The organism is Streptomyces sp. NPDC048600, assembly GCF_055587025.1.
In genome coordinates, this window is record NZ_JBVJGZ010000025.1 from 1 (window position 1) to 112064 (window position 112064).

General features: G+C 72.3%; 102 protein-coding genes and 1 pseudogene. 34 read left to right on the forward strand and 69 right to left on the reverse strand.

Annotation, left to right across the window (positions count from 1 at the left end):
• Positions 1-242: 242 nt before the first annotated feature.
• On the reverse strand, positions 243-1973 hold the full coding sequence (locus tag ACZ6SQ_RS28505; RefSeq protein WP_469566983.1) for a glycoside hydrolase family 6 protein: 1731 nt from the start codon (positions 1971-1973) through the stop codon (positions 243-245).
• Positions 1974-2685: 712 nt separating this feature from the next.
• Between ACZ6SQ_RS28505 and ACZ6SQ_RS28510 the strand changes: the two genes are divergently transcribed.
• From ACZ6SQ_RS28510 to ACZ6SQ_RS28520, 3 genes are all read left to right on the forward strand, one after another.
• A complete protein-coding gene (locus ACZ6SQ_RS28510; protein WP_469567187.1) occupies positions 2686-5523 on the forward strand; it encodes a glycoside hydrolase family 48 protein in 2838 nt (945 codons plus the stop codon).
• A 135-nt stretch (positions 5524-5658) separates the two neighbouring features.
• A complete protein-coding gene (locus tag ACZ6SQ_RS28515; RefSeq protein WP_469566986.1) occupies positions 5659-8319 on the forward strand; it encodes a cellulose binding domain-containing protein in 2661 nt (886 codons plus the stop codon).
• Positions 8320-8409: 90 nt separating this feature from the next.
• Positions 8410-8742, forward strand: coding sequence for an SCO0607 family lipoprotein (locus ACZ6SQ_RS28520; protein ID WP_469566988.1), 333 nt, complete (start codon positions 8410-8412; stop codon positions 8740-8742).
• 133 nt (positions 8743-8875) lie between these two features.
• Here the strand turns inward: ACZ6SQ_RS28520 and ACZ6SQ_RS28525 are convergent, their stop codons facing one another.
• A complete protein-coding gene (locus tag ACZ6SQ_RS28525; protein ID WP_469566990.1) occupies positions 8876-9844 on the reverse strand; it encodes a helix-turn-helix transcriptional regulator in 969 nt (322 codons plus the stop codon).
• Between the two features lie 40 nt (positions 9845-9884).
• On the opposite strand from ACZ6SQ_RS28525, the gene ACZ6SQ_RS28530 reads away from it, so the two are divergent.
• On the forward strand, positions 9885-10364 hold the full coding sequence (locus tag ACZ6SQ_RS28530; protein ID WP_469566992.1) for a hypothetical protein: 480 nt from the start codon (positions 9885-9887) through the stop codon (positions 10362-10364).
• 33 nt (positions 10365-10397) lie between these two features.
• Here ACZ6SQ_RS28530 and ACZ6SQ_RS28535 read toward each other — a convergent pair whose 3' ends face one another.
• Complete coding sequence (locus ACZ6SQ_RS28535; protein WP_469566994.1) at positions 10398-11135, reverse strand: class I SAM-dependent methyltransferase; 738 nt, start codon at positions 11133-11135, stop codon at positions 10398-10400.
• A 38-nt stretch (positions 11136-11173) separates the two neighbouring features.
• Complete coding sequence (locus ACZ6SQ_RS28540) at positions 11174-11479, reverse strand: 4a-hydroxytetrahydrobiopterin dehydratase (RefSeq protein WP_386379190.1); 306 nt, start codon at positions 11477-11479, stop codon at positions 11174-11176.
• Positions 11480-11546: 67 nt separating this feature from the next.
• Here ACZ6SQ_RS28540 and ACZ6SQ_RS28545 point away from each other — a divergent pair, with 67 nt between their 5' ends.
• Positions 11547-12377, forward strand: coding sequence for a helix-turn-helix domain-containing protein (locus ACZ6SQ_RS28545; RefSeq protein ID WP_469566996.1), 831 nt, complete (start codon positions 11547-11549; stop codon positions 12375-12377).
• Here ACZ6SQ_RS28545 and ACZ6SQ_RS28550 read toward each other — a convergent pair.
• A complete protein-coding gene (locus ACZ6SQ_RS28550) occupies positions 12359-12784 on the reverse strand; it encodes a hypothetical protein (RefSeq protein WP_386379193.1) in 426 nt (141 codons plus the stop codon). The genes ACZ6SQ_RS28545 and ACZ6SQ_RS28550 overlap by 19 nt on opposite strands.
• A 438-nt stretch (positions 12785-13222) precedes the next feature.
• Here ACZ6SQ_RS28550 and ACZ6SQ_RS28555 point away from each other — a divergent pair, with 438 nt between their 5' ends.
• The 6 genes from ACZ6SQ_RS28555 to narI all read left to right on the forward strand — a co-directional run bounded on the left by ACZ6SQ_RS28555 (position 13223) and on the right by narI (position 21565).
• Positions 13223-14086, forward strand: coding sequence for a helix-turn-helix domain-containing protein (locus ACZ6SQ_RS28555; protein ID WP_469566999.1), 864 nt, complete (start codon positions 13223-13225; stop codon positions 14084-14086).
• A 40-nt stretch (positions 14087-14126) separates the two neighbouring features.
• A complete protein-coding gene (locus ACZ6SQ_RS28560; RefSeq protein WP_469567001.1) occupies positions 14127-14927 on the forward strand; it encodes an SAM-dependent methyltransferase in 801 nt (266 codons plus the stop codon).
• 137 nt (positions 14928-15064) lie between these two features.
• Complete coding sequence (locus ACZ6SQ_RS28565; RefSeq protein WP_469567003.1) at positions 15065-18733, forward strand: nitrate reductase subunit alpha; 3669 nt, start codon at positions 15065-15067, stop codon at positions 18731-18733.
• A complete protein-coding gene (narH, locus tag ACZ6SQ_RS28570) occupies positions 18733-20352 on the forward strand; it encodes a nitrate reductase subunit beta (protein ID WP_469567005.1) in 1620 nt (539 codons plus the stop codon). Before ACZ6SQ_RS28565 ends, narH begins: the two co-directional genes overlap by 1 nt.
• Positions 20352-20846, forward strand: coding sequence for a nitrate reductase molybdenum cofactor assembly chaperone (gene narJ, locus ACZ6SQ_RS28575; protein ID WP_469567010.1), 495 nt, complete (start codon positions 20352-20354; stop codon positions 20844-20846). The genes narH and narJ overlap by 1 nt, the downstream gene beginning before the upstream one ends.
• Positions 20843-21565 carry a respiratory nitrate reductase subunit gamma gene (gene narI, locus ACZ6SQ_RS28580; protein WP_469567013.1) on the forward strand — a complete coding sequence of 241 codons (723 nt, stop codon included), beginning with the start codon at positions 20843-20845 and terminating at the stop codon, positions 21563-21565. Before narJ ends, narI begins: the two co-directional genes overlap by 4 nt.
• Positions 21566-21635: 70 nt before the next feature.
• Here narI and dnaK read toward each other — a convergent pair whose 3' ends face one another.
• The 7 genes from dnaK to ACZ6SQ_RS28615 form a co-directional block, all read right to left on the reverse strand.
• A complete protein-coding gene (gene dnaK / locus ACZ6SQ_RS28585; protein ID WP_469567015.1) occupies positions 21636-23501 on the reverse strand; it encodes a molecular chaperone DnaK in 1866 nt (621 codons plus the stop codon).
• Positions 23502-23636: 135 nt separating this feature from the next.
• Positions 23637-25028, reverse strand: coding sequence for a hypothetical protein (locus ACZ6SQ_RS28590; protein WP_469567018.1), 1392 nt, complete (start codon positions 25026-25028; stop codon positions 23637-23639).
• 70 nt (positions 25029-25098) lie between these two features.
• The gene (locus ACZ6SQ_RS28595; protein WP_469567020.1) at positions 25099-25524 is read right to left on the reverse strand and encodes an OsmC family protein; all 426 of its coding nucleotides are present in this window, start codon (positions 25522-25524) and stop codon (positions 25099-25101) included.
• A 73-nt stretch (positions 25525-25597) separates the two neighbouring features.
• Positions 25598-27385, reverse strand: a complete 1788-nt coding sequence (locus ACZ6SQ_RS28600) for a vWA domain-containing protein (protein ID WP_469567022.1) — start codon at positions 27383-27385, stop codon at positions 25598-25600.
• Positions 27382-28443 carry an ATP-binding protein gene (locus ACZ6SQ_RS28605; RefSeq protein ID WP_469567190.1) on the reverse strand — a complete coding sequence of 354 codons (1062 nt, stop codon included), beginning with the start codon at positions 28441-28443 and terminating at the stop codon, positions 27382-27384. Before ACZ6SQ_RS28605 ends, ACZ6SQ_RS28600 begins: the two co-directional genes overlap by 4 nt.
• Positions 28444-28599: 156 nt before the next feature.
• Positions 28600-30648, reverse strand: coding sequence for a phage holin family protein (locus tag ACZ6SQ_RS28610; protein ID WP_469567193.1), 2049 nt, complete (start codon positions 30646-30648; stop codon positions 28600-28602).
• Between the two features lie 208 nt (positions 30649-30856).
• The gene (locus ACZ6SQ_RS28615; protein ID WP_469567024.1) at positions 30857-31294 is read right to left on the reverse strand and encodes a hypothetical protein; all 438 of its coding nucleotides are present in this window, start codon (positions 31292-31294) and stop codon (positions 30857-30859) included.
• 84 nt (positions 31295-31378) lie between these two features.
• Here ACZ6SQ_RS28615 and ACZ6SQ_RS28620 point away from each other — a divergent pair, with 84 nt between their 5' ends.
• Together ACZ6SQ_RS28620 and ACZ6SQ_RS28625 are read left to right on the forward strand one after the other, a co-directional pair.
• Positions 31379-32152 carry an MBL fold metallo-hydrolase gene (locus tag ACZ6SQ_RS28620; protein WP_469567026.1) on the forward strand — a complete coding sequence of 258 codons (774 nt, stop codon included), beginning with the start codon at positions 31379-31381 and terminating at the stop codon, positions 32150-32152.
• Positions 32149-32769 carry a DedA family protein gene (locus ACZ6SQ_RS28625; RefSeq protein ID WP_389321240.1) on the forward strand — a complete coding sequence of 207 codons (621 nt, stop codon included), beginning with the start codon at positions 32149-32151 and terminating at the stop codon, positions 32767-32769. Before ACZ6SQ_RS28620 ends, ACZ6SQ_RS28625 begins: the two co-directional genes overlap by 4 nt.
• A gap of 122 nt (positions 32770-32891) precedes the next feature.
• Here the strand turns inward: ACZ6SQ_RS28625 and ACZ6SQ_RS28630 are convergent, their stop codons facing one another.
• The 5 genes from ACZ6SQ_RS28630 to ACZ6SQ_RS28650 form a co-directional block, all read right to left on the reverse strand.
• Positions 32892-33992, reverse strand: coding sequence for an MBL fold metallo-hydrolase (locus tag ACZ6SQ_RS28630; RefSeq protein WP_469567029.1), 1101 nt, complete (start codon positions 33990-33992; stop codon positions 32892-32894).
• The gene (locus ACZ6SQ_RS28635; protein WP_469567031.1) at positions 33989-35236 is read right to left on the reverse strand and encodes an aminotransferase class I/II-fold pyridoxal phosphate-dependent enzyme; all 1248 of its coding nucleotides are present in this window, start codon (positions 35234-35236) and stop codon (positions 33989-33991) included. Before ACZ6SQ_RS28635 ends, ACZ6SQ_RS28630 begins: the two co-directional genes overlap by 4 nt.
• 130 nt (positions 35237-35366) lie before the next feature.
• Positions 35367-36074, reverse strand: a complete 708-nt coding sequence (locus ACZ6SQ_RS28640) for a hypothetical protein (protein ID WP_469567033.1) — start codon at positions 36072-36074, stop codon at positions 35367-35369.
• Positions 36075-36214: 140 nt separating this feature from the next.
• Positions 36215-37003 (reverse strand): RNA polymerase sigma factor SigF, encoded by a 789-nt coding sequence (locus ACZ6SQ_RS28645; RefSeq protein WP_469567035.1) that lies wholly within the window; start codon positions 37001-37003, stop codon positions 36215-36217.
• A gap of 172 nt (positions 37004-37175) precedes the next feature.
• Positions 37176-37325: a hypothetical protein gene (locus tag ACZ6SQ_RS28650; protein WP_469567037.1), complete on the reverse strand. Its 150-nt coding sequence runs from the start codon at positions 37323-37325 to the stop codon at positions 37176-37178.
• A 137-nt stretch (positions 37326-37462) separates the two neighbouring features.
• Here ACZ6SQ_RS28650 and ACZ6SQ_RS28655 point away from each other — a divergent pair, with 137 nt between their 5' ends.
• Positions 37463-37852: a DUF2795 domain-containing protein gene (locus ACZ6SQ_RS28655; protein WP_389321253.1), complete on the forward strand. Its 390-nt coding sequence runs from the start codon at positions 37463-37465 to the stop codon at positions 37850-37852.
• Between the two features lie 74 nt (positions 37853-37926).
• On the opposite strand, the gene ACZ6SQ_RS28660 is transcribed toward ACZ6SQ_RS28655, so the two are convergent.
• From ACZ6SQ_RS28660 to ACZ6SQ_RS28670, 3 genes are all read right to left on the reverse strand, one after another.
• Positions 37927-38244, reverse strand: coding sequence for a DUF6158 family protein (locus ACZ6SQ_RS28660; protein ID WP_469567040.1), 318 nt, complete (start codon positions 38242-38244; stop codon positions 37927-37929).
• Between the two features lie 101 nt (positions 38245-38345).
• The gene (locus ACZ6SQ_RS28665) at positions 38346-39965 is read right to left on the reverse strand and encodes an ABC-F family ATP-binding cassette domain-containing protein (protein WP_469567042.1); all 1620 of its coding nucleotides are present in this window, start codon (positions 39963-39965) and stop codon (positions 38346-38348) included.
• Positions 39966-40007: 42 nt separating this feature from the next.
• Positions 40008-40661, reverse strand: a complete 654-nt coding sequence (locus ACZ6SQ_RS28670) for a histidine phosphatase family protein (RefSeq protein WP_469567044.1) — start codon at positions 40659-40661, stop codon at positions 40008-40010.
• A gap of 205 nt (positions 40662-40866) precedes the next feature.
• Here ACZ6SQ_RS28670 and ACZ6SQ_RS28675 point away from each other — a divergent pair, with 205 nt between their 5' ends.
• The gene (locus tag ACZ6SQ_RS28675) at positions 40867-41688 is read left to right on the forward strand and encodes a methyltransferase domain-containing protein (protein ID WP_469567046.1); all 822 of its coding nucleotides are present in this window, start codon (positions 40867-40869) and stop codon (positions 41686-41688) included.
• 36 nt (positions 41689-41724) lie between these two features.
• Here the strand turns inward: ACZ6SQ_RS28675 and ACZ6SQ_RS28680 are convergent, their stop codons facing one another.
• The 20 genes from ACZ6SQ_RS28680 to ACZ6SQ_RS28775 form a co-directional block, all read right to left on the reverse strand.
• The gene (locus tag ACZ6SQ_RS28680) at positions 41725-41988 is read right to left on the reverse strand and encodes a gas vesicle protein K (RefSeq protein ID WP_469567194.1); all 264 of its coding nucleotides are present in this window, start codon (positions 41986-41988) and stop codon (positions 41725-41727) included.
• 17 nt (positions 41989-42005) lie between these two features.
• Positions 42006-42194, reverse strand: a complete 189-nt coding sequence (locus tag ACZ6SQ_RS28685; RefSeq protein ID WP_389321260.1) for a gas vesicle protein — start codon at positions 42192-42194, stop codon at positions 42006-42008.
• Entirely contained in the window at positions 42191-42964 is a 774-nt protein-coding gene (locus ACZ6SQ_RS28690) for a GvpL/GvpF family gas vesicle protein (protein WP_469567049.1), read from the reverse strand. Before ACZ6SQ_RS28690 ends, ACZ6SQ_RS28685 begins: the two co-directional genes overlap by 4 nt.
• A complete protein-coding gene (locus ACZ6SQ_RS28695) occupies positions 42961-43374 on the reverse strand; it encodes a gas vesicle protein (RefSeq protein WP_469567051.1) in 414 nt (137 codons plus the stop codon). Before ACZ6SQ_RS28695 ends, ACZ6SQ_RS28690 begins: the two co-directional genes overlap by 4 nt.
• Positions 43371-44495 (reverse strand): SRPBCC family protein, encoded by a 1125-nt coding sequence (locus tag ACZ6SQ_RS28700; protein ID WP_469567054.1) that lies wholly within the window; start codon positions 44493-44495, stop codon positions 43371-43373. The genes ACZ6SQ_RS28695 and ACZ6SQ_RS28700 overlap by 4 nt, the downstream gene beginning before the upstream one ends.
• Positions 44492-45268, reverse strand: coding sequence for a DNA primase (locus ACZ6SQ_RS28705; protein WP_469567056.1), 777 nt, complete (start codon positions 45266-45268; stop codon positions 44492-44494). The genes ACZ6SQ_RS28700 and ACZ6SQ_RS28705 overlap by 4 nt, the downstream gene beginning before the upstream one ends.
• A gap of 12 nt (positions 45269-45280) precedes the next feature.
• Entirely contained in the window at positions 45281-45529 is a 249-nt protein-coding gene (locus ACZ6SQ_RS28710; RefSeq protein ID WP_469567058.1) for a gas vesicle protein GvpG, read from the reverse strand.
• A gap of 26 nt (positions 45530-45555) precedes the next feature.
• Complete coding sequence (locus ACZ6SQ_RS28715; protein WP_469567060.1) at positions 45556-46326, reverse strand: GvpL/GvpF family gas vesicle protein; 771 nt, start codon at positions 46324-46326, stop codon at positions 45556-45558.
• Positions 46323-46754 (reverse strand): gas vesicle structural protein GvpA, encoded by a 432-nt coding sequence (locus ACZ6SQ_RS28720; RefSeq protein ID WP_469567062.1) that lies wholly within the window; start codon positions 46752-46754, stop codon positions 46323-46325. Before ACZ6SQ_RS28720 ends, ACZ6SQ_RS28715 begins: the two co-directional genes overlap by 4 nt.
• A 53-nt stretch (positions 46755-46807) precedes the next feature.
• Positions 46808-47131: a gas vesicle protein GvpO gene (locus ACZ6SQ_RS28725; RefSeq protein ID WP_469567065.1), complete on the reverse strand. Its 324-nt coding sequence runs from the start codon at positions 47129-47131 to the stop codon at positions 46808-46810.
• 156 nt (positions 47132-47287) lie between these two features.
• Positions 47288-49144 carry a transketolase gene (locus ACZ6SQ_RS28730; protein ID WP_469567067.1) on the reverse strand — a complete coding sequence of 619 codons (1857 nt, stop codon included), beginning with the start codon at positions 49142-49144 and terminating at the stop codon, positions 47288-47290.
• A gap of 381 nt (positions 49145-49525) precedes the next feature.
• Positions 49526-50077, reverse strand: coding sequence for a phage holin family protein (locus tag ACZ6SQ_RS28735; RefSeq protein ID WP_469567069.1), 552 nt, complete (start codon positions 50075-50077; stop codon positions 49526-49528).
• 52 nt (positions 50078-50129) lie between these two features.
• Positions 50130-50681 carry a GNAT family N-acetyltransferase gene (locus tag ACZ6SQ_RS28740; RefSeq protein WP_469567071.1) on the reverse strand — a complete coding sequence of 184 codons (552 nt, stop codon included), beginning with the start codon at positions 50679-50681 and terminating at the stop codon, positions 50130-50132.
• A gap of 505 nt (positions 50682-51186) precedes the next feature.
• The gene (locus ACZ6SQ_RS28745) at positions 51187-52113 is read right to left on the reverse strand and encodes a S66 peptidase family protein (RefSeq protein ID WP_469567072.1); all 927 of its coding nucleotides are present in this window, start codon (positions 52111-52113) and stop codon (positions 51187-51189) included.
• Positions 52110-54062, reverse strand: coding sequence for a prolyl oligopeptidase family serine peptidase (locus ACZ6SQ_RS28750; RefSeq protein ID WP_469567074.1), 1953 nt, complete (start codon positions 54060-54062; stop codon positions 52110-52112). The genes ACZ6SQ_RS28745 and ACZ6SQ_RS28750 overlap by 4 nt, the downstream gene beginning before the upstream one ends.
• A gap of 16 nt (positions 54063-54078) precedes the next feature.
• Entirely contained in the window at positions 54079-55383 is a 1305-nt protein-coding gene (locus ACZ6SQ_RS28755; protein WP_469567076.1) for a M20/M25/M40 family metallo-hydrolase, read from the reverse strand.
• Positions 55376-56209 (reverse strand): M55 family metallopeptidase, encoded by an 834-nt coding sequence (locus tag ACZ6SQ_RS28760; protein WP_469567079.1) that lies wholly within the window; start codon positions 56207-56209, stop codon positions 55376-55378. Before ACZ6SQ_RS28760 ends, ACZ6SQ_RS28755 begins: the two co-directional genes overlap by 8 nt.
• Positions 56210-56330: 121 nt before the next feature.
• Complete coding sequence (locus tag ACZ6SQ_RS28765) at positions 56331-57053, reverse strand: class I SAM-dependent methyltransferase (RefSeq protein WP_469567081.1); 723 nt, start codon at positions 57051-57053, stop codon at positions 56331-56333.
• A gap of 212 nt (positions 57054-57265) precedes the next feature.
• A complete protein-coding gene (locus ACZ6SQ_RS28770) occupies positions 57266-59752 on the reverse strand; it encodes an ATP-binding SpoIIE family protein phosphatase (protein WP_469567083.1) in 2487 nt (828 codons plus the stop codon).
• Between the two features lie 255 nt (positions 59753-60007).
• The gene (locus ACZ6SQ_RS28775; RefSeq protein WP_469567084.1) at positions 60008-60454 is read right to left on the reverse strand and encodes an SRPBCC family protein; all 447 of its coding nucleotides are present in this window, start codon (positions 60452-60454) and stop codon (positions 60008-60010) included.
• Between the two features lie 202 nt (positions 60455-60656).
• On the opposite strand from ACZ6SQ_RS28775, the gene ACZ6SQ_RS28780 reads away from it, so the two are divergent.
• The 4 genes from ACZ6SQ_RS28780 to ACZ6SQ_RS28795 all read left to right on the forward strand — a co-directional run bounded on the left by ACZ6SQ_RS28780 (position 60657) and on the right by ACZ6SQ_RS28795 (position 64391).
• Entirely contained in the window at positions 60657-61694 is a 1038-nt protein-coding gene (locus ACZ6SQ_RS28780) for an Rv2578c family radical SAM protein (protein ID WP_469567086.1), read from the forward strand.
• A gap of 160 nt (positions 61695-61854) precedes the next feature.
• Positions 61855-63420 carry an alpha/beta hydrolase gene (locus ACZ6SQ_RS28785; protein WP_469567089.1) on the forward strand — a complete coding sequence of 522 codons (1566 nt, stop codon included), beginning with the start codon at positions 61855-61857 and terminating at the stop codon, positions 63418-63420.
• Positions 63421-63468: 48 nt separating this feature from the next.
• A complete protein-coding gene (locus ACZ6SQ_RS28790; RefSeq protein ID WP_469567091.1) occupies positions 63469-63870 on the forward strand; it encodes a RidA family protein in 402 nt (133 codons plus the stop codon).
• Positions 63871-63887: 17 nt separating this feature from the next.
• Positions 63888-64391, forward strand: a complete 504-nt coding sequence (locus ACZ6SQ_RS28795; protein ID WP_469567093.1) for a GNAT family N-acetyltransferase — start codon at positions 63888-63890, stop codon at positions 64389-64391.
• Here ACZ6SQ_RS28795 and ACZ6SQ_RS28800 read toward each other — a convergent pair.
• Complete coding sequence (locus ACZ6SQ_RS28800; protein WP_469567095.1) at positions 64384-64956, reverse strand: adenylosuccinate lyase; 573 nt, start codon at positions 64954-64956, stop codon at positions 64384-64386. The genes ACZ6SQ_RS28795 and ACZ6SQ_RS28800 overlap by 8 nt on opposite strands.
• 375 nt (positions 64957-65331) lie before the next feature.
• Between ACZ6SQ_RS28800 and ACZ6SQ_RS28805 the strand changes: the two genes are divergently transcribed.
• The 9 genes from ACZ6SQ_RS28805 (at position 65332) to pssA (ending at position 76308) form a co-directional block, all read left to right on the forward strand.
• Positions 65332-67137 carry a 3-hydroxyacyl-CoA dehydrogenase family protein gene (locus ACZ6SQ_RS28805; protein ID WP_469567098.1) on the forward strand — a complete coding sequence of 602 codons (1806 nt, stop codon included), beginning with the start codon at positions 65332-65334 and terminating at the stop codon, positions 67135-67137.
• 160 nt (positions 67138-67297) lie between these two features.
• The gene (locus tag ACZ6SQ_RS28810) at positions 67298-68116 is read left to right on the forward strand and encodes a TetR family transcriptional regulator (RefSeq protein WP_469567100.1); all 819 of its coding nucleotides are present in this window, start codon (positions 67298-67300) and stop codon (positions 68114-68116) included.
• Positions 68117-68553: 437 nt separating this feature from the next.
• Positions 68554-69897 (forward strand): crotonyl-CoA carboxylase/reductase, encoded by a 1344-nt coding sequence (gene ccrA / locus ACZ6SQ_RS28815; protein WP_386379249.1) that lies wholly within the window; start codon positions 68554-68556, stop codon positions 69895-69897.
• Positions 69898-69914: 17 nt separating this feature from the next.
• On the forward strand, positions 69915-71963 hold the full coding sequence (locus tag ACZ6SQ_RS28820) for a protein meaA (RefSeq protein WP_386379250.1): 2049 nt from the start codon (positions 69915-69917) through the stop codon (positions 71961-71963).
• A complete protein-coding gene (locus ACZ6SQ_RS28825; protein ID WP_386379252.1) occupies positions 71960-72919 on the forward strand; it encodes an HpcH/HpaI aldolase/citrate lyase family protein in 960 nt (319 codons plus the stop codon). The genes ACZ6SQ_RS28820 and ACZ6SQ_RS28825 overlap by 4 nt, the downstream gene beginning before the upstream one ends.
• A gap of 4 nt (positions 72920-72923) precedes the next feature.
• Positions 72924-73436, forward strand: coding sequence for a MaoC family dehydratase (locus tag ACZ6SQ_RS28830; protein ID WP_062716551.1), 513 nt, complete (start codon positions 72924-72926; stop codon positions 73434-73436).
• 2 nt (positions 73437-73438) lie between these two features.
• Entirely contained in the window at positions 73439-74644 is a 1206-nt protein-coding gene (locus ACZ6SQ_RS28835) for an acyl-CoA dehydrogenase family protein (protein ID WP_386379253.1), read from the forward strand.
• Between the two features lie 169 nt (positions 74645-74813).
• Entirely contained in the window at positions 74814-75470 is a 657-nt protein-coding gene (locus tag ACZ6SQ_RS28840) for a phosphatidylserine decarboxylase (RefSeq protein ID WP_386379254.1), read from the forward strand.
• A 22-nt stretch (positions 75471-75492) separates the two neighbouring features.
• The gene (pssA, locus tag ACZ6SQ_RS28845; protein WP_386379349.1) at positions 75493-76308 is read left to right on the forward strand and encodes a CDP-diacylglycerol--serine O-phosphatidyltransferase; all 816 of its coding nucleotides are present in this window, start codon (positions 75493-75495) and stop codon (positions 76306-76308) included.
• A 217-nt stretch (positions 76309-76525) separates the two neighbouring features.
• Here pssA and ACZ6SQ_RS28850 read toward each other — a convergent pair whose 3' ends face one another.
• A complete protein-coding gene (locus ACZ6SQ_RS28850) occupies positions 76526-77662 on the reverse strand; it encodes a glycerate kinase (RefSeq protein WP_469567196.1) in 1137 nt (378 codons plus the stop codon).
• A gap of 162 nt (positions 77663-77824) precedes the next feature.
• Between ACZ6SQ_RS28850 and ACZ6SQ_RS28855 the strand changes: the two genes are divergently transcribed.
• Together ACZ6SQ_RS28855 and ACZ6SQ_RS28860 are read left to right on the forward strand one after the other, a co-directional pair.
• The gene (locus ACZ6SQ_RS28855; RefSeq protein ID WP_469567106.1) at positions 77825-78901 is read left to right on the forward strand and encodes an ADP-ribosylglycohydrolase family protein; all 1077 of its coding nucleotides are present in this window, start codon (positions 77825-77827) and stop codon (positions 78899-78901) included.
• A gap of 76 nt (positions 78902-78977) precedes the next feature.
• Positions 78978-79469, forward strand: a complete 492-nt coding sequence (locus ACZ6SQ_RS28860) for an NUDIX domain-containing protein (RefSeq protein ID WP_469567108.1) — start codon at positions 78978-78980, stop codon at positions 79467-79469.
• Positions 79470-79496: 27 nt separating this feature from the next.
• Here ACZ6SQ_RS28860 and ACZ6SQ_RS28865 read toward each other — a convergent pair whose 3' ends face one another.
• On the reverse strand, positions 79497-79697 hold the full coding sequence (locus ACZ6SQ_RS28865) for a DUF2191 domain-containing protein (protein ID WP_386379257.1): 201 nt from the start codon (positions 79695-79697) through the stop codon (positions 79497-79499).
• 84 nt (positions 79698-79781) lie between these two features.
• Between ACZ6SQ_RS28865 and ACZ6SQ_RS28870 the strand changes: the two genes are divergently transcribed.
• Complete coding sequence (locus tag ACZ6SQ_RS28870; protein WP_469567110.1) at positions 79782-80525, forward strand: SIR2 family NAD-dependent protein deacylase; 744 nt, start codon at positions 79782-79784, stop codon at positions 80523-80525.
• 23 nt (positions 80526-80548) lie between these two features.
• Here the strand turns inward: ACZ6SQ_RS28870 and ACZ6SQ_RS28875 are convergent, their stop codons facing one another.
• The 7 genes from ACZ6SQ_RS28875 to ACZ6SQ_RS28905 form a co-directional block, all read right to left on the reverse strand.
• A complete protein-coding gene (locus ACZ6SQ_RS28875) occupies positions 80549-81787 on the reverse strand; it encodes a cytochrome P450 (protein WP_469567113.1) in 1239 nt (412 codons plus the stop codon).
• A gap of 24 nt (positions 81788-81811) precedes the next feature.
• Complete coding sequence (locus tag ACZ6SQ_RS28880) at positions 81812-83203, reverse strand: NAD(P)/FAD-dependent oxidoreductase (RefSeq protein WP_469567115.1); 1392 nt, start codon at positions 83201-83203, stop codon at positions 81812-81814.
• Positions 83193-83420, reverse strand: coding sequence for a ferredoxin (locus tag ACZ6SQ_RS28885; RefSeq protein ID WP_386379261.1), 228 nt, complete (start codon positions 83418-83420; stop codon positions 83193-83195). The genes ACZ6SQ_RS28880 and ACZ6SQ_RS28885 overlap by 11 nt, the downstream gene beginning before the upstream one ends.
• 107 nt (positions 83421-83527) lie before the next feature.
• Positions 83528-84163, reverse strand: coding sequence for a hypothetical protein (locus ACZ6SQ_RS28890; RefSeq protein ID WP_469567118.1), 636 nt, complete (start codon positions 84161-84163; stop codon positions 83528-83530).
• A 710-nt stretch (positions 84164-84873) separates the two neighbouring features.
• Positions 84874-85158: an SHOCT domain-containing protein gene (locus tag ACZ6SQ_RS28895; protein WP_389321335.1), complete on the reverse strand. Its 285-nt coding sequence runs from the start codon at positions 85156-85158 to the stop codon at positions 84874-84876.
• A 30-nt stretch (positions 85159-85188) separates the two neighbouring features.
• Positions 85189-85650: a DUF6325 family protein gene (locus ACZ6SQ_RS28900; protein WP_469567120.1), complete on the reverse strand. Its 462-nt coding sequence runs from the start codon at positions 85648-85650 to the stop codon at positions 85189-85191.
• Positions 85651-86063: 413 nt separating this feature from the next.
• Positions 86064-86534 carry a hypothetical protein gene (locus tag ACZ6SQ_RS28905; RefSeq protein ID WP_386385790.1) on the reverse strand — a complete coding sequence of 157 codons (471 nt, stop codon included), beginning with the start codon at positions 86532-86534 and terminating at the stop codon, positions 86064-86066.
• 43 nt (positions 86535-86577) lie between these two features.
• Between ACZ6SQ_RS28905 and ACZ6SQ_RS28910 the strand changes: the two are divergent.
• A pseudogene (locus ACZ6SQ_RS28910) lies at positions 86578-87470 on the forward strand (IS982 family transposase).
• 19 nt (positions 87471-87489) lie between these two features.
• Here the strand turns inward: ACZ6SQ_RS28910 and ACZ6SQ_RS28915 are convergent.
• The 7 genes from ACZ6SQ_RS28915 to ACZ6SQ_RS28945 all read right to left on the reverse strand — a co-directional run bounded on the left by ACZ6SQ_RS28915 (position 87490) and on the right by ACZ6SQ_RS28945 (position 93941).
• Positions 87490-87972, reverse strand: a complete 483-nt coding sequence (locus tag ACZ6SQ_RS28915; protein WP_469567123.1) for a methylated-DNA--[protein]-cysteine S-methyltransferase — start codon at positions 87970-87972, stop codon at positions 87490-87492.
• Between the two features lie 11 nt (positions 87973-87983).
• Positions 87984-89459: an AlkA N-terminal domain-containing protein gene (locus ACZ6SQ_RS28920; protein WP_469567125.1), complete on the reverse strand. Its 1476-nt coding sequence runs from the start codon at positions 89457-89459 to the stop codon at positions 87984-87986.
• Positions 89460-89615: 156 nt separating this feature from the next.
• Complete coding sequence (locus tag ACZ6SQ_RS28925) at positions 89616-89972, reverse strand: SpoIIAA family protein (protein ID WP_469567127.1); 357 nt, start codon at positions 89970-89972, stop codon at positions 89616-89618.
• 7 nt (positions 89973-89979) lie between these two features.
• Positions 89980-90459 (reverse strand): DUF7144 family membrane protein, encoded by a 480-nt coding sequence (locus tag ACZ6SQ_RS28930; RefSeq protein WP_469567129.1) that lies wholly within the window; start codon positions 90457-90459, stop codon positions 89980-89982.
• The gene (locus tag ACZ6SQ_RS28935) at positions 90456-91856 is read right to left on the reverse strand and encodes a hypothetical protein (protein WP_469567130.1); all 1401 of its coding nucleotides are present in this window, start codon (positions 91854-91856) and stop codon (positions 90456-90458) included. Before ACZ6SQ_RS28935 ends, ACZ6SQ_RS28930 begins: the two co-directional genes overlap by 4 nt.
• 110 nt (positions 91857-91966) lie before the next feature.
• Positions 91967-93379 carry a dihydrolipoyl dehydrogenase gene (lpdA, locus tag ACZ6SQ_RS28940; RefSeq protein WP_469567132.1) on the reverse strand — a complete coding sequence of 471 codons (1413 nt, stop codon included), beginning with the start codon at positions 93377-93379 and terminating at the stop codon, positions 91967-91969.
• 136 nt (positions 93380-93515) lie between these two features.
• A complete protein-coding gene (locus tag ACZ6SQ_RS28945) occupies positions 93516-93941 on the reverse strand; it encodes a CBS domain-containing protein (RefSeq protein ID WP_469567135.1) in 426 nt (141 codons plus the stop codon).
• A gap of 152 nt (positions 93942-94093) precedes the next feature.
• On the opposite strand from ACZ6SQ_RS28945, the gene ACZ6SQ_RS28950 reads away from it, so the two are divergent.
• The gene (locus tag ACZ6SQ_RS28950) at positions 94094-94816 is read left to right on the forward strand and encodes a maleylpyruvate isomerase family mycothiol-dependent enzyme (protein WP_469567137.1); all 723 of its coding nucleotides are present in this window, start codon (positions 94094-94096) and stop codon (positions 94814-94816) included.
• A 42-nt stretch (positions 94817-94858) separates the two neighbouring features.
• Here ACZ6SQ_RS28950 and ACZ6SQ_RS28955 read toward each other — a convergent pair whose 3' ends face one another.
• From ACZ6SQ_RS28955 to ACZ6SQ_RS28970, 4 genes are all read right to left on the reverse strand, one after another.
• Complete coding sequence (locus ACZ6SQ_RS28955) at positions 94859-95368, reverse strand: O-acetyl-ADP-ribose deacetylase (RefSeq protein WP_469567138.1); 510 nt, start codon at positions 95366-95368, stop codon at positions 94859-94861.
• A gap of 44 nt (positions 95369-95412) precedes the next feature.
• A complete protein-coding gene (locus ACZ6SQ_RS28960) occupies positions 95413-96831 on the reverse strand; it encodes a phytoene desaturase family protein (RefSeq protein ID WP_469567140.1) in 1419 nt (472 codons plus the stop codon).
• A gap of 214 nt (positions 96832-97045) precedes the next feature.
• The gene (locus tag ACZ6SQ_RS28965) at positions 97046-97891 is read right to left on the reverse strand and encodes an inositol monophosphatase family protein (protein WP_469567142.1); all 846 of its coding nucleotides are present in this window, start codon (positions 97889-97891) and stop codon (positions 97046-97048) included.
• A gap of 133 nt (positions 97892-98024) precedes the next feature.
• Positions 98025-99911: a gamma-glutamyltransferase family protein gene (locus ACZ6SQ_RS28970; RefSeq protein ID WP_469567144.1), complete on the reverse strand. Its 1887-nt coding sequence runs from the start codon at positions 99909-99911 to the stop codon at positions 98025-98027.
• A 484-nt stretch (positions 99912-100395) separates the two neighbouring features.
• On the opposite strand from ACZ6SQ_RS28970, the gene ACZ6SQ_RS28975 reads away from it, so the two are divergent.
• Positions 100396-101058: a hypothetical protein gene (locus ACZ6SQ_RS28975; protein ID WP_469567146.1), complete on the forward strand. Its 663-nt coding sequence runs from the start codon at positions 100396-100398 to the stop codon at positions 101056-101058.
• A gap of 22 nt (positions 101059-101080) precedes the next feature.
• Here ACZ6SQ_RS28975 and ACZ6SQ_RS28980 read toward each other — a convergent pair whose 3' ends face one another.
• The 8 genes from ACZ6SQ_RS28980 to ACZ6SQ_RS29015 form a co-directional block, all read right to left on the reverse strand.
• Complete coding sequence (locus ACZ6SQ_RS28980) at positions 101081-102607, reverse strand: NCS1 family nucleobase:cation symporter-1 (protein ID WP_469567148.1); 1527 nt, start codon at positions 102605-102607, stop codon at positions 101081-101083.
• Between the two features lie 163 nt (positions 102608-102770).
• A complete protein-coding gene (locus tag ACZ6SQ_RS28985; protein ID WP_469567150.1) occupies positions 102771-103790 on the reverse strand; it encodes a TIGR03842 family LLM class F420-dependent oxidoreductase in 1020 nt (339 codons plus the stop codon).
• Positions 103791-103801: 11 nt separating this feature from the next.
• Positions 103802-105205 (reverse strand): dihydropyrimidinase, encoded by a 1404-nt coding sequence (hydA, locus tag ACZ6SQ_RS28990; protein ID WP_469567152.1) that lies wholly within the window; start codon positions 105203-105205, stop codon positions 103802-103804.
• Positions 105206-105329: 124 nt separating this feature from the next.
• Positions 105330-106172, reverse strand: a complete 843-nt coding sequence (locus tag ACZ6SQ_RS28995; protein ID WP_386379280.1) for a nitrilase-related carbon-nitrogen hydrolase — start codon at positions 106170-106172, stop codon at positions 105330-105332.
• Positions 106173-106327: 155 nt separating this feature from the next.
• Positions 106328-107878, reverse strand: coding sequence for a PucR family transcriptional regulator (locus ACZ6SQ_RS29000; RefSeq protein WP_386379281.1), 1551 nt, complete (start codon positions 107876-107878; stop codon positions 106328-106330).
• Between the two features lie 28 nt (positions 107879-107906).
• Positions 107907-109193 carry an aspartate aminotransferase family protein gene (locus ACZ6SQ_RS29005; RefSeq protein ID WP_469567156.1) on the reverse strand — a complete coding sequence of 429 codons (1287 nt, stop codon included), beginning with the start codon at positions 109191-109193 and terminating at the stop codon, positions 107907-107909.
• On the reverse strand, positions 109190-110032 hold the full coding sequence (locus ACZ6SQ_RS29010; RefSeq protein WP_469567159.1) for a nitrilase-related carbon-nitrogen hydrolase: 843 nt from the start codon (positions 110030-110032) through the stop codon (positions 109190-109192). The genes ACZ6SQ_RS29005 and ACZ6SQ_RS29010 overlap by 4 nt, the downstream gene beginning before the upstream one ends.
• 190 nt (positions 110033-110222) lie before the next feature.
• Complete coding sequence (locus tag ACZ6SQ_RS29015) at positions 110223-111974, reverse strand: hypothetical protein (RefSeq protein ID WP_469567161.1); 1752 nt, start codon at positions 111972-111974, stop codon at positions 110223-110225.
• Positions 111975-112064 lie beyond the last annotated feature (90 nt).

Below are 112064 nucleotides of genomic sequence, written 5' to 3' on the forward strand. Positions count from 1 at the left end.
AGGCGACCCGAAAAGAAAGAGGCCCGGTACCAAGGGGGGGAGGCGAGGGGGAGAGAGGCCCCTACACTCTGTTTTACCCACACGGGGGGGGGGGGCGGGTTTTGGGGAGAGAAAGAAAAGGGTGGTGTCTCTGGTGTACCGCGAGGAACAAGCCGTACCACACCCCGCCCCGGGCCCGGTGGGGGGGTCCCCCCCGGGACCGGGGCCACTCCCGGTCCCGGCGGGGCATACCCTCCGGCCGGTCAGGACAGCGGCGGGTACGCGTTCTGCATCAGCTGCCGGAACTGTGCCGAGAACCACTGCCCGGAGATGGGCGCGTCCGGCAGGGAGCCCGACATGCTGTTGCCGTTGCGGGCGTTGCCGGTGTACGTCGGGTCGCACATCCGGTCGAAGCCCTTGCCCTCGTTGTTCGGGATCTCCTTGCTGGCGCCGTCGGACTCGCCCGGGGGCTTCATCCAGACGTACGCGTCGATCCCGGCCGCGGGCGCGGCCTGCGGGCGTTCGCCGAGGCCGGCTCCGGCCTGGTTGCACCAGTTGCCGAGGTGGATGCGGCGGTCGTAGCGGCCGCCGTTGACATAGGTGTCGACGCTGGTGGTCGCGCCGGGGCCGGTCGGCCGCTGGGTGCCGCCCCAGCCGTTGCGGGAGGTGTCGATGAGCATGCCCAGCTTCGAGTCGAAGCCGATGGAGACCAGCTTGTCGCGCATGGCCTGGGCGTAGGACAGCTCGTCGGTGTAGCGGTTCCAGTCGACCCACTTGGACTGGCGCACGGAGGTGCCGTTCACCGTGTCCGTGATCTTGAAGTTGTCCTCCTTCAGCGCGCTGTAGTTGGCGGTGTTGACGATGAAGCCGTGCACGTCGGCGACGGTCGCGCCCTCCGAGACGGCCGCGGACTTGAACATGTCGGCGGAGGCGCCGAAGTTGTCGTCCCAGCCGAGCCAGCCGTGGTGGCCGGCGTCGATGTAGTTGTAGACGTTGCCGATGTCGCCGAGCTTGTTCAGGGCGTAGCCGACGCCCTTCTGGTAGTTCCCGTTGGCCTTCATCACATCGCAGTTGGGCGTGGCGGTCGGCCGGCCGGAGACGTTGGTGACGAGGTTCGGCAGCGAGTCGATCTCGACCGTGGTGACGATCCGCAGCCCGCTGTACTTGGAGTCGGCGAGGATCGCGGCGATCGGGTCGATGTACTGGGTCTTGTACTTGTCGATCTCCGTCGGGCCCAGCTCGCCGTTGGAGGCGAGGGCGGCGCAGTCACGGCCGGGCAGGTTGTAGACGACGAGCTGGACGACGAGTTCGCCGGAGCCCTTCTGCCGCAGCGCCTCGTCGAGGTGGGCGCGCAGGCCCATCCCGCCGTTGACCCCGTTGATCGCGGCGATCCGGTCCAGCCACACACCGGTGGGCTGGTTGGAGACGCGGCTGCCGCCCGGTTCCGCGGCGGCCTTCGCGGCCCACTCGGGGTTCACGTACACCTTGGCGCCCGCGTAGGGGTTGTCCACCCGCCCGGAGGGGGTTCCGGGGTCCGTCGGGCCGGGGTCCGTGGGGCCGGGGTCGGTGGGTCCGCCGCCGTCGACGTTGCAGGTGACGCCGTCGAGGGTGAAGGCCGCCGGTACCGCGTTGGAGCCGCTGTAGGCGCCCTGGAAGCCGAAGCTGACCGAACCGCCGGTCGGCAGGCTTCCGTTGTAGCTCTCGTTGGCCGCCGTGACGGCCGTCCCGGACTGCGTGATCTTCGCGTTCCAGCCGTTGGTGATCCGCTGGTTGCCGGCGTACGACCACTTCACCGCCCAACTCGACTTGGCGGCCGAGTTGTTGGTGACGGTGACATTGGTGGTGAAGCCGGAGCCCCAGTCGTTCTGCACCTGGTAGTCGACGGTACATGCGGCCGCGGCCGCGGCCGCGCCGGGGACGACGGCCAGGGCCGTGCCGGAGGCGCCGGCGACGAGCGCCAGTGCGGCCAGCAACGCCATTCTGTTACGGCTCATGAGTGCGGGTTTCCTTCTCTGCGGGGGGAGTTCACTGACGGTCGGAACGCAGGTGATCGCACGGCCCGATCCCGGCCGGCGTGGAGGTGCCGTCGTGCGCGGAGATCGGGGCAGGGCCGGTACCGCGGTTCCGGGGTGTTCCAGGTCCGGCCCGGGCAGCGGAGTGCGCGCACGCCGACCGCGCCATGACGCGGCCGATGCCGAGGTGCGCACGGGTGACTCACCGTCCCGTCGGCGGCCGGGGGACCCGGGCGGCGTCGGGAGCGGGGGTGGAGTCCCAGCAGCTCTCACTGGAACGGGAGTTGAAGGGGTGGACCTGCCCGACGGCCCACGGCGGCGCCGGCAGGTGAACTAGCTGAACGCGGGGGGTGTCGCATGAGCGATTCCTTGCGGGCCGGGTGTGCTGTGACGGCACACGTCGACTGATGGAAGCGCTCCCACTGGTGCGTTGGAAGGTAGCGCCAAGCGACGGTGAATGACCAGAGGGTTGCCTTGACTTTCCGCAAATGGCGTCTGTCGAATCTTTTCGACTGTCCACACGCCTTGACCGCATACAGCCCCGTCCTCACTATGGGAGCGCTCCCACTGGTTCAACCCTTGACTTCATCTCCGAGCCGCAAGGAGGAACCAGCACGTGAGACCCCCACACCCGCGCAGAGCCGTCCGAAGGCTGTGGACCGCCGTCGTCGCAGCTCTGGCGCTACCCCTGACCATGCTGGCGACGGGTTCGACCCCCGCGCAGGCGGCCGCGCTCCAGTGCAGCGTCGACTACAAGACCAACGACTGGGGCTCCGGCTTCACCGCGGATCTGACGATCACCAACCGCGGTACGGACGCCATCGACGGGTGGACGCTGACCTACGCCTACACCGGCAACCAGCAGCTCTCCAACGGCTGGAACGGGACCTGGTCCCAGTCCGGCAAGGCGATCACCGTACGCAACGCCGGCTGGAACGGCACGATCGCCGCCGGGGCCGCGGTGACGACCGGCGCCCAGTTCGCCTACAGCGGCACCAACGCGGCTCCGACGTCGTTCGCCGTCAACGGCACCACCTGCGCCGGCGCCCACCAGCCGCCGATCACCGTACTGACCAGCCCGGCCGCGGGCGCGGTGTACTCGCAGGGAGACGCCGTCCCCCTTGCGGCCACCGCCGCCGCGGCCGACAACGCCACCATCGGCAAGGTCGAGTTCTACGACGACACGACCCTGCTCGGCACCGACACCAGCGCGCCGTACTCCCTGTCGGTGTCCACGCTCGCCGTGGGCAGCCACTCGCTGGTGGCCAAGGCGTACGACAGCCTGGGCGCCTCCGCGGCCTCGACACCGGTCGGCATCACCGTCGCCGCGGGGCCCGCCGTGGTCGCCTCACCGGCCCAACTCCCGCTCCAGCAGGGCAAGTCGGGCACGTACGACGTAAAGCTGTCCACACAGCCCGGCGCCGACGTGACCGTCACCACGGCCCGGGTGAGCGGCAACACCGGACTGTCGGTGACCGGTGGCGCCTCGCTCACCTTCACCCCGTCGAACTGGAACACCGTCCAGAAGGTGACCGTCACGGCCGCCGCGAGCGGTACCGGCTCGGCCGTCTTCGAGTCGACGGCCGGCGGGCACGCCAAGGCGAGCGTCACGGTGACCCAGATCGCCGCGACGAAGGAGTACGACGCCCGCTTCCTGGAGCTCTACGGGAAGATCACCAACCCGGCGAACGGCTACTTCTCCCCCGAGGGCATCCCGTACCACTCGGTGGAGACGCTGATCGTCGAGGCGCCCGACCACGGCCATGAGACCACCTCGGAGGCGTACAGCTATCTGCTGTGGCTCCAGGCCATGTACGGGAAGGTGACGGGCGACTGGTCCAAGTTCAACGGGGCCTGGGAGATCATGGAGAAGTACATGATCCCCACCCACGCCGACCAGCCGACCAACTCCTTCTACAACGCCTCCAAGCCCGCCACCTACGCACCCGAGCTGGACACACCGAACGAGTATCCGGCCAGGCTGGAGACGGGCGTGTCGGTCGGCCCCGACCCGATCGCGGCCGAGCTCAAGAGCGCGTACGGCACGGACGACGTCTACGGCATGCACTGGCTCCAGGACGTCGACAACGTCTACGGCTACGGCAACTCCCCCGGCAAGTGCGAGGCGGGTCCGGCGGACGCCGGCCCGTCCTACATCAACACCTTCCAGCGCGGCGCGCAGGAGTCGGTGTGGGAGACCGTGCCGCAGCCGACCTGCGACGCCTTCAAGTACGGTGGCCGCAACGGGTATCTGGACCTGTTCACCGGTGACTCCAGCTACGCCAGGCAGTGGAAGTTCACCAACGCCCCCGACGCCGACGCGCGTGCCGTGCAGGCCGCGTACTGGGCGGACGTGTGGGCCGAGCAGCAGGGCAAGGGGGCGGACGTCTCCGCGACCGTGGCCAAGGCCGCGAAGATGGGCGACTACCTGCGCTACGCGATGTACGACAAGTACTTCAAGAAGGTGGGCAACTGCGTCGGCCCGACGGCCTGCCCGGCCGGCACCGGCAAGGACTCCTCCCACTACCTGCTGAACTGGTACTACGCCTGGGGCGGAGCCACCGACACCTCGGCGGGCTGGGCCTGGCGCATCGGCTCCAGCCACGCGCACGGCGGCTACCAGAACCCGCTGGCCGCGTACGCGCTGGCCAACTACGCCGATCTGAAGCCGAAGTCGGCGACCGGTCAGGCGGACTGGGCCAAGTCCCTCACGCGTCAGGTCGAGTTCTACCGCTGGCTCCAGTCCAGCGAGGGCGCGATCGCGGGTGGCGCGACCAACAGCTGGGCGGGCCGCTACGCGACCCCGCCGGCCGGGACGTCCACGTTCTACGGCATGTACTACGACGAGAAGCCCGTCTACCACGACCCGCCGTCCAACCAGTGGTTCGGCTTCCAGGCATGGTCGATGGAGCGGGTCGCCGAGTACTACCAGCAGACGGGGAACGCGGCGGCGAAGTCGGTGCTCGACAAGTGGGTCGACTGGGCGCTGTCCAGGACGACCGTGAACCCCGACGGCACGTTCCGGATCCCCTCCACGCTCGCGTGGTCGGGGCAGCCCGACACCTGGAACGCGTCGAGTCCCGGTGCCAACAACGGACTTCATGTCTCCGTGGTCGACTACACCAACGACGTCGGTGTGGCCGCCGCGTACGCCAAGACGCTGACGTACTACGCGGACCGCTCGGGTGACACCGAGGCGGCGACTACGGCGAAGAAGCTGCTTGACGGCATGTGGACCCACCACCAGGACGCACTGGGCATCGCCGTGCCGGAGACCCGGACCGACTACAACCGGTTCGACGACGCGGTGTACGTCCCGAGCGGGTGGACGGGCACGATGCCGAACGGTGACGCGATCAACTCGTCGTCGACGTTCGCGTCGATCCGGTCCTTCTACAAGAACGACCCGTCGTGGTCGAAGATCGAGGCGTATCTGGCCGGTGGGGCCGCGCCGACGTTCACGTATCACCGGTTCTGGGCCCAGGCGGACATCGCGCTCGCCATGGGGGCGTACTCCGAGTTGCTCGAGTAGTTCGGGGCTTCTGTCGGTTGTCGGGCGCGGGTGGGCTGTGGCTTGTCGCGCAGTTCCCCGCGCCCCTTCGTGTGCGCAGTTCCCCGCGCCCCTTCGTGTGCGCTGTCCCTCTCCCCACTTCGAAAGCAGGGCATCGTGCTCAGAACTCGTTTGCTCACCGCCGTGTTCGCGCTGACGGCCGGTCCCCTCTCCGGCGCCGCTCAGCCCGCTCTGGCCGCCGAACAGGCCGACGTGGCCGTCGCCGCCGACAGTTACACCTGGAAGAACGCCCGGATCGACGGGGGTGGGTTCGTTCCCGGGATCGTGTTCAACCGGAAGGAGAAGAACCTCGCCTACGCCCGTACCGACATCGGCGGTGCCTATCGCTGGGTACAGGCGTCGAAGACGTGGACTCCGCTGCTGGACTCCGTCGGCTGGGACCGCTGGGGGCACACCGGCGTGGTGAGCCTGGCCTCCGACACCGTCGATCCGGACAAGATCTACGCGGCGGTCGGGACGTACACCAACGGCTGGGACCCGACGAACGGGGCCGTGCTGCGGTCCGCGGACCGGGGCGCCACCTGGCAGAAGACGGATCTGCCGTTCAAGCTGGGCGGGAACATGCCCGGCCGGGGCATGGGCGAGCGCCTCGCGGTCGACCCGAACAGGAACAGTGTGCTGTATCTGGGCGCGCCGAGCGGCAAGGGCCTGTGGCGGTCCACCGACTCCGGGGTGACCTGGTCCCAGGTCGCGAACTTCCCCAACGTCGGCAACTACGCGCAGGATCCGGGCGACACCTCCGGCTACGCCTCCGACAACCAGGGCATCGTCTGGGTCACCTTCGACGAGTCCACCGGCACCGCGGGCAGCGCCACCCGGACGATCTACGTCGGGGTCGCCGACAAGGACAACGCCGTGTACCGCTCGACGGACGCCGGCGCCACCTGGTCGCGGCTGGCCGGGCAGCCCACCGGGTATCTGGCCCACAAGGGCGTGCTGGACGCGGTGAACGGCCGTCTGTATCTCGCGTACAGCGACAAGGGCGGCCCGTACGACGGCGGCAAGGGCCGGCTGTGGCGGTACGCGACGGCGTCCGGCACCTGGACGGACATCAGCCCGGCCGCCGAGGCCGACACCTACTACGGCTTCAGCGGGCTCACCCTCGACCGGCAGCGGCCGGGCACGGTGATGGCGACCGCCTACAGCTCCTGGTGGCCGGACACCCAGATCTTCCGCTCCACGGACAGCGGCGGCACCTGGACGACGGCATGGGACTACACCTCGTACCCCGACCGCTCGAATCGCTACACGATGGATGTGTCGTCCTCGCCTTGGCTGACCTGGGGCGCACATCCCTCACCGCCCGAACAGACCCCGAAACTCGGGTGGATGACGGAGTCGCTGGAGATCGACCCGTTCGACTCCGACCGGATGATGTACGGCACCGGCGCGACGGTGTACGGCACCGAGAACCTCACCAACTGGGACAGCGGCGGCCAGTTCGGCATCAGACTGATGGTGCAGGGTCTGGAGGAGACGGCCGTCAACGACCTGGTCTCGCCCCCGTCGGGGGCCCCGCTGCTCAGCGCGCTCGGTGACATAGGCGGCTTCCGGCACACGGACCTGACCAAGGTCCCGGCGATGATGTACACCTCGCCGAACTTCACCTCCACCACCAGCCTGGACTATGCCGAGTCCAACCCGGACACGGTGGTGCGCACCGGCAATCTGGACTCGGGCCCGCACATCGCGTTCTCCACCGACAACGGCGCCAACTGGTTCGCGGGCAGCGACCCTTCGGGGGTGAGCGGCGGCGGTACGGTCGCGGCGGCCGCCGACGGCAGCCGCTTCGTGTGGAGCCCGCAGGGCGCGGGCGTGCACCACACCACCGGCTTCGGCAGCTCCTGGTCCGCCTCGTCCGGCATCCCGGCCGGTGCGGTCGTCGAGTCCGACCGGGTCGACCCGAAGGTGTTCTACGACTTCAAGTCCGGGAAGTTCTACGTCAGTACGGACGGCGGCGCGACCTTCACCGCCTCCGCCGCGACCGGTCTGCCCGCCGGGGACAGCGTCCGCTTCAAGGCACTGCCCGGTGCGAAGGGCGATGTGTGGCTGGCCGGCGGGGCGAGCGACGGGGCGTACGGGCTGTGGCACTCCACCGACGGCGGGGCGGCCTTCACCAGGCTGCCGAACGTGGAGCAGGCCGACACCGTCGGCTTCGGCAAGGCCGCGGCCGGCGCGTCGTATCAGACGCTGTACACCAGCGCGAAGATCGGCGGAGTGCGCGGCATCTTCCGCTCCACCGACAAGGGCGCGTCCTGGACCCGCGTCAACGACGACGCCCATCAGTGGGGCTGGACGGGCGCCGCGATCACCGGAGACCCGCGGGTGTACGGCCGGGTGTACGTCGCCACGAACGGCCGGGGCGTGATCTACGGCGACACCTCCGACACGGGCGGCGGCACGGACCCCACGGACCCGACGGACCCCACGCCGGCCGGCGCCTGCGCGGTGACGTACACCGTCACCAACCAGTGGCCGGGCGGCTTCCAGGCGGACGTGCGGCTCGCCAACACCGGCACGAGCGCGTGGTCCGGCTGGAGTCTCGGCTGGTCCTTCGCGGGCGGCCAGACGGTCTCCCAGCTGTGGAACGCCGGCTTCACCCAGTCCGGCGCGGCGGTGACGGCGAGGAACACCGACTGGAACGGCAGCGTGGCGGCCGGGTCGTCCGTGAGCTTCGGGTTCACGGGCACCTGGTCGGGGGCCAACCCGAGACCGGCCGCGTTCAGGCTGGGTGATCGGACCTGCACGGTCGTCTGATCACTCAGCACCGCTGAGTACGCCTACTCATGAGGAGGAGACTCCGGGTGGCGCAGGCTGGTCGCACACACCACCGAGAGGGAGTCACCCGTGCGCACGACCAGCCGAGCCCGTCTGCTGCCGCTCCTCGCCCTGGTCGGCCTGACCGCCACCCTGATGACCGGGTGTTCCCTGGAGCAGGACGCCGTCTGCTCCGGCGGTCGGTACCCGGTGCTGGCCGTGAACGACGCCGGGAGCGACTGCGTCGACGACGGCCGGGAGCCGGCGCCGGGCTGGGCCCGCTACCCGCAGGGCAAGGTCCCCGAGCGCGTCGGCGACAAGTGGTACGAGTACTGGCAGACCCGGACCCTCGACGAGAACGGGGCCGTGGTCCCGGCGCCCGAGTTCCCGGTGTCCGAGGCCCCGGCGCCCAGGGTCCGGTGAGCGGCGGCCGCCCCGGGGACCGGGGTGCGGCCGCCGCCCGTGCTCACGGCGTGTAGCCGGCCGGCCGCGGGGTGGGTGTGGGGGTGCGGGTGCCTCACGGGACGAACCTCCCGAGGAAGACGGATGTTTCCCCTCAGTCGCCGCCGGGCGCCGGAGGGTTGCCGTACCGCCGGGCCAGTTCCCCGGCCGTCGCCGCCAACCGCGCCCGCAGTTCCGGCGGTTCGAGGACCTCGATGCCGGTGCCCAGGCGCAGGAACTCGTCATGGGCGTCGTCCAGGGACTCGACGGGCACGGTGGCCACGGTCCGGCCCGCCGCGTCCGTACGCCCGTTCGCACGTACGGCGTCCCCGGCCGGTCCTGTCAGGACGACACCGGGCTGAAGCCTCACGACGGCCTCGGCGCGGTGCAGCCGCGCCAGGAAGTCGCGCTGGTACACGGCCCAGTGGGCGGCCAGGTCGAAGTCCTCGGGGCGGGTGAACTCCTCACCGGGAACGGTCAGTTCGAGGATCTTGGCGACGCGGAAGGTGCGCGGACCCGGCCCGGCGACGACGTACCAGCGGCCCGCCTTGAGCACCAGCCCGTACGGCTCCAGACGGCGTCGTACGTCGGTGGGTTCGCGCCAGCGGCGGTACGTCACCTCCAGCACCCGTCCGTTCCACACGGCGTCGGCGACCTCGGGGAGGAAGCGGGTGTCGTCGGGGTCGGCGTACCAGCCGGTGGCGTCCAGGTGGAAGCGGCCGCCGACCCGGTCGGCGTGCGCCCGCAGCTCGGCCGGGAGGGCGGCGCGCACCTTGAGCTGGGCCGCGGCCAGCACCGCGCCGAGGCCGAGCTGCGCGGCGGGGCCCGGTGCCCCGGCGAGGAACAGCGCCTCGGCCTCCTCGGCGGTCAGTCCGGTGAGCCGGGTGCGGTAGCCGTCGAGCAGCCGGTAGCCGCCGGCGTGGCCCGCGTCGCCGTACAGCGGGACACCGGCCGCGGCGAGCGCCTCGGTGTCCCGGTAGACCGTGCGCACCGACACCTCCAGCTCGGCGGCGAGCTGGGCGGCGGTCATCCGGCCCCGGGTCTGGAGCAGCAGGAGGATCGAGACGAGCCGGCTGGACTTCACTGCCACAGGATGTCAGTGAAGCGCCTTTAGCGTGCGCGTCATGGCTTTCGAGGAGAAACTGCTCACCGTCCCGCCGCCGATCGAGGTCGCCGGGCGGCACATCAAGCGCTACCACGTCACCTCCGACCCGGCGGGCATCGCACCCGAGGTCGCCGAGGCCGCCTACGCGATCCTGCCGAAGCTGCTGCCGGACCCCGACGGCACACCGCCCGCGACCTTCGTCGTGCTGCACCGGGGCGGCGACGACGGCGCCTATCTCAACGCGTACAGCTGGGTCTGGGACAACGTGATCCACTTCCGCGGCGCGGCCGCCGGACAGCCCGTGCTGGGCTGCCCCGACCGCGACCCGGCCCACTTCGTGACGCTGGACCGGCCGTGGATCGGCTGTGTGTGGGAGCTGCCGCCGATCCAGCACGAGCGGGACGCCTGGGTACGGCATCTGCTCGCCCCCGCCACCCCCGACCTGGCCTCCTATCTGGCCGACAGCATGGCCGAGGGCACCACGGGAGGGCGTGCGTGAGCGGCCCGCGACCGGGGGCCGCCGAAGGCGTCGCTACGTGCTGCGGTACGCCCGGACGCTGAACACCGGGTCCGGGCGGGGGCGGTCCTGGTCGGGGAGGGCGGCCAGGCGGGCGGCGAAGGTCTCGGTGAGGGCCTCGCCGGGGGCGAGGGTGACGAACCAGCCGCGGCGCAGGTCGGCGATGGCGCGGCGGGGGCTGCGGCCCTGGCCGCGGCCGGGGAAGCGGGCCCGTCCGGCGGGCGCGAGCCCGTGCGCGGCGGCGAGGGCCGTGACCTGCCCGGCGGTGTCGTGGGCGGGGCTGCGCGGCCGGGTGGCGAGGACCGCGTCGATGTCGCTGCCGACGTTGTGCGCGGCGGCCTTGTCGACCGTGGTGACGTACACCCCGCCGGGCCGCAGCACCCGGGCGCACTCGGCGACCGCCCGCCGTACGTCGGCGTCGTCGAGCAGGTGGAGCAGCCAGACGCTCACCACCGCGTCGAAGGAGGCGTCCGGGAAGGGCAGCCGGCGGCTGTCGCCGACGACGACCGTGCCGGGCATCCGGGCCTCGGCCGTACGGGCCATGCCGAGGGCCAGGTCGACGCCCGTCACCCGGGTCCCCGGGCGGGCGGCGGCCAGGCGCCGGGTGACGATGCCCGTGCCGCAGGCCACGTCCAGCAGCCCGGGGCACCGGGGCGGCAGAAGGCCCAGGACGGCCTCGGCCGCGGCGGCGGCCCGGGGCTCACCGCCGCGCAGGGCGTCGTAGGCACCGGCTTCCTTGTCGTAGTCGAGCACACGCCACCCCCGGGCCGTCCGCTGATCGATCAGCCGGATCAGCTTGCCCCATGCGCGGGCGCGAGGTCTTCGACTTTTCTCGCCAGGTCGAAGTCCAGCGCGGTGACCTTGGAATCGGCGCTGTGGGTGTTCACCGAGAGACGGACGGTGTTGTAGCCGAGGGTGAGGTCGGAATGGTGGTTCAGCTCCTCCTGGACCCGGGCGATGTGCACCACGAGCGCGGTCGCGGCGGGGTGGGAGGCGAGCCGGTAGGTGCGCACCAGGCGGTCGTCCTCGACCGCCCAGCCCGGCAGCTCGGCGAGCCGGTCCTCGATCTCCTTCTGCGACAGGGGTTCGACGGCCACGGCATGGCTCCCTTCCTCGGAGGACGCGTACCTGTCCAGCGTGCCCGGCTTGACTACGGTCGTCCACATGACCACACCCCTGTCCGCCGCCGTGTCCGCCTCCGCCGCCACCGACAACAGCGTCGGCACGCTGCTGCGGGCCTGGCGCGAGCAACGCCGGGTGAGCCAGCTGGAGCTGGCACTGCGCGCAGGCTCCTCCGCCCGGCACATCAGCTTCGTCGAGACCGGGCGCTCCCGGCCCAGCGAGGAGATGGTGCTGCGGCTCGCCGAGCACCTCGACGTCCCCGTCCGTGAGCGCAACGCCCTGCTGCTGGCGGCCGGTTACGCCCCGCGCTACTCCGAGACGCCGCTGGACGACCCGGCGCTGCGCTCGCTGCGCGAGGGCATGGAGCGGCTCATCCAGGGCTACGAGCCCTACCCGGCGCTGGTGGTCGACGCGATGTACAACGTGGTGGCCGCCAACCGGGGCATCCTGATGCTGATGGACGGGCTGGCCGAGGAGCTGCTCGCGCAGCCGCTGAACGCGATGCGGCTGACCCTGCATCCGCGGGGGCTCGCGCCGCGCATCCGTAATCTGCCCGAGTGGCGCGGGCATCTGCTCGCCCAGATGGAGCGGCAGATCGCCCTGCACCGCTCGCAGCCGCTGCGGGAGCTGTACGAGGAGGTGTCGGCGTACCCGGTGCCCGAGGGGGCCGCCGGCGGTGCGGAGCCGGAGGAGCCGGTGCCGTACTTCGCGCTGCCGCTCCAGGTGGAGCACGAGGGGCGGGTGCTGTCGTTCATCTCCTCGATCTCCACGTTCAACACTCCCATGGATGTGACCGTCGCCGAGCTGGCCATCGAGACGCTGCTCCCGGCCGACCCGGCGACGGTCAAGTACCTTCACTCGCTCATGGCCTGACGGTTCCTCAGGGACAGGTGCTGCAGGAGGGCGAACCCGGCGACGGTGACGGCCTGGAGCACGGTCCACACCGCGCCGGTGGTGGTCGGGGTCAGCCACAGTCCGAGTGCGGCGAAGCTCAGGGCCGCCCAGGCGAGGTTGGTCTCCACGACGGCCTTGACCGGCAGCGCGGCGGGGCGGGTACGGGTGGCGAGTACGGCCACCGCGAGGGCGTACACGGTGAGGATCGCGCCCAGTTCCAGGAGCAGTGTTCCGTCGACGCCCAGCAGTCGGCCGAGCGGGCCGGAGGCGGCGAGGTAGGCCAGGCCGTTGGCGCCGGTCACGATCGCGTCCAGGGCGAGGAAGCGGCGGAGTGCGGTGTTCGGCTCGGCGGTGCGGGCGAGGGCGGTGAGTGTGGTCGCGGACATGGGTGGTCACCCTCCGTCGGGTCGGGGTGTGGTTGCGGGCGGGGTCCGGCCGGAGTGCGCCGGCCGGAGCCCGTGGCACAACGATGTCCCTGCGGGGGTGGGCGGGTCGATTACCTGGGGGGTAATGGGGGTGCGCCCACGGGGGTGGGGGTTGCTGTTTGTCGGCGGCTGCCGGGACCGTGGGTGCCTTGTCGCGCCCGCGCGGCGGTGGCCGCAGATCGATACAGTCCCGCGCCCCCAAGCAGGGCGTTGTCGTCCTGGGCTGTCACGGAGCCCGGGGCGACTCGTTCTTTGCGCAGTTCCCCGCGCCCCCAGAAAATCAAGGGCGTTGTCGCGCAGGTCCGTTGCGTGGTGACGGACTCAGGGTCGTACTCGTGAGCGGAGCGGTGGGGCATGGCAGACTGCCCTCAGGCTTTCGGCGCGTAGGGGAGGCGTGGCGTGAGTGAGCGGCGGGCTGCGCCCACTGTGGGGCAGGTGGTGCTCGGCAAGCGGCTCCAGGAGCTGCGGGAGAAGGCCGGGCTGAAGCGCGAGGAGGCGGCCCAGGTGCTGCGGGTGGCGCCGGCGACGGTGCGCCGCATGGAGACGGCCGAGGTCGCGCTCAAGATCCCTTATGTACAGGTGCTGTTGGAGACGTACGGCGTGGCGCCGGGCGAGGCCTCGGCGTTCGTGGCGCTCGCCGAGGACGCCAACAGGCCCGGCTGGTGGCAGCGTTACCACGATGTGCTGCCCGACTGGTTCAGCGTGTACGTCAGTCTGGAGGGCGCCGCGCGCCTGATCCGCTCCTACGAGCCGCACTTCGTGCCCGGCCTGCTCCAGACCGAGGACTACGCCCGTGCCGTGCTGGACGCGGGGACGATAGGGCAGACCGGGCCCGACACCGTGGAGCGGCACGTGTCACTGCGCATGGAGCGGCAGCGGCTGCTGGAGCGGGAGAACCTGCCCCATCTTTGGGTGATCATGGACGAGACCGTGCTGGCCCGGCCGGTGTGCAGCCGCGCCGAGGTGATGCGCGGCCAGCTGGACCGGCTGCTGGAGGCCGCCGAGCACGACCGGATCACACTCCAGGTCGCCGAGTTCGCGAGCGGCCCGCACCCGGGGACGTACGCGCCGTTCTCGCTGTTCCGCTTCGCCGAACCGGAGCTGCCCGACATGGTGTTCACCGAGTATCTGACCGGCGCGCTGTATCTCGACTCCCGGCGGGAGGTCTCCGCCCATCTGGAGGTCCTGGACCATGTCACCGCGCACGCCGCCTCGGCCCAGCGCACCAGGAAGATCCTCCGCGAGTACCGCGAGCGCTACTAGACCCGTACCACCCGTACCGCTATCGAGGAGTACACCCCGCATGACCGGATCCGACGCCGCGGCCCCCCGTATCGACACCAGCCGGCCGCACCCGGCCCGGGTGTACGACTGGTGGCTGGGCGGCAAGGACAACTACCCGGTGGACGAGGAGCTGGCCCGCCGTATCCTCGCCGTCGACGGCACGGTGGTGCGCGGCGCGCGCGCCAACCGGCGCTTCATGCAGCGTGCCGTGCGCACGGTCGCCGAGGCCGGGATCCGCCAGTTCCTCGACATCGGCACCGGCATCCCCACCGAGCCGAACCTGCACCAGGTCGCCCAGAGTGTCGCCCCGGACGCCAGGGTCGTGTACGCCGACAACGACCCGATCGTGCTGCGGCACGCGGAGGCCCTGCTGGGCGGTACGGCCGAGGGCAGCACCGACTATGTGCACGCCGACGTACGGGACGTGGACGTGCTGCTGGAGCGGGCCCGGCAGTCCCTGGACCTGGCCGAGCCGGTCGCGCTGTCGCTGGTCGCGCTCACCCACTACCTGGACGACGAGGCGTACGACGTGCTGAAGCGGTACGTGGACGCGCTCGCGCCGGGCAGCTATCTGATCCTCTCCCAGGTCACGCCCGACCTGAACCCGGCGGCCATCGAGCAGGCGGCGGAGAACTTCCGGCGCAGCGGCACCCCGTTCTTCCCGCGCACGGTCGGCGAGTTCGCCCGGTTCTTCGACGGCCTGGAGCTGCTCGGCCCCGGACTGATCCCGGTGCACGGCTGGCGTCCGGAGGCCGAGGACGTGGAGTCCCAGGCCGAGGGCATCGTGCCGGTGTACGCGGGAGTGGCGCGCAAGCCCTGACGCCCAGGTCCGCGGCCCCGGCGGTCACGGACACCGCCGCCGCGCCCGTACGGCGTGACCCGTACGGGCGCCGTGAACGGGTGCGCTCCGCCGCTCGCCTCTAGGTTCGAGTCACGAGGCGAGCCGAGGGAGCGCACGTGACCGACACACGGACCCCGCCCACCGAACCGGGCGCCGCCCTGCTGCGCGCGGGACGGTTCTTCCGGGCCGGTACGGCGGCCCCCGATCTGCACAGCATCGGCCTGGTGGGCGGCCGGGAGGCGGACGCCTTCTACCGGGACCGCTGGAGCCACGACAAGGTCGTGAACTCCACGCACGGGGTGAACTGCACCGGCTCGTGCCGCTGGAAGGTGTACGTCAAGGACGGGATCATCACCTGGGAGACCCAGCAGACGGACTATCCGTCGGTGGGCCCCGACCGCCCCGAGTACGAGCCGCGCGGCTGCCCGCGCGGCGCCGCCTTCTCCTGGTACACCTACTCACCCACCCGGGTGCGCTACCCGTACATCCGCGGTGTGCTGCTGGAGATGTACCGCGAGGCGAAGGCGCGGCTGAAGGACCCGGTGCTGGCCTGGGCGGACATCCAGGGCGACCCCGAGCGCCGCGGCCGCTACCAGCGGGCCCGCGGCAAGGGCGGCCTGCTGCGGGCGACCTGGGACGAGGCCGTGGAGCTGGTCGCGGCCGCGCATGTGCACACGATCAAGGAGTACGGCCCGGACCGGATCGCGGGCTTCTCCCCCATCCCCGCCATGTCGATGGTGTCCCACGCGGCGGGCGCCCGCTTCCACTCCCTGATCGGCGCGCCGATGCTGTCGTTCTACGACTGGTACGCGGATCTGCCGGTCGCCTCCCCGCAGGTGTTCGGGGACCAGACGGACGTGCCGGAGTCCGGGGACTGGTGGGACGCGGCGTATCTGATGATGTGGGGCTCCAACGTGCCGGTGACCCGCACCCCGGACGCCCACTGGATGGCGGAGGCCCGCTATCGCGGCCAGAAGGTGGTGGTGGTCGCCCCGGACTACGCGGACAACGCCAAGTTCGCCGACGAGTGGCTGCATCCGCACCCCGGCACGGACGGGGCGCTGGCCCTGGCGATGGGGCATGTGATCCTCAAGGAGTTCTTCGTCGACCGGGAGACGCCGTTCTTCTCGGACTACGTACGGAAGTTCACCGATCTGCCCTTCCTGGTGACGCTCGCCGAGCGGGACGGGGCGTATGTGCCGCACAAGTTCCTGCGGGCCTCCGAGGTGGGGCAGGGCGGGGAGGGCGCGGAGTGGAAGACGGTCGTGCTGGACGAGGTGAGCGGGCGTCCCGAGGTGCCGAACGGCTCGCTGGGCTTCCGCTGGACGGAGTCGGGCAAGGGCCGCTGGAATCTGCAACTCGACGGCATCGAACCGCGGTTGACGCTGCTGGGCGAAGCGGGTGTGGAGGTGCTGCTGCCGCGCTTCGACACCGAGGGCGGTGAGCACGGGCAGGGACGCGGAGAGGTCGTCCGCCGTGGCGTCCCGGCGATGCGGCTGCCCGGCGGCCCGCTGGTGACGACCGTGTTCGACCTGCTCCTCGCGCAGTACGGTGTCGGGCGCCCCGGTCTGCCGGGCACCTGGCCGGCCTCCTACGAGGACGCGTCGGCCCCCGGCACACCCGCCTGGCAGGAGGCGCACACCTCGGTGCCGGCGGCCAGGTGCGTGAAGATCGCCCGGGAGTTCGCGCGGACCGCCGAGCGGTCCAAGGGCCGCTGCATGATCCTGATGGGCGCGGGCACCAACCACTGGTTCCACTCGGAGACCATCTACCGCGCGTTCCTGGCCCTGCTCCAGCTCACCGGCTGCCAGGGCCGCAACGGCGGCGGCTGGGCGCACTACGTGGGCCAGGAGAAGTGCCGCCCGGTGACCGGCTGGGCCACGCTGGCCGCCGCGAGCGACTGGTCCCGCCCGCCGCGCCAGATGATCGGCTCCGGGTACTGGTACCTCAACACCGACCAGTGGCGCTACGACCGGTTCACCGCCGACGTGCTGGCCTCGCCGCTGGGCGAGGGCCGGTTCGAGGGGATGACGGGCGCCGACTGCCTGGCCCTGTCGGCGCGTTCGGGCTGGATGCCGTCGTATCCGACCTTCGACCGCAATCCGCTGGAGCTCGGCGAGACGTTCGGCGACCCGGTCGCCAAGGCGGTGGCCGAACTGCGCGCCGGGACACTGAAGTTCGCGTGCGAGGACCCCGACGCCCCGGAGAACTGGCCGCGCGTGCTGAACCTGTGGCGGGCCAATCTGCTCGGCTCCTCCGCGAAGGGCGCCGAGTACTTCACCCGCCATCTGCTCGGCACCCACTCCTCGCTGCGCGCCGAGGAGGCCGGCGAGGACGTCCGGCCGAGGGATGTGAAGTGGCACGAGCGGGCGCCCGAGGGCAAGCTCGACCTGCTGCTGTCGCTGGACTTCCGGCAGACCTCCTCCACCCTGCTGTCGGACGTCGTCCTGCCGGCCGCGACCTGGTACGAGAAGCACGACCTGTCCAGCACGGACATGCATCCCTACGTCCACTCCTTCACCCCGGCCGTGGACCCGCCCTGGCAGGCGCGCACCGACTTCGACGCCTTCAAGGCCCTCGCCGAGAAGCTGAGCGAGCTGGCCGTGGACCATCTGGGCGTGCGCAAGGACCTGGTGGCCGCGCCGCTCCAGCACGACACCCCGGGGGAGACGGCCCAGCCGGGCGGTGTCGTCAGGGACTGGAAGCGCGGCGAGTGCGACCCGGTGCCGGGGAAGACCATGCCGAACCTGGTGGTGGTGGAGCGCGACTACACCGCGATCGGCGCGAAGTTCGCGGCGCTCGGCCCCCTCGTGGAGCGGCTCGGGCTGCCCGCCAAGGGCATCGCGCTGAAGCCGGACGAGGAGGTCGCCCATCTGCGCGAGCTGAACGGGACCGGGTACGAGGGCCGTCCCTCGCTCGACACGGCCGTGAAGGCGGCGAACACGATCCTCGCGCTGTCCGGCACGACCAACGGCCGGCTCGCCACCCAGGGCTTCCACACGCTGGAGGGCAGGACCGGGCAGGAGATGGCCCATCTGTCCGCCGAGCACGAGGGCAAACGGGTCACCTACGCCGACACCCAGGCGGCTCCGGTGCCGGTGATCACCTCGCCGGAGTGGTCCGGCAGCGAGTCGGGCGGGCGCCGCTACACGGCGTTCACGCTCAACACCGAGCATCTCAAGCCCTGGCACACCCTCACCGGACGCCAGCACTTCTTCCTCGACCACGACTGGATCCATGAACTGGGCGAGGCGCTGCCGGTGTACCGGCCGCCGCTGGACATGAACCGGCTGTTCGGCGAGCCACGGCTCGGGGCGGACGGCCGGCGGGAGGTGACGGTCCGCTACCTCACCCCGCACAACAAGTGGTCCATCCACTCCGAGTACCAGGACAACCTGTTCATGCTGGCGCTGTCCCGGGGCGGCCAGTCCATCTGGATGGCCCCGCAGGACGCGGACGCCATCGGAGTCGAGGACAACGACTGGATCGAGGCGGTCAACCGCAACGGCGTGGTGGTGGCCCGCGCGATCGTCTCGCACCGGATGCCGGCCGGCACGGTCTATATGCACCACGCGCAGGAGCGCACGGTGAACGTGCCGAGGACGGAGACGACCGGGATGCGCGGCGGCATCCACAACTCGCTGACCCGCGTGCTGCTCAAGCCGTCCCATCTCATCGGCGGCTACGCCCAGTTGAGCTGGGCGTTCAACTACCTGGGGCCGACCGGCAACCAGCGCGACGAGGTGACGGTGATCCGCCGTCGTGCCCAGGAGGTCGAGTACTGATGCCCCGTGGTGACGCCCCCATCGGACGCTGCATGGCGCAGGTCGCGATGGTCATGAACCTCGACAAGTGCATCGGCTGCCACACCTGCTCGGTGACCTGCAAGCAGGCATGGACCAACCGGCGCGGCATGGAGTACGTCTGGTTCAACAACGTCGAGACACGGCCCGGCCAGGGCTATCCCCGCCGCTACGAGGACCAGGACACCTGGCGCGGCGGCTGGGAGCTGAACCGGCGCGGCGCGCTGCGGCTGAAGGCGGGCGGCCGGTTCAAGAAGCTCGCCGGGATCTTCTCCAACCCCAAGCTGCCGGAGATCAAGGACTACTACGAGCCCTGGACGTACGAGTACCGCAACCTCACCGACGCCCCGCTCGGCGGGGACTACCCGGTCGCCCGCCCCGTCTCCCAGCTCGACGGCAAGCCGATGAAGATCGAGTGGTCCTCCAACTGGGACGACAGCCTGGGCGGCGCCCCCGCCTACGGCGACCTCGACCCGATGGTGGAGCGGACCCGGCAACAGGCCTCGGACAAGGTGCGGTTCGAGTACGAACAGGCCTTCATGTTCTATCTGCCGCGCATCTGCGAGCACTGTCTCAACCCCTCGTGCGTCGCCTCCTGTCCGTCCGGCGCGATGTACAAGCGCAGCGAGGACGGGATCGTGCTGGTCGACCAGGACCAGTGCCGGGGCTGGCGGATGTGCGTGACCGGATGCCCGTACAAGAAGGTCTACTTCAACCACTCCACCGGCAAGGCCGAGAAGTGCACGATGTGCTACCCGCGCATCGAGGTGGGCCAGCCGACGGTGTGCTCCGAGACCTGTGTGGGCCGGCTGCGCTACATCGGGGTCGTCCTGTACGACGCCGACCGGGTCACGGCGGCCGCCGCCACACCGGACGAGAAGGACCTGTACGAGGCCCAGCTGGACGTGTTCCTCGACCCCGAGGACCCGGTGGTGCGGCGGGCGGCCGAGGAGGCCGGCATCCCCCACGACTGGATCGAGGCGGCCCGCCGCTCGCCTGTGCACACGCTGATCAGCAACTACCGGGTGGCGCTGCCGCTGCACCCGGAGTACCGGACCCTGCCGATGGTCTGGTACATCCCTCCGCTGTCGCCGGTGGTGGACGCGCTCAGCGAGAGCGGGCACGACGGGGAGGACGCGGGCAATCTCTTCGGCGCCATCGACACCCTGCGGATTCCGCTGGAGTACCTGGCGGAGGTGTTCACGGCCGGCGACGTGGGGCCCGTGCGCGCCTCGCTGGAGAAGCTCGCCGCGATGCGCGCCCATATGCGGGCGGTGAACCTGGGCGAGGAGCCCGACCCGTCGGTCGCCGCGGCGGTCGGCATGACGCCGGACGAGATCGAGGAGATGTACCGGCTGCTGGCGATCGCCAAGTACGAGCAGCGGTACGTCATTCCGACCGCGGCCGTGGGCGACGCGCGCCGGCTGGAGGAGTCGGCGCTGCCGGAGGGGTGCAGCCTGGACTACGAGGGCGGGCCGGGCATGGGCGGCGACGGTCCGTTCGGCCAGGACTCCGGCCGCAGACGGCTGCCGCTGGTGTCGGTGGAGAACTTCCACGGCTTGCGCAGGCGGCAGACCTCCGACGACTCCGAGGAGGCCTGATGCCCTCCGACGCCGTGCTGTACCAGGCGGCCGCGCTGTGTCTGACCTACCCGGACGACGACTTCCGGGCGCGGCTGCCGCTGCTGCGCGAAGCCGCCCCGCAACTACGGGAGTTCACCGACCACGCGGCCGTCACCCCGGACCGTGAACTGGCCGAGCACTATGTGCGCGTCTTCGACTTCAAGAACCGGCACAGCCTGTATCTGAGCTGGTGGCAGGACGGGGACACCAGGCGGCGCGGTATGTCGCTGGTGCGGTTCAAGGACGTCTACCGCGCCCACGGACTGGAGTTCACCGGCGAGGAACTGCCCGACTACCTGCCCGCGGTGCTGGAGTTCACCGCCCGCACCGGTGACACCGGCCTGCTGGCCGGGCACCGCAGCGGCCTGGAGCAGCTCCGCTCCCGGCTGACCGCCTTCGGCACCCCGTACGCCCGCGTCCTGGACGCGGTGTGCGCCACGCTGCCGCCCGCACCCGTTGGAGCGCGCCCATGACCGTCTTCCTCTGGGGCGTCGTGCCGTATCTCGCGTTCGCCCTGCTGGTCGCCGGGCTGATCTGGCGCTACCGCTACGACAAGTACGGCTGGACGACCCGCTCCTCGCAGGTCTACGAGTCGAAGCTGCTGAGCATCGCCTCGCCGGCCTTCCACTACGGCATCCTCTTCGTCCTGGTGGGCCATCTCGTCGGGCTGTTCATCCCGATGTCCTGGACGGACGACGTGGGCGTCAGCGAGCACACCTACCATCTGTTCTCGCTGTACGGCGGCACCGCGGCCGGGGTGCTCACGGTCGTCGGGATCGTGCTGCTGATCTACCGGCGCCGCACCAACGCCCCGGTGTTCCGCGCGACGACGGCCAACGACAAGGCCATGTACGTGTTCCTGCTGGGCGCGATCGTGCTCGGCATGGTCGCCAAGCTCTCCCATTCCTCCGGCGACGGCTACAACTACCGCGAGTCCATCGGCCCTTGGGCGCGCAGTCTGTTCACGCTGAGCCCGGACACCGCGCTGATGGCGGACGTGCCGGTGCTGTACCAGGTGCACGCGGCGATCGGCATGGTGCTGATCGCGATGGTGCCGTACACGCGGCTGGTGCATATGTTCAGCGCGCCCGTGCAGTACCTGTTCCGCCCGTACATCGTCTACCGCAGCCGCGACCCGAAGCAGCTCGGGCCGCGGCCGGAGCGGCGGGGCTGGGAGCGCGCGGGGTCCTAGCCGGGCCGGGCACGCGGGGTCGCAGTCCCTCCCGTCGCGTTCCCCCGCCCGTCGGCTCCTGGCCAGGGTCCTAGGCCGCTCCCCCGCGCCGGTCGCGGTCCTCGTCGACGATCTCGGCGTCGACCACGCCGTCCTCGTCCGGCGGGGGCTCGGTGGGCTGTTCGGTGCCGGACGGCTGTCCGGCCCGGGCGTTCGCGTACATGGCCTGGCCCATCCGCTGGCTGACCGAGGCCAGCTTCTCGATGCCGGCGCGCAGGGGGGCGGTGTCGGCGCCCTGGTCCAGCAGGGTCTTGAGGCCTGTGACGGCGGCCTCCACCTCGGCGCGGGTGTCGGCGGGGACCTTGTCGCCGCTGTCGCGCAGGAACCGCTCGGTCTGGTAGACGAGCTGCTCGGCCTGGTTGCGGGCCTCGGCGGCCTCACGGCGGCCCCGGTCCTCCTCGGCGTACTGTTCCGCATCCCGCATCATGCGGTCGATGTCGTCCTTGGGCAGCGCCGAGCCTCCGGTCACGGTCATCTTCTGCTCGCGGCCGGTGGCGAGGTCCTTGGCCGAGACGTGCATGATCCCGTTGGCGTCGATGTCGAACGCGACCTCGATCTGCGGCACGCCCCGCGGCGCGGGCGGCAGCCCTGCGAGGTCGAAGGTGCCGAGCTTCTTGTTGTACGCGGCGATCTCGCGTTCGCCCTGGTAGACCTGGATGCCGACGGAGGGCTGGTTGTCCTCGGCGGTGGTGAAGATCTCCGAACGGCGGGTCGGGATCGTGGTGTTGCGCTCGATCAGCCTCGTCATGATGCCGCCCTTGGTCTCGATGCCCAGGGACAGCGGGGTGACGTCCAGCAGCAGCACGTCCTTGACGTCGCCGCGGATGACACCGGCCTGGAGGGCGGCGCCGACGGCCACGACCTCGTCGGGGTTGACGCCCTTGTGCGGGTCCTTGCCGGTCAGCTCGCGCACCAGGTCGGTGACGGCGGGCATCCGGGTGGAGCCGCCGACCAGGATGACGTGGTCGATCGCGGAGAGCTTGAGGTTCGCGTCCTTCACCGCCTGGTGGAAGGGCTTGCGGCAGCGGTCGAGCAGATCGGCGGTGAGCTCCTGGAACTGGGCGCGGGTGAGCTTCTCCTCCAGGTGCAGGGGGCCTTCGGCGGAGGCGGTGACATAGGGCAGGTTGATGTTGGTCTCGGTGGAGCTGGACAGTTCGATCTTGGCGCGCTCGGCGGCCTCGCGCAGTCGCTGCACGGCCATCTTGTCCCGGCCGAGGTCGACGCCGTGCTGCCCCTGGAAGCGTTTGACCAGGTACTCGACGATCCTCTGGTCCCAGTCGTCGCCGCCGAGGCGGGTGTCGCCGTTGGTGGCCTTGACCTCGATGACGCCGTCGCCGATCTCCAGCAGGGACACGTCGAAGGTGCCGCCGCCCAGGTCGAAGACCAGCACGGTCTGCTCCTCGCCGCGGTCCAGGCCGTAGGCGAGGGCGGCGGCGGTGGGTTCGTTGATGATCCGCAGCACCTTCAGGCCCGCGATCTCCCCGGCCTCCTTGGTCGCCTGCCGCTGGGCGTCGTCGAAGTAGGCGGGGACGGTGATCACGGCGTCGGTGACGTCCTCGCCGAGATAGGCCTCGGCGTCCCGCTTGAGCTTCTGGAGCACCCGGGCCGACAGCTCCTGGGCCCGGTAGCGGGTGCCGTCCACGGAGCCCTGCTCCGGGAAGTGCCACCGGGTGTCGCCCATGTACCGCTTGACCGAGCGCGCGGTGCGCTCGACGTTGGTGACCGCCTGCCGCTTGGCGACCTCCCCGACCAGCACCTCGCCGTTCTTGGCGAAGGCCACCACCGAGGGGGTGGTCCGCGCGCCCTCCGCGTTCGCGACGACGGTTGCCTCACCGCCCTCCAGTACGGCCACCACCGAGTTGGTCGTTCCGAGATCGATCCCGACCGCACGTGCCATCGCCGTCCCCTTCCGCCAGGGCGTCCCCGATCGCCTGCCACCTCCAGCACAAAACTTGAGTGCTTTCTTGTCAATGGGGCATCGGGGGCGCGAGGGGTGGTCAGGGGAGCATCGCGCCGGTCGCGGCCCTGGCGGTCACGGCCCGGCCGGGGGACGGGGCGCGGGCAGGGGTGAGGCTGGCGGGGTGCCCGGAGGGACGGGCGAGGGGGCCGGGGCCGGGTTCCGGTCCGGCCGGTGGCGCAGCCGCAGCCACCCGACGGCGACCAGCAGCACGAAGGGCAGCCAGGCCGTGGTGTACGCCCACCCGTAGACACCGAAGTCGAGGACGGAGCGGGTGTCGTCGACGTCGGAGGCGTTGGCGCCGAAGAAGGCCAGCAGCAGGGTCGGCGGCAGGGCGATCAGCGTGGCCACGGCGAGCAGGCCGGAGACGATGCCGTCGCGGCGCTCCTTCTCGTCGGCGAGGGCGGCGTCATGGCTCGCCGAGCGGGCGGCGATGACGGAGGTGAGCCGCTCGATCATGCGAGCGGAGTTCTCCAGGCTGTCGCGGATGCCGAAGGACTCGCCGAGGGAGGACTGGAAGGCCTCGGTGAGCATCTCAGGGATCAGCAGGGAGTCGACATAGGCCTCCACGCCGAACGCCAGGTCCAGCTGGAGCTCGTTGACGCCCGCCGACAGTTCGGAGATCAGCTCGCGGGCCGCGCGGGGTGAACCGGGAGTCGCCCGCTGGTTGAGCCGCATCATCCCGAACGACTTCAGCCGGGTGCGCTGGAGCACGGCGAGCGCGGACAGCATGCCGACGGCGACCAGGGTGAGGGCGTTCTCCACGTGCGGTGCCCAGCCGGCCTGCACGGACACCCCGCGGCCGTGCGCGGCCAGGGTCACACCCTGGATGTACAGGTTGGGCGGCACGCTGATGTCGGGACGCGGGGCGCCGGGCAGCTTGCCACGGTAGATCAGCTCGTTCAGCGGCTCGGCGAGGGCGTCCTGGCCGGAGCCCGCCGCGGTGAGCAGCTCGGTGAGCAACTGGCCGCCGGGCTGGACGAGTTGGTGGACGTTCTGGCCGAAGGCGAGCGGCTCGGGCAGGTTCAGCCGGGCCTGGATCACGTCGAGCAGGGGCCGCCCGCCGAGGGTGAACGCCGCGCGTTCGAAGCAGGTGGCCGCGAGCCAGGGGGCGAGGGCGGCGGTCGGGGTGTCGACGGCGAAGTCGCAGTCCAGGATCAGGGTGGCGTCCCCGCGCGGGGTCGTGACGACGACCATCCCGGCACCGGCGAGGCGCAGTCCGTGGTCACCGCCCGGCAGTCCCAGGTCCGCCGGGTCGACGGACTCGGCGAGCACCGGCACGGGCAGTACGGCGTCCCCGGAGCGCAGGTGCGGGCCGAACCGTCCGAAGTCCAGCCGGTCGACGAGCCGGCCGACGGCGAGGGCCGGGTCGATCCGCCCGGTCAGGCTGAACAGCAGCCGTACGCGGGTGGCCGTGCGTAAGGCGGAGTCGAGCGCCGTGGTCGAAGCGGAGATGCCCTGGACCATCGCCGAGCCCTTCTCGTGGAAGCGGCGTGCGGCCCGCCGGACCGGCGGGCCGCACGGGAGTCGTCCGGACTCAGGCGAGCTTGGCGTCCAGCGTGATCGGCACGGCCTTCAGGGCCTGGCTGACCGGGCAGTTGGCCTTGGCGTCCTGGGCGGCGGCGACGAAGGCGTCGTTGTCCAGGCCCTCCACCGTGCCCTCCACCGTCAGGTGGATGCCGGTGATGCCCTCGCCGGGCTGGAAGGTGACGTCGGCGGAGGTGACCAGCCTGGTGGGCGGGGTGCCGGCGCCGGCCAGGCCGTGCGACAGCGCCATGGAGAAGCAGCTGGAGTGGGCCGCGGCGATGAGCTCCTCCGGGCTGGTCTTGCCGTTGGCCTGCTCGGCGCGCGACGGCCACGACACCGCCTGCTCGCCGATGCCGGAGGAGTCGAAGGTGACGACGCCGTTGCCCTGGAGCAGGTTGCCTTCCCAGACGGTGTGTGCGGAGCGCGTGGTTGCCACGATTGTTCCTTTCGCAAACTCTGGATGCGGTCCCGCTTCCGGGGTCCCTGCCCCTATCCGATCACATTCCGGCTCAACGCACCCGGAACACCGGCCCACGCGCGGTGAACGGCAACCGGGCGTTCCGGGGAACGAGATAGGCGTGCTCGCGCCGCACCCGCAGGACGTCGCACCAGCCGTCGGTGATCACCAGGACCGGCGCGCCCGGCGGGAAGTCGTCGGCGCGGTGCAGCAGGTCGATCCCCGGCTGCAGGACCGTGCCGCCGCGGCCGCGCACCTGTACGCGTCCGGCGATCTCGGTGACCGGCAGGTAGCCCGCGTCGTGCGGGGCGGCGTCGCAGAACACCATCCGCGCGGCGGGCACATCGCGGGCCTCGGCGTAGGAGGCGATGGCGCCGAGCGCCTTGCCGAGCAGGACCCGGTCCATGGACCCTGAGGTGTCCAGGACGACACCGAACGTGCAGCGCGCGACCTCCTCCGGCGGGAAGTACCGGCCCGCGCGCGGGATGCCGGGCGTGGACGCCTGGCGCCGGGACGGGCGGGCGTAGGACCGCAGCGGCTCGGGGCGGGGCACGAACTCGTCGAACCAGCGGGCGAGTTGCGCGTCCCAGGGCAGCGGCGGATGGCTGAGGGCGCGGATCTCCTCGATCAGGCCGCCGGGCAGGAAACCGCGCTCCTGCCGCTCGTGCAGATCGAGTCCGCGGGCGAGGCCCCGGCGGTAGAACTCGTCGAGGTCGACGTAGTCGCCGGGCGCGCCCAGCGGGCCGCTGAGGATGTCACCGGCGCCCTTGCCGCGCAGGGTGGCGAGCCTGCGGGCCCGGCGCAGGTCGCCCGCGATGCGGTCGTAGACCTCCTCGGCGGACAGACCGGCCAGCTCCGGGTCGTACAGCAGTCCCTCGGGCATGGTGCCGACGCGCATCTCCCGCAGCCAGCCGTTGACGACGTAGTCGCAGGCGATGTTGAACAGCAGGGGGTCGCGGGTGCCGGAGCGGTCCTGGTGGCGCAGGGCGGCGTGCAGCATCTCGTGGCCGAGGACGAACCGCCATTCCTCGTCGTCGTAGCGGCACAGCGGGTTGATGTAGATCTCCCCGGCGAGAGCGTCCACGGCGGCGACGGCGATGCCGTGCGCACGGGCGAACTCGGCGTCGGCGACCAGCTCGATACCGGAGGCGATGCCGCCGAGCAGCGGGTAGGAGGAGACGAACCAGCTCAGGGCCCGCTCCCAGGGCTGCCGGCTGGTGGGGCCGCCGAACATGGAGTCGCGGCGGCCGCCGGCCAGGTCCATGGCGGTGGACAGCGTGCGGGTGAGGGCGTGCGCGAACCGGAGCTGCCAGTCGGGCAGCTGACCGCTCCAGGCACCCCAGGAGACCAGGAGCTGGTCCCGCTCGTCGCGCTGGTAGACGGCGGGCATGCCGTCACGGCGCCACAGCGCGGCGATACGCTCCTCGTCGCCGTCCGGGTAGGCGGTGGGCAGGTTCTCGGGCGGGCTGCCGACCTTGAAGGTCAGCAGGAAGCGGTCGGCGACCGCACAGCGCGCGGCCAGCTCGAAGGGGTCCAGCGGGGTGCGCGGGCCGACCGCGGCGGGGACGTGCCCGAAGCCGAGGTGGATCAGGGCGTGGGCGATGGCCCAGGCCCAGTCGGCGGGTTCGGCGAGCGCGGTGGGGTGCAGATGGATGACGCCGTTGGAGTCGACGCGCGCGAGGCCCTGCCAGGGCGAGGCCTGGCACTCCGGGTCACGGCAGGTCTTGGCCTCCAGCGCGGCCAGCGCCGGGTTGGCCCACACCAGCCGCAGCCCGTCGGCGCACGCCTCGGCGGCCGGGTCCGGCTTGGCCTGCTGCTTCTTGCGCGCGGCACGGCTCATCGCCGGGCCTCGACCAGCCGGGGCATGTCACGGGCGGCCTCGACGAGGAACCAGGCGGGCAGGACGGGGTTGCCGTCGTCGTCGGACGCGATGACGCTCTGGGCGACCTCGACGGAGATCTCGGCGAGCTGCACCAGCAGGGACTTGGCGCGGTAGGCGGTCTGGCGGCCGTTCGCCGACAGATGCTCCTTGGAGTCGGGCAGGTCCTTGACCAGACGGCCGCGGAACGACTCGGCGAGGTAGTACAGCAGGTCACGGTCCTCGACCCGGCCGGGCCAGCGGGCGTCCCCCTTGAGGATCGCCTCGATGCCGAAGCGGCTCCGCACGATCTTGACGTAGCCGCAGAAGGCGGTGGCGTGCCGAGGGGTGAGGGTGCCGTGCGCGAGGACCTTCAGCGTCTCCTCGTCCAGGTGCGCTCCGAAGGAGTGCAGGGCGTCGGAGAGCATGTGCCAGGAGCGCGGGGTGGAGAACGGCTCCTCGGTCTTGGGCGGCTTGGACCACAGATGGTCGGGCCGGTCGGTGAGGTGGTCCAGTATCCAGGGGTGGATGCCGTTGCCGGCCGCCCACACCAGCCAGTCCTTCGGCGAGGCCTCCAGATGCACATGCGTGAGCCGGTTGACCAGCGCGGAGGCGATCGGCCGGGCGAGCGCGTTGTCGGTGGAGCGGTTGCCCGCGCCGATGACGATCGAGCCCTTCGGCAGCTCGTAGGTGCCGATACGGCGGTCCAGGATCAGCGAGTAGAACGCCTTCTGGACGTCCGGCGTGGCCGCGTTGAGCTCGTCGAGGAACAGACAGTACGGCTCGTCGCGGGCGATGGCCTCCGGCGGGCAGAACACCGAGCGCCCGTCGCGGATCTGCGGCACCCCGATCAGGTCCTCGGGCGCGAGCTGCGTGCCCAGCAGGCTCACGCACTCCAGCCCCAGCGACTCGGCGAACTCCCTTACCAGGGAGGACTTTCCGATGCCGGGCGCTCCCCAGAGGAACACCGGCCGCACGGTGGCCAGGCCGAGCAGCAGCTCGGGGACACGGGCGGGGGTGACGGTGACGGCGGCCTGCAACGCGGGCACACTCCTTCTTGCGCCTGAACCGGCGCGTTCTTCGCGCCTGATCCGGCGCCGCTCTGGGGGGCTTGGTTGCTCGCCGTTGAGCTTCTCAATGAGTGGTTACGGTCGTCATCCGATTTTGTCGGCGTGCGCCGTCGGGAACGTCCCCGGTCAGGCGGCCTGATCTTCCGGTGTTGTGTCCAGGGGGATCTGGGGGCCGTCGGTTTCTCGGAGCCAGGCGCGGAGGACGTGGTGCAGCTGCTCCGCGCCGACCAGGTGCTCGCCGTCCGCCACGGGTGGCGAGAGGGCCGTCGGCGACAGCAGGAACGGCCGGCCCTGGTCGCCGCCGAGTCCGCCGTGCGAGCCGATCTGCTCCTCGAAGGCGAGCACCTCGCCGTCGTCCGGGTCGTGGAAGGAGTTGACCATGATGTCGGCGGTGTGCGGGAAGGTGTGCGTGCGCCGGACCGCGTCGGCGGCACCGGGCCCGAAGGGGGCCAGCGGGCCGCGTCCGTCGGCGAGTTCCGCGACCGGGATCTCGGCGCCGTACGCCCCGAGGAGCACGCCGCCGTGCCGCTCGCTGCGCACGAGGAGGAAGCCGACGCCGGGATGGTTGGCGAGGGTCGGCAGCAGCGCCGGGTGGCGGGCGTCGATCTCCTCCTTGGTCATGCGGTGCGCCGCGTCCGGGAAGGAGACCAGGCCGAGGTTGCCGGAGGCCAGCACGATCGGCTCGGTGCGGCGCGCGGACGGGATCGGCTCGGCCCGCTCCTCGACCGGCCGGCGCAGCGCGGCGCGCACCGCCGCGCGGGCCTCGGCGCCGCTGTGGGTGCGACTCGCCCTGCGCGGCACCGGCAGTCCGCAGCCGGCCCGGACGAGGTCGGCGAGGGTCAGGCCGTAGCGGGCGCGGAAGGTCTCGCCGGGGCTCTGGCCGTGGTCGGAGAGCAGGACCAGCCGGTAGGGCCGCGGGGCGTGCTCGGCGACCTTCTCGATCAGCGCGAGCGACCGGTCGAGCCGGGCGAGGACCTTCTCGGCGTCACGGCTGCGCGGTCCGGAGTGGTGGGCGACCTCGTCGTAGGCGACGAGGTCGGCGTAGACGGCGGTGCGGCCGGCGAAGAGGTCGCCGGTGACCGCCGCGACGACGACGTCCCGTTCCACGACGGTGGCGAAGGCGCGGACGAGGGGGTAGAGCCCGCCGCGCCCGACCCTGGGGCGCTGCCGCCGTAGCCGGGCCCGCACGGACTGGCCGGTCTCGCGGCCCACCTCGGCGACGAAGGACAGGGCGGTGCGCACGGCGTTGGCCGGGTCGGAGAAGTAGGCGAAGTACCCGGCGCGCGAGCGGTTCTCGCGGCTGCGCCGGCGTACCGCGATGGACAGCACCAGGGCCTGCTCGTCGGCGCCGCCGCTGAACAGGTTGCCCCGGCTCGCCCCGTCGGCGGTGAGCAGTCCGCCGTCGCCGGTGCGCTCGACCGCGCGGCGCTGGAGCTCGGTGGCGCTGGTGGGCCGGTTGCAGACCATGATGATCCGGCTGTCCTTCTCGTACCAGCGGAAGGCGGGCACGTCGAAGGTGCTGCCGTGCAGGATGCCGAGCTGGCTGGCGCCGGTCTGGCTGGACCAGTCGGTGCGCCAGGGGGTGAGGCGGTGGGTGGCGGGCGAGCCGGGTCCGCCGTTCAGCCAGCGCGCGACGGTCGGCATCAGTCCCTTGTCCACGGCGTCCACGAGCACGTCGTGGCCCACGCCGTCGAGTTGGAGGAAGAGCGTGCCGGGGGTGACCGGGCCGGCCGGCCGGTCTCTTCGGCGGCGGTCGGCGAGCCGGTACAGGCGGCGTCGGTAGGCGTCGTCGTCGCGCACGGCGAGCGCGGCGCCGGTCGCCGAGGCGACCGCGGACATCACGGCGGCCACCACGACCGCGGTCTCCCAGGACGCGCCGCCCTGCTCGGCCGGGTTCAGCCGCAGCGCGACCAGCAGCAGGGCGCCGTTGAGGAAGAACACGAGAAGGCCGAGCACCAGCGCCGGGACGAGCAGCAGCAGCCGTACCAGCAGCGGCCAGACCAGCGCGGACAGCAGACCGAAGGCGCCCGCGCCGAGGGCGGCGGTGACGGCGATGCTGGTGGCGCTGTCGCCGTCGGCGGACTGGAGCTGGAAGTCGGGCAGGATGCCGGCGAGCACGAGCATGGTGAGGGTGGACACGGCCCACACCGCGGTGCTCCGGCCGATCTGGCTCATGACCCGCCGCCAACGCCGTCCCAGCACCCCGCACACCTCACGTCCCGGCCCGTCGCCGCCTCGGGCTCGCTGTCCAGCGTGTCACACCGGTTCGCGGAAACGGTTCGCGAGCAGGGCGGGTGTTGTCCCGCGCGGTGCGGGGAGGGGACTCAGCGGCCGTCGTTCCCGCGGTCGGCCGGCTGTCGTCCCGCGCGATACGGGACGGCGCTCAGCGGCCGTCGTATCCCGCGGTCGGCATCGACAGTCTGCGGTGGACCATCGCCTTCATCCGGGCGTCGTAGGCGGGCTCGGCGCAGTCCACCGTCTCCACGCGCACCCCGCGCCGGGCGCACTCCGCGGTGAACTCCTCCAGGGAGGCGAGCGCCGACTCCAGCACCCGGGGGCTCGGCGCCACGAACAGGTCGAGCCCCGGCCGGACCCCGTCCCACAGGGCGCGGTGGTCGGGCCGCAGCCCCCGCCCGAGCAGCTCGCGCGCGACGACGTAACCGCGCTCGGCCGCCCAGCGGGCGCACATGGCGTGCTGGCCACGGGAGTCCACCAGGAACGGATCGGCCTCCAGCTCCTCCAGCGGCGTCAGGCTCGCGATGGCCGTGACCTGGACGACCCCCTCGTCCGGCAGGCCGAGAACACCCCGCGGCTTTCCCATGGCGTCCCCCTCACCTCCGGGTTTCGCCGCCGACCCTACTCCTGCACGTAGGCTTCGGGGGAGTCGCGCGAAAGGGGCGGAGGAGTGCCGGTGGAGATCACCTGGTGGGGCCACGCCACCTGCACGGTCGCGGACTCGGACATTCGCGTGCTCACCGATCCCCTGTTCGCCCGCAGGCTGGCGCATCTGCGCCGCCGCCGGGGCGCGTTGCCGCCGCCCGGCGCGTGGACGGCGGACGTCGCGCTGGTCTCCCACCTGCACGCCGACCATCTGCATGTGCCGTCGCTGGCGCGCCTCGCGCCCGGCACGCGTCTGCTCGTGCCCCGGGGCGCGCGCCGGTCCGTGCCCACTCTGCGCCGGCTCAGCCACCTGTCCATCAGCGAGATGGCCCCGGGCGACGAGACACGGGTGGGTGACGTGGTGGTGCGGGCCGTGCCCGCCGCGCACGACGGGCGGCGGCTGCCGGTGGGACCGCACCGCTCCCCCGCGCTCGGCTATGTCGTCGAGGGCGAGGGGCGCACCTACTTCGCCGGGGACACCGGCCTGTTCGACACGATGGCCAAGGAGGTCGGGCCGGTCGACGTGGCGCTGCTGCCGGTGGGCGGCTGGGGGCCGTACCTGGGCGACGGGCATCTGGACGCGCGGCGGGCGGCGCAGGCGCTGGCGCTGCTGGGGGCGGGCAGCGCGGTGCCGGTGCACTACGGAACGTACTGGCCGATCGGGATGGACGCCGTGCGGCCGCACGAGTTCCACGCGCCCGGCCAGGAGTTCGTGCGGCTGGCCGCCGAGAGCGCGCCGGACGTGACGGTGCACCGGCTCGGGCACGGGGAACGGGTGCGGGTGGAGGTCGCGGGGTGACCTGGCTCGCGGCGGCCTCGTCGTCCGTCTCGACCGGGTCGGCGCCCCAGGCCATCGGCTATCCCACGCTGTTCCTGCTGGTGCTGGTCGGGGCGCTGGTGCCGGTGGTGCCCACGGGGGCGCTGGTGTCCTCCGCCGCGGTGGTGGCGTTCCATCAGACCGCGCCGTTCTCGCTGGCGCTGGTGTTCGTGACCGCCTCGCTGGCCGCGTTCCTGGGGGACGTGGCGCTGTACTGGCTGGGGCGGCGCGGGATCGGGTCGAGGAACGGCTCGCGGTGGCTGGAGGCGATCCGCTCGCGCGCCCCCGAGGACCGGCTGGAGCGGGCGCAGGGCAAGCTGGCCGAGCACGGGGTGGCCGTGCTGGTGCTGTCGCGGCTGGTGCCGGCCGGTCGGCTGCCGGTGATGCTGGCCTGTCTGCTGGCCGAGTGGCCGCTGCGGAGGTTCGTTCGGGGGAATCTGCCCGCGTGTCTCGCCTGGGCGCTGACGTACCAGCTGATCGGGATTCTGGGCGGGTCGCTGTTCCCCGAGCCGTGGCAGGGTGTCGTCGCGGCGGTCGCGCTGACGCTGCTGATCAGCGTGGTGCCGAGTGTGTGGCGGCGGGTGCGGGCGGGGAGCTGAGGACGCGGGGGCGTCTGCAGAGGGGGATGCGGGCGGGGAGCCGAGGACGAGGGGGCGTCCGCAGGGGGGATGCGGGCGGGGAGCCGAGGACGAGGGGGCGTCCGCAGGGGGTGCGGGATGCTTCAGGCCGCTCCCCCGTCCGCCGCCGCCAGCACCCGTGAGCCGCCGATCGGCAGGTCCCACAGGTCCTCGCGGTCCAGGCCCGCCTTCCGCCATGCCTCCCGCACCCGGGTCAGCGGCTCCAGTACCGGCTCGGCCGACAGGATGAAGGTGCCCCAGTGCATCGGGGCCATCCGGCGGGCGCCCAGGTCCTGGGCCGCCCGGACGGCCTCCTCCGGGTCGCAGTGGACGTCGCTGAGCCACCAGCGGGGGTCGTAGGCGCCGATGGGCAGCAGGGCCAGGTCGATGCCGGGGTAGCGGCGGCCGATGCGGGAGAACCAGTGGCCGTAGCCGGTGTCGCCCGCGAAATGGACGCGCCGGCCCTCGGGCGAGGTGAGGACCCAGCCGCCCCACAGGGACCGGCAGGTGTCGGTGAGGCTGCGCTTGGACCAGTGGTGGGCGGGGACGAAGTCGAAGCGTACGCCGTCGAGTTCGGCGGCCTCCCACCAGTCCAGCTCGGTGACGGTGGTGAAACGGCGGCGGTGGAACCAGCGGCCGAGCCCCGCGGGCACGAACACCGGGGTGCGGCGCGGGAGCCGGGCCAGCGTGGGCGCGTCGAGATGGTCGTAGTGGTTGTGGCTGATGACGACCGCGTCGACGCGCGGCAGGGCGTTCCAGGGGATGCCCACGGGCGTGATCCGGGCGGGGGTGCCGAGGATACGGCGGGACCAGACCGGGTCGGTGAGGACGGTCAGGCCCCCGATCCGCAGCACCCAACTGGCGTGTCCCGCCCAGGAGACGGCGACGGCGCGGGCGTCGACGCGGGGCAGGGGGCCGGGTTCGAAGGGCAGCCGGGGGATGTCGGCGAAGCCCTCGCGACGGGGGCGCACGGAGCCCTCGCGGGCGAAGCGGGCCAGTGCCTTGAGGCCGGGCAGCGGGGCGGTGAGCCGGTCGTGGAAGGTGCGCGGCCAGACCCGGCGGCCGCCCAGGGGCCTGGGTTCGGCCAGCGGCGGAAAGGGCGGGGCGAGGGGGGATTCGGTCAGGGGTGACACGGCGGCAGGGGTCTCCCGGGTGTCCGCCGACGAGGCGGCACTCGTGGTGGTCGACTCGGACTGCTGCGTCATCGAGGCGGCTCCCGTCGCCGGGCGTCGTCGCGGAGTTCGTCGAGGACCGTGGTCACCTTGGCCAACGCGGCTTGCGCGTGCGGCAGTTCCAGCGGCATGGGGGAATCGAGGCTGCGCGCCCGCTCCTCGGCGGTGCCGCCGAGGAGCGGGCCGGTGGCGAGCCGGACGCGCAGGGCGGCCAGGTCGTCCCCGAAGCGCTGCCCGCCGGGCGCGGACATGCCGAGCCGGGCGGAGAGGAAGTCCTCCAGTTCCTGCGCGTCGCCCACACCGCGCGCGGACAGGGCGGCGCGCAGCGGGCCGAGGTCGGCGTAGAGATGGCGGCCGGCCTGCGGCGGCCGGGCGAGGGCACCGGCCCCGACGACGGCGGAGTGCAGCTCGGCGGCCACGCGCGCGTGCAGCCGTACGGCGGCCGTGACGCGCTCGGTGACGGGCTCGGGCTCGCCGAGGGCGTAGGCGGCCGCGGCGGCGACGGGTCCGGCCACCCGGGCGCCGAGGGCGGTGAGGACGTCGAGCACGCGCGCGTGCAGGGCGGCGCCGTCGGGCCCGGCGGGGAAGCGGGCGACGGCGGCCGGCCAGCCGGGGGGCAGCAGGGCGCCCGCGAGGTCGGTCACGACGACGACCCGGGCCGGGAGCATCTCGGCGGGGCTGAGCAGGACGGTGGCGGTGGGGTCGTGCAGGGTGTCGCGCCAGGTCTCGTCGCTGACCAGGTACAGCCCCTCGCCGGCGGCGGCCTCGACAGCCTCGTGCACCACCTCGGGCGGGGCCACCGTGCCGGTGGGGTCGTCGGCGACGGACAGCACCAGCAGCCGCGGGTCGCCGCCCTCCTCGCGCACCCGGCGGACGGTCTCCAGCAGGGCGTAGGGGTCGGGGACGCCGCCGCACTCGGCGGGGGTCGCCACATGGAAGGCGGGTCTGCCGAGCAGCCGGGCGTAGGGGGCCCACCAGGCGGCGCAGGGCCGGGGCACGAGCACGTCGCCGCCGAGCGCGGCGGTCAGCGCGAGCAGCAGCGAGGGGGCGCCGGGGCCCGCCGTGACGTGTTCGGGCGCGGTCTCGAGGCTGCGCCGGTCCCAGTAGCCGCAGGCGGCCTCCAGCAGGTGCTGTCCGCCGCCGACCGGTTCGGCGCCGCCGAGGCCGGCCGCCGCCGCGAGGACGGCGCACAGCTCGGGCAGGACCGGAAGCCCGTCGTCGGGCAGCGGGGGCCCGTACCGGACGGGCCCGTGTCCTTCCGTGTCCGTCCGCCGCATGCCCGCCTCCGTGTGCCGCTGCCGTGTCGTCTGCCTGCCGTGCCGCTCGACGGGGCCGGGCCGCGGGTCCGGTGTGCCGTACGGGGCGCCGTAGGTCTCTCGGGGTGGTGCGTACCCGGGCGGGGGCCGGTCAGGCGTCCCGGGCGGGGGCCTTGCGGCGCAGCCGGTACACGGCGCCGCCGAGGGCGGCCGCGATGAACACGCCGCCGGCGGCCAGGGCCGGGACGGAGTCGGTGAAGGTGCCGCCCTCGCCGGCCCGTACACCGCGCTGGACCGGCGGCGCGGGCGGGCAGGTGCCGGTGTGCGAGTCGGTGCAGGGCTCGGGCGGGCAGTCGTCGGTGTGGGAGCCGCCGGGGCAGGGCTCGGGCGGGCAGACGGAGCCGTGGGAGCCGCCGGTGCAGGGCGGTTCGGGCCCTTCACGGGTGACTGTGAAAGTGGCGCTCCAGGGCTTGCCCTGGCCGCCGGGCGCGGCCGGGCAGGTGCCCTCGACGGTCCAGGCGGTGTCCGGTCCGGCGCCGGCGGGTTCGCTCTCCAGGGCGGCGGCGGGCGCGATCGCGGCGGTGCCGCGGTAGGCGGGGCCGGCGGCCGCGCCGAGGTCGCCGGGGATCAGGTTGAGCGCGACGGTGCCCTCCTCGAAGGCCTCGGACGTGGCGTCCAGGCTCTGCGGCGGGCTCCCGCCCCCGGGGTCGCAGGTGACGGAGACGGTGACGGTGGCGCCGGGCCGGGCGGAGGCGGGGTTCAGCTCGGCGGCCGGGTCGGCCCACACCAGCGGGGCAGCACCGGCCAGGACGGCGCCGGTGAGGGCGGCGACGGAAAGGACTCGGGCGGTGCGGCGCATACGAAGGGCTCCTCGGCCTGCGGCTGCGGGGCGCGGCGTTCGCGCCCCGCAGTCATCACAGCCCGCCCCGTCGTGCCCCGCGCGCGGCCGGGCACCATCAGTGGGACACACGCGCCCGACCGGGTGAATCGGCGTGTGTCTTACGCCGCGTCGCGCATCACCTGGTCGCGCAGACGGGTGCAGCAGCGGCTGATCAGCCGGGAGACGTGCATCTGGGAGATGCCGAGCTCCTCGGCGATCCGGCTCTGCGTCATGTCGTCGAAGAAGCGCATGTAGAGGATGGCCCGCTCCCGCTCGGGCAGGGCGGCCAGCCGCGGTCTGACGGCCTCGCGGTCGACGACCGTGTCGAGGGCGGGGTCGGGCGAGCCCAGGGCGTCACCGAGGCGGGGGCCGTCCTCGCCGCCGGGCGGGGCGGCGTCGAGCGACAGGGCGTTGAAGCTCTCCAGTGCCTCCAGCCCTGCCTTGACCTCGTCCTCGCCGAGGCCGGTGTGCCCGGCGAGCTCGGCGAGCGTGGGGGTACGGCCGGAGCGGCCGAGGTCCTGTACGGCGAGCCGGACCCGGTTGCGCAGGTCCTGGACCCGGCGCGGCACGTGCAGGGTCCACATGTGGTCGCGGAAGTGGCGCTTGAGCTCGCCGGTGATGGTGGGCACGGCGTAGCTCTCGAAGGCGTGGCCGCGCGCGGGGTCGTACCGGTCGACGGCCTTGACCAGGCCGAGTGCCGCGACCTGGCGCAGGTCCTCGTAGGACTCGCCGCGGCTGCGGAAGCGTCCGGCGAGACGGTCGGCCATGGGCAGCCAGGCCTCGGTGATCTCCTTGCGCAACGTGTCGCGGCGCGGGCCCGGAGGCAGTCCGGCGAGGGTGCGGAAGGCCCCTGCGGTGTCGGGGGCGTCGTCGTGCGGGTGGTGCTTCGGGGGTGCTGTGGTTCGCATGATGCGTCGCAACTCCCTTGCGGGTGTGCTGGATGGGACGGTCACCGTGACGAGCCGTCCGCGGGCCCGGCAGGACGCGCGCGGGCAGGCGGACTCGCTCCCACGGACGTGCCTCCGGTCCGAAGCACTGTGTGTCCGCCTGCCCGCGCGCCGTGGTCGCAAACGTCGCGATTCAGGGCGTGGACGCGGGAGTCTGCGCCGGAGTCCGCGTGGCGGGGGGTGCGGCGGCGGGCTCCTGGGGCAGCAGCAGGTCCTCGTACCAGCCGAGCGCCAGCAGGACGCCGAGCAGGAGAACCGGGATCAGCACCGCGAGTACAGCCATGGGCATTCCTTCCCCAGGGGTTTCCGTGGGGGGTGTGCGGGCCGGGTCTCCCGGGATCCGTGGGGCAAACCCCGGTGTCGCGCGGGCCCGGCCGGGTACGCGGTCGGCGACCGCCGACGAAATGGAGGAGTTCCGTCATGCAACGAGGCAGCGACCGGATGAGCGCGAGCCGCGACGACGAGATGAAGCACCAGCTCAAGGAGCTGCTCAGGTCGGGTCGCCCCACGCGGGTGGAGGAGTGGCACGATCCGGAGCCCGTCGCCGAGGACGATCCGCGGCTGGCCGGCGGACCCGTGGCCCCGGCGTCGACGCCCGAGGCGCGTCTGGAGCTGGGCCGGGTGCTGGGGCGCTCCGCGTTCCCCGCGGGGCCGCGGGAGCTGATCGGCGTGCTCCGTGACCGGCACGCCCCGGACGCCCTGGTCGAACCTCTGTACGACCTTCCCCGTTCGGCCCGCTACCGCAACGTCCAGGAGCTCGCGGAGGCCCTGACCGGCGGCGAGGGGGCACACGGAGGCCGCGGACGCTGACCCGCCCGCGGCGGCCTGCCACAGCAGCGGGTACGGCGCCCGGGGACGTCACCGGGCGCCGTACCCGCCGGGTGTCAGGTGCCGGCGCCGTCCGACCCGGGGCCCCACTTGCCCACCGGTGTGCCCGTCGCACGGCCCGCCGTGACCCGGTCGCGGGCGCCGTCGCGGGTGCGGCTCGCGATGACGGACCGGCCCGGGTTGCGGCGCAGGTACTCGCCCTCCAGCTGGGCCATCCGCTCGTTGTGGACGCGCAGGGCGTCGTTCGAGCCGTACAGCAGGGTGTCGTGGCGGGTGCGGTGGATCGTCGCCAGCTCCTTCATGAGTTGCTGGTCGTCCAGCCGGCCCGGGTCGACTCCGGTCATGGTGGTGCCCCGCTCGTCGTGGTCGTCCATGTGGTTCGGGCTCCCGTCCGGTACGAGTGGCGCCGGGCGACGCCCGGCACGGAGCCATGGACCTCGCTGTTCTGCCTCCACTGTACGAACAAACCGGCGCCCTAGCGCGCCCGCTCCACCCGGCGTTCGTCCCACACCGGCTCCGAGGTCTCGCGGACCCGGCCGTCGCTGCCGAAGACCAGGTAGCGGTCGAAGGAGCGGGCGAACCAGCGGTCGTGGGTGACGGACAGGACCGTGCCCTCGAAGGCCTCCAGACCCTCCTGGAGCGCCTCGGCGGACTCCAGGTCGAGGTTGTCGGTGGGCTCGTCGAGGAGCAGGGCGGTGACGCCCTCCAGCTCCAGCAGCAGGATCTGGAAGCGGGCCTGCTGGCCGCCGGAGAGCCGGTCGAAGGTCTGCTCGGCCTGCTGGGTCAGCTCGTAGCGGCGCAGCCGGGACATTGCAGCGCCACGGTCCTGGGAGTGCTCCTGCCACAGGATGTCCAGCAGGGTGCGGCCCTGGAGCTCGGGGTGGGCGTGGGTCTGGGCGAAGTGGCCGGGCACGACGCGCGCGCCCAGCTTCCACAGCCCGGTGTGGGACACGGTCTCGCCGGCCAGCAGCCGCAGGAAGTGCGACTTGCCGGAGCCGTTGGAGCCGAGGACCGCGACCCGTTCGCCGTAGAAGACCTCCAGGTCGAACGGTTTCATCAGGCCGGTCAGCTCAAGTCCCTCGCAGGTCACGGCCCGTACGCCGGTGCGGCCGCCCTTCAGGCGCATGGTGATGTCCTGCTCGCGCGGCGGCTCGGGCGGCGGTCCGGCCTCCTCGAACTTGCGCAGCCGGGTCTGGGCCGCGGCGTAGCGGGAGGCCATCTCGTGGCTGACGGCGGCGGCCTGGCGGAGGTTGAGCACCAGCTTCTTCAGCTGGGCGTGCTTCTCGTCCCAGCGCCTGCGCAACTCCTCGAAGCGGGCGAAGCGTTCACGGCGGGCCTCGTGGTACGTGGCGAAGCCGCCGCCGTGCACCCAGGCGTCGGCACCGGCCGGGCCGGGCTCGACGGAGACGATCTTCTGGGCGGCGCGGGCGAGGAGTTCACGGTCGTGGGAGACGAACAGCACGGTCTTGCGGGTCTCCGCCAGCCGCTCCTCCAGCCAGCGCTTGCCGGGCACGTCGAGGTAGTTGTCCGGCTCGTCGAGCAGCAGCACCTCGTCGGTGCCGCGCAGCAGCGCCTCCAGCACCAGCCGCTTCTGCTCACCGCCGGACAGCGTGCGCACCTGCCGGAACTGCGCCTTGTCGTACGGCACGCCGAGCGCGGCCGTGGTGCACATGTCCCACAGCGTCTCCGCCTCGTAGCCGCGCGCCTCCGCCCAGTCGGAGAGCGCCTGGGCGTAGGCGAGCTGGGCGGCCTCGTCGTCGACCGTCATGATCGCGTGCTCGGCGGTGTCGACGGCCTTCGCCGCCTCGCGGATACGCGGTGTGGCCACGGAGACCAGCAGGTCACGGACGGTGGTCTCGTCGCGCACCGAGCCGACGAACTGGCGCATCACACCGAGGCCGCCGCTGACGGTGACGGACCCGCCGTGCGGCTTGAGCTCGCCGGAGATCAGCCGCAGCAGGGTGGTCTTGCCGGCGCCGTTGGGTCCCACGAGGGCGACGACGGCGCCCTCGCCGACCCGGAAGGAGACATCGCCGAGCAGCGTCCTCCCGTCGGGGAGGTGGTACTCGAGGTGTGCGGCTTCCAGATGTCCCATGGTCCGGCATTGTGCGGGCGCCCGGCACGAGGGGGCAAACCGTTATCGGGGCTCCTCCAGCGGCAGACCCGCAGGTCCGGTCCCCGGGGCGGGCAGCGGGGCGCCCGCCCAGGACAGCAGTTTCCAGCCGTCGGCCGGGGAGCCCTCCAGGACGACGACACCGGTGTTGTCCAGCCCGTGGGTGGTGGCGAAGGACAGATCGGCGTTGGTGGCGCGCACGCCCGTCCACAGTCTGATGACGGCGCCGTGGCTGACCACGGCGGCGGTCCCGGCCCCGCTGTCGGCGGCCTCCGCGATCACCGCGTCGTAGCGCGCGAGGACCTCCTCGCCGCTCTCCCCGCCGGGCATCCGCAGCGCGGTGTCGCCGTGCATCCAGGCGACCACGGTCCGGAAGTAGGCCTCCCCCGCGCCCGTCAGTCCGGGCAGCATCTCCATGTCGCCTGCGGACACCTCGCGCAGTCCGTCGCGCACCCGCACCTCCAGGCCCAGGGCGTCGGCCAGCGGTGCCGCGGTGCGCCGGGTGCGGGTCAGCGGGGAGGCGTACACCGCCGAGATGTCCTCCTCCGCGACCGACTCGACCAGCGCGGCCGCCTGTCTCTCGCCCAGCTCGGTGAGCGGGGCTCCGGGGAACGCGGTGTCGAGCAGGTAGTCCAGGTTGGCGGTGGTCTGGCCATGACGTATCAGCAGCAGGCGCATACGGGGTTCTCCTCGCTCGGCGGTACGGCGGGAGGCGGCCGTACGACCGTCCCAGCCTACCCGTGTCAACGGCGCACGAGCTCGGATCTGACCAGCCGTCAGTCCGTATAGCGAAATGGGTATCTCAGGATACGGCCGGTGCGGCGTACGGTGGAGTCAGCCGCCCGGGGTGCCGCCCCGGGGACCGGACGAGAGGGGTACGGCCATGCCACGAGCACGGGAGACCGCCGTCTACACGCACGGGCACCACGAGTCGGTGCTGCGTTCCCACACCTGGCGCACCGCCGCCAACTCGGCGGCTTACCTGCTCGGTTCGATCGAGCCCGGGATGCGCGTGCTGGACATCGGCTGCGGTCCCGGCACCATCACCGCGGACCTGGCCGCCCTGGTCCCCGACGGGCATGTCACGGGCGCCGACAGCGCGCCGGACATCGTGGCGACCGCGCGCGCCACGGCCGCCGAACGGGGCCTGGCCAACACGGACTTCACCGTCGCCGACGTCCACGCCCTGGACTTCGCCGACGGCACCTTCGACGTGGTACACGCCCATCAGGTGCTCCAGCACGTGGGCGACCCGGTCCAGGCGCTGCGCGAGATGGCGCGGGTGACCACGCCCGGCGGGATCGTCGCCGCCCGAGACTCGGACTACGCCGCCATGACCTGGTACCCGGCCGTGCCGGGCCTGGACGACTGGGCGGACCTGTACCAGCGGGTGGCCCGTGCCAACGGCGGCGAGCCGGACGCGGGCCGGCGCCTGAAGGCGTGGGCGCTGAAGGCCGGGCTGACCGACGTCACCGCGTCCTCGGCCACCTGGACCTTCGCCACACCCGGGGAACGTGCCTGGTGGAGCGGGCTGTGGGCGGACCGCACCCTGGCCTCGGCCTACGCCGACCGTGCCGTCGAGGGCGGCCATGCCACCGTCGAGCAGCTGAAGGCGGTGTCGCGGGCCTGGCGGGAGTGGGGCGAGCGGGAGGACGGCTGGTTCAGCGTCCTGCACGGCGAGATCCTCTGCCGCAAGCAGGGCTGAACCCGCCGGTTCCACCGCGGGAGCGGCCGTGCGCGCTCACTCCCGCGGAAGCAGCGGCCCGAGCGGCCCGAGATCCAGATTGAGGTCCTCCGGCCGCAGACCGTAGCGGTCGCGCAGCTCGGTCATGCGCTCCTCCAGGAGCATCAGGGTGAGCCCGACGCGCTCCTCCTGCTCCTCGCTCAGATCGCCCGCGTCGACGCGGCGCAGGGCCTGCCGCTCCATGAGCTGCCGCAGCAGTTCCACGACGGTCAGGACCAGCTTCACGAGGTCGCGCTCGACGGTGTCCGGGTCGAGGTCCATCCGTCGTCGGCTGTCGGTCACGTCGGCTCCTCCCAGGGCGAGGACACATTGCGGCCGACGGAACTGATCAGGGCGTTGAGGTCGATGCGGACGAGATCGACGTCCGCGATGCGCAGCGTGATGTCGCCCGTGAGCACGACTCCCCCGGCCAGCAGCCGGTCCAGCAGGTCGACGAGGGCCACCTCACGGCGTTCGACGACGGTCACGGCGCCTCCTGTCCGGTTCCCGTGAAGCCGGAGAACGAGTAGGCGGCCCAGGGGCCGGTGAGTTCCACCCGCACCCCGGACGCCTCGTCCTTGGTGCGGTCGACGAGCTCCACGAACTCCTCGGACAGCGCGCGGGGCACGAGATAAGCCGCGTTGAGCACGTTCCGCCCGGTGGCTCCGGAGAGACGGGCGTTCTGCGGCGGGTGCAGCCGGGCGTCCTCGGCGAACCGGGCGAGCGTCCCGTGCAGCCGGTCGGCGAACTCCTCGGCCCGCCGGCCGGCCTCCTGGCCCGCGGCCGACTGCTGCCGCCGCTGCCGCAGATAGTCCCGGCCGCTCGCGGGCCGGGCGGCCGGCCGCGCGGGCTCGGCGGCCCGCTCCTCGGCATAGGCCTTCACCCCCCACTCCACCCGGCCCTCCAGCCGGTCGAGGGTGCGCCGGAACAGGTCCTCGTGCGCCTCCATCATCACGCGTACGCCGCTGTCGTCCTGGAAGACCGTGGCCAGCCGCAGCGGCAGCGGGGTGGTGACGACGGTGAGCGCGTCGATCACGCTCTGGTGGGCGCGGGCGGTCTCGGCGAGCCAGTCCAGATCCTCCAGGTGGGCACGCAACGGCTCCTCGGCGAAGTCCGCCTCCGGCACCGTGGACACGACGGCGATCAGGCCGTGGTGCGTCAGCATCTTGGGAGGCATCCCGGCGACACCGGTCAACTGGGACTGCAACGCGGCGCGGAAGGGGTGGCAGACGGCGTAGACATAACGCAGTGCGGTCATCGGGCCTCCTCTTCGGCCTCCTCGGGTTCCTCGACCGCCTCGGCCTCGATCTCCTCCAGCTCCTCGAGTTCCTCGGGCTCATCGGGCTCCGCCAGTTCGGCCTCGTACTCGGGCTCCAGCTCGGCGAGCCGTTCACGCAGTGCCCTGTTCTCCCGGGACAGTTGTGAACGCCGGGCCCGGGAGGAGAGCGCCGGGTCGCTCTCCCACCAGTCGATGCCCATCTCCCGGGCCTTGTCGACGGAAGCGACGACGAGCCGGAGCTTGACGGTGAGCAGTTCGATGTCGAGCAGATTGATCCGGATGTCGCCGGCGATCACGACGCCCTTGTCCAGGACCCGTTCCAGCACGTCGGCGAGGTTGGTGCCGCCGGCGGGACGGTAGGGCTCGGGCGTCCGCTCGTAGGCGGTCATCGACGGCTCCTCCGGCGGCCGGACTCGTGGGACTCCTCATCGGCGTCCTCCTCGTCGGCGTACTCGTCGTACTCGTCCTCGTCGTACTCGGCGTCCGGGTCCTCGCGGTCGTCATCGTCGTCTCGGTCGTCCGCGTAGGCCTCGTCCTCCGCGCCCTCCTCCTCGGCGCCGTCCTCCTCCTCATTGTCGTACTCGGCGTCCTCGGCCGCCTCGTCGCGGGCCTCGCCGTCGCCCTCGTCCTCCTCTTCCTCCCCGTCCTCGCGCACGACCTTCCCGTCGCGGATCTCGCCGCGCCAGCCGTCCTCGATCTCGCCCTTGACGGTGATGTGGCGGGCGAAGTGCTTCAGGTCCAGCCGGGCCCGGCGGCCCTGGGCGCGCCAGATGTTGCCGGTCTTCTCGAACAGGCCCTTGGGGTAGTACTCGATGACCAGCACGACGCGGGTGAGGTTCTCGGCGAGCGAGTGGAAGGTGACGACGCCCTTGGTGCTGCCCTTGGCGCCCTCGGACGTCCACTCGATGCGCTCGTCGGGCACCTGCTCGACGGTGCGCGCCTTCCAGCTCCGGCTGGACCAGAAGATCTTCATCTGCCAGTCGGACGTGGTGTCGTCGGCGCGCTGGGCGCTCTTGACGCCCTTGGCGAAGGTGCTGAAGTCCTGGAAGCGGGTCCACTGGTCGTACGCCGTGCGCAGCGGCACACCGACGTCCACGGACTCCATGATCACGGTCGGCTTGGAGCCGGAGCTGCTCTTGCGCTTGCCCTTGCCGCCGAGGGCGTTCTTCAGCGCGCCCGTCACGCTGTCCTTGGCCTGGGACGCCCCGGCCTCCAGGGCGGCGCGCACCGGGCCCTTGCCGTCGACGAGCTTGCGGCCCGTGCCGAGGGCGAGCTTGCCCAGCCCCGGGCTCTTGCCGGCCGCGATGTCGTCGAGCTTGCCGGTGGTCTGGCCCAGCTTGCGGCCGAGGTCGGTCAGCAGGCGCTGGGCCTGGGCGGCGACGTAGTCCTGCGCCTCGGCCTTCAGCCGCTGGGCGGCCTCGCTGTCGGCCACGCCGGCCAGCGGGTTGCCCGGGCCGGCCTTGGTGTTCCGGGTGTCCTGGGTGGTCTGGGTGTCCTGGGTGGCCGTCATCGGTCACCACCTCCGCTCGCCGAGTGCGCCCGTGCGGCCGGTTTCGCGGTCTTCTTCGCGGTGGCGGCCTTGCGGGAGCCGGGCTTCGTCGCCGTACCGGCGGCCTTCTTCCGGGGTGCGGAGCCGCGCTCGCCGGACCTGCCGGGCTTGGCGGACTGGGCGGGCGCGAGCGGCTTGCGGGACTTGGCCCGCGCGGCCCCGTCGGCGTCCCTGCCCTTCGCCTCGTGGGCCTTCGCCTCGTGGGCCTTCGCCTCGTGGGCCTTCGCCTCGTGGCCCTTCGCCTCGTGCCGGTCGTCGGCGTCGTCCTCCGGCTCGTCCGCCTCGTCGGTGTCCTCGGCCTCGTCCGTCTCGTCCGCCGCTTCCGTCCCGGGTTCCTCGGCGTCGGTGTCCTCGGCGCGGGTGTCCTCGCGGTCCTCGGTCTCCTCCTCCGCCTCGTCGTCCGCGCCGCCCGGCACGACGCCGGCCAGCCGGTCGCGGGTGTCGGCCGTGCGGTCGTGCAGACGGTCGGCGAGGTGGTCGAGCTGCCGCTCGACCAGTGCCGTGGAGGCCGCCTGTCCGACGCTCCGCAGTTCCTCACGGAGCTGGTCGCCGATCTCCTTGAACTGGGGATTGTCCTTCAACTGGCCGGAGACCAGGCCCGCGAGCCCACCCGGGCTCGTCGCCAGACGCCGGCCGGCCACGAAGGTGCCTACGGCGAAGGCCAGCTTCAGCTTCTTGGTCCGTCCCAGAAGGTATCCCGCCCCGATCGCGAGGCCGAGTGCCGTTCGATTCATCGTGCCGTCCTGTCATTGTCCGGGCCGCGGCCCCTGGGGGCCGTGCTCCAGCCGGTCGAGGAGTTCGTCCTCCAGACGGTCGAACTCCTCCTCGTCGATGTCTCCCGCCTCCAGGCGCTCCTCCAGCCGGGCCAGTTCGGCCCGGACTGCGGCGGGGTCGTAATAGCGCCGCTCCGCCTCCTCCAGCACCTGGCCGATGACCCAGGCGCTGCCGCGCATCGGTGCGAACGGAAGCAGCAGAACTTCCTTGATCAGTCCCACGGTTGTTCACTCACTCCGCTGTTCACTCACTCCGCGGTCCCGGCACCGGCCATTCCGGTGTCCGCCGGCTCCGCCGGACCGGGCTCGACGAAGCTGTAGGGGGGCAGGGGGCCGTTGACCCGCACCTCGACGTGGGGCAGGGCGGCACGGGTCTTGTCGACCGTGTCGATGAACGCCCCGGCCGCGTCGCGGTCCACCAGGAAGGAGAGGTTGGCGAGCCAGCCCGTGGACTCCGGCCCGGGGCTCACCGCCTCGGCGGCCGGCTCGAGGACACGCAGCAGCTCCGCGGCGTCCTCGGCCTCCTGCGCCCGTACGGCGGTGGCGACCATCTCGCCGAGTTGCAGCTTCTGGTCGTAACTGCCGCCGCCCGAGCCACGGTTGGCCTCGCTGAGGGCACGGATCTCGCGGTTCTCGGACAGTACGCGGTGCAGGACCGCCTCTTCGAGGTGCGAGGCCTTGACGTTGTACTCGACCTTGCCGCCCAGTGCCCGCAGACGTTCGTGGTAGTGGTCGGCGCGCTCGGCGAGCACACCGGTGACGGAGTCCTCGTCGGGTGCGACGCTGCCGAACCGCATGGGCAGCACTCCGCCGCCCGACTCGGCCTCTCCCAGCACGGTCTGATGGGCCATCAGGTCACGGCGTTTGGGCCGCAGACCCTCGGGCGCCTCACTGACGACCGCGGCCAGTCCGCCCGCGGTCAGCAGGCGCACGGGACGCGGCGGGTCGCCGACGCCCTTCAGCTCCTCGGGCAACGGCTCGTGGTCGCTCGCGACGATGCCGTAGACGTAGACGCTCACTCCTGCTCCTCCTTCCTGCGGGTGGCGCTGCGCCGCGCACGCGGCCTGCGCTCGGGTTCCTCGTCACCGCTCTCGCCGCGGGCCTGCCGGAACGCGTCGGACACGGTCTGTGCCGCTCCCTCCAGCGCGCCCTTGGTCTTGCCGCGGCTGCCGGACTCGGTGACCTCGCCGACCAGGTCGGGCAGGCCCGGACTCTTGTGGGACCCGGCCTCCAGGTCGAGGCGGTTGCACGCCTCGGCGAACCTCAGATAGGTGTCGACACTCGCCACCACGACCCTCACGTCGATCTTCAGAATCTCGATACCGACCAGGGAGACCCGCACGAAGGCATCGATGACGAGGCCCCTGTCCAGTACGAGTTCCAGCACGTCGTAGAGGCCACTGCTGCCTCCCGACCCTCCGGTCTGCTGTGCCGGGACTACGGTCATACCGTCGCTCCTCCTTTTCCCGCTCCTGCTGCCCGCTGCCACCGGGGGGCGGTCTAGAGTCCGCTGGGCCCCGCCTTGTCGGTGCGGCCGCGTTCGTAGCGGCCGACCCTGCGATAGGCGATCAGCGAGCCGTCCTCGTCGACATCGACCTGGTAGGTGGCCACCACGCTGGTGGTGTCCGGGATCCGGGCCAGTTCCAGGACCTCGATCTCCAGCTGCCAGCCGTCCTCCGCGGGTACGCAGGACGTGACGGACTCGGCGGGCATTCCGGTGAGCTGCGCGAGCTGCTCGCGGGCCCGGTCCACCACGGCCACCGAACCTCCCGGCTGCCGGCTCTCCGTCCCCTCGGGTGTCTTGTCGTCGGGTGTGTGTGTCATGGGTTCCCCTCGTGCACGTCGAGTGGCCTCGTAACCCCAGGCCAAACCTCTCCTACGGTGTGCGTGACGGCCGGGTGACGGACGGTGGGGCGCGCGGCGCCGGGCAGTTGCGCACCGTGTCCCGCTCCTCGGCCCCGCCCCGGCCGTGGCCGCCGCTCACCCCACGACCGCCTGCTCGACCAGCAGCCGTACGCCGGCCGCGACCGACTCCGCGTCGATGCCCGCGGCGTGCAGCTGCTCGTCGGGGGCGGCGGAGCCCGGCATCGAACGGACGGCCAGGCGCACCAGGCGCGGCATCGGGCGTCCGTCGAGGAAGGCGTCCACGACGGCGTCGCCGAGGCCGCCCTCGGGGTGGTGGTCCTCGACCGTGATCAGACAGCCGGTGTCCTCGGCGGCCCGGCGCAGGGTGAGCCGGTCGACGGGTTTCACGGAGTACAGGTCCAGGACCCGTACGGCGATGCCCTCGCGGTCGAGCAGGTCGGCCGCGGCGAGGGCCTCGGGCACGGTGACACCGGCCGCGACCAGCGTGACCCGGTCGCGTGCCGAGGAGCGCAGCACCTTGGAGCCGCCGACCGGGAAGTCCTCGTCCGGGTCGTAGATCACCGGGGTGGCGCCGCGCGAGGTGCGCAGATAGCGGATGCCGTCCAGCCCGGCCATGGTGGCGACGAGGCGGGCGGTCTGGTTGGCGTCGCACGGGTACAGCACGGTCGAGCCGTGTACGGCCCGGAACATCGCCAGGTCCTCCAGGCCCATCTGCGAGGGCCCGTCCTGGCCGATGGCGACTCCGGCGTGCGAGCCGACGAGGTTGACGCCCGCGCCGCTGACGGCGGCCATGCGGACGAAGTCGTGGGCACGGGTGAGGAAGGCCGCGAAGGTGGAGGCGTACGGGATCCAGCCGCGGGAGGCCAGTCCGACCGCTGCGGCGACCATCTGCTGTTCGGCGATGTAGCACTCGAGGAACCGGTCGGGGTGTTCCTTCGCGAAGAACGCGGCCCGGGTGGAGTCGCCGACCTCGCCGTCCAGCGCGACGACGTCGCCGCGTCCGCGGCCGAGTGCGGCGAGCGCCTTGCCGTAGGCGTCGCGGGTGGGCACCTCCTCGCCCTTGGTCCAGCGGGGCGGCTCGTGCTGTCCGGTGCGTACGGCGTGCAGGACGCGGGTGGCGGGCGGCGGGGCGACCTGGACCCGCAGGTCGGAGGGGCCGCCGAGTTCGGCGACGGCCCGTTCGGGGTCGGGCAGCGGTTTGCCGTGCAGGCCCTCGCGGTCCTCGACGTCCGCGACGCCCTTGCCCTTCAGGGTGCGGGCGAGGACGGCGGTGGGCTGGCCGGCCGTGGATTCGGCCTCCCGGTAGGCGCGGTCGATCGCGTCCGGGTCGTGCCCGTCGATCTCCACGGTGTGCCAGCCGAAGGCCTGGAAGCGCCGGGCGTAGGCCGCCAGGTCGTGGCCGTGGCGGGTGGGCCCGCGCTGGCCGAGGCGGTTGACGTCGACGATCGCGGTGAGGTTGTCCAGGTGCTCGAACGCGGCGTGCTCGGCGGCCTCCCACACGGAGCCCTCGGCGAGTTCGCTGTCGCCGCAGAGCACCCAGACGCGGTAGCCGGTGCGGTCCAGCCGCTTTCCGGCCAGCGCGATGCCCACCGCGACCGGCAGACCCTGGCCGAGCGAGCCGGTGGCCGTCTCCACCCAGGGCAGTCGGCGCGGGGTCGGGTGTCCCTCCAGCCTGCTGCCCTGCCGGCGGAAGGTGAGCAGTTCCTCGTCGTCGACCGCGCCCGCCGCCTTCGCCGCGGCGTACATCAGCGGCGAGGCGTGGCCCTTGGAGAGGACGAAGCGGTCGTTGGCGGGGTGGGCCGGTCGGTCGAAGTCGTAGCGCAGATGACCGGCCAGCAGCACGGCCATCAGATCGGCGGCGGACATCGACGACGTCGGGTGTCCGCTGTCCGCGGCGGCGGCCGCGCGCACGCTGTCGACGCGCAGCTGGCGGGCCAGGTCGGTGAATTCGGTGACTTCGGGGGAGTTCATCGCGCTCCTTCCTCCGGATCGTGGGCTCGGGGGTTCGGTGAGCCGGCTGTCGTGAGCTGTCGGCGAGGTCCTCACGCGGGACGGGTCCGGGCGCTCGGTCCGCCGGGTCAGCGCCGCGGGCGATCACCTTGCGCGGCGGCTGACGCGATTCCCCCCGGACGCGACGGTTCGGCGCGTACCGGGACCTTCCGCGTAACCCTGACCTGGTCACCCAAACGCGCGAAACTCTCGGCACGCGCGTCGGCACGGGCGGTCAGCGGCCCCACGGCGGGCGTGCGTCCGGTTCCGGGCACAGCAGAGGGCCGGGCCCGAGAGTTCTCGGGCCCGGCCCTGGCCGCGGCCCCGGGGCGGGGGACGCGGCGTGTCCGCCTCCGTCGGGCCTCAGGCCCGGTGGTGCGGAGATTCGGGGTCGATGTCGTCGGGGCGCGGTGCGGGCACGTCGGGCGTGCCGGGCGTGCCGGGCGTGCCGGACGCGGGAGTGCCGGCGCCGGGGGCTCCGGTGGCCGCGCCCGCGCCGCCCGGCGGGACCGGCGGGACCGGCGGGTAGCCGGTCGGGCCGGCGAACCCGCCGGGCGGCCCGAGGGGTGCGCCGCCGCCGTGCGCCTGCTCCCCGCGGGCCGCGTCCTCGGCCGTCCGCCGCGGGGCCGGCCGGGCCGCGCCGCGCAGCAGATAGGCGGCCACGCCCAGGATCACGGCGGTGATCAGCGCGGCGGCCCAGTCGGGCAGACCGGCGGCCAGGGCCAGGCCCAGCGTCAGCGCCAGCGCCGCGCCCGCGTAGAGGGCGACGGCCCCGGACGCGGCGTATAGCATGGCCCGGCGGCGCTGCCCGCGCGTCTGGCGGCGCAGCTCGTCGCGCACGGTCTCCCGCGTCACCTGAGCGAGCTCGTCGACCAGTGCCTTGTCCAGATGCTCCAGATGATCCAGTCGGTCCATGGCGGCCGAGTACCCGCCGTCCGGCCGCCGTAACTGGGCGTGAAGCCGGAGGTCAGCAGGCGGAGCGCATCTCGGCGGTGAGCGCCCAGCGTTCGTGGTCCCGCCAGGCACCGTCGATGAACAGCATGGCCGGTGAGAAGCCTTCGAGGCGGAAGCCGCAGGAGCGGGCGAGCGCGACGGACGCGGCGTTGCCGGGCTGGACGTTGATCTCGAGGCGGTGCAGCCGCATCGGTCCGAAGGCGTGGTCGATCACGAGGCCGAGGCCCTCGCGCATCAGGCCGCGGCCGGCGGCGTGCGCGAAGGCGCCGTAGCCGAGGGCTCCGCACTGGAAGGCGCCGTGGACGATGTTGTTGATGTTGATGAACCCGGCGATGGCGCCGTCCGCCTGCGCGCACACCAGGAAGCCGGCCTTGGTCGGGTCCTCGATCAGCCGCCCCGCGTAGGAGCCGTACGCTCGCGCGTTGTCCGGCGGGAAGAGCCAGGGGTGGTGGAGGTCCTTGCTCTCCAGGGCGCGGGCCGTGAACTCGGCGGCGTCGGCGTGGGTGATGGGGCGTATGCCCACGCGTGGGCCCTCGGCGAGGAAGCGCGAAGCGGTGTGCGGCATCGCCCCACCCTATTACCGCCCCCCGCCCCCGACGCCCCGTCCTCGGAGCACAGTGAGTCACCTGCGGTCACGTCGTGGCCGCTCGCGCAGTTCCCCGCGCCCCTCGGCGGACTACGCCGCCCATCCCGGAGCCCGGTCAGTCGCCTGCGACCCGGTGGGGGCCGCTCGCGCAGTTCCCCGCGCCCCTCGGCGGGCTTCGCCGCCTATTCCGGGGGTGCGGGGTGATACCTGCGGGCAGGTTGGGGCCGGTATTGCAGTTGCCTGCGGGCCGGTGGGGGCTGAGCGCGCAGTTCCCCGCGCCCCTCGGCGGACTGCGCCGCCCATCCCGGGGGTGCGGGGAACGCCCTGCTTGGGGGCGCGGGGAACTGCGCGACCAGCCACAACCCACCGCACCCGCGATCGAGCCGCTCGGGTACCTGGCCGCGGGCCGGCGGGGCTGGTCGAACGCCCTGCTTGGGGGCGCGGGGAACTGCGCGACAAGCCCCCACGGGCCCGCGGCCGGGGCTCAGGTCAGGGCCGGGGCGGTCAGCGTCAGCGCGCCGGCGTCCGCGTCGAGGTCGGCCGCCACACCGAAGGGGACCGTCACCGCCCCCGCGCAGTGACCGAAGCCGAACTCCTCGACGACCGGCACACCGAGCCCCCCGAGCCGGTCCACGAGCATCGGCCGCACCGTGTCGTAGGCGTCGCAGTTCTCCCAGGACCCGAGCAGCACCCCCCGCACCCCGTCCAGCCAGCCCGTGCGCAGCAGTTGGGTGAGGTAGCGGTCGAGGCGGTACGTCTCCTCCCCCACGTCCTCGAGGCACAGCAGCCCCCCGGCCGCGGACCGCCGCGCGTACGGCGTGCCCGCCTCGGCGGCGAGGAGGGACAGGCAGCCGCCGAGCAGCACCCCGCGGGCCCGGCCCGGCACCATGGCCCGGCCGCCCTCGGCGGTGACGACCGTGACGGTCTCGGGCGCGAACAGCGTGGCCCGCAGATGCTCCTGGGCGCGGCCGTTCTTCAGGAAGTCGACGCCCGCGGCCATCGGCCCGTGCAGCGTGACCAGACCGAGCCGCACGGCGAACGCCTCGTGCAGCGCGGTGACGTCGCTGAAGCCGACGAGCACCTTCGGCCCGGCCGCCCGCATGGCCTCCCAGTCGAGAAGGTCGACCATGCGCTGCACGCCGTAGCCGCCGCGGGCGCACAGCACGGCGTCGACCGACGGGTCGCACCAGGCGGCCTGGAGGTCGGCGGCACGGTCGGCGTCGGTACCGGCCAGATAGTCGAACTCGGGGTGCCGGTCGAGGACATGGGGCGCCACGACCGGGTCGAGGTCCCAGCCGCGCAGCACGTCGAGACCGGCCTGGAGCCGTTCCTCGGGCACGGGTCCGCTGGGCGCGACCACGGCCACACGGGCACCGGGTGCGAGACGCCGCGGGCGCCGCAGTTCGTTCACTCGTCGAGCTCCAGTCTCGGGACTCCGGGCGGGTTCAGTCCGAACACCTGGGCGTACAGGGAGAGTTCGGCCTCCAGCGCGCGGACCATGGTGTCGGCGCGCCGGAAGCCGTGCCCCTCGCCCTCGAAGGCGATGTAGGCGTGCGGCACGTCGCGGCCCGCCATCCGGGCGAGCAGCCGCTCGCTCTGCGCGGGCGGGCAGATCACGTCGTCCAGGCCCTGGAGCAGCAGGAAGGGCGCGGTGATCCGGTCTGCGTGCTCGACGGGCGAGCGCTCCGCGTACCGGGCGGGCACCTCGTCGTAGGGCCCGACCAGGGTGTCCAGGTAGCGCGACTCGAAGTCGTGGGTCTCCCCGGTCGCCCAGCCGGCCAGGTCCAGCACCGGGTAGATGACGGTGCCGCAGGCGTAGACGTCGGTCGTGGCGAGGGAGGCGGCCGTGGTCCAGCCGCCCGCGCTGCCGCCGCGGACGGCGAGCCGGGCCCGGTCGGCGGTGCCCTCGTCGGCGAGGGCGAGCGCGACGGCCGCGCAGTCCTCCACGTCGACCACGCCCCACTGCTCGCGCAGCCGGTTGCGGTACTCGCGCCCGTACCCGGCCGAGCCGCCGTAGTTGACCTCGGCGACACCGATGCCGCGTGAGGTGAAGTAGGCGATCTCCAGGTCGAGGACGAGCGGGGAGCGCCCGGTCGGCCCGCCGTGCGCCCACACGACGTACGGCGGCCGCTCGGCGTCGGGCGCGGCGCACCCCGGGTTGTGCGGCGGGTACACATGCGCGTGGATGTCGCGGCCGTCGGGTCCGGTGAAGGTGCGGATCTGCGGCTCGGGGTAGTGGACGGGGTCGACGGCGTCGTCGTGCGCGGCGCCGATCACCCGCGCGTGCCCGGTGCCGGTGTCCAGTTCGACGACCTCGTACGCGGTGCGCGGGCTGGCGCCGACGGCGGCGATCCGCTGCCCGGTCACGGCGAGCGTGGGCGCGAACTCGGTCCACGGTCCGGCCGCGTCGACGACCTCGCCGGTCTCCGGGTCGAGGATGCCGAGCGCGGTGGCGCCGCGCCCGTGGACGACGGCGATCAGTCCGCCGGGCAGCGGGGCGAACCAGCGGTGTCCGATCTTCCACAGCGGCCCGCCGAACTCCTCCTCGCGGCGGCACAGCGGCTCCCCGTCGCGGTAGAGGTTCCACCAGCCGGTGCGGTCGCTCGCCCACAGCAGGGAGCCGTCGGCGGCGAAGTCGGCCTGGCAGACGGACTCCTCGGGCTCGCCCGCGACGGTCCGGGGCGTGCCGAAGGTGCCGTCGGGCCGGACGTCGGCGAGCAGCAGGTCGGTGCCGTCCCACGGCATACGGGGATGGTCCCAGCCGATCCAGCAGGCCCGCCGCCCGTCGGGCGACAGCTTGGGTCCGGTGACGAACCGGTGCCGTTCGGCGGTGAGTTCGCGTACGGCGGTCCGGTCCCCGGCGGCGGACCCGTCCAGCGGTACGGCGGCCGGGACCCGGCGCACGTCGCTCGGTCCCTCGCCGGTGAACTCCTCGAGCACGCACCAGACTTCGCCGCGCTCCGGCAGCAGCACCGGGTCGGCCCAGCGCAGTCCGCCGCCGGCCGTGCCGACCGGGGTGAGCGGGACCGGCTCGCCGCCTGGCTCCCAGCGGTACAGGCGCTGGTCGTCGAAGTGGACGAAGACCACCAGCGGGCGGCCGTCCAGGGCGGTCCCGGCCCAGGGCTGTCCGCCGTACTCGATGACCCGGGTGCGCACGTTCCACGGGGCCGGCAGCACCGCTTCCTCGCGGCCGTCGGTGTGCCGCCGGACCAGGGTGCGGCGGCCGCCCTCGGTGGGGCGGGGTTCGGTCCACCAGGCCTCCTCGCCGACGAAGCCCAGGTACTCGGGATGTCCGTCGTGGGCGGCCGCGAGGGCCGCGTCGATGGGCGAGGGCCAGGAACCGTAGGCCAGTGTCTGCACGTCGTCCCCCACTCGCTCAGGCCGTCCGCAGGAAGCGGTCCAGGACGCGGACGCCGAAGTGCAGCGCCTCGACCGGGACCCGCTCGTCGACGCCGTGGAACAGCGCCTGGTAGTCCAGTCCCTCCGGCAGCTTCAGCGGCGCGAAGCCGTAGCCGGTGATGCCGAGGCGCGAGAACTGCTTGGCGTCGGTGCCGCCCGACATGCAGTACGGCACCACATGGCCGCCGGGCGCGAACTCCTCGACGGCGGCCCGCATCCGGGCGTAGGTCGGCGAGTCGACGGGTGCCTGGAGGGCCACCTCGCGGTGGAAGAACTCCCAGTCCACGTCGGGCCCGGTCAGCTCGTCCATGGTGGCGCGGAACTCGTCCTCGGCGCCGGGCAGGAACCGGCCGTCGACATGGGCGACCGCCTCGCCCGGGATGACGTTGACCTTGTAACCCGCGTCCAGCATGGTCGGGTTGGTGCTGTTGCGCACGGTCGCCTCGACCAGCTTGGCCGCCGGGCCCAGCTTGGCGAGCAGCGCGTCCACGTCGTCGAGGTCGGGCTCGACGCCGTAGAGCGCGGCGAGTTCGGTGAGGGCGGCCCGTACGGTCGGGGTGAGCCTGAGCGGCCACTCGTGGGCGCCGATCCGGGCGACGGCCGCGGCGAGCCGGGTCACCGCGTTCTCCCGGTTGACCTTGGAGCCGTGGCCGGCGCGGCCGCGCGCGGTGAGCTTCATCCAGCCCGTGCCGCGCTCACCGGCCGCGATCGGGTAGATCTCCCGCCCGGTGCCGTCGTGGAAGGTGAAGGCGCCGGACTCGCTGACGCCCTCGGTGCAGCCCTCGAACAGTTCCGGGTGCCGGTCGGCGAGGAAGCCCGAGCCGTCCTCGGCGCTGGCCTCCTCGTCGGCGGTGAAGGCGATGACCAGGTCGCGCCGTGGGCGCGCTCCCGTGCGGGCCCAGGACCGCACGACGGCGAGGATCATCGCGTCCATGTTCTTCATGTCGACCGCGCCCCGGCCCCAGACGACGCCGTCGCGGACCTCTCCGGAGAACGGGTGCACGCTCCAGTCGGCCGCCTCGGCGGGCACCACGTCCAGATGGCCGTGGACCAGCAGCGCGTCCGCCGACGGGTCGGTGCCCTCGAGCCGGGCCACGACATTGGTGCGGCCCTTGGCGCGCTCCAGCATGACGGGCTCCAGGCCCGCCTCTGCGAGGGCCGCGGCCGCGTACTCGGCGGCGGGCCGCTCCTGGCAGTCGCCGCCGCCCCGGTTGGTGGTGTCGATGCGGATGAGGTCGGAGGTGAACCTGACGACCTCGTCCAGTGCCTGCTCGTCAGCCATACTGCTCCTCCACTGCGGCCGAGACGATGGTGGTGACCGCCTTGAAGGTGCGGATCCCGTCGAACATGGTGTCGCTGGTGTAGGCGACCTTGCGCTCCCCGGTCCGGGCCACGCCGGGCACGACGGTCGCGGCCATCGCCAGGTGCTCGGCGTCGAACTCCAGGGCGATGGTGTGCGGCCCGGCGGACACCGGCTCGTGCCGCACGGCCAGCGCGGCCGCCTCCTTGGCCGCCGCGCGGATGTCGGCGGCGGTCCGGGCGGGGGTGCGGCAGACCGCCGCGTAGCGGGAGACATGGTCCTTCACGGCGACCTTCAGCGCCTCGGGCGCGTAGCCGAGCGCGTCCTCACAGGCCAGGTCGTCGCCGGTGACCAGGACGACCGGGACGCCGTACTCCGCGACGACATGCGCGTTCAGCAGGCCCTCGCTGGCGCGTACGCCGTTCAGCCAGACGCCGGTGAGCTGGTTGGCGAGGTAGGTGTGCGCGAGGACGCCCTCCATGCCGGCGCCCGCGTGGTAGCCGATGAAGGCGATGCCGTCGACGTCCCCGTGCTGCACGCCCTCGACCATGGACAGCGCCTTGTGCCGGCCGGTCAGCATCTGGGCCCGGTCGTCCAGCCGCTCCAGCAGCAGATTGCGCATGCTCCAGTGCGCCTCGTTGACGAGGACCTCGTCGGCGCCGCCGTCGAGGAAGCCGAGCACCGCGGCGTTGACGTCCGAGGTGAACATCGACCGGCACCGCTCCCACTGCGGTGTTCCGGGGAGCACGTCGGCGGGCCACGTCACGCCGGTCGCGCCCTCCATGTCGGCGCTGATCAGGATCTTCATGGTGCGTCACGTTACGCGCAGAAGCCAGAACGGGCCAGGACGCTCCCTGACCGACCCGTCGGTCGGTGACGGGTGCGGGTGCCGCCCGAGCGGCGCCCGCACACACGCCGGACGGCGGCGCTCAGGCTCCGGCGGCCACCAGCCACTTCGAGGGCAGCTCGATCAGGGAGCCGTCGGCCGCGTGCTCGGTGGTGGCCAGGGGCAGGTCCCCGCTCGCGAGGACGGTGAGCCCGGCGGCGGCCAGGAAAGCGGGGACCGCGGTGTCGGCGACCTCGCCGGGGGCGATGCCGTGGCGGAAGATCGGGGCGAGTTTGGCGGGCGGGCCGTCCGGGCTCTGCGCCAGCCCGCGCAGGGCGGCCCCGGCAGCCTCGGAGGGGTCGACCAGGAAGGCACGGCCCCGGCTGCCGACCAGCGCGGCGAGCGCGTCGATCAGCGGCTGGCGGTCGTCCGGATCGCTCTGGTGCAGGACGCCGCGCATATAGACGTTGGCGTCGCCCAGTTCGGCGTGCAGGGCCTCGGCCGCCGCCTTGTCGGTGGCGTCCAGCTCCCGGTATCTCGCCTGCCCGGCCGGGTCGGCGCGGCGGGCGTGCTCCACGGCGGCGGCGGACAGGTCGGCTCCGAGCACCCGCGGGAAGCGGGCGGCCAGGAAGCGGGTCTGGGTGCCGTTGCCGCAGCCGAGGTCGATCATCGGCAGGCCGGGGTCGGCGAGCAGCGGCTCGAACAGGGCGACGTGCAGCGCGGAGGTCAGCGACGGTTCGGCGTCCCACAGCACGGACCCCGGTTCGTCGGAGGCCTCCCGCCAGAAACCCTCCCAGGCGTCCCGGTACCGACTCGTCACGCTCATGCCCAACTCCCCAGGGTGCACTGTCGATCCGCCGTACTGACGGGCCAGTACGGTCTATCGCCCCCGGGCGGCCGCGACAAGCACGCGAGACGTTCCTTCACGCCTCGTTCGAGACCCGTACGCCCTGAGCAGGGCCGCTGCCGGCCTGCCGAACAGGCTGAGTGGGTCCCCGTCGGCCCGTCCGGCGGGCGGACAGGCCGGGTGGGTCCCTGTCAGCCCCGGCGCCGGGGCAGGGTGAGTTCGAACCACACGGTCTTGCCCGTGCCGGTACGGCTGGTGCCCCACTCCCGGGCCAGTGTGGAGACCACCCGCAGTCCGCGCCCCGTCTCGTCGCCGGGTCCGGCGCTCAGCAGCGTGGGCAGTTCGTGCTCGTCGTCGTCCACCTCGCACAGCAGGGTGTCGCCGCGCACCAGCCGCAGTTCGACCGGCCGGCGGACCGAGTGCCGCAGCGCGTTGGTGGCCAGCTCGCCGACCAGCAGCTCGGCGGTGTCGGCCAGCTTGCCGAGCCCCCAGTCGTGCAGCTGCTCGCGTACCACCGCCCGGGCGCGGGACACCTGGCGGGGGTCGAGCGGGAGGCGCCACTCGGCGACGTCGTCGGGCTCGATGCCGTTCAGCCGGGCCATCAGCAGGGCCACGTCGTCCTTGCGGCCGCCGCGGGTGTTGAGGGCGCGGATGATGGTGTCGCAGGCCTCGTCCATGGACGCGGCCGGATGCGCGGCGGACTCGCACAGCGTCGCCAGGCCCACCCCGATGTCCTCGCCGCGCATCTCCACCAGGCCGTCGGTGCACATCACCAGCCGGTCCCCGGGCTCCACCCGTACGCGTACGGACTCGAAGGGCACTCCGCCCACCCCGATCGGGGCGCCGGTCGGCAGGTCGAGCAGTTCGCTGCGGCCGTCCTCGGCGCGGACGATCACCGGCGGGATGTGCCCGGCGTTGGCGAGGTGCAGTTCGCTCTCGATCGGGTCGTAGACGGCGTAGAGACAGGTCGCCAGATAGGTGTCGCCGAGGCGCTGGGCGAGGTCGTCGAGGTTGCGCAGCAGCTGGGCGGGCGGCAGGTCGAGGGCGGCCATGGTCTGTACGGCGGTCCTCAACTGGCCCATCATCGCGGCCGAGTTCAGTCCGTGGCCCATGACGTCGCCGACCACGAAGGCGGTGCGCGCGCCGGGCAGTTTCACGGAGTCGAACCAGTCGCCGCCGACCCGGCCGAGGAGGGTGCCGGGCAGATAGCGGGTGGCGATGTCGCAGCCCGCCCGGCGCGCCGGGATGTGCGGGAGCATGCTGTCCTGGAGGGTCTCGGCGACCGACTCCTGGTAGGTGTACATGCGCGCGTTGTCGAGCACCAGCCCGGCGCGGGCGGCGAGTTCGGCGCCGGTCACCCGGTCCATGTCGTTGAACTCGACGCGCTCGGGGTGGCGCAGCAGGATCATGAAGCCGAGCACGACGTTGCGTGCCTTGAGCGGGACGACCAGCATGGACCGGCCGGTGATCAGGGGCCGGATGTCGCGCTTCTCGAACTGCGAGGCGATGGCGTGGCCCATCTGCTCGCTGATCCGCGGGACGAGGACGGGTTCACCGCTGGTCATGCACTGGAAGAACGGGGTGTGCGCGGGGAACGGCATGGCCTCGCCGACCGGCACCACGTCGTCCCAGCGGCCGGGTTCGTCGGTGTGCTCCACGGCGACCCGGTGCCACAGGGTGGTGGTGTCGGGGACGCCGTCGGGGAAGCCCTCGCCCGCGACGACCTGTTCGCGCAGATAGGTGCCGGCGACGTCGGTGAAGCGGGGCACGACCGCGCGGCTGACCTCGACGATGGTGCGGGAGAGGTCCAGGGAGGTGCCGATGCGTCCGCTGACCTCGTTGAGGAACTCCAGGCGCTCGCGCACGGCGGTGTACTCGAGGTCCTCGGCGTCGTCGTCCTCGGCCGGGCCGCCGGGCGGCGGCTCGCCCGCGGCGACGGCGTGGGCCAGGCGTTCGCGGCGGGCCTTGCGCTCGGCGCGCCGGGGCACGCCCCAGTCGGGGGTGACGGGCACCCGGTCGTTCTGGCTGAACTCCATCACGGGGTAGCCCAGTTCGAGGACCTGCGCGACGATGCGGGCGCTCTCCCCGACGCTCATGCTGGGCAGGATCTCGGGCAGCCGGCGGGCGAGGTCCTCGGCGCCGGGGAAGTCGGTGTGCAGGGCGAAGGCGGGGGCGATCCGCTCGACGCCCGGCTCGTCCTCGTGCCCGCCGCCGAGCTCGTCCTCGTGCTCGCCGTCGCGGTGCGGCCCGGCGGCGTCCGCCGCGAGCACCAGCAGCCGTTCGGGGCCGGGTCCCACCAGGGGGTAGGCCCACCACAGCACGTCGGCCCGGTCGCCGTCCGGCATGTCCAGCCGGGCGCGTCCGGCGGCGGGGTAGGAGAGTCCGCCGCCGAGCGAGGACTCCAGGTCGGGGCCGAGGCCGTCGTAGGTGCTGTGGGCGCCGTAGAGGCCGGGCTCGCGCTCCTCGGGCAGGGCGCCGGAGACAGGCAGCAGATCGGTGGCGGGCCGCCCGATCGCGTCCTCCTTGGGGACGCCGAACAGGCGCCGGGCGCCGCTGCTCCAGTGCGAGACCAGGCCCTCGCGGTCGACGACGACCACGGCCAGCGGGACACGCCCGGCCCGCCCGCCGGACCCAGCCGGCCGGCTGGGAGATGCTGCCCGGTCGGTGCCACGGTCCATGGCCCAAGCCCTCTCTCCGCGCGCCTCCACAAGATCTGTCCCCGGGACCACCGTACGGCTCCGGCAGCACGGGATGTGCGGCAATCCGCGAATTCGCGGCACCGCGTGCCTCACAGGTCACACGGCACCCCGATCCGCCCGCCCCGCGGGGCCGTTGGAGGAAGGCTTCGGCTCAGGCTTCCGGTTCCCCGGCGGGCGAAGGCCGGGCCGTCGCGACGCCCGGCACAACCCCCACCGGACGCCGCCCGCCCGGCACTACGCGCTCTCGACCTCGGTGGCGAGGTTGGCGAGGACCTCGTCGTAGATCCGGCCGAGGCCCTTGGGGGCGAAGGTCTTCTCGAAGAAGCCGCCGATGCCGCCCGCGCCGTTCCAGGTGGTGGTGACGACGACGCGGGACCTGCCCTCGCCGGCCGGGGTGACGCGCCAGACGGTGACCATGGAGGAGTTGCGGTCCTTCTCGACCAGCTCGCCGTCGGTGGGCTCGGTGACCTCGAGCAGGCAGTCGCGCACCCGCTTGCTGGTGGCCTGGAGCTTCCAGTGGACGAGGGTGCCCTCGCCGTCGCCGCCCTCGCGCACCTCGTACTCGCTGAAGTGCGCGGGCAGGAGCTTCGCGCGGCTGCCGCTGTAGTCGGCGATGGTGTCGAACACCTTCTCCGGGTCCGCCGTGACGACCCGCTCCGTAGTGGCCTCGACCTGCGCCATTGCTGCCTCCATGACCTGATTGCTCGGGGTTGCGGCCCCTGGGCCGTTCTTCCGGATCACGCCGCCGTCGCGGGCCCGGTCCGGAAGGCAGGCCCAGCCAACCACCCTGTCGCCCGGCCGCCCAAATCGAGGTCGCACGATCATGGGAACATGTGTTCTATTCTTGGGGTCAGTGCAGGGTCAGCGCTACAGAGGAGGCCTCATGCGCTGGGAGAACCTCACCGAGTCCGCCGAGCACAGCCGGGCCGGCACCGGCCTCTTCGGTGCCGACGCGGTGGTCAGCCGGACCTTCGACACGCCCGAGTTCCGCGGGATCACCTTCCACGAGATCCGGGCCCGGTCGATCCTCAACCGGGTCCCGGGCGCCTCCCGCATGCCCTTCGAGTGGACGGTGAATCCGTACCGGGGCTGCTCGCACGCCTGCGTCTACTGCTTCGCCAGGAAGACGCACAGCTATCTCGACCTCGACACCGGCATCGGCTTCGACACCCAGATCGTGGTGAAGGTGAACGCGCCCGAGCTGCTGCGCCGCCAGCTCGGCTCCCGGCGCTGGCAGGGCGAGCACGTGGCGATGGGCACCAACGTCGACTGCTACCAGCGCGCGGAGGGCCGCTACCGGCTGATGCCGGGGATCATCGCCGCCCTGCGCGACCACGCGAACCCCTTCTCCGTGCTGACCAAGGGCACGCTGATCCTGCGCGACCTCGACCTGCTGAAACAGGCGGCCGAGGTCACCGACGTCGGCATCTCGGTCTCGGTCGGCTTCACCGACCACGAGCTGTGGCGCACGGTCGAACCGGGCACCCCCGCACCCGAACGCCGGCTCGAGGTGGTGCGCACCCTCACCGGGCACGGCATCGGCTGCGGGGTGCTGATGGCCCCGGTGATCCCGTTCCTCGGCGACGATCCGGCCCAACTGCGCGCCACCGTGCGGGCGATCGCCGCCTCCGGCGCCACCTCGGTCACCCCGCTGGTGCTGCATCTGCGCCCCGGCGCCCGCGAGTGGTTCATGAGCTGGCTCGGGCAGCACCACCCCCATCTGGTGCGCCGCTACGAGCGCCTGTACGCCGAGGGCGCCTACGCGCCCAAGTGGTACCAGCGCCGCATCACCGGCCAGGTGCACGAACTGGCCCAGGAGTACGGCATCGGACCCGCGCGCCCCGGCATGCCCCGCCGCGTCCCCGAGCCGGAGCCCGCCCCCGAGCCGCGGCCGGAGCCGACCCAGCTCACGCTGATGTGAGAGGCGACCTCACGCTGATGTGAGAGGCAACCGAGCGCACCTGACGACCCAATCGGGTCAAGTACGGCGATAACACGTTCTTCCGGGCAGGGATTCCGGGACGATGCCGCGAGGACCGTGACCCCCGCGGTCCGGCCCCGTTCCGCCCTGGAAGGACTCCATGAAGAAACGCGCAGCCGTGCTGTGCGGTGCCGCCGCCGTCCTGGCCGGGTCGCTCACCGCCGTTCCCGCCGAGGCCACCGGCCCGGGAGCCGCCGCCCCCGCAATCGCCTGGAAGAGGTGCGGCACCAGCGACTACCCGACGCTCCAGTGCGCGTCCCTGGACGTCCCCCTGGACCACGCGGACCCGCAGGGGCGGCAGATCACGCTCGCCCTGACCCGCGTCCCGCACACCGCGAGGAAGTCCCAGGGACCCCTGCTGGTCAACCCCGGCGGCCCCGGCGGCAGCGGACGCACCCTCGCCGGATTCGTCGCGGCCTCCCTGCCCCGATCGGTGGCCTCCCAGTACGACGTGATCGGCTTCGACACCCGCGGTGTCGGCAGGAGCAAGCCGGCGCTGAACTGCCTGCCCGGCCACTTCGACGCCCCGCGCCCCGACTCGGTGCCCGCCGCCCCCGGCGTCGAGAACGCCAACCTGGCCCGCGCCAGGGCCTTCGCCGACGCCTGCGCCGAGAAGCACGCCGACGTGCTCCCGCACATCAACACGACCGCCGTCGTGCACGACATGGACCTCATCCGGCAGTCGCTGGGCGCGCAGCGGCTGAACTACTTCGGCTACTCGTACGGCACCTACCTCGGCGCGGTCTACGGCAAGCTCCACCCGGACCGGGTGCGCCGCTTCGTGCTCGACTCGGTCGTCGACCCGACGGGCGTCTGGTACGAGGACAACCTCGCGCAGGACCTCGCCTTCGACGACCGCCACCGCGCCTTCCTGGCCTGGGTCGCCCGGCACGACCGCGCCTACGGACTGGGCACCGACCCGGCCGAGGTCGAGTCGCGGTGGTACGCGATGCGGGCGGCGCTGGTGAAGGAGCCCGCGGGGAAGAAGGTGGGTCCGGCCGAGCTGGAGGACACCTTCATGCCCGGCGGCTACTACGACGGCTACTGGCCCTACCTCGCCGAGGCGTTCGCCGCGTACGTCAACGACAAGGACGCCGACGCGCTGGTCGAGGCGTACGACACCTTCGCCGCGCTCGACGCCTCCGGCGAGAACGGCTACAGCGTCTACACCGCGGTGCAGTGCCGGGACGCGTCCTGGCCGCGCGCCTGGCCGGCCTGGCGCTCGGACAACTGGGCGATGTACGACAAGGCGCCCTTCATGACCTGGAACAACGCCTGGTACAACGCGCCGTGCGCGTTCTGGACGGTCCCGCCGAAGCTTCCGGTGGACGTCGCCAACGCCGAACTGCCGCCGGTGCTGCTGTTCCAGGCGACCGAAGACGCCGCGACGCCGTACCGAGGCGGGGCCATGATGCACACCCTGCTGCGCGGCTCCAGCCTGGTGGTCGAGGACGGCGGCGGGAACCACGGCATCACGCTGAGCGGCAACTCCTGTCTGGACAAGCACCTGGCCGCCTATCTGGCCGACGGCACGGTGCCGCGCGGCGACGGGGCCGGTGAGGCGGACGCGGTGTGCGCGGCCCAGGCCGAACCCGAGCCGCTGGCCACCAGGTCCGCCTCCTCGCGGGGCTCGACGCTGCACGGGCTGCTGGGCCCGCGCGGCTGAGGCGTTATCCGGGGGCGGGCGGCCCGGCTCCTGTGATCCCATGGCCGCATGAGTGAGCCGATCACCAGGATCCCCGCCCCCGACGGCGTCGCCCGCGCAGCCGCGTACACCCATGTGGTGACGGGCAGCGGGCGTCTCGTGGCCGTGTCCGGCCAGCTGCCGCTCGACGAGAACGGCACGCTGGTCGGCCCGGACGACCCCGGGGCCCAGGCGCGTCAGGTCTTCGAGAACATCCGGCGCTGCCTCGCCGCCGCCGGGGCGACCTTCGAGGACGTCGTCAAACTCACCTTCTTCGTCACGGACATGGCGTACCTGCCCGCGATCCGCGCGGCCCGCGCCGCGCACATCCCGGACGACCGGCTCCCGGCCGCCTCCGCCGTACAGGTCGCCGCGCTGGTGCGGCCGGAGTATCTGATGGAGATCGAGGCCTACGCGGTGGTGGCCGAGTGACCCCGCGGGTGCGGGAGATGACACTCGCGGACTGCGGCCGGGTCGCCGAGATCCGCGTCGGCGGCTGGCGGGCGGCCTACCGGGGACTGATGCCCCAGCCCTATCTGGACGGCCTCAGCGTGGCCGCAGACGCAGACCGCCACCGGGCACGGTTCACGGCCGCCGACCGCGCGATGGTGAACCTGGTCGCCGAGCGCGAGCCCGGCGGCGAGATCACCGGCTGGGCCTGCCACGGCCCCTACCGGGACGGCGAAGTGCGCACCGCGGACGCCGAGTTGTACGCGATCTACGTCGCCCCGGAGCACTACGGCACCGGCGCCGGCGGCGCCCTGCTGGCGGAGTCCGTACGGCGCTGCGCCGAGGCCGGCCACGCGCGGATGCTGCTGTGGGTGCTGAAGGACAACGTCCGCGCGCGGCGGTTCTACGAGCGGGCGGGGTTCTCGGCCGACGGCACCGAGGAGCCCTTCGAGGCGGGCGGCGTCCTGGTACCCGAGGTGCGGTACACCCGGGACCTCATCTAGGCCGGGGAATCCGCGCCAGGGCCCGCACGGCGGCCTGTGCGAGCACCGGGTGCGCCAGGGCCTCGTTGAGCACCGTCCTGGCCCTCGGGTCGCCGAGTGCGCCGAGCCCCTCCACACAGGCGAGGGCGACCCTGCGGTAGGGGTCGTGCGGGCGCAGCCGCCGTTCCAGGGTGGTGATCAGCGCGGGCGCGGACTCCGGGGCCCGCAGCTCGACCAGCAGCCGCACCGGGTGCAGGGCGTAGGCGACGCGCAGTTCGTTGGTGGCCAGGGCGGCGGCCGCGCGGGCGGTGCGCGGGTCGCCGAGGCGGGCGAGGGCGTGGGCGGCGGAGGCGCAGCGCTGCGGGTCGCGGTGGTTGAGCAGCAGGACGAGCGACTCGAAGGCCCGCCGGTCGCCGGCCAGGCCCAGCCGGAACGCGGCCAGTTCACGGGCCCACAGAGGCTGTCCGGGGGCGGTGAGCACCTGCGCCAGCTCGCTCTCTCCGCTTGCGGCGAGGTGCTCGAAGGCGGGGGTGGCCCCCGACTCCTGCCGTAAGCGCTCCGTGAGCGATCGCAACTCTTCGTCCATGAGGGGGGAGCGTAGGGCGGATCGGCCGACCGGGGGACGTACATCACAAAGTCCGGGGGCTGGCGCGCTCGTTACCCACCGGTTAAGCTCAGACGAGCGAGTTACCCACTCGCTACCACGCTCGTGGCGGTTTGGTGACGCAGCCGCCATGAGAGCAGTCGGTTCGGTGCCCGTAGGCACCGCAGTGCGACCCGGCCAAGGGACAGGGCCGGTCGGATTCCGCCGCAGGGCGGGCGTGTGCACGCCCGTCGGAGCGGCGCCGGGCGTGTGCGCTCGCAGCCCGGAACCACACCCGCATCTTCCACGCACCCGGTGCGCCCCTTCGGCGTACCGGGTCGCGCTCCCAGTCGTCACCCTCATTCCTGGAGTCCCGCGATGGCCACTCCCCTGTCCGACACCCCTCTGTCCCCGTTCAAGACCATTGCCGTGGTCGGCCTCGGCACGATGGGCACCGGCATCGCCGAGGTGCTCACCCGGGCCGGCCGCGAGGTCATCGGCATCGACGTCGACGAGGCGCAGACCGCCCGGTGCGTCGCCGCCCTGGACGCCGCCACCGCCCGTGCCGTGGAGCGTGAGCGCCTCACGGAGCAGGAGCGCGCGGACGTCGTCGCCCGGCTGCGCACCTCCACCGACCTCGGCGCCGCCGCCGAGGCCGACCTGGTCATCGAGGTGGCCCCGGAGTCGTACGAGATCAAGCAGGAGATCTTCCGCGAGCTGGACCGGATCGTGCGCCCGGAGACCATCCTGGCGACCGGCACCAACGCGCTGTCGGTGACCCGGCTCGCCGCGGAGTCCCAGCGTCCCGAGCGGGTGCTGGGCGTTCACTTCTTCAACCCGGCGCAGCAGATGCGGCTGGTGGAGATCGTCTCCTCGGTGCTCACCTCCCCGAACGCCGTCGCCGCGGTCACCGACCTGGCGATCGAGCTGGGCAAGGAGCCCGTCGCGGTCGGCGACCGGCCCGGTTTCGTCGCCGACGGCCTGCTGTTCGGCTACCTCAACCAGGCGGCCGCGATGTACGAGGCGAAGTACGCCTCCCGCGAGGACATCGACGCGGCGATGCGGCTGGGCTGTGGTCTGCCGATGGGCCCTCTCGCCCTGCTGGACCTGATCGGCGTCGACTGCGCGAGCCGGGTCCTGGAGGCCATGTACGCCGAGTCGCACGACCGGCTGCACGCCCCGGCACCGATCCTGAAGCAGCTCAGCGAGGCCGGGCTGACGGGCCGTAAGGCGGGCCGCGGCTTCTACACCTACGAGGCCCCGGGCAGTGCCACGGTGGTGCGCGACGCGCTCACCCCGCTGGAGGGCGGCGCGCTCGCCGAGGGCCGTACGGTCTCCTCGGTCGGTGTCGCGGGCTCGGGCACCATGGCGTCGGGCATCGCGGAGGTGTTCGCCAAGGCGGGCTTCGACGTGGTCCTCGCGGCCCGCAGCGAGGCGAAGGCGGAGGCGGCCAAGGCCTTCATCGGCAAGTCGCTGTCCCGCTCGGTCGCCAAGGGCCGGATGACCGCCGAGGCGGCCGAGGAGACCCTGGGCCGGATCACCCCGGCCGGTTCCTACGAGGCCTTCGCCGAGGTCGACCTGGCCGTCGAGGCGGTGGCGGAGGACCTGGAGATCAAGCAGCAGCTGTTCGCGACGCTGGACAAGGTCTGCAAGCCGGGCGCGATCCTGGCCACCACCACCTCCTCGCTGCCCGTCGTCGCCTGCGCCCGCGCCACCACGCGCCCGCAGGACGTGATCGGCATGCACTTCTTCAACCCCGCGCCGGCCATGAAGCTGGTCGAGGTGGTCCGCACGGTGCTGACCGGTGACGACGTCCACGCGACGGTCCGCGAGGTGTGCGCCCGTATCCGCAAGCACGCGGTGGACTGCGGCGACCGGGCCGGCTTCATCGTGAACGCGCTGCTGTTCCCGTACCTGAACAACGCCATCAAGATGGTCCAGGACCACTATGCGACGCTGGACGACATCGACGCCGCGATGAAGCTGGGCGGCGGCTACCCGATGGGCCCGTTCGAGCTGCTGGACGTCGTCGGACTCGATGTCTCGCTGGCCATCGAGCAGGTGCTGCACCGCGAGTTCCGCGACCCCGGTCTCGCCCCCGCGCCGCTCCTGGAACACCTGGTGGCAGCGGGCTGCCTCGGCCGCAAGACGGGCCGGGGTTTCCGCGAATATGCCCGGCGCTGACCGGGTCGGCGACTGGTTCCGGACCGGGGAGGACTGGGGCGGGCTGCTCGAACCGGCCAGGGCCGGGCAGCCCGCCCGCGGACCCGCTCCCCCGCCCCCCGAGGGCGGGGGAACCCCCGTGCATGCGCACCGAGCTGCGCACATGCAGTACGTTCGGGGCATGTCCCAGCCCGCCAAGTCCTCCCGTACCCCTGCCACAGCCGACGCGCCGGAAAGCGCCGCGGGGTCCCGCGCGGCGGCCCAGCGGCTCAAGATGCGCCGTGAACTGGCGGCCGCGGCCATGGAGCTGTTCGCGACCAAGGGGTACGAGGCGACCACCGTCGACGAGATCGCGGCCGCGGCCGGGGTCGCCCGCCGCACCTTCTTCCGTCACTTCCGGTCCAAGGAAGAGGCGATCTTCCCGGACCACGACGACACCCTGATCCGCGCCGAGGCGGTGCTCAACGCCGCCCCCGCCCATGAGCACCCCCTCGACACGGTGTGCCGGGGCATCAAGGAAGTCATGCGGATGTACGCGGCCCGGCCGGAGATCTCGGTGGCCCGCTACAAGCTCACGCGCGAGGTGCCCACCCTGCGTGAGGCGGAGATCGCCTCGGTGGCCCGCTACGAGCGCCTGTTCACCCGCTATCTGCTCGGCCACTTCGACGAGCACGCCCACGACGACGACGCCAACGACGACCCGCTGCTGGCCGAGGTCGCCGCCTCCGCCGTGGTCACCGCCCACAACCACGTGCTGCGCCGCTGGCTGAGGGCCGGCGGCCAGGGGGACGTGGAGGCCCAGCTCGACCACGCCTTCGCCATCGTGCGCAAGACGTTCGGCAACGGCATCGGCGCGGGCCGCACGAGCGCCGACGCGGCCCGTTCCGTCCCGGCGGCCACGGTCACGGGAACGGGCGAGGTGCTGGTGACGGTGGCGCGGACCGACGCCCCGCTGGACGAGGTCATGCGGACCATCGAAGAGGCTTTGAAGGAGCGCTGAGCCCGCTCCCCGCTGTGATGACGGCCACCCCTCGGGGTGGCCGTTTTGGCATGTCAGAGGCCCTTTTCCACCGAGTCTCCAGCCATATTCGATCGATCATCGCTCATTTGTTACGTAAAGATTTCACCTGAGCCCAATTCCTGGCACTCAGTGCCTTGCCAGGTGACACGGTGTGCCATACGTTGATGTTGTCCGGGCGGCCGGCGCGCAGTGATCCTTCGTGCGTCGGCTGTCCCCGCAACCTCTGGTTCGCCGCCCGGACGCCTGCGTCACAGGCAACCTCCCGCGCCACAAAGCGCTGCCGATCAGCATCACCGCCGAACCGACGGCATCCGCAAAAACCCTCAGCAGCACAGCCGAAAACCCTCAAGCGCCCCTCCCTCAGGGCGCTCCCTCAGCACCCCTCCCTCAGGGTGCGCATCGCCGGAGGCAACACCGTGACCACCAAGGACATCCTGGACGCGATCCAGTCGCCGGACACCACGTCCGCCGACATCGCCGCTCTTCCGCTGCCCGAGTCGTACCGCGCGATCACCGTGCACAAGGACGAGACCGAGATGTTCGCGGGCCTCGAGTCCCGCGACAAGGACCCGCGCAAGTCGATCCACCTCGACGACGTGCCGCTGCCGGAGCTCGGCCCGGGCGAGGCCCTGGTCGCGGTGATGGCCTCCTCGGTCAACTACAACTCGGTGTGGACCTCGATCTTCGAGCCGCTGTCCACCTTCGGCTTCCTGGAGCGCTACGGCCGCACCAACGAGCTGGCCAAGCGCCACGACCTGCCGTACCACATCATCGGCTCCGACCTCGCGGGCGTCGTCCTGCGCACCGGCCCGGGCGTCAACGCCTGGCAGCCCGGTGACGAGGTCGTCGCGCACTGCCTGTCCGTCGAGCTGGAGTCCTCCGACGGCCACAACGACACCATGCTCGACCCCGAGCAGCGCATCTGGGGCTTCGAGACCAACTTCGGCGGCCTCGCCGAGATCGCCCTGGTCAAGTCCAACCAGCTGATGCCCAAGCCGGGCCACCTCAGCTGGGAGGAGGCCGCCGCGCCGGGCCTGGTGAACTCCACCGCCTACCGCCAGCTGGTCTCCCGCAACGGCGCCGGCATGAAGCAGGGCGACAACGTCCTGATCTGGGGCGCGAGCGGCGGCCTCGGCTCCTACGCCACGCAGTTCGCGCTGGCCGGCGGCGCCAACCCGATCTGTGTCGTCTCCAGCGAGCAGAAGGCGGACATCTGCCGCTCGATGGGCGCCGAGGCGATCATCGACCGCAGCGCCGAGGGCTACAAGTTCTGGAAGGACGAGAACACCCAGGACCCGAAGGAGTGGAAGCGCTTCGGCAAGCGCATCCGCGAGTTCACCGGCGGCGAGGACATCGACATCGTCTTCGAGCACCCGGGCCGCGAGACCTTCGGCGCCTCGGTCTACGTCACCCGCAAGGGCGGCACCATCACCACCTGCGCCTCGACCTCGGGCTACATGCACGAGTACGACAACCGCTACCTGTGGATGTCGCTGAAGCGGATCATCGGCTCGCACTTCGCGAACTACCGCGAGGCCTGGGAGGCCAACCGCCTCATCGCCAAGGGCAAGATCCACCCGACCCTGTCGAAGGTCTACTCCCTGGAGGAGACCGGCCAGGCCGCTTACGACGTGCACCGCAACCTCCACCAGGGCAAGGTCGGCGTGCTCTGCCTGGCCCCCGAGGAGGGTCTGGGCGTGCGCGACGAGGAGATGCGCGCCAAGCACATCGACGCCATCAACCGCTTCCGCAACGTCTGAGACACCCGGGGTCATAGATGACTGAGCGTCAGAACGCCGAAGGGCGGCGGGAGAAGGACCGGCCGTGGCTCATGCGCACGTACGCCGGACACTCCACGGCCGAGGCGTCCAACGAGCTGTACCGCCGCAACCTCGCCAAGGGCCAGACGGGTCTGTCGGTCGCCTTCGACCTGCCGACCCAGACCGGCTACGACTCCGACCACATCCTCGCCCGCGGCGAGGTCGGCCGGGTCGGAGTGCCGGTCGCGCACCTCGGCGACATGCGCCGGCTGTTCCAGGACATCCCCCTGGAGCAGATGAACACCTCGATGACGATCAACGCCACCGCCATGTGGCTGCTGGCGCTCTACCAGGTCGTCGCCGAGGAGCAGGGCGCGGACATCACCCGGCTCCAGGGCACGACCCAGAACGACATCGTGAAGGAGTACCTGTCCCGCGGGACGCACGTCTTCCCGCCGGGGCCCTCCCTCCGTCTCACGACGGACATGATCGCGTACACGGTCTCCCACATCCCCAAGTGGAACCCGATCAACATCTGCAGCTACCACCTGCAGGAGGCGGGCGCCACGCCGGTCCAGGAGATCGCGTACGCGATGTCCACCGCGATCGCGGTGCTCGACGCCGTGCGCGACTCGGGGCAGGTCCCCGCCGAGAAGTTCGGGGACGTCGTCGCCCGTATCTCCTTCTTCGTGAACGCGGGCGTCCGCTTCGTCGAGGAGATGTGCAAGATGCGGGCGTTCGGGCGGATCTGGGACGAGATCACGCGCGAGCGGTACGGCATCGAGAACGCCAAGCAGCGCCGGTTCCGCTACGGCGTCCAGGTCAACTCCCTGGGCCTGACCGAGGCGCAGCCGGAGAACAACGTCCAGCGGATCGTCCTGGAGATGCTGGCCGTCACGCTGTCCAAGGACGCCCGCGCGCGGGCCGTCCAGCTCCCCGCCTGGAACGAGGCCCTGGGCCTGCCCCGGCCCTGGGACCAGCAGTGGAGCCTGCGCATCCAGCAGGTCCTGGCGCACGAGAGCGACCTGCTGGAGTACGAGGACATCTTCGCGGGCTCGACGGTGATCGAGGCCAAGGTCGCCCAGCTCGTCGAGGACTCCCTCAAGGAGATCGACCGGATCCAGGAGATGGGCGGCGCCATGGCGGCCGTCGAGTCCGGCTACCTCAAGTCGCAGCTGGTCTCCTCGCACGCCGAGCGCAGGGCGCGCATCGAGTCCGGCCAGGAGAAGATCGTCGGCGTCAACATCTTCGAGACGACCGAGGAGAACCCGCTCACCTCCGACCTGGACACCGCGATCCAGACGGTCGACCCGGCGGTCGAGGCCCAGGTCATCGCCTCCCTCCAGCACTGGCGGGACACGCGCTACCAGCCGCCCTTCAACCACCCCCGCCCCTGCAAGGCGCTGGAGCGTCTGAAGGAGGCCGCGAAGGGCACCGCCAACCTCATGGAGGCCACCCTGGAGTGCGCCCGCGCCGGTGTCACCACCGGTGAGTGGGCCGGGGCCCTGCGCGAGGTGTTCGGCGAGTTCCGCGCCCCGACGGGTGTGTCCTCCGCGCCGGTCGCCGTGCCGGCCGAGGCCGGCTCCGCGCTCGCCGAGGTCCGCCGCAAGGTGGAGGACACGGCCCGCGAGCTGGGCTCGGGCAAGCTGCGCTTCCTGGTCGGCAAGCCCGGCCTGGACGGGCACTCCAACGGCGCCGAGCAGATCGCCGTCCGGGCCCGAGACGCCGGCTTCGAGGTGGTCTACCAGGGCATCCGGCTCACCCCGGAGCAGATCGTGGACGCGGCCCTCGCCGAGGACGTGCACGCGGTCGGCCTGTCGATCCTGTCCGGCTCGCACGCCCAGCTGGTGCCTGATGTCCTGGAACGGCTGCGTGTGGCCGGTGCCACAGATATCCCGGTGATCGCCGGTGGCATCATCCCCAGTGGTGACGCCGAACAGCTGCGGGCCGCCGGAGTGGCCGCGGTGTTCACCCCGAAGGACTTCGACATCACCGGAATCATCGGCCGCATCGTCGACGAGATCCGGAAAGCGAACAAGCTCGACCCCCTGGAGGTCCCCGCATGACCGTCAACCGTCTCCGCCCGCGGCGCTCCTGCCTGGCCGTGCCGGGCTCGAACCCCCGCTTCCTGGAGAAGGCCCAGGGTCTGCCGGCCGACCAGGTCTTCCTGGACCTGGAGGACGCCTGCGCCCCGCTCGCCAAGCCCGAGGCGCGGCACACCATCGTCAAGTTCCTCAACGAGGGCGACTGGACCGGCAAGACGCGTGTCGTGCGGGTCAACGACTGGACGACCGAGTGGACGTACCGCGACGTCGTGACCGTCGTCGAGGGCGCCGGCCAGAACCTCGACTGCATCATGCTGCCGAAGGTGCAGACGGCCGAGCAGGTCGTCGCGCTGGACCTGCTGCTGACGCAGATCGAGAAGACGATGGGCTTCGAGGTCGGCAAGATCGGCATCGAGGCGCAGATCGAGAACGCGCAGGGCCTGAACAACGTCAACGCCATCGCGCAGGCCTCCCCGCGCGTGGAGACCATCATCTTCGGCCCGGCCGACTTCATGGCGTCGATCAACATGAAGTCCCTGGTCGTGGGCGAGCAGCCGCCCGGCTACCCGGCGGACGCCTACCACTACATCCTGATGAAGATCCTGATGGCTGCCCGCGCCAACAACCTCCAGGCGATCGACGGTCCCTACCTCCAGATCCGCAACATCGACGGCTACCGCGCGGTCGCGCAGCGCGCCGCCGCGCTCGGCTTCGACGGCAAGTGGGTGCTGCACCCGGGCCAGGTCGAGGCGTCCAACGAGATCTTCTCGCCGTCGCAGGAGGACTACGACCACGCCGAGCTGATCCTGGACGCGTACGACTACTACACGTCCGAGGCGGGTGGCAAGAAGGGCTCCGCGATGCTCGGCGACGAGATGATCGACGAGGCCAGCCGCAAGATGGCCCTGGTCATCTCCGGCAAGGGCCGGGCCGCCGGCATGCAGCGCACCAGCAAGTTCGAGATCCCGGAGGCGTAGGGCCATGCAGTTCGGACGCACCTACGAGGAGTTCGAGGTCGGGGCGACGTACAAGCACTGGCCGGGCAAGACGGTCACGGAGTACGACGACCACCTGTTCTGTCTCCTCACCATGAACCACCACCCCCTCCACATGGACACGAACTATGCGGAGAAGACGACGGACTTCGGCAAGAACGTCGTCGTCGGGAACTACATCTACTCCCTGCTGCTCGGCATGAGCGTGCCGGACATCTCCGGCAAGGCCATCGCCAACCTGGAGATCGAGTCGCTCAAGCACGTGGCGCCGACCTTCCACGGCGACACCATCTACGGCCAGACGACCGTGCTCGACAAGTGGCCGTCGAAGTCGAAGAACGACCGCGGCATCGTCTACGTCGAGACCAAGGGCTACAAGCAGGACGGCACCCTGGTGTGCGTCTTCCGCCGCAAGGTGATGGTGCCCACCGAGACGTACATCAAGGAGCGCGGCGGCGAGCAGCCCGGCCGTCCCGAACTGAAGCAGCAGGAGAAGTAGAGATGGCCCGTCTCGCCCAGACCGCCGGTCTGACCGACGTCCAGCAGGAGATCCTCAAGACCGTCCGCGACTTCGTGGACAAGGAGATCATCCCGGTCGCGACCGAGCTGGAGCACCGTGACGAGTACCCGCAGCAGATCGTCGACGGCCTCAAGGAACTCGGCCTCTTCGGCCTGATGATCCCGGAGGAGTACGGCGGCCTGGGCGAGTCGCTCCTCACCTACGCCCTGTGCGTGGAGGAGATCGCCCGCGGCTGGATGTCGGTGTCCGGCATCATCAACACGCACTTCATCGTGGCGTACATGCTCAAGCAGCACGGCACGCAGGAGCAGAAGGACCACTTCCTGCCGCGCATGGCGGCCGGCGACATCCGCGGCGCCTTCTCGATGTCGGAGCCGGCCCTGGGCTCCGATGTGTCGGCCATCACGTCCAAGGCGGTCAAGGACGGCGACGAGTACGTCCTCAACGGCCAGAAGATGTGGCTGACGAACGGCGGCACGTCCTCTCTGGTGGCCGTTCTGGTCCGGAGTGACGAAGGACACCCCGAGGGCACGGCCCCCCACAAGTCGATGACGACCTTCCTCGTCGAGAAGGAGCCCGGCTTCGGAGAGGTCCGGCCCGGCCTCACCATCCCCGGCAAGATCGACAAGATGGGCTACAAGGGTGTCGACACCACCGAGCTCATCATGGATGGCCTGCGGATTCCGGCCGATCGCGTGCTCGGCGGGGTCACCGGACGAGGTTTTTACCAAATGATGGACGGGGTCGAGGTCGGCCGCGTCAATGTCGCCGCGCGTGGCTGCGGTGTCGCTCAGCGTGCGTTCGAACTCGGCGTCCAGTACGCCCAGCAGCGTCACACTTTCGGCAAGCCGATCGCCCAGCACCAGGCGATCCAGTTCAAGCTGGCCGAGATGGCTACCAAGGTCGAGGCCGCTCATGCCATGATGGTGAACGCGGCACGCAAAAAGGACTCCGGGGAACGAAACGACCTCGAAGCAGGGATGGCGAAGTACCTCGCCTCCGAATACTGCAAGGAGGTCGTCGAGGACGCCTTCCGGATCCACGGCGGCTACGGCTTCTCCAAGGAGTACGAGATCGAGCGCCTCTACCGCGAGGCTCCGATGCTGCTGATCGGTGAAGGTACCGCCGAGATCCAGAAAATGATCATCGGGCGCAGGCTGCTCGAAGAGTATCGATTCCAGGGCTGATTGTCCGGGAACGGGGTGTTTTCTTCGAGAAGAAGATCACACCCCGTAGGCACTCCTCGGCTGCCGACTCGGCTTCCTGGCTTACCCAGTTGCGGCGCTTAACCGCTACGATCGCCGGAAAGCCGCCGTCCCCCCTCAAGCGCGGCATCATCCGCTACGAAGGTCATCCATGCCCCACAGCCAAACCTCTGCACCACGCGACAGCCGGGCCGGCGTACGCCTCGCGCGCGGAGCATCGCCGTGGCTTCTCCCGACCGTCGCCACCGCAGCACTCAGCCTGGTCAAGGCCCGCCGCTCCGGCGTCGCCAAGGCCGTCGCCGTACCCGCCACCGCTCTCGCGGCGGGCATGCTGTGGTTCTTCCGCGACCCCGAGCGAGAGATCGCGAAGGGACGGGTCATCTCCCCCGCCGACGGAGTGGTGCAGAGCATCATGCCGTGGAAGGACGGACGGACCCGGGTCGCGATCTTCATGAGCCCGCTCAACGTCCACGTCAACCGCGCCCCTCTCTCGGGCACGGTGACGTCCGTCGAGCACGTCCCGGGCGGCTTCGTTCCCGCTTTCAACAAGGAGAGCGAGAACAACGAGCGCGTCGTCTGGCACTTCGACACCGAGCTCGGTGACATCGAGATGATCCAGATCGCCGGCGCCGTGGCCCGCCGCATCGTTCCTTACCTGCCCCAGGGCACGAAGGTCGAGCAGGGCGACCGCATCGGTCTGATCCGCTTCGGCTCGCGCGTCGACATCTACCTCCCCGAGGGCGTCGAGATCGCGGTCGAGGTGGGTCAGAAGACCGTGGCAGGGGTGACTCGCATTGACCGTGATTGACCCGGAGACCCGGACCGAATGGGTGCCGGAGGCCGATGAGAGCGACGAGGAGGAGATGCCGCTCTCGCTGCGCCTGTCGATAGCGGACACGCTCACCCTCGGCAACGCCACGTGCGGCTTCATGGCGGTGTACTTCACCACCACCGGCATCCTGATCCCGCACCTCACCGGAAGCCAGGAGTCCGGCATGGCCCGCCACAGCGCGGCCACGGCGGTCATCCTGATGCTCTGTGCGGCGGTCTTCGACCTCTTCGACGGCCTGGTGGCGCGCAAGCTGCGCTCCTCGCCGATGGGCGCCGAGCTGGACAACCTCTCGGACCTGATCAGCTTCGGCCTCGCGCCGGCGTACTTCGTCCTCGTCTACGGCATGGTCGCGGACGACGCGCACCAGCGTGTGGCGGCGGTGGGCGCGATCGTGGTCCTGCTGGCGGTGGTCCTGCGACTGGCCCGGTTCTCCTGTGTGACGCCGACGAACGGCATGTTCCAGGGCATGCCCTCCCCCTTCGGCGCGCTCACGGTGGTCTCGATCGTCCTGCTGGAGCTGCCCTTCGTGGCGACCCTGCTGGCGATCATCGGCACCGCGTGGCTGATGGTCAGCCGGGTCGAGTACCCGAAGCCGCGGGGCCGCCTCGCGGTGGCGATGCTCACCTGGATCGTCCTCAGCATGGGCCTCCTCACCGCCTGGGCCTTCGACGCCCCGAGCGGCGAGGTGCTCCTGCAGACCGGCTGTGCCCTTCAGCTGGTCACGGCCGCGGTGATCCCCCTGTTCGCCACGGCCCGCCGGGTGAACAACTTCCGCGACAACCGCCGCGAGGCCCGAGCGGCCCAGCTGCCGTAACCACCCCGCACGACACGACAGGGCCCGAGCTCGCTACCGAGCTCGGGCCCTGTCGTCGTACAGCGACTCCCCGGTCGCCCGTTCCCCGGGAGCCCGTACAGCGACTCCTCGAACGCCCGTTTCGGGTGGTGGGTGGGCAAAGGCCCCGGGGGTCCAGGGGGCGGAGCCCCCTGGGGACGGGACGGGAAGGGGCGGCGGGGGCGAGAAACCCCCGGCCTCAGGACAGGAAGTCCCGCGCGAGCGACTCGGCGACCCGCTCCAGGATCGGCCCCGCGTCAGCGATGCACCGCGAAACGTCCGGCTCGACCTCCGTCAGCGGATAGGCCCGCCGAATCCCGGCCCGCCCCAACGCCTCCGGCGCCAACGCCAACCGCCCGCACACCGCGACAACCTCCTTGCCGGCGGCCCGCGCCGCGGCGGCGACCCCCGCGGGAGCCTTGCCGTGCAGCGTCTGCTCGTCCAGCGACCCCTCACCCGTGATCACCAGCGAGGCCCGCTCCAGCGCAGGCGCGAACCCCAGCACATCGAGCATCACCTCGATACCGGGACGGAACCGCGCCCCGACCAGCAGGGCGCCATAGCCGATGCCCCCGGCCGCCCCCGCCCCCGGCGCCACCGCGAACTCGGCGGCCCGCGCCCCGACGGCGTCCTCCAGCACCTTCGCGAAGTGCCCCAGCGCCTCGTCCAGCGCGCGCACGTCCTCCGGCGAGGCACCCTTCTGCGGCCCGTACACCGCGGGCGCCCCCTTGGGCCCGGTCAGCGGATTGTCGACATCGCTGGCCAGCACCAGTTCCACCTCGGCCAGCCGGGCGTCGAGCCCCGACAGATCGGCCGAGGCCAGCGCGGCGAGCCCGCCGCCCCCCGGCGGCACCGGCTCCCCGGCCGCGTCCAGGAACCGCGCGCCCAGCGCGGCCAGCATCCCGGCCCCGCCGTCCGTGGTCGCGCTGCCGCCCACGCCGAACACGATCGTGCGGGCGCCCGCGTCCAGCGCGGCCCGCAGCAGCTCCCCCGACCCGTACGTGGACGCCGTGAGGGGCGCGAAGACACCCTCCGGCAGCCGCTGGAGCCCGCTCGCCTCGGCCATCTCCACCACGGCCGTGCCCGCGCGCAGCGCGAACGCGGCGGTCACCTCGTCACCGAGCGGTCCCGAGACCCGTACCTCATGGCGTTCGAACCCGGCCGCGACCGCCGCGGCGACCGTCCCGTCACCGCCGTCGGCCACCGGCAGCGCCTCGACCTCGAGATCCGGCACGACCCGGCGCAGTCCCGCGGTCACCCGCTCGGCGACCTGCACCGCCGTCAGCGACCCCTTGAACTTGTCCGCGGCAACGAGCACCCTGCGGGTGCCTTCCAGTGCAGCGTCTGCCACCTTGCAATCCCCTTGCTCTCCGAGCCTTGCGCATGTCAAGGCAGTCGCGCCGCTGTGACCATAACCTCAGGACACCACCCCCGTCATGCCCCCGCCCACAGCGTGGAACCCGCGCCGACGGGCCCGGAACGGGGTAGACCTTCCTGCATGACCACTGTGGGCACCGCCGCGGGCACGCTCGCCGACCGCGTGCACGGCGGCTGGCTGGGCCGGATCGCGGGCAACATGCTCGGCAAGCCGGTGGAGCAGGGCGAGGTGTGGACCCGCGCCCGTATCGACCGCTATCTGGGTGACGCCGACGCGCTGCCGCTCACCGACTACCTCCCCGAGCCCGCGAGCGCCGAGGACGCGGCGGCGCTGCGCCCGGAGTGGCGCCGGTGCGTACGCGGCCGTATCCACGGCAGCTGCCGCGACGACGACGTCGACTACGCGATCCTCGGGCTGCATCTGCTGGAGCGGCACGGCTTCGCGTTCAGCACCGAGCAGGTGGGCGACCTGTGGCTGCTGTCCCTGCCGTACCTCCAGACGTTCACGGCGGAGCGGGCGGCGTACCGCAATCTGGCGAACGGGCTGCGGCCGCCGCTGACGGCGACGTACGACAATCCCTACCAGGACTGGATCGGCGCGCTGATCCGTGCCGACATCCACGGCTGGACCTGTCCCGGCGAGCCGCACCGGGCCGCCGCGCTGGCCCGCCGGGACGCGGTGCTGTCGCACACGGGGAACGGGGTGTACGGCGCGATGTGGGCGGCCGCGCTGATCGCGGCGGCGTTCACCGCCGGGACCGTGCGGGACGCGCTGGAGGAGGCCCTCGCCGTGGTCCCCGGCGGCTGCCGGCTGGCCAGGACCGTTCGCCGGGTGGCCTCGCTGCACGAGAGCGGTCTGAGCTGGGAGCAGACGGTGGCCACGGTCGCCGAGGAGACCGCGGGCCTGGGCTGGATCCACACCGTGCCCAACGCGGCGGTGATCACCGCCGGGCTGCTCTACGGCGACGGCGACTTCACCCGGACCCTCGCGCTGACCGTCCGCGGCGGACTGGACACCGACTCCAACGGCGCCACGGCCGGCTCGGTGGCGGGCGTGCTGACGGGCGCCCGCGGCATCCCGGCGCACTGGACGGACCCGCTGGAGGACACGGTCCGCACGGCGGTGTTCGGCTTCGACGGCGTACGCATCAGTGAGCTGGCGGAACGCACCCTGCGCCTGGCGGAGTCCACCGTCTGAGCGAGGGCCGCGGGCGGCCGTCGGTGCGCCCCCGTGCGCCCGCCGCGGGAGGGTGCGCGCTCGGTACGCTGCCCGGATGACCACTGCTGACTTCGCCGCGTACATCGCGGGCCTGCCCCGTGTTCTCGTCGGTGCCGCCGCCCTGTTCCGGGACGCCGAGGGGCGCGTCCTGCTCGTCGAGCCGAACTACCGCGAGGGCTGGGGCCTGCCGGGCGGCACCGTCGAGTCGGACGAGGGGGAGAGCCCGCGCGAGGGCGCGCGGCGGGAGACGGCCGAGGAGATCGGCCTGGACCGTGAGATCGGACGGCTGCTCGCGGTGGACTGGCCCCGCGGCCCCGGCCGGCCGCCGCTGGTGGCGTACCTCTACGACGGCGGGGTGCTCGGCGAGGACGACCTGAAGGCGATCCGGCTCCAGGAGGACGAGCTGCTGTCCTGGCGGATGGTGGCCCGCGAGGACCTCGCCGGGCTCCTGCCCGGCAACCTCGGCCACCGGGTGCTCACGGCACTGGACGTCGTCGAGTCCGGCGCGGGAACGGCCGAGCTGGAGAACGGCCTCCCGGTCGCCTGAGCCGACAGCCGGCAGCCGGTACGGGTGTCAGCCCTCGACGTCCCGGGGCCGGGCGGTGCGGTCGTGCAGCGCCTCGTCCTGCTCCAGCACCCTGGCCTCGGTGCGGTGACCGCGCTGGATGTAGTCCCGCACCACGAGCTCGACGGCGTCCTGGGGGTTGCCGGCGCCGGAGAGCACCATCGCTTCCACGACGAGCTCGGCGTCCAGGGAGATGCTGATCTTGGCCATGCCCCGGACGCTAGCAGCCGCCTTCCCCGCGCGGCAGGGAAATCGCCTCGCCGCCCGGGGGCACCCCCGCCTACGCTCGGAGCCATGACCAAGCCCCTCGTCGCGATCCTGAGCGGCGCCGGTATCAGCACGGACTCCGGAATCCCCGACTACCGCGGCCCGAACGGGCTGTGGCGCAAGGACCCCGAGGCCGAGAAGCTCGTGACGTACGAGTACTACATGAGCGATCCGGACATCCGGCGGCGCTCCTGGCAGATGCGGCGCCGGGCCGGCACGCTCCTGGCCGAGCCGAACGCCGCGCACCGGGCGGTCGCCGAGCTGGAGCGGTCGGGTGTGCCGGTGCGGGTGATCACCCAGAACGTGGACGGGCTGCACCAGCTGGCCGGGCTGTCCGCCCGCAAGGTCATCGAACTCCACGGCACCGCACGGCAGTTCGTCTGCACCGAGTGCGACGTGCGTGGACCGATGGAGGACGCCCTCGCCCGCCTCGAGGCCGGCGAGGACGACCCGGCCTGTCCGGTCTGCGGCGGCATCCTGAAGACCGCGACCGTCATGTTCGGCCAGAACCTCGACCCCGAGGTCTTCGGCGAAGCCCTCGCCGTCACCAAGGCCTGCCATGTCTTCATCACCGTCGGCACCAGCCTCCAGGTGCAGCCGGCCGCCGCGCTGGCCGGTCTCGCCGTCGACCACGGCGCCCGTCTGATCATCGTCAACGCGGAGCCCACGCCGTACGACGAGATCGCCGACGAGGTCGTACGGGAGCCGATCGGCACGGCGCTGCCGCGACTGCTGCGCACGCTCGGCGCGGGCGGCGACCGGGTCGCCTGATCCGGGCCCGCCCCGGCAGGCCGTCAGGAACGGATGCCGTCGCAGGCGATGTACAGATGGCGGGGGCCGCGCAGTACGGCGTTCTGGCGGTAGGGCGGCGGGTCCTCGACGAGGCGCGGGTTCTCCAGCCTGCGGGCCAGTTCGGAGAGCGCGAGCTGGGTCTCCAGACGGGCGAGCGGGGCGCCGAAGCAGCTGTGGATGCCGCTGCCCAGGCCGAGGTGCTGGATGTCGGGGCGGTCCGGGTCGAAGCGGCCGGGGTCCTTGAAGCGCTGCGGGTCGCGGTTGCCGGAGGCCAGGACCAGCCAGAGGGCCGAGCCCTTGGGGATGGTGACCCCGCGGACCTCGATGTCGGCGAGCGTGGTGCGCTGCGGCACCAGTTGGACCGGCGGCTCGAAGCGCAGCAGTTCCTCGACCAGCGGCACGGCCAGGCGCGGCTCGGTGCGCAGCCGCTGGAGGACGTCGGGGTGCCGCAGCAGGGTGAGCATGCCGTTGGTGATCAGGTTGACGGTGGTCTCGTGCCCGGCGATCAGCAGCAGCGCGGCGGTGCTGAGCAGTTCCATCGTGGTCATCGGGCCGTCCTCGCCCTTGGCCGTGGCCAGTTGGGAGAGCATGTCCTCGCCCGGGTTCCTGCGGCGCTCCTCGATCAGGCCGGCCAGGTACATGCCCAGCTGCATCCGGGCGTCGTGCGCGCCCTTGCCCCGTTCGGCGGGGTCGGCGTCCGGGTCGGGGTCCAGGCTCGCGGCGAGGGTGTCCGCCCAGACGTGGAAGCGGGCCTCGTCCTCGCGGGGAATGCCGAGCAGCCGGCAGATCACGGTCACCGGGAACGGGTACGAGAACTGCTCGACCAGGTCGATCCGGCCCGGGTCGCCGATGCCGTCGATCAGACCGGTGACGATGTCGTGCAGTTCCGGGCGCATCCCGTCGACACGGCGGGGCGAGTGCGGCGGGCCGAACGGCCGGTTCGTCATCCGGCGCAGCCGGTCGTGTTCCGGCGGGTCGAGCTTCAGGAAGCCCGGCGGCAGCGCGCCACCCTCCTCGGGGGACTCCCCGGCCAGCGGGTCGGGGGCGTGCGAGGCGAGGTTGCGGGCGTCGGAGCTGATCCGGGGATCGTGCAGCAGGCTGCGGATCTCGTAGTACGTGCTGACCACGTACGGCCCGTCGTCCTCGTGGTGGACCGGTGTCTTCCGGAGCTCCTCGTAGATCGGGTACGGATCGGCCCGGTTGGCGTAGTCCAGGATCTGGTGCAGCAGGGTGTGCGTCATGGCGGGTCCTCGTGGCCGTTCGGGTCAGTGCGCGGGCGTGAACGTCATCCGGCGGTCGGCCGGCGAGTATCCGCTGAGGGTCACGGTGGGGCCGTGGGTGGGGACCGAGGGGTCGGGGAAGTCCGCGTCCAGCGGCCGCTGCCCCTCCGGGCGCCGGTCCACCGTGGCGAACGGCGGCGGGAACGGCGCGGTGGACTCGATCAGCTCCTGGTAGAACGGCAGCCAGCGGGCCTGGTCGAAGGCGACGGCGCCGATGACGCGCCCCTGGTAGCCGTAGACGCCGATGAACCGGCGGTCCGCGAGCGAGCCCTGCGCGATGAGGATCTCGGTGCCCAGCGACGGCACGCCGACCGACTTGATGTTGATCCCGAACTGCGAGGACCAGAAGGCGGGCACCTCCATGTGCGGCACGCGTCCGGGGCTCTCGCTCAGCATGTTGTGCGCGGCGATCTCCGCCTGGGCGACGGCGTTGCCCCAGTGCTCCAGGGACAGGAACTGGTAGCCGAACAGGGGGTGTGGGCAGCGGGCGACGTCGCCGGCCGCGTAGATGTCGTCGGTGACGATCCCCCGGATGTCGAAGGCACGGCAGCCCGCGTCACAGGCGATGCCACGGGGGCCGGCCCCGAGGCCGGATCCGGCCAGCCATTCGGTGTTGCGCAGGGCGCCGAGCGAGACGACCACCACGTCGGTCTCCACGGTGGAGCCGTCGGACAGCTGCGCGGCGCGCACCCGTCCCGCCGCGTCGCCCTCCAGCGCGGTCACCATGATCCCGCACCGCAGGTCCACGCCGTGCTCGCGGTGCAGCTCGGCGGCGACCGCGCCGACGACCCCGCCGAGCGCGCCGACCAGGGGCGCGGCGCCGCGTTCGGCGACGGTCACGGGCAGGCCGCGCTCGCGGCAGGCGGAGGCGATCTCCGAGCCGGTGAACCCGGCCCCGATGACGAGCACCCGCCGGGGTCCCTCGTCCAGCCGCCGGGCGAGCGCGGCGCTGTCGTCGCGGGTGCGCAGCACGAAGACGCCGTCGAGTTCGGCCTCGGCCTCGTGCGGCCACGGCCGTGCCCGCACGCCGGTGGCGATCAGCAGCCGGTCGTAGGGCACCTCGTCGTCGTCGGCCAGCCGCACCCGCCGGGCCGTCATGTCCAGCCCGGTGGCCGCGACACCCAGCCGCCAGGTCGCGTCGACGGACCGGAGCCTCGGCAGCGCGGTGCGCTCGGCCCGCGCCCTGCCCAGCAGCACCTGTTTGGACAGCGGCGGGCGGTCGTACGGTTCGTACGGCTCGTCGCCGATCAGGGTCAGTGAGCCCTCGAAGCCCTTGGCCCGCAGGGTCTCGGCGGCGCGCAGGCCGGCCAGCGAGGCGCCGACGACGACGATGCGGCCCTCGCGCCGGAGACGTTCCAGGGTGGCGTCAGCGGCCATCGGACACCGCCTCGGCCGGTACGTCCACGGCGTCGACCAGGATCGCCTGGACGGGGCAGGCCGCGGCGGCCTGGGCGAGCTTGTCGCGCTGCGCCTCGTCGGCGTCCGGGTCGTACAGCAGCGCCTCGTCGCCGTGCATGACGAAGAGGTCGGGGGCGAGGAACGCGCACTGCGCGTACCCCTGACAGCGGTTCAGATCGACGGCAATCCTGACCACGGGATCGGTCCTCTCCAGGGGCCCGGTCTTTCCTCGTGACCACTCTCGGTGGCCTGCCCGGATGCGGCGACGAGGGGGAGACCGTTCGAGTGACGGTTCCGGCCTGATCAGGCCGGGGCGGCGGGGCGTGCCGCGGGGGGACGCCTGCCCCGCAGGATGTTCAGGCTCAGCACCAGCGCCCAGGCCGGGAAGATCAGTTCGGACCAGGGCACGTTGGCGCCGATCACCAGCAGCGTCAGGCCCGCCAGATAGCCGAACACGACCAGCGGACGCGGAAGCACGCCGAGCCTGCGGCCGATGGTCGAGGTCGTGATGATGAACACCGCCGCCATCCGCATCGCGTACGTGGTCAGCAGGGTGTAGGCGAGGTACCGGCCGAAGCCTGAGCTCTGCTGGTTCTCCTCCAGCACACTCCCGGCCGCCGCGGCGGCGGCGAACAGGGTCGCGACGAAGACCAGGCCGCTGCCCAGGAACACGGTGGAGACGAAGCGGTCCTCGCCCGCGCCCGCCTGCTCGCGCAGGGCGCCCATGAACCACAGGAACGCGATCCCTGCGAACGGCAGCAGGGCCAGTGCCGTACGCACGGCGCCGCGTTGCCCCGGATCGGCGACGTCCTCGCCGTCGGCGCCGCCTGGCAGGGCGGTCCGCACGAGCACGATCACCGCGGCCATCAGCAGCGCGAACACCACCCCGGCCACTCCGGCGGCCCAGACGGTCGCGAGGCGCTCGTGCTTGCGCACCATGGTCTCCCTGACGGTGAACCGCCCGGGCGCCGCGCCGCCGCACTGTCGCGCGGCGAGCGTCCCGGGCCGAGGGTGCCCGCCCCGGGGCGGACGGTGACCGCCCCGGCCGGGGCGGGGACACGGCCGCGCCGGGGCGCGGGGTCGGGCGGGGTTGGAGGAGGGTCGGGTCGGGGGCGACGCCCCGAACGTCCTCGGCGGCGGCCCAGAGCCACGGCCGGGCTGTCTCGGCCGGTGCCGCGAGCCTCATGGCCGTCCCGGGCCGGAACGGCCGGGACCCGGCGCTCGCGGCCACGTCCCGGTATCCGCCCGGCGGATACCGTCCCCGGCCGGGCCAGCGACCCGGCGCCCTCGGCCTCCACGGCCGGAGGCGGAGGCCGGTACCGGGACCCCCGAACCCGGTCCGCGCCGGAGCCTGATGCGGGACCGAGTGGGAACCGGGCCCGGCTTTGGTCGAGCCCAGCGGGCTCCGGCCGAAGCCCGAATCGGGCCGTAGGCGACGCAGGCCCGTGCCGCGGCCGGAACCGGGCCCGAGCCCAGAACAAGCACCGGAGCCACGGCCCGATCCGGCACGAAGCCAGAGCCTTGACCGGGCTGCCCCGAGGCCGGGGCAGGGCCGAGGCCGAGCCGGGGCCCTGCCCTAGGTCGCAGCCGAAGCGGGGCCCCGGGGCGGCCGAGTCAGGGGCAGCGCGCCCCTGGTGGGCGGCTCGGTGTCAGCCGAGGATGCGGCGCTTCTGTTCCGCGAACTCCGCTTCGCTGAGCAGGCCCTGTTCCTTCAGTTCGCCCAGCTTCTTGATCTGGTCGAGCTTGCTCGACATGTCGTCCGGCTGGGCGGCCGGCGGCGGTTCGGCGGGTTGCTGCTGCTGGTAGGTCTGCTGCTGCTCGTAGCTCTGCTGCGCCCAGCGGCCGGCCTGGCGGCGCGATACACGGTTGGACACCGCCGTGGCGGTGCCGGCGACGACTGCGGTGCGCGCGACACCGCGAAGCAGTCCGGGCATGTCCCCTCATCTCCCAAGGGTGTGCGTCGGTCAGGCTGCAGTGGGTCCGGCCCCGGGCGGGGTCTCCTCGACGGCTTCCAGCGAGGCCAGCAGTGCCTGGACCGGGATACGCCCGCCGGCCACCAGCTGGGCCCCGCCGCGCCGCAGGGCACGGGCCAGGGGCGCCGCCCACAGGTTCTCGTAGACGAGGAGCGCCGCGGAGTTGCCCGGCGCGAGCACGGCTCCCGCCTCGTCGAGGTCGTCCTGGCCCATGAGGCCGGAGGAGGCTCCCTCGAAGACGGACAGGTCCACCTCGTCACCGAGGTCGGTCAGCTCCACGACGGCGACCGAGCCGTCCTCGTCCTTGCGGACGAAGAGGAGGTCGAGGACGCGGATGATGCCGCGATCGACCAGATCGACGAGCAGCGGCAGCCCCTCGCCGGTCATCCGGTTGCCGGGGAACTCGACGACCAGGTAGTCGACGGGCCCCATCTCCTCCACGTCGTCACTCATGGCGACTCCTCACAGGCGAACGGCACGGGGGTACCGCCATCGGCGCCCGGCCTCATTCCACCACCGCGCCGCAGGGGCCGCATTTCGTGCGGAGCCGGGCACCCGGAGCGTGTTACGGGAGGGACGCCTGTGCCGCCGCGCCCGGTACGCCCCGCAGGCCGCCCTGGACCGGTACGCCCCACGGGCCCTGGACGAGTCGTTCCGAAGTGATCGTGATCAGCTTGTCGATGGGCCGAGGGGCCATTCGACGGCCTGCTGCTGGCCCGTGGAGAAGCACGCCTCCTGCGCCAAGGCGGGCTTTGCATCCCTCGAGAAGCCGGCGCAGTAGATGACGCTCGCCGCATAATGGAGGCCGGAGCTGGTACTGCTTGTCCCGGGCCGCTCACGGCAGCTGCCGAATCCCTCCCCGGGGTTCAACTCAGCTGGTCGCGCACGAGATCAAGGAATGCCTGTCGGCTCGGATGTATGTGCGCCCAGACCTTCTCATCCTGTGGCTCTCCCGGGTCTTCGGGGCCCTTCCTGATCACCTCCTGTACTGCCCACGCGAGGCTGCGTGCCGCTTCGCTGACCTCGGACGTACACAGTACGTGGATCGTCTTCTGCATCACCCACACCCTGTCAAGGACCTGCCTTGCCCGGGCCATCCACTGCTCGTCAGCCAGGTTGTGGTGATACCGATCCACCGCGACTCGTTCAGCTTCCTGCACCGCAGAGAGAAATTCGATGAGGTGAGTGAGACGCTCGTTGCGGCGCGCCTCGGCAAGTTCACGAACACTGCGGCGCGCCTCGCCGCGTTCCAAGGCGCGTCCTGCCGAGCGCTGGGCCAGCATCGACATGAGCCCGCCGAGCAGGACGCCGATGAGCGGCGCAAGCGTTGTCCACACAACGTCCGACTATGACACACCGATGGGCGGCCAAGATCGTTCTGTGACGAATGACCTGGACGCCCTGCTCACCGCACTGTATGTGAAGATCGACGACGGATCACGGACAGCAGATGGCTGGGACGCCCTCCCCGGCTGACTGATTCCGAGCTCGTCCGCCTCGCCGTCGCCCAGGCGATGCTGGGCTTCACCTCGGAGTCCAGGTGGCTGCGGTTCGTCGGCTCCCGCCTCGGCGAGATGTTCCCCTTCGTGCCGAAGCAGCCGGGCTGGAACAAGCGGCTGCGGGCTGCGCTGCCGCTGGTCAAACGGGCCATACGGCTCCTTGCGACGGACACCGACTTCTGGTTCGACAACCACTGGATCACCGACTCCACCCCAGTCGAGTGCGGCCGGTCACGCCCCACCGTGAAGCGGTCGGACCTGGCAGGCTGGGCCGGATACGGGTACTGCGCCAGCCATTCCCGATTCTTCGGGGGCCAGCGGCCATACCTGGTGTGCACCCCAACCGGTATGGCGATCTTGTGGTCCCTTGCGAACCCGAAGCTGGACGAGCGCGAGGTGCTGACCGCGATGTTGGATCGTGAGCCGGACACAGTCACCGACCGCCCCGGCCTGCTGGTGATCACGGACAAGGGCTGCGCCTCCAAGGAATTCGAGACCGATCTGGCCAGGCGCGGGGCAGAGCTGTTGCGGCCCTCGTTCGAGCGGGAGAAACGCCGCAAGGGCGAGTCACTGCTGAAATCGGTGCGGCAACTGATCGAGTCGGTGAACGACACCCTCAAAGGCCGGCTCGACCTGGAACAACACGGCGGCCGGACCTTTGAGGGCGTCGCCGTCCGCGTCGCCCGACGCGTCCTCGCGCTGGCCGCAGCAATCTGGCACAACCACAAGACCGGACAGCCGATCACACGGTCCCTGATCGCCTACGACCACTGATCACTTCGGAATGACTCGTCTAGAAGAGCCCCGCCCCTCGCTCGAAGTCCAGCAGCCGCTGCTTGCGGGCGATGCCGCCGCCGTATCCGGTGAGGCTGCCGTCGGCGCCCACCACGCGGTGGCAGGGGACGATGATGCTGACCGGGTTCTTGCCGTTGGCCAGGCCGACCGCGCGGGAGGCGTTGGGCTTGCCGAGGGCGTCGGCGAGCCCGCCGTAGCTGCGGGTCTCGCCGTAGGGGATGCGGACGAGCTGCTCCCAGACCGAGCGCTGGAACGGGGTTCCGTGCAGGCGCAGTTCGAGGCTGAACTCCTTCAACTCGCCCGCGAAGTAGGCCTGGAGCTGCTCCTCCGCCTCCGCGAAGAGGGTGTCGTCGAAGGTGCCGAAGGTGTCCTCGGCGGGGCGGTGGCGCTGGTCGGTCATGTAGAGGCCGCACAGGACACCGTCGTCGGCGACGAGGGTGAGCAGGCCGTAGGGGCTGTCGATGACGGAGTGCTGCTTCATGGTGAACGTCCTCATACGGGCAGGAAGTTGATCGGGTGGCTGTCGGTCGCCCACAGGTACTGGACGGCGTAGGCCCGCCAGGGGCGCCAGGCCGCCGCGGCGGCGGTGAGGGCGGCCGGGGTGGAGGGCAGGCCCAGTTCCCGGGCGGCACGGCGCATGCCGAGGTCGGTGGGCAGGAAGGCGTCCGGGTCGCCGAGGGCGCGCATGGCGATGACGTCGACGGTCCAGGGGCCGAAGCCGGGCAGTTCGAGGAGCCGGGCGCGGGCCTCGGCCCAGTCGCTCTCCACACCGAGGTGGAGCGCGCCGTCGGCGAGCCGCCCGACCAGGGTGGTGAACGTGGTGCGGCGGGTGCGGGGCATCGCCAGGGTCCCGGGGTCGACCGAGGCCAGCGCCGCCGGGGTGGGGAACAGGTGGGTCAGGCCGCCCTCGGGGTCCTCGACCGGGTCGCCGTGGGCGGCGACCAGGCGCGCGGCGTGGGTGCGGGCGGCGGCGGTGGAGACCTGCTGGCCGAGGACCGCGCGGACGGCGAACTCGGCCTCGTCCACGGTGCGCGGCACCCGGCGGCCGGGCGCCTTGTCGACCAGCGGCCGGAGCACCGGGTCGGCGCGCAACTGGCCGTCCACGGCGGCCGGGTCGGCGTCCAGGTCGAGCATGCGGCGGCAGCGGCTGATGGCCACGGGCAGGTCGCGCAGATCGCTGAGGGAGAGCCGGCAGCCGATGTGGTCCGGCTTCGGGGTGAGCGCCACGACGCCGTGTCCGTACGGCAGGCGCAGGGTGCGGCGGTAGGCGCCGTCGCGCCACTCCTCGACGCCGGGTACGGCGGTCGCGGCGAGGTGGCCGAAGAGGTTGTCGGGGTTGAGCGGGGCGCGGAACGGCAGGCGCAGGGTGAGCGCGCCGTTCTGGGCGCCGGTGCGGGGCGCGCGGTCGCGCAGCAGGCTCGGGGTGAGGGCGTAGACCTCGCGGACGGTGTCGTTGAAGGTGCGGATCGAGGAGAACCCGGCGGCGAACGCGACCTCCGCCATGGGCAGTCGGGTGGTCTCGATCAGCAGGCGGGCGGTCTGGGCGCGCTGGGCGCGGGCCAGGGCGAGCGGGCCCGCGCCCAGCTCGGCCAGGAGCTGGCGTTCGATCTGCCGGGCGCTGTAGCCGAGCCGGGCGGCGAGGCCGGGGACGCCGTCGCGGTCGACCGTGCCGTCCGCGATGAGCCGCATGGCGCGGGCCACCAGGTCGGCCCGGCGGTTCCACTCGGGCGAGCCGGGGGTGGTGTCGGGGCGGCAGCGCTTGCAGGCCCGGAAACCGGACTGCTGGCAGGCGGCCGCACTCGGGTAGAACACCATGTTCTCCGGCTTGGGCGGTACCACGGGGCAGCTCGGCCGACAGTAGATCCCGGTGGTGCGGACCGCGGTGTAGAACCATCCGTCGAACCGCGCGTCCTTGCCCTGGACCGCGCGCACGCAGCTCTCCCGGTCGGTGTGCATCGCCTTCTGCATGCGTCCAGCATCCCGGACGCGCGCCCGCGGGGCTGGCGAGAATCCGACATCAACCCCGCCTGTCCTGGGCCTGCCATGCGCCCTGGAGGGCCGTCGCTGCGTGCGCCCGACACAGGCCGCCCGGGCCCCCGCCACGGCCCGCCGCGCGCCGCACCCTCAGCCCGCCACCCAGGCGGTCGCCTCCGCGCGTCGCGCCGACGGGAAGGTCCTCGTCTCCCCCGGCGTCATCCAGCCGAACATCGCGGTGAGATGGGTCATCCACTCGATGTCGGTGACCAGCGCGATGCGCTTCCACGAGCGCAGGTGCTCGACGCCGACCTTGAGGTCCTCCCAGACCGCGCCGCCGGTCATGCCGTCGAAGTCGTCGACGACGAGCAGGAACCGTACCTCGCCCCCGGTCGCGGCCTCGGTGAGCGCGGGCAGGACCGCGTCGCGGTAGTCCTCCGCGGAGATCGTCCCGGACGCCTCGAAGCCGATGACCCCGTCCGGCATGCCGCCGAGTCTGCTGATCATCCGCGCCTCACCCCGCGTGTTCCATTCGGCTGGCCAGGGCCCAGATGACGAACACGTCGATCGCCATCATGATCATGGACCAGACCGGCGCGTACGGCAGGAACAGGAACTGGGCGACGAGGCTGAGCGCGGCGAAGAAGATGCCCACGGGCCGGGCCCAGACGGCGTCCTTCAGCAGGCCGCCGCCCGTGATCGCGACGAGGACGCCCAGGACGATGTGGATCCAGCCCCAGCCGGTGAGGTCCAGCTCGTAGACGTAGGAGCCGATCCGGCCGTACACGTCGTCGTCGGCGACGGCCGCGATGCCCTGGAGGACGGCGAGGACGCCGTTGCAGAGCATCAGGACGCCCGCGAAGAGGACTCCGCCGGAGACCCAGGGGGTGCGCTCGCCGGGGCCGGCGGACGGCCGCTCCCGCTTCGGCGCGGTCCAGGCGGAGCCGACCTCGCCCTCCGGCTCGCCGCCGGGCTGTGCCGTCTGTCCGCTCATGACGCGACGCCTTCCCTGGTCCCCTCTTCCCGGGTCCCGTCAGCCGGTCCGCTCGCCGGGCCCGGTCCGCCCTTGTCGTCCGCCTCACCCGGCCCGCCGCCGTCGCCCGGGGTGCCCGGGCCGGCGGCCTCGTCCTCGGCCAGGAAGTCGACGACGGTCAGCGCGAACAGCAGGCCCAGCGCCAGGCCGAAGATGACCCAGCCCGTCGGGTACGACCACAGGACGAAGGCGAGCACGGCCGCCGCGACGAGGATCCAGGTGATCCAGGTGCGGTAGCGGTGCACGAACGGGCCCACGGGGCCGGTGCGCATGCCCAGCCGGTCGGCGCTGGAGCGGACCGCGCGGATCCCGGAGTGCCACATGCTCCGCAGCCCGGTCGCCCAGCGGCCCGGCCCGGACAGCCACGCGGCGAGCGCGACCACGATGCCCAGCGTCACCACCATCCGCACCGCCGCCCGCAGATAGCGGATCAGCGTGTCGTACACCGATCCGGCGGCCGGCTGGTTCACTCCGGACGGCAGGGCGTCGAGGTACACGCCCCGGAAGACCGTGAGGGCGATGCCGAGCACCAGTGCCGCGAAGGCGAAGCACAGGGCCGCGGCGACCAGGACCTTGCGGCGGTGGGTGGAGAGGAAGACGCCGGCGGCGACCAGCAGGACCGAGATGACCGGCAGCCAGAAGCCGAGCAGCTGGAGCAGCCGGAAGTAGGTCTTGATGTCGCCGATGTCGTCGGACTTCACGACGGTGATGTTGGTGTGGATCTCGGGGATCTTCGAGGCGACGGTGAGGCCCGAGTCGACCAGTCGCTGTTTGACCTGTTCCACGACGGGTCCGAGGTCCACGGTGACCGTGTCGTTGGTGAGCTTCACGGTGCCGTCCCCGCCGCCGGTCAGCGCCTCGTCCACGGCTCCGTGGATACGGCGGTTGGCCTCGGTCCAGATCCGTTCGAAGGCGTCGGAGGCGACGACCGCCTCGGCCTTGTCGTGCACGAAGCTCTTGACCGCGCTCTCCAGCGAGTCGCCGACCTTGCCGAGGGCCTTGTCGACCAGCGGCCGGTCCGGCGGAGCCACGTCCGACAGCAGGGCGGGCAGGTCCAGGTACTTCATCACCGCGTCGGTGACCCGGTTCGCCGCCGCGTTCTGCACGTCCTTGTCGGAGGCGAGCGGGGCGACGGTGTCGACGTAGCGGTCGGTGTCCCCGACGATGCTGGATGTCCAGGCCGCGACCAGGCTCAGCGGGGCGAGGACACAGCCGAGGAAGATGAGCACCACGGAGAAGAAGGCCCGCACGCGGTGGTGCTGCGGGGGTACCCGCTCGGCCTCCAGCGCCGCGATACGGGCGTGCAGACGATCCAGTTCGCTCTCGCCGCGGCCCTGCGGGGCCTCGCCGTCCGCCATGGCGGCTCCCTCCTGTGCGCCGGAGTGCATCCGACGCAAGAAGGACAACCCGCCGGGGCGGCGGCGGCGAGCGCTGCGGGGCCGTTCGGGTGAACGGCCCCGCCCCCGTCTCACATGTTGATCATGTGTCCCGCGAGGCCGTGGACGGCCTCCTTGACGGCCTCGCCCAGGGTCGGGTGGGCGTGCACGTTGCGGGCGACCTCGTGGACGGTGAGGTCCCACTGCTGGGCCAGGGTCAGCTCCGGCAGCAGCTCGGTGACGTCGGGGCCGATGAGGTGGCCGCCGATCAGCTCGCCGTACTTCGCGTCGCTGATCAGCTTGACGAAGCCGGTGGTGTCGCCGAGGCCGTGCGACTTGCCGTTCGCGGTGAAGGGGAACTTGGCGACCTTCACGTCGTAGCCGAGTTCCCGGGCCTGGGCCTCGGTGTAGCCGAAGCTGGCGATCTGCGGCTGGCAGTAGGTGGCGCGCGGGATCATCGCGTAGTCGAGTTCCATCGTCTCGGCGCCCGCGAGGGTCTCGGCGGCGATCACGCCCATGGCCTCGGCGGTGTGCGCGAGCATCAGTTTGGCGGTCACGTCACCGATGGCGTAGATGTGCGGCACGGACGTACGGCAGCGGCCGTCCACGTCGATCGCGCCGCGGTCGGTGAGGCGTACACCGGTCTTGTCCAGGCCGAAGCCCTCCACGTTCGGTGCGAAACCGATCGCCTGGAGCACCTTGTCGGCCTCCAGCACCTGCTGGGCGCCGTCCTTGCCGGTGACCGTGACGCGCACCGTGGGGCCGGACTCGTCGATGGCGTCCACGCGGGTGGAGGTCAGCACGTCGATGCCCAGCTTGCGGTACTGCTTGGCCAGTTCGGCGGAGACCTCGGCGTCCTCCAGCGGGGCCATGCGGTCCAGGAACTCGACGACGGTGACCTTCACGCCGTAGTTGTGCAGGACGTAGGCGAACTCGATGCCGATCGCGCCCGCGCCCGCGATCACGATCGACTCCGGCAGGTCGTCGGCGAGGATCTGCTCCTCGTACGTCACCACGCGCGCGCTGCGCTTGGTGCCCGGCAGCAGCTTCGGGGTGGCGCCGGTGGCGATGATGCAGTCGGTGAAGCCGATGGTGCGGGTGTCGCCGTCGTAGCCCGCCACCTGGAGGGTGTTCGCGTCGAGGAAGGTGCCCCGGCCGTCGAACTCCTTGATCTTGTTCTTCTTCATCAGGTAGTGGACGCCCTTGACCCGGCCGTCCGCGACCTTGCGGCTGCGCCGGAACGCCTCGCCGTAGTCGAAGGAGACCGTGCCGTCCACCTTGATGCCGAAGGTCTTCGCCTCGCGGGTGACGATGTGCGCCAGTTCGGCGTTGCGCAGCAGGGCCTTGGTGGGGATGCAGCCGACGTTCAGACAGACGCCTCCCCAGTACTTCTCCTCCACGACGGCGACCGTCTTCCCGAGCTGGGCGGCGCGCACGGCGGCGACGTACCCGCCGGGGCCCGCTCCGAGTACGACGACGTCGAAGTGCTCGTCCTGCTCGTTCATGGTGGTCCTCTTCGGTGAAGTGGGAGCGGGGTGACCGCTCGGTGAGGTGAGAGCGGGGTGACCGCCTGGTGCGCCTCAGATTGTTTCGTCCGGCCCCGCTCACCGCCACACAGCTCCACCAAAGGTGATCACCCTCTCAGTGGTTGGGGACCGCCCGGCTGATGTCCGCCAGGGCGGACCGCGGGTCGTCGGCGGCGGCCAGATCGCCGAGCGTGACCATGCCGACCGGGCAGCCGCCGTGCTCGACGACGGGCAGCCGGCGCACGGAGTGCAGCCGCATCAGCTCGGCGGCGCGGTCGGTGCTGTCCTCGGGCGACAGCGTCACCACCGGCGGCCGGGTGCACACCGAGCCGACCGTGGTGACCTGCGGATCACGGCCCTCCGCGACGACCCGGACGGCGATGTCCCGGTCCGTCAGCACACCGAACAGGTCGCAGTCGTAGGCCACCAGCACATCGCCGATGTCCTGCTCGCTCATCAGCCGTGCGGCCCGTGCGACCGTGGTCATCGGTTCGACGGCCGCGGTGCCGGGCGACATCACGTCACGTATCTGCCGGGACATGGGCACCTCCTGGGTGGAGGGGGGCGTCGCCTTCCATTGTCGCCCGTTCCGCCGATGGCGCAGTTCCTCGGTGTGGGACCCTTTCCGTTCATGATCCACCAGCTGGTGCGGACGCCTGGGGCGTTCGTCCCCGCCGTCCACCGGGAGCATCTGTGACCAGCGCGGCCGTCCCCGCCCTTCTCTCGGACGTGGTCCGTTCCGCCGGCCGCTTCCTCGCGACCGCCGCCCGGCTCGACGAGGAGCGGCTGCGCGCCCCGTCCGCCCTCGCGGGCTGGAGCCGCGCCCACGTCCTCGCGCACGTGGCCCGCGGCGCCGACGCGTACGTCCGTCTGCTGGACGGGGCGGAGAGCGGCGGCTCCGGCAGACGGGCGGACGCCACGGCCCTCGCCGAGGCGATGGCGAGCGCGGTCGCGCTGCCCGCCGACGAGCTGCTGGCCGATCTGCGCACGAGCCTGGACCGCTTCGTCGTCCGGGCGCGGACGCTGCCGGAGCCCGCCTGGGAGGCTCTGGTCACCGCGCTGGCGGGCTGGCGGCACCCCGCCTGGTTCACCCTGCACCGCTGCCGGCGCGAGCTGGAGACGCATCACGCCGACCTCGACGCCGGTTACGGCAGCGCGGACTGGCCCGCCTCCTACGTCACCTGGGCGCTGGACGACACCCTGCGGTCCCTCGCCGCCCGCGGCTTCGCCCTGGGCACCGTCGAGGCGACCGACCTCGGCCGCACCTGGCGGATCTCCCCGCACGGCCCGAGTCCGGCCGCACCGGGCCACGTCCTCCTGGCCTGGCTCGGCGGGCGTGCCCCGGCGTCCGGCGTCCACCCGGCCCCGCTGCCGAAGCCGCCGGGCTGGCCGCTGCCGCCCGTGCCGGGGTGGTGACGGGGATCTGCCGGACTGACCCTGGGGCGTGTTGAGCGGGTCTCAACCGGCTTGTGTCGCGAAGGCGTTGTACGCCTGCTCGTCGAACAGCACGAAGCGGACCTCGCCGACGGAAGTGTCCGTGCCGCGGACCGTCTCGAGCGCGATGCGGGCCGCGTCATCGAGGGGCCAGCCGTAGACGCCGGCGGAGACTGCGGGGAAGGCGACGGTGCGGGCGCCGAGTTCGTCGGCGACGCGGAGGGACTCGCGGTAGCAGGACGCGAGGAGGGCCGAGCGGTCCTCCTCGCGGCTGAACACGGGGCCGACGGTGTGGATGACCCACCGGGCGTCCAGCTCGCCGGCGGTCGTCGCGACGGCCTGGCCGGTGGGCAGGCCCTTGCCGTAGTGGCCGGCGCGCAGGCGGCGGCAGTCCTCCAGTACGGCGGGGCCGCCGCGGCGGTGGATGGCGCCGTCGACACCTCCGCCGCCGAGCAGGGAGGAGTTGGCGGCGTTGACGATCGCGTCGACGGTCTGGTCGGTGATGTCGCCCTGGACGAGCTCGATGGTGGTCATGGTGGCCTTCTCCTGGTGTGTTCCGGCCGGTCGGGGGGGGTCCCTCACGCCTGACGGAGCCGTCTCCAGACCGCCTTCGCGGCGTTGTGCCCGGACATGCCGTGCACGCCGGGGCCGGGCGGGGTGGCCGAGGAGCAGATGAAGACGGCCGGGTGCGGGGTGCTGTACGGCCACAGGGAGGGGCGGGGGCGCAGCAGTGACTGGAGGCCGGTGAACGCGCCGGTGGCGATGTCGCCGCCGACGTAGTTGGCGTTGCGGGCGGCGAGTTCGGGCGGGCCGGCGACCGCGCGGGCGAGGACGCGGTCGCGGAAGCCCGGGGCGAAACGCTCCAGTTGGCGTTCCATGGCGTCCGTGAGGTCGCCCTTCCAGCCGTTGGGCACATGGCAGTACGCCCAGAAGACGTGCTTGCCCGCCGGGGCGCGGGTGGGGTCGACGACTCCGGGCTGCACGGTGATCAGGAACGGCACCTCGGGCGCCCGTCCCTCGCGGGCGGCGGCGTGCAGGGCGGTGTCGATCTCGGTGGCGCTCGCGCCGACCTGGACCGTGGTGGCGGCGCGGGCCTCGGGCGCGGTCCACGGCACCGGGCCGTCCAGGGCGTAGTCGATCTTGAAGACGGCGGCGCCGTAGCGGTAGTGGTCGTAGCGGTCGCCGAGGCCCGCGATCCGGGCGAGGGCGGTGGGCGAGGTGTCGAAGACGTAGGCGCGCGCGGGCGGCAGGTCGTCGAGCCGCTTGACCTCGTAGTCCGTGTGGATCGTGCCGCCGTGGGCGCGCAGCAGGGAGGCCAGCGCGTCGGAGATCGCCTGTGAGCCGCCCTCGGCGACGGGCCAGCCGCGGGCGTGCGCGGCGAGCGCGAAGACGAGGCCGACCGCGCCGGTCGCGAGGCCGTTCAGCGGGGCGATGACATGGGCGACCAGGCCCGCGATCAGGGCCTTGGCGCGCTCGTCCCGGAAGCGGCGGGTCAGCCAGGTGGACGGCGGCAGGCCCAGCAGTCCGAAGCGGGCGAGGGTGACCGGGTCGCGGGGCAGCGCGGTCAGCGGCAGGGACATGAAGTCGCGCACCAGGGTGTCCCAGTGCGGCAGGAACGGCTCGACCAGCCGGCGGTAGGCGCCGGCGTCACGCGGGCCGAACGAGGCGGCGGTCTCGGCGACGGACCGGGCGAGGACCGCGGCGCTGCCGTCGGGGAAGGGGTGCGCCATGGGCAGCTCGGAGTGCAGCCAGCGCAGCCCGTGCTCCTCCAGCGGCAGGGCGCGGAACGCCGGTGAGCTGATACCCAGCGGGTGTGCGGCCGAGCACGGATCGTGGCGGAAGCCGGGCAGGGTCAGTTCCTCGGTGCGGGCGCCCCCGCCGACGGTGTCGCGTGCTTCGAACAGGGCCACGGAGAAGCCGCGGCGAGCCAGCTCGACGGCGGCCGTGAGCCCGTTCGGCCCCGCACCCACCACGACGGCATCGAACATGGACGGCACCTTCTGACCCCTTCGTCAGCGGACGGCCTTTCTGGGGTTCAGGATATGCCGCGGTGCTGACAACACCTGTGCCCAGGGCGCCCCGTGCATGTCCGGTGCAGACTCCGTGGATCGCGACGGTCTCAGGAGCCGGAGGTTCCGCTTGACGCGGCGATACCGGCCCGGCCCTCGGCGTCCGGCCGGGTGCCGGACGCGTGGGCCGGGCCGTCCCTCGTCAGGCCGTGCCCGCCAGCAGGTCGCGCACGGTCCGGGCCGTCGCGGCGTCCCGGGCGGCCGTGAAGGGCAGGGTGTTGCCGCCCGTGACGCGGAAGGGCTCGCCGGTCAGCGTGAGGTGGGCGCCGCCCGCCTCCTCGACCAGCAGCAGGCCCGCCGCGTGGTCCCAGGCCGCTTCCCAGGAGAAGGCGATGGCGTCCAACTCGCCGCGTGCGAGAGCGAGATACTCCAGGCCCGCGGAGCCGCACGCGCGCGGGGCGGTACTGGCGGCCCACACCCCGAGCAGGGCCCGCTTCTGCTCGTCCGTCGTGTAGTCCGGGTGCGAGGTGGCTATGCGCAGCGGGCTGCCCGCCGCGGGCGGTCCGGGGAGCAGCCGCTCCCCGTCGAGGTACGCGCCCCGGCCCCTTACGGCGGTGGCGAGTTGGTCGCGGGCCGGGGCGTACGTCCAGGAGGCGAGCAGGACGCCGTGCCGGGCGAGGGCGACCAGGGTGCAGAAGCCGTCGTCGCCGTGCACGAACTGCCGTGTCCCGTCGACCGGGTCGACGATCCACACCGGCGCGTCGCCGCGTATCGCCTCGTAGCTCGCCGGGTCGGCGTGCACCGCCTCCTCGCCGACCACCACGGAGCCGGGCAGCAGACGGGTGAGGGCCTCGGTGAGATACCGCTCGGCCTCGCGGTCGGCGTCCGTCACCAGGTCGTGCGGACCGCTCTTCTGGTCGATCTCGTGGGCACCGAGCTGCCGGAAGCGGGGCATGATCTCGGCCGCGGCGGCCTTGCGGACCGCCTCCTCCACGTCGGCCGAGCGGCGCGCGAGAAACTCGTCGATGGTTTCCGTGTCTTCGATCATGTCTCCCATAAGAGCACGGACCACTGACAATCCCTGCCCGTTTCGTGAACTACCAGCAGAATTGCGATGAATACCGGGTGAGAGGGCTCACGCCCTCGCCCGGCGGGCCCAGGGGTCCGCCACTCACCCCCGCTCACCGCCCGACCGCGTACCCCTGCATGCCCCGCGGGTTCGCCGCCGCCGACAGCACTCCCGTCCGCGGGTCCCGCGCCACCGCGCACAGCCGCCCCGCCGACCAGGCGTCACCGACGGTGACGTCATGACCGCGCAGCCGGAGCCCGGCCACGACCTCCCGCGGCGTCCGGGACTCCACCGTCAGGCTGCCGGGCCGCATCCCACGCGGGTAGAAGGAACCGGTGAAGGAGTCGTTGTGCCAGTTCGGGGCGTCGATCGCGCCCTGGAGGTCGAGCCCGCCGCGTACCGGCGCCCGCAGCGCGACGGCCAGGAAGAAGTGCAGCTGCCACTGGTCCTGCTGGTCCCCGCCGGGCGTGCCGAACGCCATCACCGGCACACCGTCGCGCAGCGCGAGGGACGGTGTGAGGGTCGTACGGGGACGCCGTCCGGGCGTCAGGGTGTTCGGCAGGCCCTCCTCCAGCCAGGCCATCTGGAGCCGGGTGCCGAGCGGGAAGCCCAGTTCGGGGACGACAGGGTTGGACTGGAGCCAGCCGCCGCTGGGCGTGGCCGCGATCATGTTGCCCCAGCGGTCGACCACGTCCAGGTGGCAGGTGTCGCCACGGGTGCTTCCGTCGGCGGCGACGGAGGGCTCACCCGGCGGCCTTGCGCCCGTCGCACCAGGCCCGCCCACCGACCCGCCCACCGACCCGCCCGCCGGATCGCCCGCTGGGTCGAAGCCCGCGACCGTCGGCTCCCCCACGCCCATCGGGCTGAAGCCGGGCGGCTCCGTCACGGCCACGCGCGCGTGACCGCTCAGCCGCGGCTCCCGGCCGCCCGGCGCCCCGGGGCGCAGTTCGTACGACGCCGAGTCACCGATCAGCTCGCGCCGCCCGGCGTTGTACGCCTCCGACAGCAGCTCCGCCAGCGGCACCTCGGCGGCGTCGCCGTACCACGCCTCACGGTCGGCCATGGCGAGCTTGCAACCCTCGACCAGGAGGTGCACATACTCCTCGGAGCCGTAGGGCGGCAGCTGCGGCGGGAGCAGCGCGAGCTGCTGGAGGAGAACGGGGCCCTGGCTCCAGGGGCCCGCCTTGCACAGGGTCCAGCCGTTCCAGTCATAGGTCACCGGCGGCTCGTAGGATGCGGACCAGCCGGCCAGGTCGGCCGCCGTGAGCGTGCCCGTGTGGCGCCGGCCGCTGGTGTCGAGGGTGGGCCGGGCGGACTGGCGCAGCAGCGCCTCGGCGACGAAGCCCGTGCGCCACACCTCGCGCGCGGCCTCGATCCGTGCCTCGCGGTCACCGGCTCCGGCGGTCTCGGCGAGCAGCCGCTTCCAGGTCGCGGCGAGCGCCGGGTTGCGCAGCAGCTCGCCGGAGCGGGGCGCCCGGCCGCCGGGGAGGTAGACCTCGGCGGAGGAGGTCCACTCGGTCTCGAAGAGCTCGCGTACGGACTCCACGGTGGCGCCGACGTTCTCCACGGGCGCGTGACCGTGCTCGGCGTAGCCGACGGCGTACTTGAGGACGTCGTCGAGGCCCTTGGTGCCGTGGTCGCGCAGCAGCAGCATCCAGGCGTCGAAGGCGCCGGGCACGGCGGCGGCGAGGGGGCCGGTGCCGGGGACCAGGTCCAGTCCGAGCCCTCGGTAGTGCGCCGCGCTCGCCCCGGCCGGGGCGACACCCTGTCCGCACAGCACGCGCACCTCGCCGCCGGCCGGGGCGAGCAGGATCGGCACCTCGCCCGCGGGGCCGTTGAGATGGGGCTCGACCACGTGCAGCACGAAGGCGCCCGCCACGGCCGCGTCGAAGGCGTTGCCGCCGTCCTCCAGCACGGCCATCGCCGACTGCGAGGCCAGCCAGTGCGTGGAGGACACCATGCCGAAGGTGCCCTGAAGGGTGGGACGCGTGGTGAACACGGGCGGACTCCCCTGCGGTGCGGCGACGGACCGGGTGATCGTAACGACGACGGTCCGGCGCGGGGAGGGATCGCCGGGGCGGGCCGCGAGGAGGAATCAGGGGTTGCGGATCGCCGGGGCGGGCCACGAGGGGAGCCAGGGGGCGGATCACCGGGGTGGTCCACGAGGAGCACCAGGGGCGCGAGTCGCCGAAACGGACAACTCACCCGAACCGCACCCAAAGACGGCCTGGCCGAGCAACCGGACCCTTGGCCGAAGCACCACCGGGTCGGGTCGCCGGCACGAGCGCCTCACGCCATCACGAGAGCGCAGCCCACTCCACCGCAGGGACATAACCGGACAGACTACCCGCCGGTAACTCGCCCCCGTCACCGGCCGCGTACGGAGCGAGTTGGCACTTCCGCCCCACTGTCAGTCGTGTGACACTGGCGTCCCCGTCCGCTGTGCGGACTGCTTCCGCACCGTCCCCCACGAAAAGTGCGCCGTGCGTTCTCTTCCTCTGTCGCTCGCCCTCACCGCCCGACTGACCCCCGTCGCGGTACTCGCCTGCGCCGGCTGGGTCCTCACGTCCGGCCCCGAGACCTCGTCGGCCGCCACGGACACGTCCAGCCAGAAGACGGGCACGCAGTCGGCCTCCGAGTCGTCCGCGTCTGCCGCGCCCCGCACGTACGCCACCTCGCCAGCGCCCTGCACGAGCCTGGCGAAGAAGACCATCACCTCGCTGGTGCCCAGCGCGAAGACGGCCGGCAAGGAGATCAAGTCCACGGACTCCAAGGTGCGCCGCACCTGTTCGTGGAACGCGCTCGACGGCTACGACTACCGCTGGCTCGACGTGTCCTTCGAGGTGATGGACTCGGACGCGGCGGCGGAGAAGTCGTACCAGGGGCGCGTGGAGAAGGCGAAGGGCGGCGGCGAGGTCCCCGGTCTCGGGGACGCGGGCTACTCCGTCGTCAACCTCACCACCGAGGACGGGCAGAAGAGCCGCGAGGGCATGGTGCTGGCCCGGACGCACAACGCGCTGGTCGTCGTCACCTACACGGGCAGCGACTTCGAGTCGAAGGACGCGCCCAGCACGGACGAGATCAACAAGGGCGCCATCAAGGCGGCCAAGGAGGCGACGGCCGCGCTGGAGAACGGCGGGTCCTGAGCCGTCCTCCAGCGAACTGCCGTCAGCGGGCGGTGTGTTGCCGTCCGGTCGTCAGCATCAGCAGCAGGTACAGCGCCATCGACGTGCCGAGTCCCACCGCCCAGCCGTAGTCGGCGAGCGGCTCCAGCGCGGGAATGGGCCGGCCGTCGATCAGCGGTTTGAACGTGGCCCCGCCGATCGCCAGGACACCGCCCGTCAGGAAGGCGACGACGGCCCGCCAGTTCCAGCCGCCCTCGTACCAGTAGCGGCCGCCCTCGCGGTACAGCTCGACCAGGTCGAGGCGGGAGCGGCGCAGGATCCAGTAGTCGGCGATGAGGATGCCCGCGACCGTCCCGAGCAGTCCGCCGACCAGGCCGAGCCAGGTGAAGATGTAGCCCTGCGGGTCGGAGTACAGCTTCCACGGGAAGATCAGCACGCCGAGGACACAGGTGGCGAGCGCCCCGGCCCGGAAACTGATCCTCCTGGGCGCGATGTTGGAGAAGTCGAAGGCCGGGGAGACCAGGTTGGCAGCCACGTTGACGGACAGCGTCGCGACCAGCACGGTCACCAGGGCGAACAGCAGGCCGACCGTGTTGTCTGTCTTCGCCGCCAACTGCACCGGGTCCCAGATGGGTTCGCCGTAGACGGCCTGCGAGCCGGAGGTGACGAGCACGGACAGGAACGCGAACAGCGTCATGGTGGTGGGCAGACCCAGGGCCTGCCCCCACGTCTGCGCCTTCTGGCTCCTGCCGTAGCGGGTGAAGTCGGGGATGTTCAGCGACAGCGTGGACCAGAAGCCGATCATGCCCATCAGGGCGGGCCAGAACAGCTTCCAGAAGTCGCCGCCCCAGCCGAGCCGGGAGGGCTGGTCGAACAGCGGGCCGAGACCGCCCGCCTTGCTGCTCATCCACCACAGCATCACGAACGCGCCGACCAGTACGAAGGGCGCCGCCCAGTTCTCGAAGCGGCGGATGGTCTCCATGCCCCGGTAGATGATGGCGACCTGGATCGCCCAGAAGATGGCGAAGGACAGCCACATCGTCCAGGCGTGGCCGCCGACCTTCGCGGCGTCGGTCCAGCCCTCGCCGATCAGCTTCCCGGCCAGGAAGTAGATCGCCTCGCCGCCGATCCAGGTCTGGATGCCGAACCAGCCGCAGGCCACCAACGCCCGTACGACAGCGGGGAGGTTGGCGCCGCGGATGCCGAAGGAGGCCCGTGCGAACACCGGGAAGGGGATGCCGTACTTGGGGCCGGCGTGCCCGGTGAGCAGCATCGGGATCAGCACGATCACATTGGCGAGGGCGATGGTGAGCACCGCCTGCTTCCAGTCCATGCCGACGGCGATCAGACCGGAGGCGAGCGTCCAGGAGGCGGTGTTGTGGGCCATGCCGACCCACAGCGCGGAGAAGTTGTACGTCGTCCAGGTGCGCCGCGCGACGGGGACCGGGAGCAGGTCCTCGTTGGCGAAGCGGCCACTCGGCGGCGGGGAGTCCGGGGCGATCTCCACGCGCCCGTCGGCGAGGGTGACTTGGGTGGTCGGCGGTATGGCCGTGGGAGCGGTGTCGGTCATGGGCAGGCCAATCGGACGAGGTGGGACGGGAGAGGCCGTGCGGGTGGCGCCGAGGGGGGTGCGCGGGGCCGCGCCGGGGGCCGCGCGACTTCGGCGGCCCGGGGAGCGGTTGCGCCCTGGCCCCCTTCCCGGGACGGCGGGAAGGGGGAGTTCGGGGGAGGGATCAGCCGTTGACGGCCGGGATCACCTGGGAGCCGTACGCGTCGATCACGGTCTCCTGCGCGTCGTGCATGTCGTACACGGCGAACTGGTCGACACCCAGCTCGCGCAGCGCGTTCAGCTTCTCGATGTGCTTCTCGACGGGCCCGATGACACAGAACCGGTCGACGATCTCGTCGGGCACGAACTGGGTGTCGGGGTTGTCGGCGCGCCCGTGGTGCGAATAGTCGTAGCCCTCGCGGGACTTGATGTACTCGGTGAGTTCGTCGGGCACCTGCGCCGAGTGCTCGCCGTACTTGGCGACCAGGTCGGCCACGTGGTTGCCGACCATGCCGCCGAACCAGCGGCACTGCTCGCGGGCGTGGGCGAGCGCCTCGGGCGAGTCGTCGGCGGTGACATAGGCGGGCGCGGCGACACAGACGGTGACCGAGTCCGGGTCGCGTCCGGCGTCCGCGGCGGCCTGCTTCACCGCCTTGACCATGTACTCGGTGAGGTAGAGGTCGGAGAGCTGGAGGATGAAGCCGTCGGCCTCCTCGCCGGTCATCTTCAGCGCCTTGGGGCCGTACGCGGCCATCCACACGGGCAGTTCGGCGCCCGGCTTGATCCAGGGGAAGCGGACGACCGTGCCGCCGAGGTCGGCCTCCTGTCCGCCGGCGAGCGCGCGGATGACCTTCATGGCCTCGCTGATCCGGGCGAGGGTGTTGGGCTTGCGGCCGGCCACCCGCATGGCCGAGTCGCCGCGGCCGATGCCGCACACGGTGCGGTTGCCGAACATGTCGTTGAGGGTGGCGAAGGTGGAGGCGGTGACCTCCCAGGTGCGGGTGCCCGGGTTGGTCACCATCGGTCCGACCTTCAGCCGGGTCGTGTTCGCGAGGATCTGGCTGTAGATCACGAACGGCTCCTGCCAGAGCACGGCGGAGTCGAAGGTCCAGCCGTACGAGAAGCCGTTGCGCTCGGCGCGCTTCATCAGGCTGACGACCCGCGAGGCCGGCGGGTCGGTCTGGAGAACGAGTCCGAAGTCCATCTGCGCCACTCCTAGTTGAGGTACTGACAGGTGGAACGCGGGGTGTAGACGCCGTGCCCGGCACGGCCGGTGTACTCCCGCTCGGTGATGACGGGCACCCCGCGCGAGAGCACCGTCTCGACCCGGCCGCCGACCCGCCTGCCCTCGTACGCCGAGTAGTCGACGTTCATGTGGTGCGTCTCGGCGGAGAGCACCTGCTCGGCGTGCGGGTCGTAGATCACGACGTCGGCGTCGGCGCCCGGCGCGATGGTGCCCTTCTTCGGGTACATGCCGAACATCCGCGCCGGGGTCGCGCAGGCGATCTCGATCCAGCGGCGGCGCGAGATGTGTCCGTCCAGCACGGCCTGGTGGAGCAGGTCCATGCGGTTCTCCACGCCCGGCAGCCCGTTGGGGATCTTCGAGAAGTCGCCCCGGCCCAGTTCCTTCTGGCCGACGAAGCAGAAGGGGCAGTGGTCGGTGGAGACGACCTGGAGGTCGTTGGTGCGCAGGCCCCGCCAGAGGACGGACTGGTGCTCCCTGGGCCGCAGCGGGGTCGAGCACACGTACTTCGCGCCCTCGAAGTCCGGCTCGGCGAGGTTGTCGGTGGACAGGAACAGATACTGCGGGCAGGTCTCGCCGAAGACGTTGAGGCCCTCGTCGCGCGCCTTGGCCAGTTCCGCGACCGCCTCCATGGCGGAGACGTGCACGACGTACAGCGGGGCGCCCGCGACCTGGGCGAGCCTGATCGCCCGGTGGGTCGCCTCGGCCTCCAGCAGGGCCTTGCGGACCTCGCCGTGGTAGCGCGGGTCGGTCTCGCCGCGGGCCAGGGCCTGTTCGACGAGGACGTCGATCGCGATGCCGTTCTCCGCGTGCATCATGATCAGTCCGCCGTTCTCGGCGGAGCGCTGCATGGCGCGCAGGATCTGGCCGTCGTCGCTGTAGAAGACGCCCGGGTAGGCCATGAACTGCTTGAAGGAGGTGACGCCCTCCTCCACGAGGTGGTCCATCTCCTTGAGCGTCCCCTGGTTCACATCGGAGACGATCATGTGGAAGCCGTAGTCGATGGCGCAGTTGCCCTCGGCCTTGGCGTGCCAGGTGTCCAGGCCCTCGCGCAGGGCCTGGCCGACGCTCTGCACGGCGAAGTCGACGATCGTGGTCGTACCGCCCCACGCGGCCGCGCGGGTGCCGGTCTCGAAGGTGTCGGAGGCGGAGGTGCCGCCGAAGGGCAGCTCCATATGGGTGTGGACGTCGACGCCGCCGGGGATGACGTACTTTCCCGTGGCGTCGAACGTCGTGTCCGCGGTGAAGGCCTCCGCGGCGGGGGTGCCGGTGGCTGCGAGGGCGGCGATGCGGCCGTCCTCGATCAGGACGTCGGCGTGGAGTTCGTCGGATGCGGTGATGACGAGGCCGCCGCGGATGACTGTCCGGCTGCTCATGTCGTGGTCGCTCCTCGCTGTGGTGTGGTGCGGGCTGTGTGGGGCTGGTCGCGCTCACGCGGCGGCAGCCGCACGGGGAACAGGGCCCCGCGCCCCTTGACGATGTTGCCGTCCCGGTCGCTTGTCAGGGAGCTGTGAGCGGGCCGTACGCTCCCGGGGCGCGGTCGCGGTAGAACTGCCAGCGGTCCCTGACTTCCCGGAGCTTGCCCATGTCCAGGTCCCTGACGACCAGTTCGGGTTCCTTGTCGCTGGCGACCTCGCCGACGAACTGGGCCTCGGGGTCCACGAAGTACGAGGTGCCGTAGAAGTCGTTGTCGCCGTACTCCTCCACGCCGACCCGGTTGATCGCGCCGACGAAGTACTCGTTGGCCACGGCCGCCGCGGGCTGTTCCAGCTGCCAGAGGTAGCCGGACAGGCCGCGCGAGGTGGCGGAGGGGTTGAAGACGAGCTCGGCGCCCGCGAGACCCAGGGCCCGCCAGCCCTCGGGGAAGTGGCGGTCGTAGCAGATGTAGACACCGACCCTGCCGACGGCGGTGTCGAAGACGGGCCAGCCGCTGTTGCCGGGGCGGAAGTAGAACTTCTCCCAGAAGCCGCGCACTTGGGGGATGTGGGTCTTGCGGTACTTGCCGAGGTAGGAACCGTCGGCGTCGATCACGGCCGCGGTGTTGTAGAGGACACCCGGCTGCTCCTCCTCGTACATGGGCAGCACCAGGACGAGGCCCAGCTCCTTCGCGAGGGCCTGGAAGCGGCGCACGATGGGGCCCTCGGGGATCTGCTCGGCGTACTCGTAGAACGCCGGGTCCTGCACCTGGCAGAAGTACGGTCCGTAGAACAGCTCCTGGAAACAGAGGACTTGGGCGCCCTGGGCCGCGGCGTCGCGGGCCGCCTGCTCGTGCACCCGGATCATCGACTCCTTGTCGCCCGTCCAGGCGGTCTGGAAGACGGCGGCGCGGATCACTCGGCTCATCGGGACCTCCGGTAGCTCGGTGTCCGGTGAGCCTAGAAAGTCCGCGCGTCCGCTTTGAGTTGCACCGTGTCACGTCTGCGGGGGTGCGGCGTGGCACCGTGTCACCCTTGACCGACCCCATGTTTCCTCACCGTTTTCCCAGGTCGTCGCATGTTTCACCCCTGTTGCGCGTCATGCGCGAGGAGCGCGATGTGCACCGAGGCCGCCTGCTCGAAGTCGTCGAGGTCGGCACCGAGCCGGGCCTGTATCGCCTCCAGCCGGCGGTAGAGGGCGGGCCGGGAGACGTGATGGAGCTGCGCGGTCAGGGACTTGTTGCGGCCGGTGGCCAGATAGGTGCGCAGCACGGCCAGCAGGTCCTCGTCCGCGGCGCGCAGCAGTCCGGCCAGCTCGCGCTCGGCGAAGGACTGCACATGCGGGTCGTCGCGCAGCAGCCGGACGAGGCCGCGCAGATGGACGTCCTTCAGGCGGACGACCGGCGGCGGTTCGAGGGCGGAGCCGGCGACGGCGTCCGCGACGTGCCGGGCCTCGCGCAGCCCCGCGGGGACGTCGTCCCAGTCGGGGCGGGGCGCGGCGGCGGCCACCACGGCCGCCGGGCCCTCCTGCCGCAGCCGGGCCGCGAAGTGCCCGGTGAGCGTCTCGGCGTCCTGGTCGCGGGCGAGGCTGAGCAGGACGGCCGTGGCGTCGTCGGCGAGTTCGGCGACCAGGCCCGGCAGACCGATCAGCCGCAGTACCCGGTCGAGCCGTTCGCGATCCGGCCCGCGCACCACGAGCGGGACGAACGTACGGCGGTTGACCGGCAGTCCGGCGGCCCGCGCCCGCGGCAGCAGCTGCCGTGCGGGGACGACGCCGGAGACCAGGTCGGTGAGCAGGCTCTGCGCGGACTGCTCCTCCCAGGAGGCCGCGGTGCCGCCGAGCATGCGGTGCAGGACGAGGGCCTCGGCGGCGCGGTCGGCGAGGAGGCGTCCGGCGGCGGTGTCCCCGCGGAAGCCGCACAGCACGAGGCGGCCCCAGCGCTCGCCCCGGCCGCCGAGTTCGGCGCGGATCCAGCCGTCGCCCTCGCGGCCGCCGGCCTGCCGGGCGATGCGCTCCCAGTCGCGCAGGACGTCGTCGACAGCCGGCCGCTCCCCCGCGGTGGCCAGCACCCGGTGGGCGAGGTTGGTGACGACGACGGGGCAGCCGCTGTGCTGGGCGACCTCGTCCAGCAGCCGTTGCAGGGGCGCCCCGGCCGTGATGAGGCCGGTGAGCGCGGTGCGTACGGCCTCGGAGAGGCTGACGGCGGCGAACTTCCGCCGCACCAGCCGGGACTGGACCTCCTCGGTGAGTTCGGCGAAGGGGAAGGGCCGGTGCAGGACGACCAGGGGCAGTCCGCAGCGTTCGGCGGCGCGGCGCATCACGTCCGGCGGCGCGGGGAAGGCGCGGCCGAGTCCGAGGACCACGGCGGCGGCCTCCGCGCGGTGCAGGGAGCGGATGTACTCGGCCTGTTTGTGCTCGTCACCGGCGAGCAGTACACCGGTGGTGAGGACCATCTCCCCGCCGGAGAGCATCACCCCGACGTCGGCGGCCTCGGCGACGTGCACCCAGCGCACCGGCCGGTCGAGATGGCCGGCCCCGGCCACCACCTCGGGCTCCCCGGCGAGCACCCGTTCCAGGCCGAGCACCTGACGGACCGACAGGGCGGGTTCCAGGGACTCCAGGGCGGTGGTCATCGGCTGCGCTCCCTCAACTCACGTGCTGCTAGCGGATGCTCCTCAGAGCGCGTTCGAGGATCGCGGCGCCCTCCTCGGCCTCCGCGACGGTCAGGGAGAGCGGCGGGGCGACCCGCAGGGCGCTGGTGTTGTGGCCGCCGCCCTTGCCGATGAGCAGTCCGCCCTCGCGGGCCGCCTCCAGGACGGCGGACGCGGCCTGCGGGTCGGCCTCGTCGGTGCCGGGGCGGGTCAGCTCGATGCCGATCATCAGCCCGCGGCCGCGGACCTCGCGCACGGCCGGGATCTGCGCGCCGACGGCCCGCAGCCGCTCGATGAGCAGTCCGCCGACCCGGCGGGCGTTGCCCTGGAGGTCGTGCTCCACGAGGTAGTTGAGGTTGGCGAGGCCGGCCGCCATGGTGATCTGGGTGCCGCCGAAGGTGGAGATGCTGTTGGCGTCCAGGCAGTTCATGATCTCGGAGCGGGCGATGACGCCGCCGATGGACATGCCGTTGCCGATGCCTTTGGCGAAGGTGACGATGTCGGGCGGTCCGGCCTTGCCGTGTGCCTGCCAGCCCCAGAAGTGCTCGCCGGTGCGGCCCCAGCCGGTCTGCACCTCGTCGGCGATCCACAGGATGCCGCGCCGGGCCAGGATCTCCCGGAAGGCGGCGTAGAGGCCGTCGGGCGGTGAGGTGAAGCCGCCGACCCCCTGGATCGGCTCGGCGATCAGCGCGGCGGGCGCGCGGGTGTGGCCGAGCAGGTCCTGGAGATCCTCGACGCAGGCGGCGATGAACTCCCGGTCGTTCAGGGCCGCGTAGGGTCCGCGGGTGCGCACACCGCCGTGCACGTAGAGCGTCTGGAGCGGGGACAGCGAGGTCGGTGACCAGCCGCGGTTGCCGGTGACGCCGACCGCGCTGAACGAGCGGCCGTGGTAGCTGTTGCGCATCGCCAGGACGGTGTTGCTGCGGCGGTACGTCGTGGCGAGCAGCAGGGCGGTGTCGTTGGCCTCGGTGCCGGAGGTGGTGAAGAACACCCGCGGGTCCGGGATGCCGCTCAGCTTGGCGATGCGCTCGGCGAGTTCGACCATCGGCCGGTTGAGGTAGAGCGTGGAGGAGTGGATGATCCGTCCGGCCTGTTCGCTCACCGCCTTGGTGATCTCGGGCAGGGCGTGCGCGGTCATGGTGGTGAGGATGCCGCCGAAGAAGTCCAGGTAGCGTCTGCCGGCCGCGTCCCAGACGTACCGGCCCTCGCCGTGGGTGATCTCCAGCGGGTCCTCGTAGTAGAGGGCGAGCCAGTCGGGGAGCACACGGCGGTGCCGGCCCAGCAGGTCGTCGGTCACGGCTGTACCAGCCCTTCGTAGGCGTCGGGGCGGCGGTCCCGGTAGAAGGCCCACTGCTGCCGGACCTCTTCGATGGTGTCGAAGTCGAGGTCGCGGACGACGAGTTCCTCCTTGCTGTCGCTGGCGACCTCGCCGACGAACTGCCCGCGCGGGTCGACGAAGTAGGAGGTGCCGTAGAAGTCGTTGTCGCCGTACTCCTCCACGCCGACGCGGTTGATGGCGGCGACGAAGTACTCGTTGGCGACGGCGGCCGCGGGCTGCTCCAGGCGCCACAGATAGGAGGACAGGCCTCGGTGGGTGGCGGACGGGTTGTAGACCAACTGTGCGCCGTTCAGCCCCAGTTGCCGCCAGCCCTCCGGGAAGTGGCGGTCGTAGCAGATGTAGACGCCGACCTTGCCGACGGCGGTGTCGAAGACGGGCCAGCCGAGGTTGCCGGGCTTGAAGTAGTACTTCTCCCAGAAGCCCTTCACCTGCGGGATGTGGTGCTTGCGGTACTTGCCGAGGTAGGTGCCGTCGGCGTCGATCACGGCCGCGGTGTTGTAGTAGAAGCCCGACTGCTCGACCTCGAACACCGGCACGACGACGACCATGCCGGTCTCGCGGGCCAGCTCCCGCATCCGGTTCACGGTGGGGCCGTCCGGGACCGGTTCGGCCCAGCGGTAGTGCTCGGGTTCCTGGACCTGGCAGAAGTAGGGGCTGTTGAAGACCTCCTGGAAGCCGATGACCTCGGCTCCCCGGCGGGCCGCCTCGCGGGCGTGCTCCTCGTGTTTCGCGACCATGGACTCGGTGTCGCCGGTCCAGGTGGCCTGGACCAGAGCGGCACGGACGACGTTCGCCATGAGCTGCTCCTTCGACGGGACGTCAGCGCCTCTACGCCCGTAGAACAGGGACGTAGAGGGATGAACGTATGCCTCCCCGAGAGCCTTGCCAAGACCATTGTCGTCAACCCGCGGGGTCCGGGGCGATTGCCACTCCCGTGGGTGAGCCGGGGCCGGGCCGCGGGGAGCGCGGGCCGCGGGGCCGTCCCGCTCAGACGGCGAAGCCCGCGACCCGCAGCGCGTGCAGCAGGTCCCAGTACCGCTCGTCCGACACGCCCTGGGCGGCCTCCAGCAGTAAGGGGACCAGGGCCTGGGGGTCGACGGCGGCGCTGCGGGCGACCTCCTCGGGAGTGCGCATCCGGACGTAGGCGTCGAGCAGCGCGCCCACCTCGCGGCGCCGGCCCTCGGCCGCCATGGCCACGACGGCCTGCGCGACCTCGTGGGCGGGCCGTACGACGCCCTGCCGCAGGATCTGGTGCCCGTCGGCCTCCCGGCCGGCGGCGGCCAGCGCGTCCGCGGCGGCGACCAGCCGCTCGGGCGGCAGCGAGGCGGCCTCCCAGAGCAGCGTCGCCCAGTCCGCGCCGAGCCCGGCCCGCTCCAGTTCGGCGGCGAACACGGGGAAGCGGACGGCGGGCCAGTGCGCCGCCTCCACGAGCAGGGCGTGCGCCTCCCCGCTGCGTCCCTCGCCGCGCAGCCGCAGCAGCGCGCGGACGGCCCCGACCACGGCGGCCCGGTCCTCGGCGTCGGCGTGCAGCTCCGGCCTGGCCGTCCGCTCCGGCTCCTCGGCCGACCCGGCGAACCGGGCCCCGCGCGGGGTACGGCCGCCCGAGCTGGGCGGCGCGGGCAGCTCCGGCATCGCCGCGTCCGGCACGGGCACGGGCGCCGCGGTCACCTCCTCGGCCATCCCGGCGAAGCGGGCACTACCCCGGCGGCGCTTGCGCTGCTTGGGGGTGGGGGCGGTGGCGTCGGGCGGCGCGGGGGCGGGGGCCGGGGCGGCCACGGGGGGCGTGTGCGGGCGGTTGCGGGGCGCGGGTCCGGCCGTGGAGGGCGTGGGCGTGGACGGGCGACGGTAGGGCGCGGGCGTGGGATCGGGGGCCGGGGCCGGGTGCGCGTAGGCCGAGGGCTCGGGGGCCGGGTGCGAGGGGTCGTAGGGAGCGGGGGCCGGGGCCGGGTGAGGGTGGTTGTAGGGAGCGGGTGCGGGCCCGGTCGTGGCGTGGGGGTGCCCGGCGGGGCCCCGTTCGCCCCGGACCGCCCGTGCCGCCGCCGGGTCGGGCGGCCACTGCGGCGCGGGGGCGGGAGCGGGTGCGCCGGGCCCGCCGTCGGCCGGGGCGGGCATGCCGCCGCCCCTCGGGCCGTGCCCCGCCGCTCCCCCGGCGTGCGGGGCACGGCCCGCGACACCCGCCTGGGGCGGCACCCTGTCGGCACCACCCCACACGGGCCGCCCTTCGTGCCCCGTGGCGCGCTCCAGGTCTCCCATCCGCCGGCGCAGCTCCACGCACCGGGCGCCCGCGCGGACGTGGTCGTCACGGGCCCAGGCGAGGTCGACACGCAGCGCCTCGGCCTCGGCGGCGGAGGTGGCGGCGGCCAGGGCCGCGGTGAGGGTGGTCAGGCGTTCGGCGGCGTATCTCTGCTCGCGGAGCATCACGTCGAGGCGGTCGCGGAGGGCCTCCCGGCCACCGGGGCGCAGGTCGTGGGCCGTGAGCGCGGCCGTGTGCAGCGCGCGGGCGCGGGCCGTCTCCTCGGCTGCGGCTCCGGGGCCGTACTCCGCGGCGTAGTCCTGGAGCAGGGCCTCCAGGACGTCCCAGGGCGGCAGCTCCCGCCCGTCGAGGCAGGCCTGCATGCCCTCGGGGTCGCGCTGCCAGAACACCCCGCACCAGCCGCCGCTTTCGTCCAGGCGGGCCAGCAGGCCGTCCAGGTAGTTTGCGAACTCCCGTACCTGAGTCGGGAGTTGATCCACTGACATCGTACGACCCCCGCAAGACCGGAGCATTCCGGTTCGTTAGCGAACACCAGCCGTGTTACGTCCCGGCTACGGGGAGTTTTCCGGAAGGGC

What these genes read in the sequence shown, in the direction of transcription:
- ACZ6SQ_RS28925 (WP_469567127.1), bottom strand. Translation starts at nt 89,972, where the DNA reads ATGATCAGCAGACTCGGCGGCATGCCGGACGGGGTCATCGGCTTCGAG.
- ACZ6SQ_RS28835 (WP_386379253.1), top strand. Translation starts at nt 73,439, where the DNA reads ATGGCCCGTCTCGCCCAGACCGCCGGTCTGACCGACGTCCAGCAGGAG.
- ACZ6SQ_RS28755 (WP_469567076.1), bottom strand. Translation starts at nt 55,383, where the DNA reads ATGGCTGACGAGCAGGCACTGGACGAGGTCGTCAGGTTCACCTCCGAC.
- narI (WP_469567013.1), top strand. Translation starts at nt 20,843, where the DNA reads ATGACCGTCTTCCTCTGGGGCGTCGTGCCGTATCTCGCGTTCGCCCTG.
- ACZ6SQ_RS28805 (WP_469567098.1), top strand. Translation starts at nt 65,332, where the DNA reads ATGGCCACTCCCCTGTCCGACACCCCTCTGTCCCCGTTCAAGACCATT.
- ACZ6SQ_RS28610 (WP_469567193.1), bottom strand. Translation starts at nt 30,648, where the DNA reads ATGAGCCAGATCGGCCGGAGCACCGCGGTGTGGGCCGTGTCCACCCTC.
- ACZ6SQ_RS28730 (WP_469567067.1), bottom strand. Translation starts at nt 49,144, where the DNA reads ATGAACTCCCCCGAAGTCACCGAATTCACCGACCTGGCCCGCCAGCTG.
- hydA (WP_469567152.1), bottom strand. Translation starts at nt 105,205, where the DNA reads ATGAGCAGCCGGACAGTCATCCGCGGCGGCCTCGTCATCACCGCATCC.
- ACZ6SQ_RS28530 (WP_469566992.1), top strand. Translation starts at nt 9,885, where the DNA reads ATGGCTTTCGAGGAGAAACTGCTCACCGTCCCGCCGCCGATCGAGGTC.
- ACZ6SQ_RS28760 (WP_469567079.1), bottom strand. Translation starts at nt 56,209, where the DNA reads ATGAAGATCCTGATCAGCGCCGACATGGAGGGCGCGACCGGCGTGACG.
- ACZ6SQ_RS28985 (WP_469567150.1), bottom strand. Translation starts at nt 103,790, where the DNA reads ATGGACTTCGGACTCGTTCTCCAGACCGACCCGCCGGCCTCGCGGGTC.
- ACZ6SQ_RS28660 (WP_469567040.1), bottom strand. Translation starts at nt 38,244, where the DNA reads ATGGACGACCACGACGAGCGGGGCACCACCATGACCGGAGTCGACCCG.
- ACZ6SQ_RS28865 (WP_386379257.1), bottom strand. Translation starts at nt 79,697, where the DNA reads ATGGCCAAGATCAGCATCTCCCTGGACGCCGAGCTCGTCGTGGAAGCG.
- ACZ6SQ_RS28775 (WP_469567084.1), bottom strand. Translation starts at nt 60,454, where the DNA reads ATGGCGCAGGTCGAGGCCACTACGGAGCGGGTCGTCACGGCGGACCCG.
- ACZ6SQ_RS28645 (WP_469567035.1), bottom strand. Translation starts at nt 37,003, where the DNA reads ATGCGAACCACAGCACCCCCGAAGCACCACCCGCACGACGACGCCCCC.
- ACZ6SQ_RS28810 (WP_469567100.1), top strand. Translation starts at nt 67,298, where the DNA reads ATGTCCCAGCCCGCCAAGTCCTCCCGTACCCCTGCCACAGCCGACGCG.
- ACZ6SQ_RS28770 (WP_469567083.1), bottom strand. Translation starts at nt 59,752, where the DNA reads ATGGACCGTGGCACCGACCGGGCAGCATCTCCCAGCCGGCCGGCTGGG.
- ACZ6SQ_RS28965 (WP_469567142.1), bottom strand. Translation starts at nt 97,891, where the DNA reads ATGATCGAAGACACGGAAACCATCGACGAGTTTCTCGCGCGCCGCTCG.
- ACZ6SQ_RS28890 (WP_469567118.1), bottom strand. Translation starts at nt 84,163, where the DNA reads ATGGTGCGCAAGCACGAGCGCCTCGCGACCGTCTGGGCCGCCGGAGTG.
- ACZ6SQ_RS28900 (WP_469567120.1), bottom strand. Translation starts at nt 85,650, where the DNA reads ATGAGTGACGACGTGGAGGAGATGGGGCCCGTCGACTACCTGGTCGTC.
- ACZ6SQ_RS28855 (WP_469567106.1), top strand. Translation starts at nt 77,825, where the DNA reads ATGACCACTGTGGGCACCGCCGCGGGCACGCTCGCCGACCGCGTGCAC.
- ACZ6SQ_RS28635 (WP_469567031.1), bottom strand. Translation starts at nt 35,236, where the DNA reads ATGCGGCGGACGGACACGGAAGGACACGGGCCCGTCCGGTACGGGCCC.
- ACZ6SQ_RS28945 (WP_469567135.1), bottom strand. Translation starts at nt 93,941, where the DNA reads ATGTCCCGGCAGATACGTGACGTGATGTCGCCCGGCACCGCGGCCGTC.
- ACZ6SQ_RS28860 (WP_469567108.1), top strand. Translation starts at nt 78,978, where the DNA reads ATGACCACTGCTGACTTCGCCGCGTACATCGCGGGCCTGCCCCGTGTT.
- ACZ6SQ_RS28550 (WP_386379193.1), bottom strand. Translation starts at nt 12,784, where the DNA reads ATGTCCGCGACCACACTCACCGCCCTCGCCCGCACCGCCGAGCCGAAC.
- ACZ6SQ_RS28795 (WP_469567093.1), top strand. Translation starts at nt 63,888, where the DNA reads ATGACACTCGCGGACTGCGGCCGGGTCGCCGAGATCCGCGTCGGCGGC.
- ACZ6SQ_RS28510 (WP_469567187.1), top strand. Translation starts at nt 2,686, where the DNA reads ATGCTGGCGACGGGTTCGACCCCCGCGCAGGCGGCCGCGCTCCAGTGC.
- ACZ6SQ_RS28670 (WP_469567044.1), bottom strand. Translation starts at nt 40,661, where the DNA reads ATGCGCCTGCTGCTGATACGTCATGGCCAGACCACCGCCAACCTGGAC.
- ACZ6SQ_RS28675 (WP_469567046.1), top strand. Translation starts at nt 40,867, where the DNA reads ATGCCACGAGCACGGGAGACCGCCGTCTACACGCACGGGCACCACGAG.
- narJ (WP_469567010.1), top strand. Translation starts at nt 20,352, where the DNA reads ATGCCCTCCGACGCCGTGCTGTACCAGGCGGCCGCGCTGTGTCTGACC.
- ACZ6SQ_RS28880 (WP_469567115.1), bottom strand. Translation starts at nt 83,203, where the DNA reads ATGGCCGCTGACGCCACCCTGGAACGTCTCCGGCGCGAGGGCCGCATC.
- ACZ6SQ_RS29010 (WP_469567159.1), bottom strand. Translation starts at nt 110,032, where the DNA reads ATGGCGAACGTCGTCCGTGCCGCTCTGGTCCAGGCCACCTGGACCGGC.
- ACZ6SQ_RS28655 (WP_389321253.1), top strand. Translation starts at nt 37,463, where the DNA reads ATGCAACGAGGCAGCGACCGGATGAGCGCGAGCCGCGACGACGAGATG.
- ACZ6SQ_RS28615 (WP_469567024.1), bottom strand. Translation starts at nt 31,294, where the DNA reads ATGGGAAAGCCGCGGGGTGTTCTCGGCCTGCCGGACGAGGGGGTCGTC.
- ACZ6SQ_RS28545 (WP_469566996.1), top strand. Translation starts at nt 11,547, where the DNA reads ATGACCACACCCCTGTCCGCCGCCGTGTCCGCCTCCGCCGCCACCGAC.
- ACZ6SQ_RS28700 (WP_469567054.1), bottom strand. Translation starts at nt 44,495, where the DNA reads ATGACGGCCACCCAGGACACCCAGACCACCCAGGACACCCGGAACACC.
- ACZ6SQ_RS28840 (WP_386379254.1), top strand. Translation starts at nt 74,814, where the DNA reads ATGCCCCACAGCCAAACCTCTGCACCACGCGACAGCCGGGCCGGCGTA.
- narH (WP_469567005.1), top strand. Translation starts at nt 18,733, where the DNA reads ATGCCCCGTGGTGACGCCCCCATCGGACGCTGCATGGCGCAGGTCGCG.
- ACZ6SQ_RS28650 (WP_469567037.1), bottom strand. Translation starts at nt 37,325, where the DNA reads ATGGCTGTACTCGCGGTGCTGATCCCGGTTCTCCTGCTCGGCGTCCTG.
- ACZ6SQ_RS28640 (WP_469567033.1), bottom strand. Translation starts at nt 36,074, where the DNA reads ATGCGCCGCACCGCCCGAGTCCTTTCCGTCGCCGCCCTCACCGGCGCC.
- ACZ6SQ_RS28765 (WP_469567081.1), bottom strand. Translation starts at nt 57,053, where the DNA reads ATGAGCGTGACGAGTCGGTACCGGGACGCCTGGGAGGGTTTCTGGCGG.
- ACZ6SQ_RS28590 (WP_469567018.1), bottom strand. Translation starts at nt 25,028, where the DNA reads ATGGTCCAGGGCATCTCCGCTTCGACCACGGCGCTCGACTCCGCCTTA.
- ACZ6SQ_RS28930 (WP_469567129.1), bottom strand. Translation starts at nt 90,459, where the DNA reads ATGAGCGGACAGACGGCACAGCCCGGCGGCGAGCCGGAGGGCGAGGTC.
- ACZ6SQ_RS28630 (WP_469567029.1), bottom strand. Translation starts at nt 33,992, where the DNA reads ATGACGCAGCAGTCCGAGTCGACCACCACGAGTGCCGCCTCGTCGGCG.
- ACZ6SQ_RS28690 (WP_469567049.1), bottom strand. Translation starts at nt 42,964, where the DNA reads ATGACCGCACTGCGTTATGTCTACGCCGTCTGCCACCCCTTCCGCGCC.
- ACZ6SQ_RS28725 (WP_469567065.1), bottom strand. Translation starts at nt 47,131, where the DNA reads ATGACACACACACCCGACGACAAGACACCCGAGGGGACGGAGAGCCGG.
- ACZ6SQ_RS28505 (WP_469566983.1), bottom strand. Translation starts at nt 1,973, where the DNA reads ATGAGCCGTAACAGAATGGCGTTGCTGGCCGCACTGGCGCTCGTCGCC.
- ACZ6SQ_RS28720 (WP_469567062.1), bottom strand. Translation starts at nt 46,754, where the DNA reads ATGACCGTAGTCCCGGCACAGCAGACCGGAGGGTCGGGAGGCAGCAGT.
- ACZ6SQ_RS28800 (WP_469567095.1), bottom strand. Translation starts at nt 64,956, where the DNA reads ATGGACGAAGAGTTGCGATCGCTCACGGAGCGCTTACGGCAGGAGTCG.
- ACZ6SQ_RS28920 (WP_469567125.1), bottom strand. Translation starts at nt 89,459, where the DNA reads ATGCAGAAGGCGATGCACACCGACCGGGAGAGCTGCGTGCGCGCGGTC.
- ACZ6SQ_RS28735 (WP_469567069.1), bottom strand. Translation starts at nt 50,077, where the DNA reads ATGGACCGACTGGATCATCTGGAGCATCTGGACAAGGCACTGGTCGAC.
- ACZ6SQ_RS28895 (WP_389321335.1), bottom strand. Translation starts at nt 85,158, where the DNA reads ATGCCCGGACTGCTTCGCGGTGTCGCGCGCACCGCAGTCGTCGCCGGC.
- lpdA (WP_469567132.1), bottom strand. Translation starts at nt 93,379, where the DNA reads ATGAACGAGCAGGACGAGCACTTCGACGTCGTCGTACTCGGAGCGGGC.
- ACZ6SQ_RS28740 (WP_469567071.1), bottom strand. Translation starts at nt 50,681, where the DNA reads ATGCCGCACACCGCTTCGCGCTTCCTCGCCGAGGGCCCACGCGTGGGC.
- ACZ6SQ_RS28935 (WP_469567130.1), bottom strand. Translation starts at nt 91,856, where the DNA reads ATGGCGGACGGCGAGGCCCCGCAGGGCCGCGGCGAGAGCGAACTGGAT.
- ACZ6SQ_RS28955 (WP_469567138.1), bottom strand. Translation starts at nt 95,368, where the DNA reads ATGACCACCATCGAGCTCGTCCAGGGCGACATCACCGACCAGACCGTC.
- ACZ6SQ_RS28785 (WP_469567089.1), top strand. Translation starts at nt 61,855, where the DNA reads ATGAAGAAACGCGCAGCCGTGCTGTGCGGTGCCGCCGCCGTCCTGGCC.
- ACZ6SQ_RS28780 (WP_469567086.1), top strand. Translation starts at nt 60,657, where the DNA reads ATGCGCTGGGAGAACCTCACCGAGTCCGCCGAGCACAGCCGGGCCGGC.
- ACZ6SQ_RS28830 (WP_062716551.1), top strand. Translation starts at nt 72,924, where the DNA reads ATGCAGTTCGGACGCACCTACGAGGAGTTCGAGGTCGGGGCGACGTAC.
- ACZ6SQ_RS28915 (WP_469567123.1), bottom strand. Translation starts at nt 87,972, where the DNA reads ATGAAGCAGCACTCCGTCATCGACAGCCCCTACGGCCTGCTCACCCTC.
- dnaK (WP_469567015.1), bottom strand. Translation starts at nt 23,501, where the DNA reads ATGGCACGTGCGGTCGGGATCGATCTCGGAACGACCAACTCGGTGGTG.
- ACZ6SQ_RS28665 (WP_469567042.1), bottom strand. Translation starts at nt 39,965, where the DNA reads ATGGGACATCTGGAAGCCGCACACCTCGAGTACCACCTCCCCGACGGG.
- ACZ6SQ_RS28695 (WP_469567051.1), bottom strand. Translation starts at nt 43,374, where the DNA reads ATGACCGCCTACGAGCGGACGCCCGAGCCCTACCGTCCCGCCGGCGGC.
- ACZ6SQ_RS28875 (WP_469567113.1), bottom strand. Translation starts at nt 81,787, where the DNA reads ATGACGCACACCCTGCTGCACCAGATCCTGGACTACGCCAACCGGGCC.
- ACZ6SQ_RS28995 (WP_386379280.1), bottom strand. Translation starts at nt 106,172, where the DNA reads ATGAGCCGAGTGATCCGCGCCGCCGTCTTCCAGACCGCCTGGACGGGC.
- ACZ6SQ_RS28825 (WP_386379252.1), top strand. Translation starts at nt 71,960, where the DNA reads ATGACCGTCAACCGTCTCCGCCCGCGGCGCTCCTGCCTGGCCGTGCCG.
- ACZ6SQ_RS29000 (WP_386379281.1), bottom strand. Translation starts at nt 107,878, where the DNA reads ATGACCACCGCCCTGGAGTCCCTGGAACCCGCCCTGTCGGTCCGTCAG.
- ACZ6SQ_RS28980 (WP_469567148.1), bottom strand. Translation starts at nt 102,607, where the DNA reads ATGACCGACACCGCTCCCACGGCCATACCGCCGACCACCCAAGTCACC.
- ACZ6SQ_RS28820 (WP_386379250.1), top strand. Translation starts at nt 69,915, where the DNA reads ATGACTGAGCGTCAGAACGCCGAAGGGCGGCGGGAGAAGGACCGGCCG.
- ACZ6SQ_RS28680 (WP_469567194.1), bottom strand. Translation starts at nt 41,988, where the DNA reads ATGGACCTCGACCCGGACACCGTCGAGCGCGACCTCGTGAAGCTGGTC.
- ACZ6SQ_RS28560 (WP_469567001.1), top strand. Translation starts at nt 14,127, where the DNA reads ATGACCGGATCCGACGCCGCGGCCCCCCGTATCGACACCAGCCGGCCG.
- ACZ6SQ_RS28600 (WP_469567022.1), bottom strand. Translation starts at nt 27,385, where the DNA reads ATGAGCCGTGCCGCGCGCAAGAAGCAGCAGGCCAAGCCGGACCCGGCC.
- ACZ6SQ_RS28705 (WP_469567056.1), bottom strand. Translation starts at nt 45,268, where the DNA reads ATGAATCGAACGGCACTCGGCCTCGCGATCGGGGCGGGATACCTTCTG.
- ACZ6SQ_RS28790 (WP_469567091.1), top strand. Translation starts at nt 63,469, where the DNA reads ATGAGTGAGCCGATCACCAGGATCCCCGCCCCCGACGGCGTCGCCCGC.
- ACZ6SQ_RS29015 (WP_469567161.1), bottom strand. Translation starts at nt 111,974, where the DNA reads ATGTCAGTGGATCAACTCCCGACTCAGGTACGGGAGTTCGCAAACTAC.
- ACZ6SQ_RS28870 (WP_469567110.1), top strand. Translation starts at nt 79,782, where the DNA reads ATGACCAAGCCCCTCGTCGCGATCCTGAGCGGCGCCGGTATCAGCACG.